This window comes from Halosolutus sp. YCN4 (assembly GCF_059736495.1).
In genome coordinates this window covers 169,136-281,136 of the sequence record NZ_JCASSM010000005.1, presented here as the reverse complement: position 1 = coordinate 281,136, position 112,001 = coordinate 169,136, and the positions used below count along the sequence as shown (strand labels likewise).

At 67.6% G+C, this 112,001-nt stretch carries 109 protein-coding genes, 1 tRNA gene and 1 pseudogene (1 of these 111 cut by a window edge); 51 read left to right on the top strand and 60 right to left on the bottom strand.

All coding sequences use genetic code 11. The annotated features are described in order from the left end of the window. The 4 genes from AC6I6X_RS19075 to hisH all read left to right on the top strand — a co-directional run. A protein-coding gene (locus tag AC6I6X_RS19075; RefSeq protein ID WP_497932141.1) for an ABC transporter substrate-binding protein crosses the window boundary here: on the top strand, window positions 1-94 show its 3' end. It extends 920 nt beyond the left edge of the window; only the last 94 of its 1,014 coding nucleotides appear in the window; its start codon lies off the left edge, out of view; its stop codon occupies window positions 92-94. Between the two features lie 41 nt (window positions 95-135). Further along, window positions 136-978 carry an ABC transporter permease gene (locus AC6I6X_RS19070; RefSeq protein WP_497932140.1) on the top strand — a complete coding sequence of 281 codons (843 nt, stop codon included), beginning with the start codon at window positions 136-138 and terminating at the stop codon, window positions 976-978. Further along, a complete protein-coding gene (locus tag AC6I6X_RS19065; protein WP_497932139.1) occupies window positions 969-1,733 on the top strand; it encodes an ABC transporter ATP-binding protein in 765 nt (254 codons plus the stop codon). The genes AC6I6X_RS19070 and AC6I6X_RS19065 overlap by 10 nt, the downstream gene beginning before the upstream one ends. Window positions 1,734-1,853: 120 nt before the next feature. Beyond that, window positions 1,854-2,516, top strand: coding sequence for an imidazole glycerol phosphate synthase subunit HisH (hisH, locus tag AC6I6X_RS19060; protein WP_497932138.1), 663 nt, complete (start codon window positions 1,854-1,856; stop codon window positions 2,514-2,516). Window positions 2,517-2,769: 253 nt separating this feature from the next. Here hisH and AC6I6X_RS19055 read toward each other — a convergent pair whose 3' ends face one another. The 3 genes from AC6I6X_RS19055 to AC6I6X_RS19045 all read right to left on the bottom strand — a co-directional run bounded on the left by AC6I6X_RS19055 (window position 2,770) and on the right by AC6I6X_RS19045 (window position 5,209). After that, the gene (locus tag AC6I6X_RS19055; protein WP_497932137.1) at window positions 2,770-3,126 is read right to left on the bottom strand and encodes a hypothetical protein; all 357 of its coding nucleotides are present in this window, start codon (window positions 3,124-3,126) and stop codon (window positions 2,770-2,772) included. Window positions 3,127-3,263: 137 nt separating this feature from the next. Continuing rightward, window positions 3,264-4,580, bottom strand: a complete 1,317-nt coding sequence (locus AC6I6X_RS19050) for a hypothetical protein (RefSeq protein WP_497932136.1) — start codon at window positions 4,578-4,580, stop codon at window positions 3,264-3,266. Beyond that, window positions 4,577-5,209, bottom strand: coding sequence for a hypothetical protein (locus AC6I6X_RS19045; RefSeq protein ID WP_497932135.1), 633 nt, complete (start codon window positions 5,207-5,209; stop codon window positions 4,577-4,579). Before AC6I6X_RS19045 ends, AC6I6X_RS19050 begins: the two co-directional genes overlap by 4 nt. Before the next feature lie 101 nt (window positions 5,210-5,310). Here AC6I6X_RS19045 and AC6I6X_RS19040 point away from each other — a divergent pair, with 101 nt between their 5' ends. The 3 genes from AC6I6X_RS19040 to AC6I6X_RS19030 all read left to right on the top strand — a co-directional run bounded on the left by AC6I6X_RS19040 (window position 5,311) and on the right by AC6I6X_RS19030 (window position 8,472). Further along, window positions 5,311-6,432 (top strand): tRNA (guanine(26)-N(2))-dimethyltransferase, encoded by a 1,122-nt coding sequence (locus AC6I6X_RS19040; protein WP_497932134.1) that lies wholly within the window; start codon window positions 5,311-5,313, stop codon window positions 6,430-6,432. 329 nt (window positions 6,433-6,761) lie between these two features. Further along, window positions 6,762-7,043 carry a YgaP family membrane protein gene (locus AC6I6X_RS19035; RefSeq protein ID WP_497932133.1) on the top strand — a complete coding sequence of 94 codons (282 nt, stop codon included), beginning with the start codon at window positions 6,762-6,764 and terminating at the stop codon, window positions 7,041-7,043. A 70-nt stretch (window positions 7,044-7,113) separates the two neighbouring features. Continuing rightward, a complete protein-coding gene (locus AC6I6X_RS19030) occupies window positions 7,114-8,472 on the top strand; it encodes a YhjD/YihY/BrkB family envelope integrity protein (protein ID WP_497932132.1) in 1,359 nt (452 codons plus the stop codon). Window positions 8,473-8,673: 201 nt separating this feature from the next. On the opposite strand, the gene glnA is transcribed toward AC6I6X_RS19030, so the two are convergent. Then, window positions 8,674-10,029 (bottom strand): type I glutamate--ammonia ligase, encoded by a 1,356-nt coding sequence (gene glnA, locus AC6I6X_RS19025; protein WP_497932131.1) that lies wholly within the window; start codon window positions 10,027-10,029, stop codon window positions 8,674-8,676. Window positions 10,030-10,155: 126 nt separating this feature from the next. Here glnA and lrp point away from each other — a divergent pair, with 126 nt between their 5' ends. Beyond that, the gene (gene lrp, locus AC6I6X_RS19020; RefSeq protein WP_497932130.1) at window positions 10,156-10,617 is read left to right on the top strand and encodes an HTH-type transcriptional regulator Lrp; all 462 of its coding nucleotides are present in this window, start codon (window positions 10,156-10,158) and stop codon (window positions 10,615-10,617) included. 209 nt (window positions 10,618-10,826) lie between these two features. On the opposite strand, the gene AC6I6X_RS19015 is transcribed toward lrp, so the two are convergent. Together AC6I6X_RS19015 and thsB are read right to left on the bottom strand one after the other, a co-directional pair. Next, entirely contained in the window at window positions 10,827-10,967 is a 141-nt protein-coding gene (locus AC6I6X_RS19015) for a hypothetical protein (RefSeq protein WP_497932129.1), read from the bottom strand. A 175-nt stretch (window positions 10,968-11,142) separates the two neighbouring features. Continuing rightward, the gene (gene thsB / locus AC6I6X_RS19010) at window positions 11,143-12,807 is read right to left on the bottom strand and encodes a thermosome subunit beta (protein ID WP_497932128.1); all 1,665 of its coding nucleotides are present in this window, start codon (window positions 12,805-12,807) and stop codon (window positions 11,143-11,145) included. 392 nt (window positions 12,808-13,199) lie between these two features. On the opposite strand from thsB, the gene AC6I6X_RS19005 reads away from it, so the two are divergent. The 5 genes from AC6I6X_RS19005 (at window position 13,200) to AC6I6X_RS18985 (ending at window position 20,249) form a co-directional block, all read left to right on the top strand. After that, complete coding sequence (locus AC6I6X_RS19005) at window positions 13,200-14,435, top strand: lysylphosphatidylglycerol synthase transmembrane domain-containing protein (RefSeq protein ID WP_497932127.1); 1,236 nt, start codon at window positions 13,200-13,202, stop codon at window positions 14,433-14,435. Between the two features lie 7 nt (window positions 14,436-14,442). Beyond that, window positions 14,443-15,615: an alpha-1 4-glucan-protein synthase gene (locus AC6I6X_RS19000; RefSeq protein WP_497932126.1), complete on the top strand. Its 1,173-nt coding sequence runs from the start codon at window positions 14,443-14,445 to the stop codon at window positions 15,613-15,615. A gap of 20 nt (window positions 15,616-15,635) precedes the next feature. After that, on the top strand, window positions 15,636-16,760 hold the full coding sequence (locus AC6I6X_RS18995) for an extracellular solute-binding protein (protein ID WP_497932125.1): 1,125 nt from the start codon (window positions 15,636-15,638) through the stop codon (window positions 16,758-16,760). 51 nt (window positions 16,761-16,811) lie between these two features. After that, the gene (locus AC6I6X_RS18990) at window positions 16,812-19,100 is read left to right on the top strand and encodes an ArnT family glycosyltransferase (RefSeq protein WP_497932227.1); all 2,289 of its coding nucleotides are present in this window, start codon (window positions 16,812-16,814) and stop codon (window positions 19,098-19,100) included. Between the two features lie 105 nt (window positions 19,101-19,205). Further along, the gene (locus AC6I6X_RS18985) at window positions 19,206-20,249 is read left to right on the top strand and encodes a pentapeptide repeat-containing protein (protein WP_497932124.1); all 1,044 of its coding nucleotides are present in this window, start codon (window positions 19,206-19,208) and stop codon (window positions 20,247-20,249) included. A 1-nt stretch (window position 20,250) separates the two neighbouring features. Here the strand turns inward: AC6I6X_RS18985 and AC6I6X_RS18980 are convergent, their stop codons facing one another. From AC6I6X_RS18980 to AC6I6X_RS18970, 3 genes are all read right to left on the bottom strand, one after another. Beyond that, a complete protein-coding gene (locus tag AC6I6X_RS18980) occupies window positions 20,251-21,018 on the bottom strand; it encodes a dolichyl-phosphate hexose transferase (RefSeq protein ID WP_497932123.1) in 768 nt (255 codons plus the stop codon). Between the two features lie 65 nt (window positions 21,019-21,083). Continuing rightward, window positions 21,084-22,733 carry a GMC family oxidoreductase gene (locus tag AC6I6X_RS18975; protein WP_497932122.1) on the bottom strand — a complete coding sequence of 550 codons (1,650 nt, stop codon included), beginning with the start codon at window positions 22,731-22,733 and terminating at the stop codon, window positions 21,084-21,086. Further along, window positions 22,730-23,260, bottom strand: coding sequence for a gluconate 2-dehydrogenase subunit 3 family protein (locus tag AC6I6X_RS18970; protein ID WP_497932121.1), 531 nt, complete (start codon window positions 23,258-23,260; stop codon window positions 22,730-22,732). Before AC6I6X_RS18970 ends, AC6I6X_RS18975 begins: the two co-directional genes overlap by 4 nt. A gap of 161 nt (window positions 23,261-23,421) precedes the next feature. On the opposite strand from AC6I6X_RS18970, the gene AC6I6X_RS18965 reads away from it, so the two are divergent. Next, window positions 23,422-25,047 (top strand): ABC transporter permease, encoded by a 1,626-nt coding sequence (locus tag AC6I6X_RS18965; protein ID WP_497932120.1) that lies wholly within the window; start codon window positions 23,422-23,424, stop codon window positions 25,045-25,047. A gap of 67 nt (window positions 25,048-25,114) precedes the next feature. On the opposite strand, the gene AC6I6X_RS18960 is transcribed toward AC6I6X_RS18965, so the two are convergent. The 6 genes from AC6I6X_RS18960 to AC6I6X_RS18935 form a co-directional block, all read right to left on the bottom strand. Further along, entirely contained in the window at window positions 25,115-25,813 is a 699-nt protein-coding gene (locus tag AC6I6X_RS18960) for an SOS response-associated peptidase (protein WP_497932119.1), read from the bottom strand. Window positions 25,814-26,261: 448 nt separating this feature from the next. Next, window positions 26,262-26,343: transfer RNA gene (locus AC6I6X_RS18955), tRNA-Ser, on the bottom strand. A 47-nt stretch (window positions 26,344-26,390) separates the two neighbouring features. Further along, window positions 26,391-26,639: a DUF7981 family protein gene (locus tag AC6I6X_RS18950; protein ID WP_497932118.1), complete on the bottom strand. Its 249-nt coding sequence runs from the start codon at window positions 26,637-26,639 to the stop codon at window positions 26,391-26,393. A gap of 6 nt (window positions 26,640-26,645) precedes the next feature. Next, window positions 26,646-27,026 (bottom strand): Rid family detoxifying hydrolase, encoded by a 381-nt coding sequence (locus tag AC6I6X_RS18945; protein WP_497932117.1) that lies wholly within the window; start codon window positions 27,024-27,026, stop codon window positions 26,646-26,648. Window positions 27,027-27,080: 54 nt separating this feature from the next. Next, entirely contained in the window at window positions 27,081-28,292 is a 1,212-nt protein-coding gene (gene ilvA / locus AC6I6X_RS18940) for a threonine ammonia-lyase (RefSeq protein ID WP_497932116.1), read from the bottom strand. Between the two features lie 248 nt (window positions 28,293-28,540). Next, window positions 28,541-28,972 (bottom strand): gamma-glutamylcyclotransferase family protein, encoded by a 432-nt coding sequence (locus tag AC6I6X_RS18935; RefSeq protein WP_497932115.1) that lies wholly within the window; start codon window positions 28,970-28,972, stop codon window positions 28,541-28,543. Between the two features lie 127 nt (window positions 28,973-29,099). Here AC6I6X_RS18935 and AC6I6X_RS18930 point away from each other — a divergent pair, with 127 nt between their 5' ends. Continuing rightward, window positions 29,100-30,167, top strand: a complete 1,068-nt coding sequence (locus AC6I6X_RS18930; protein ID WP_497932114.1) for a DUF7490 domain-containing protein — start codon at window positions 29,100-29,102, stop codon at window positions 30,165-30,167. Next, window positions 30,160-30,558, top strand: a complete 399-nt coding sequence (locus AC6I6X_RS18925) for a DUF8060 family membrane protein (RefSeq protein WP_497932113.1) — start codon at window positions 30,160-30,162, stop codon at window positions 30,556-30,558. Before AC6I6X_RS18930 ends, AC6I6X_RS18925 begins: the two co-directional genes overlap by 8 nt. A gap of 116 nt (window positions 30,559-30,674) precedes the next feature. Here AC6I6X_RS18925 and citZ read toward each other — a convergent pair whose 3' ends face one another. The 3 genes from citZ to AC6I6X_RS18910 all read right to left on the bottom strand — a co-directional run bounded on the left by citZ (window position 30,675) and on the right by AC6I6X_RS18910 (window position 33,142). After that, a complete protein-coding gene (gene citZ, locus AC6I6X_RS18920; protein WP_497932112.1) occupies window positions 30,675-31,823 on the bottom strand; it encodes a citrate synthase in 1,149 nt (382 codons plus the stop codon). 159 nt (window positions 31,824-31,982) lie between these two features. Then, window positions 31,983-32,627 carry a helix-turn-helix domain-containing protein gene (locus AC6I6X_RS18915; protein ID WP_497932111.1) on the bottom strand — a complete coding sequence of 215 codons (645 nt, stop codon included), beginning with the start codon at window positions 32,625-32,627 and terminating at the stop codon, window positions 31,983-31,985. A 152-nt stretch (window positions 32,628-32,779) separates the two neighbouring features. Continuing rightward, on the bottom strand, window positions 32,780-33,142 hold the full coding sequence (locus AC6I6X_RS18910; protein ID WP_497932110.1) for a cell division protein SepF: 363 nt from the start codon (window positions 33,140-33,142) through the stop codon (window positions 32,780-32,782). A gap of 522 nt (window positions 33,143-33,664) precedes the next feature. On the opposite strand from AC6I6X_RS18910, the gene AC6I6X_RS18905 reads away from it, so the two are divergent. The 3 genes from AC6I6X_RS18905 (at window position 33,665) to AC6I6X_RS18895 (ending at window position 38,277) form a co-directional block, all read left to right on the top strand. Continuing rightward, window positions 33,665-35,458: a S8 family serine peptidase gene (locus AC6I6X_RS18905; RefSeq protein ID WP_497932109.1), complete on the top strand. Its 1,794-nt coding sequence runs from the start codon at window positions 33,665-33,667 to the stop codon at window positions 35,456-35,458. Between the two features lie 428 nt (window positions 35,459-35,886). After that, window positions 35,887-37,422, top strand: a complete 1,536-nt coding sequence (locus AC6I6X_RS18900; protein ID WP_497932108.1) for a S8 family peptidase — start codon at window positions 35,887-35,889, stop codon at window positions 37,420-37,422. A 114-nt stretch (window positions 37,423-37,536) separates the two neighbouring features. Then, on the top strand, window positions 37,537-38,277 hold the full coding sequence (locus tag AC6I6X_RS18895) for a DUF1028 domain-containing protein (protein ID WP_497932107.1): 741 nt from the start codon (window positions 37,537-37,539) through the stop codon (window positions 38,275-38,277). A gap of 39 nt (window positions 38,278-38,316) precedes the next feature. Here the strand turns inward: AC6I6X_RS18895 and AC6I6X_RS18890 are convergent, their stop codons facing one another. Further along, complete coding sequence (locus AC6I6X_RS18890; protein ID WP_497932106.1) at window positions 38,317-38,796, bottom strand: RNA-binding protein; 480 nt, start codon at window positions 38,794-38,796, stop codon at window positions 38,317-38,319. A gap of 123 nt (window positions 38,797-38,919) precedes the next feature. On the opposite strand from AC6I6X_RS18890, the gene AC6I6X_RS18885 reads away from it, so the two are divergent. Both AC6I6X_RS18885 and AC6I6X_RS18880 read left to right on the top strand, forming a co-directional pair. After that, window positions 38,920-39,213: a DUF7562 family protein gene (locus AC6I6X_RS18885; protein ID WP_497932105.1), complete on the top strand. Its 294-nt coding sequence runs from the start codon at window positions 38,920-38,922 to the stop codon at window positions 39,211-39,213. A 145-nt stretch (window positions 39,214-39,358) separates the two neighbouring features. Next, entirely contained in the window at window positions 39,359-40,657 is a 1,299-nt protein-coding gene (locus AC6I6X_RS18880) for an RNB domain-containing ribonuclease (protein ID WP_497932104.1), read from the top strand. 61 nt (window positions 40,658-40,718) lie between these two features. Here AC6I6X_RS18880 and AC6I6X_RS18875 read toward each other — a convergent pair whose 3' ends face one another. The 7 genes from AC6I6X_RS18875 to rtcA form a co-directional block, all read right to left on the bottom strand. Beyond that, window positions 40,719-41,258, bottom strand: a complete 540-nt coding sequence (locus AC6I6X_RS18875) for a GNAT family N-acetyltransferase (protein WP_497932103.1) — start codon at window positions 41,256-41,258, stop codon at window positions 40,719-40,721. A gap of 449 nt (window positions 41,259-41,707) precedes the next feature. Next, window positions 41,708-42,880 (bottom strand): hypothetical protein, encoded by a 1,173-nt coding sequence (locus AC6I6X_RS18870; protein ID WP_497932102.1) that lies wholly within the window; start codon window positions 42,878-42,880, stop codon window positions 41,708-41,710. A 186-nt stretch (window positions 42,881-43,066) separates the two neighbouring features. Beyond that, window positions 43,067-45,535, bottom strand: coding sequence for a carboxypeptidase regulatory-like domain-containing protein (locus AC6I6X_RS18865; protein WP_497932101.1), 2,469 nt, complete (start codon window positions 45,533-45,535; stop codon window positions 43,067-43,069). Window positions 45,536-45,751: 216 nt separating this feature from the next. After that, window positions 45,752-47,023, bottom strand: coding sequence for a PGF-CTERM sorting domain-containing protein (locus AC6I6X_RS18860; protein ID WP_497932100.1), 1,272 nt, complete (start codon window positions 47,021-47,023; stop codon window positions 45,752-45,754). 117 nt (window positions 47,024-47,140) lie between these two features. Beyond that, window positions 47,141-49,228, bottom strand: coding sequence for a carboxypeptidase-like regulatory domain-containing protein (locus AC6I6X_RS18855; protein ID WP_497932099.1), 2,088 nt, complete (start codon window positions 49,226-49,228; stop codon window positions 47,141-47,143). Between the two features lie 220 nt (window positions 49,229-49,448). Further along, window positions 49,449-50,402: a bifunctional 2-dehydro-3-deoxygluconokinase/2-dehydro-3-deoxygalactonokinase gene (gene kdgK1 / locus AC6I6X_RS18850; protein WP_497932098.1), complete on the bottom strand. Its 954-nt coding sequence runs from the start codon at window positions 50,400-50,402 to the stop codon at window positions 49,449-49,451. Between the two features lie 147 nt (window positions 50,403-50,549). Then, window positions 50,550-51,644 (bottom strand): RNA 3'-terminal phosphate cyclase, encoded by a 1,095-nt coding sequence (gene rtcA / locus AC6I6X_RS18845; protein WP_497932097.1) that lies wholly within the window; start codon window positions 51,642-51,644, stop codon window positions 50,550-50,552. A gap of 145 nt (window positions 51,645-51,789) precedes the next feature. On the opposite strand from rtcA, the gene AC6I6X_RS18840 reads away from it, so the two are divergent. Both AC6I6X_RS18840 and AC6I6X_RS18835 read left to right on the top strand, forming a co-directional pair. Beyond that, on the top strand, window positions 51,790-53,079 hold the full coding sequence (locus AC6I6X_RS18840) for an MFS transporter (protein WP_497932096.1): 1,290 nt from the start codon (window positions 51,790-51,792) through the stop codon (window positions 53,077-53,079). A 150-nt stretch (window positions 53,080-53,229) separates the two neighbouring features. Continuing rightward, window positions 53,230-53,433: a hypothetical protein gene (locus AC6I6X_RS18835; protein ID WP_497932095.1), complete on the top strand. Its 204-nt coding sequence runs from the start codon at window positions 53,230-53,232 to the stop codon at window positions 53,431-53,433. A gap of 58 nt (window positions 53,434-53,491) precedes the next feature. Here the strand turns inward: AC6I6X_RS18835 and mutL are convergent, their stop codons facing one another. From mutL to mutS, 4 genes are all read right to left on the bottom strand, one after another. Then, on the bottom strand, window positions 53,492-55,744 hold the full coding sequence (gene mutL, locus AC6I6X_RS18830) for a DNA mismatch repair endonuclease MutL (protein ID WP_497932094.1): 2,253 nt from the start codon (window positions 55,742-55,744) through the stop codon (window positions 53,492-53,494). Between the two features lie 178 nt (window positions 55,745-55,922). After that, on the bottom strand, window positions 55,923-56,720 hold the full coding sequence (locus AC6I6X_RS18825; RefSeq protein WP_497932093.1) for an SDR family NAD(P)-dependent oxidoreductase: 798 nt from the start codon (window positions 56,718-56,720) through the stop codon (window positions 55,923-55,925). A gap of 145 nt (window positions 56,721-56,865) precedes the next feature. After that, the gene (locus tag AC6I6X_RS18820; protein WP_497932092.1) at window positions 56,866-57,531 is read right to left on the bottom strand and encodes an SOUL family heme-binding protein; all 666 of its coding nucleotides are present in this window, start codon (window positions 57,529-57,531) and stop codon (window positions 56,866-56,868) included. A gap of 108 nt (window positions 57,532-57,639) precedes the next feature. Further along, window positions 57,640-60,390, bottom strand: coding sequence for a DNA mismatch repair protein MutS (gene mutS / locus AC6I6X_RS18815; RefSeq protein ID WP_497932091.1), 2,751 nt, complete (start codon window positions 60,388-60,390; stop codon window positions 57,640-57,642). A gap of 163 nt (window positions 60,391-60,553) precedes the next feature. Between mutS and AC6I6X_RS18810 the strand changes: the two genes are divergently transcribed. Continuing rightward, a complete protein-coding gene (locus AC6I6X_RS18810) occupies window positions 60,554-61,306 on the top strand; it encodes a universal stress protein (RefSeq protein WP_497932090.1) in 753 nt (250 codons plus the stop codon). A gap of 18 nt (window positions 61,307-61,324) precedes the next feature. Here the strand turns inward: AC6I6X_RS18810 and AC6I6X_RS18805 are convergent, their stop codons facing one another. From AC6I6X_RS18805 to thiD, 6 genes and pseudogenes are all read right to left on the bottom strand, one after another. After that, window positions 61,325-62,083 (bottom strand): universal stress protein, encoded by a 759-nt coding sequence (locus tag AC6I6X_RS18805; protein WP_497932089.1) that lies wholly within the window; start codon window positions 62,081-62,083, stop codon window positions 61,325-61,327. Beyond that, window positions 62,080-63,504, bottom strand: coding sequence for an APC family permease (locus tag AC6I6X_RS18800; protein WP_497932088.1), 1,425 nt, complete (start codon window positions 63,502-63,504; stop codon window positions 62,080-62,082). Before AC6I6X_RS18800 ends, AC6I6X_RS18805 begins: the two co-directional genes overlap by 4 nt. Window positions 63,505-63,656: 152 nt before the next feature. Continuing rightward, complete coding sequence (locus AC6I6X_RS18795; protein WP_497932087.1) at window positions 63,657-64,817, bottom strand: LolA family protein; 1,161 nt, start codon at window positions 64,815-64,817, stop codon at window positions 63,657-63,659. A 94-nt stretch (window positions 64,818-64,911) separates the two neighbouring features. Further along, entirely contained in the window at window positions 64,912-65,241 is a 330-nt protein-coding gene (locus tag AC6I6X_RS18790) for a tRNA-binding protein (RefSeq protein WP_497932086.1), read from the bottom strand. A gap of 49 nt (window positions 65,242-65,290) precedes the next feature. Then, entirely contained in the window at window positions 65,291-66,262 is a 972-nt protein-coding gene (locus AC6I6X_RS18785; protein WP_497932085.1) for an LLM class flavin-dependent oxidoreductase, read from the bottom strand. Between the two features lie 17 nt (window positions 66,263-66,279). Beyond that, window positions 66,280-67,071 (bottom strand): annotated as a pseudogene (gene thiD, locus AC6I6X_RS18780) (bifunctional hydroxymethylpyrimidine kinase/phosphomethylpyrimidine kinase); the annotation flags it as partial. A 132-nt stretch (window positions 67,072-67,203) separates the two neighbouring features. Between thiD and AC6I6X_RS18775 the strand changes: the two are divergent. Next, window positions 67,204-68,094, top strand: coding sequence for an MBL fold metallo-hydrolase (locus AC6I6X_RS18775; protein WP_497932084.1), 891 nt, complete (start codon window positions 67,204-67,206; stop codon window positions 68,092-68,094). Window positions 68,095-68,120: 26 nt separating this feature from the next. Here AC6I6X_RS18775 and AC6I6X_RS18770 read toward each other — a convergent pair whose 3' ends face one another. Both AC6I6X_RS18770 and AC6I6X_RS18765 read right to left on the bottom strand, forming a co-directional pair. After that, window positions 68,121-69,140 (bottom strand): AIR synthase family protein, encoded by a 1,020-nt coding sequence (locus tag AC6I6X_RS18770; RefSeq protein WP_497932083.1) that lies wholly within the window; start codon window positions 69,138-69,140, stop codon window positions 68,121-68,123. 103 nt (window positions 69,141-69,243) lie between these two features. Further along, window positions 69,244-69,756 carry a GNAT family N-acetyltransferase gene (locus AC6I6X_RS18765; protein WP_497932082.1) on the bottom strand — a complete coding sequence of 171 codons (513 nt, stop codon included), beginning with the start codon at window positions 69,754-69,756 and terminating at the stop codon, window positions 69,244-69,246. Window positions 69,757-69,903: 147 nt separating this feature from the next. On the opposite strand from AC6I6X_RS18765, the gene AC6I6X_RS18760 reads away from it, so the two are divergent. The 3 genes from AC6I6X_RS18760 to AC6I6X_RS18750 all read left to right on the top strand — a co-directional run bounded on the left by AC6I6X_RS18760 (window position 69,904) and on the right by AC6I6X_RS18750 (window position 72,696). Continuing rightward, entirely contained in the window at window positions 69,904-70,773 is an 870-nt protein-coding gene (locus AC6I6X_RS18760) for a dihydrodipicolinate synthase family protein (RefSeq protein ID WP_497932081.1), read from the top strand. Window positions 70,774-70,958: 185 nt separating this feature from the next. Further along, window positions 70,959-72,056: a putative sulfate/molybdate transporter gene (locus AC6I6X_RS18755; protein WP_497932080.1), complete on the top strand. Its 1,098-nt coding sequence runs from the start codon at window positions 70,959-70,961 to the stop codon at window positions 72,054-72,056. Window positions 72,057-72,222: 166 nt separating this feature from the next. Then, the gene (locus AC6I6X_RS18750) at window positions 72,223-72,696 is read left to right on the top strand and encodes a DUF7384 family protein (RefSeq protein WP_497932079.1); all 474 of its coding nucleotides are present in this window, start codon (window positions 72,223-72,225) and stop codon (window positions 72,694-72,696) included. Between the two features lie 9 nt (window positions 72,697-72,705). Here AC6I6X_RS18750 and arsM read toward each other — a convergent pair whose 3' ends face one another. From arsM to rdgB, 3 genes are all read right to left on the bottom strand, one after another. After that, the gene (gene arsM, locus AC6I6X_RS18745) at window positions 72,706-73,521 is read right to left on the bottom strand and encodes an arsenite methyltransferase (protein WP_497932078.1); all 816 of its coding nucleotides are present in this window, start codon (window positions 73,519-73,521) and stop codon (window positions 72,706-72,708) included. A 45-nt stretch (window positions 73,522-73,566) separates the two neighbouring features. Beyond that, window positions 73,567-73,956 (bottom strand): ArsR/SmtB family transcription factor, encoded by a 390-nt coding sequence (locus AC6I6X_RS18740; RefSeq protein WP_497932077.1) that lies wholly within the window; start codon window positions 73,954-73,956, stop codon window positions 73,567-73,569. 180 nt (window positions 73,957-74,136) lie between these two features. After that, window positions 74,137-74,733: an RdgB/HAM1 family non-canonical purine NTP pyrophosphatase gene (gene rdgB / locus AC6I6X_RS18735; RefSeq protein WP_497932076.1), complete on the bottom strand. Its 597-nt coding sequence runs from the start codon at window positions 74,731-74,733 to the stop codon at window positions 74,137-74,139. 112 nt (window positions 74,734-74,845) lie between these two features. Here rdgB and AC6I6X_RS18730 point away from each other — a divergent pair, with 112 nt between their 5' ends. From AC6I6X_RS18730 to surE, 3 genes are all read left to right on the top strand, one after another. Then, window positions 74,846-75,100: a DUF7861 family protein gene (locus tag AC6I6X_RS18730; RefSeq protein WP_497932075.1), complete on the top strand. Its 255-nt coding sequence runs from the start codon at window positions 74,846-74,848 to the stop codon at window positions 75,098-75,100. Between the two features lie 387 nt (window positions 75,101-75,487). Continuing rightward, entirely contained in the window at window positions 75,488-76,567 is a 1,080-nt protein-coding gene (locus tag AC6I6X_RS18725) for a Gfo/Idh/MocA family protein (protein ID WP_497932074.1), read from the top strand. A 73-nt stretch (window positions 76,568-76,640) separates the two neighbouring features. Next, complete coding sequence (gene surE, locus AC6I6X_RS18720) at window positions 76,641-77,474, top strand: 5'/3'-nucleotidase SurE (RefSeq protein WP_497932073.1); 834 nt, start codon at window positions 76,641-76,643, stop codon at window positions 77,472-77,474. A 71-nt stretch (window positions 77,475-77,545) separates the two neighbouring features. Here the strand turns inward: surE and AC6I6X_RS18715 are convergent, their stop codons facing one another. Beyond that, window positions 77,546-77,833 (bottom strand): DUF5808 domain-containing protein, encoded by a 288-nt coding sequence (locus AC6I6X_RS18715; RefSeq protein ID WP_497932072.1) that lies wholly within the window; start codon window positions 77,831-77,833, stop codon window positions 77,546-77,548. 79 nt (window positions 77,834-77,912) lie between these two features. Beyond that, window positions 77,913-78,584 carry a pyroglutamyl-peptidase I gene (gene pcp / locus AC6I6X_RS18710; RefSeq protein WP_497932071.1) on the bottom strand — a complete coding sequence of 224 codons (672 nt, stop codon included), beginning with the start codon at window positions 78,582-78,584 and terminating at the stop codon, window positions 77,913-77,915. A 151-nt stretch (window positions 78,585-78,735) separates the two neighbouring features. Here pcp and AC6I6X_RS18705 point away from each other — a divergent pair, with 151 nt between their 5' ends. After that, entirely contained in the window at window positions 78,736-78,912 is a 177-nt protein-coding gene (locus AC6I6X_RS18705) for a hypothetical protein (protein ID WP_497932070.1), read from the top strand. A gap of 87 nt (window positions 78,913-78,999) precedes the next feature. Here the strand turns inward: AC6I6X_RS18705 and AC6I6X_RS18700 are convergent, their stop codons facing one another. The 3 genes from AC6I6X_RS18700 to AC6I6X_RS18690 are packed head-to-tail and all read right to left on the bottom strand — an operon-like array spanning window position 79,000 to window position 81,126. Continuing rightward, window positions 79,000-80,649: a bifunctional N(6)-L-threonylcarbamoyladenine synthase/serine/threonine protein kinase gene (locus tag AC6I6X_RS18700; RefSeq protein ID WP_497932069.1), complete on the bottom strand. Its 1,650-nt coding sequence runs from the start codon at window positions 80,647-80,649 to the stop codon at window positions 79,000-79,002. 21 nt (window positions 80,650-80,670) lie between these two features. Continuing rightward, a complete protein-coding gene (locus AC6I6X_RS18695; protein WP_250140424.1) occupies window positions 80,671-80,805 on the bottom strand; it encodes a 30S ribosomal protein S27ae in 135 nt (44 codons plus the stop codon). Beyond that, window positions 80,806-81,126 (bottom strand): 30S ribosomal protein S24e, encoded by a 321-nt coding sequence (locus tag AC6I6X_RS18690; RefSeq protein WP_497932068.1) that lies wholly within the window; start codon window positions 81,124-81,126, stop codon window positions 80,806-80,808. A gap of 211 nt (window positions 81,127-81,337) precedes the next feature. On the opposite strand from AC6I6X_RS18690, the gene AC6I6X_RS18685 reads away from it, so the two are divergent. Next, window positions 81,338-81,586 (top strand): hypothetical protein, encoded by a 249-nt coding sequence (locus AC6I6X_RS18685; protein WP_497932067.1) that lies wholly within the window; start codon window positions 81,338-81,340, stop codon window positions 81,584-81,586. 164 nt (window positions 81,587-81,750) lie between these two features. Here the strand turns inward: AC6I6X_RS18685 and AC6I6X_RS18680 are convergent, their stop codons facing one another. Together AC6I6X_RS18680 and AC6I6X_RS18675 are read right to left on the bottom strand one after the other, a co-directional pair. After that, window positions 81,751-82,800 (bottom strand): WD40/YVTN/BNR-like repeat-containing protein, encoded by a 1,050-nt coding sequence (locus AC6I6X_RS18680; RefSeq protein WP_497932066.1) that lies wholly within the window; start codon window positions 82,798-82,800, stop codon window positions 81,751-81,753. A 179-nt stretch (window positions 82,801-82,979) separates the two neighbouring features. Then, window positions 82,980-84,512, bottom strand: a complete 1,533-nt coding sequence (locus AC6I6X_RS18675) for an aldehyde dehydrogenase family protein (protein ID WP_497932065.1) — start codon at window positions 84,510-84,512, stop codon at window positions 82,980-82,982. 98 nt (window positions 84,513-84,610) lie between these two features. Between AC6I6X_RS18675 and AC6I6X_RS18670 the strand changes: the two genes are divergently transcribed. Further along, window positions 84,611-85,342: a helix-turn-helix domain-containing protein gene (locus AC6I6X_RS18670; protein ID WP_497932064.1), complete on the top strand. Its 732-nt coding sequence runs from the start codon at window positions 84,611-84,613 to the stop codon at window positions 85,340-85,342. 89 nt (window positions 85,343-85,431) lie between these two features. Here AC6I6X_RS18670 and AC6I6X_RS18665 read toward each other — a convergent pair whose 3' ends face one another. Beyond that, window positions 85,432-86,265 carry a proline dehydrogenase family protein gene (locus AC6I6X_RS18665; protein ID WP_497932063.1) on the bottom strand — a complete coding sequence of 278 codons (834 nt, stop codon included), beginning with the start codon at window positions 86,263-86,265 and terminating at the stop codon, window positions 85,432-85,434. Window positions 86,266-86,506: 241 nt separating this feature from the next. Between AC6I6X_RS18665 and AC6I6X_RS18660 the strand changes: the two genes are divergently transcribed. The 5 genes from AC6I6X_RS18660 to AC6I6X_RS18640 all read left to right on the top strand — a co-directional run bounded on the left by AC6I6X_RS18660 (window position 86,507) and on the right by AC6I6X_RS18640 (window position 91,428). After that, the gene (locus AC6I6X_RS18660) at window positions 86,507-87,757 is read left to right on the top strand and encodes an ABC transporter substrate-binding protein (RefSeq protein WP_497932062.1); all 1,251 of its coding nucleotides are present in this window, start codon (window positions 86,507-86,509) and stop codon (window positions 87,755-87,757) included. A 13-nt stretch (window positions 87,758-87,770) separates the two neighbouring features. Continuing rightward, on the top strand, window positions 87,771-88,697 hold the full coding sequence (locus tag AC6I6X_RS18655; protein ID WP_497932061.1) for a branched-chain amino acid ABC transporter permease: 927 nt from the start codon (window positions 87,771-87,773) through the stop codon (window positions 88,695-88,697). Window position 88,698: 1 nt separating this feature from the next. Beyond that, window positions 88,699-89,880, top strand: coding sequence for a branched-chain amino acid ABC transporter permease (locus AC6I6X_RS18650; protein WP_497932060.1), 1,182 nt, complete (start codon window positions 88,699-88,701; stop codon window positions 89,878-89,880). Window positions 89,881-89,944: 64 nt separating this feature from the next. Beyond that, on the top strand, window positions 89,945-90,721 hold the full coding sequence (locus tag AC6I6X_RS18645; protein ID WP_497932226.1) for an ABC transporter ATP-binding protein: 777 nt from the start codon (window positions 89,945-89,947) through the stop codon (window positions 90,719-90,721). Beyond that, window positions 90,718-91,428, top strand: a complete 711-nt coding sequence (locus tag AC6I6X_RS18640) for an ABC transporter ATP-binding protein (RefSeq protein WP_497932059.1) — start codon at window positions 90,718-90,720, stop codon at window positions 91,426-91,428. Before AC6I6X_RS18645 ends, AC6I6X_RS18640 begins: the two co-directional genes overlap by 4 nt. Before the next feature lie 228 nt (window positions 91,429-91,656). Here the strand turns inward: AC6I6X_RS18640 and AC6I6X_RS18635 are convergent, their stop codons facing one another. Both AC6I6X_RS18635 and uvrA read right to left on the bottom strand, forming a co-directional pair. Continuing rightward, entirely contained in the window at window positions 91,657-91,782 is a 126-nt protein-coding gene (locus AC6I6X_RS18635) for a hypothetical protein (protein ID WP_265339168.1), read from the bottom strand. Between the two features lie 216 nt (window positions 91,783-91,998). Further along, complete coding sequence (gene uvrA / locus AC6I6X_RS18630; protein ID WP_497932058.1) at window positions 91,999-94,962, bottom strand: excinuclease ABC subunit UvrA; 2,964 nt, start codon at window positions 94,960-94,962, stop codon at window positions 91,999-92,001. A gap of 251 nt (window positions 94,963-95,213) precedes the next feature. Here uvrA and AC6I6X_RS18625 point away from each other — a divergent pair, with 251 nt between their 5' ends. Next, the gene (locus AC6I6X_RS18625; protein ID WP_497932057.1) at window positions 95,214-95,717 is read left to right on the top strand and encodes a hypothetical protein; all 504 of its coding nucleotides are present in this window, start codon (window positions 95,214-95,216) and stop codon (window positions 95,715-95,717) included. A gap of 61 nt (window positions 95,718-95,778) precedes the next feature. Continuing rightward, window positions 95,779-95,943 (top strand): hypothetical protein, encoded by a 165-nt coding sequence (locus AC6I6X_RS18620; RefSeq protein WP_250140407.1) that lies wholly within the window; start codon window positions 95,779-95,781, stop codon window positions 95,941-95,943. Between the two features lie 86 nt (window positions 95,944-96,029). On the opposite strand, the gene AC6I6X_RS18615 is transcribed toward AC6I6X_RS18620, so the two are convergent. The 4 genes from AC6I6X_RS18615 to AC6I6X_RS18600 all read right to left on the bottom strand — a co-directional run bounded on the left by AC6I6X_RS18615 (window position 96,030) and on the right by AC6I6X_RS18600 (window position 100,282). After that, on the bottom strand, window positions 96,030-96,875 hold the full coding sequence (locus AC6I6X_RS18615; protein WP_497932056.1) for a universal stress protein: 846 nt from the start codon (window positions 96,873-96,875) through the stop codon (window positions 96,030-96,032). Window positions 96,876-96,974: 99 nt separating this feature from the next. Further along, window positions 96,975-98,090 (bottom strand): aminotransferase class V-fold PLP-dependent enzyme, encoded by a 1,116-nt coding sequence (locus AC6I6X_RS18610; RefSeq protein WP_497932055.1) that lies wholly within the window; start codon window positions 98,088-98,090, stop codon window positions 96,975-96,977. A gap of 83 nt (window positions 98,091-98,173) precedes the next feature. After that, window positions 98,174-99,760, bottom strand: a complete 1,587-nt coding sequence (locus tag AC6I6X_RS18605; RefSeq protein ID WP_497932054.1) for an acyl-CoA carboxylase subunit beta — start codon at window positions 99,758-99,760, stop codon at window positions 98,174-98,176. A gap of 282 nt (window positions 99,761-100,042) precedes the next feature. Then, on the bottom strand, window positions 100,043-100,282 hold the full coding sequence (locus tag AC6I6X_RS18600; RefSeq protein WP_497932053.1) for a DUF8593 domain-containing protein: 240 nt from the start codon (window positions 100,280-100,282) through the stop codon (window positions 100,043-100,045). A gap of 136 nt (window positions 100,283-100,418) precedes the next feature. Here AC6I6X_RS18600 and AC6I6X_RS18595 point away from each other — a divergent pair, with 136 nt between their 5' ends. The 4 genes from AC6I6X_RS18595 (at window position 100,419) to AC6I6X_RS18580 (ending at window position 102,957) form a co-directional block, all read left to right on the top strand. After that, window positions 100,419-100,568, top strand: coding sequence for a DUF7557 family protein (locus tag AC6I6X_RS18595; protein ID WP_497932052.1), 150 nt, complete (start codon window positions 100,419-100,421; stop codon window positions 100,566-100,568). A gap of 119 nt (window positions 100,569-100,687) precedes the next feature. Beyond that, complete coding sequence (locus AC6I6X_RS18590; protein WP_497932051.1) at window positions 100,688-101,104, top strand: universal stress protein; 417 nt, start codon at window positions 100,688-100,690, stop codon at window positions 101,102-101,104. A gap of 97 nt (window positions 101,105-101,201) precedes the next feature. Beyond that, entirely contained in the window at window positions 101,202-102,446 is a 1,245-nt protein-coding gene (locus AC6I6X_RS18585; RefSeq protein ID WP_497932050.1) for a digeranylgeranylglycerophospholipid reductase, read from the top strand. A 70-nt stretch (window positions 102,447-102,516) separates the two neighbouring features. Continuing rightward, window positions 102,517-102,957, top strand: a complete 441-nt coding sequence (locus AC6I6X_RS18580) for a universal stress protein (RefSeq protein ID WP_497932049.1) — start codon at window positions 102,517-102,519, stop codon at window positions 102,955-102,957. Between the two features lie 46 nt (window positions 102,958-103,003). Here the strand turns inward: AC6I6X_RS18580 and AC6I6X_RS18575 are convergent, their stop codons facing one another. The 3 genes from AC6I6X_RS18575 to AC6I6X_RS18565 form a co-directional block, all read right to left on the bottom strand. Beyond that, a complete protein-coding gene (locus tag AC6I6X_RS18575) occupies window positions 103,004-103,423 on the bottom strand; it encodes a hypothetical protein (protein WP_497932048.1) in 420 nt (139 codons plus the stop codon). Window positions 103,424-103,581: 158 nt separating this feature from the next. Further along, the gene (locus AC6I6X_RS18570; protein ID WP_497932046.1) at window positions 103,582-104,184 is read right to left on the bottom strand and encodes a cysteine hydrolase family protein; all 603 of its coding nucleotides are present in this window, start codon (window positions 104,182-104,184) and stop codon (window positions 103,582-103,584) included. Continuing rightward, window positions 104,181-104,978, bottom strand: coding sequence for a YqcI/YcgG family protein (locus tag AC6I6X_RS18565; protein ID WP_497932045.1), 798 nt, complete (start codon window positions 104,976-104,978; stop codon window positions 104,181-104,183). Before AC6I6X_RS18565 ends, AC6I6X_RS18570 begins: the two co-directional genes overlap by 4 nt. Window positions 104,979-105,132: 154 nt before the next feature. Between AC6I6X_RS18565 and AC6I6X_RS18560 the strand changes: the two genes are divergently transcribed. After that, window positions 105,133-106,371 (top strand): FAD-dependent oxidoreductase, encoded by a 1,239-nt coding sequence (locus AC6I6X_RS18560; protein WP_497932044.1) that lies wholly within the window; start codon window positions 105,133-105,135, stop codon window positions 106,369-106,371. Window positions 106,372-106,401: 30 nt separating this feature from the next. Here the strand turns inward: AC6I6X_RS18560 and AC6I6X_RS18555 are convergent, their stop codons facing one another. After that, window positions 106,402-107,142, bottom strand: coding sequence for an SDR family NAD(P)-dependent oxidoreductase (locus AC6I6X_RS18555; RefSeq protein WP_497932043.1), 741 nt, complete (start codon window positions 107,140-107,142; stop codon window positions 106,402-106,404). A gap of 129 nt (window positions 107,143-107,271) precedes the next feature. Between AC6I6X_RS18555 and AC6I6X_RS18550 the strand changes: the two genes are divergently transcribed. Together AC6I6X_RS18550 and AC6I6X_RS18545 are read left to right on the top strand one after the other, a co-directional pair. Then, window positions 107,272-107,727 carry a universal stress protein gene (locus tag AC6I6X_RS18550; RefSeq protein WP_497932042.1) on the top strand — a complete coding sequence of 152 codons (456 nt, stop codon included), beginning with the start codon at window positions 107,272-107,274 and terminating at the stop codon, window positions 107,725-107,727. Window positions 107,728-107,822: 95 nt separating this feature from the next. Then, the gene (locus tag AC6I6X_RS18545; protein WP_497932041.1) at window positions 107,823-108,287 is read left to right on the top strand and encodes a universal stress protein; all 465 of its coding nucleotides are present in this window, start codon (window positions 107,823-107,825) and stop codon (window positions 108,285-108,287) included. A gap of 94 nt (window positions 108,288-108,381) precedes the next feature. On the opposite strand, the gene AC6I6X_RS18540 is transcribed toward AC6I6X_RS18545, so the two are convergent. After that, window positions 108,382-108,807 carry a hypothetical protein gene (locus AC6I6X_RS18540; protein WP_497932040.1) on the bottom strand — a complete coding sequence of 142 codons (426 nt, stop codon included), beginning with the start codon at window positions 108,805-108,807 and terminating at the stop codon, window positions 108,382-108,384. Window positions 108,808-108,951: 144 nt separating this feature from the next. Between AC6I6X_RS18540 and AC6I6X_RS18535 the strand changes: the two genes are divergently transcribed. The 3 genes from AC6I6X_RS18535 to AC6I6X_RS18525 all read left to right on the top strand — a co-directional run bounded on the left by AC6I6X_RS18535 (window position 108,952) and on the right by AC6I6X_RS18525 (window position 111,997). Next, complete coding sequence (locus tag AC6I6X_RS18535; RefSeq protein ID WP_497932039.1) at window positions 108,952-109,929, top strand: ROK family protein; 978 nt, start codon at window positions 108,952-108,954, stop codon at window positions 109,927-109,929. A gap of 216 nt (window positions 109,930-110,145) precedes the next feature. Further along, window positions 110,146-111,531 carry an LVIVD repeat-containing protein gene (locus AC6I6X_RS18530; RefSeq protein WP_497932038.1) on the top strand — a complete coding sequence of 462 codons (1,386 nt, stop codon included), beginning with the start codon at window positions 110,146-110,148 and terminating at the stop codon, window positions 111,529-111,531. Between the two features lie 100 nt (window positions 111,532-111,631). Next, complete coding sequence (locus AC6I6X_RS18525) at window positions 111,632-111,997, top strand: NifU family protein (protein ID WP_497932037.1); 366 nt, start codon at window positions 111,632-111,634, stop codon at window positions 111,995-111,997. Window positions 111,998-112,001: the final 4 nt, after the last annotated feature.

Sequence of the window (112,001 nt, the reverse complement as noted above, 5' to 3'; positions counted from 1 at the left end):
AATCTTCGCGTCGTTCGCACACGAGAACGGCCAGATCGACGAGGAACTGTCGATCGAGAGTATCTTCGACTACGGCCCCTACGACGATCGCTAACCATGACGACGGAGAGCTATGAGAACGGAGAGTGACGACCGATGGCAACCGACGTAACACAGGGAACCGACGTTTCGAACGAGGCCGAGGTTTCGCAGGACGCCGATCGGTCGAACGCGGAGCGCGGCCTCCCGTTCGTGGCGATCGACCGCCGACGACTCCTGTTCGGTGCGGGGGGAGTGGCCGCGTTCGTCGCGCTCTGGTGGCTCGGGTCGCTCGTTCAGCCGTCGTACGTCCTGCCGTCGCCGATCGCCGTCGCCGAGACGTTCGCCGCCGAGGCCGCGAGCGGTGACCTGACCGCCGCGCTGGGACAGAGCGTCCGCCACTGGCTCCCGGGTGCCGTCGTCGGGACGGGCCTCGGAATCGGCGTCGGCATCGCACTGGCGTGGAGTTCGGTCCTCGACGACGTCTCGTCGCCGGTCGTTCGCGTGCTCCGGCCGGTGCCGCCGCTCGCGCTGGTCGGCTTCGCGATCGCGTGGTTCGGCATCAACCACGCCGGCGCGGCGTTCATCATCGCCGTCGGTGCGTTCTGGATCAACTTCTACGCCGCCTACGGCGCCGTCGAGGGGGTGTCGGACGACCTGCTCGACGTCGCGCGGAGCCTCGGCGTCCAGGGCGACCTCGCGCTCGTCCGATCGGTGGTCGTGCCGGCCGCGTCGCCGGAGATCCTGACCGGCGTTCGGACCGGGATCGGCCGATCGTGGATGCTCGTCGTCGCCGCCGAACTCTTCGGCGTTCCCGGGATCGGCCGGGAAATCCTGCGCGCGTCGAACAACCTGCAGGTCGACGTAGTGATCACGTACATCCTCGTGTTGAGTCTCGTCTTCCTCGTCGTCGATACCGCGTTCCGCGCGGCCCAACGGAGGGTTCTTTCGTGGCGGTAGACGACATCGACGCGTCCCGCGTCCGGATCGACGATGTCGGGAAGCGGTACGAGAGCGAACAGGGACCGGTTCAGGCGCTGTCGGACGTCTCGTTCGAGGTCGAACCCGGGGAGTTCGTCTGTCTCGTCGGCCCCTCCGGTTCCGGCAAGACGACGCTGTTTCGCGTCGTCGCCGGCCTCGAGTCGCCGACGTCGGGAACCGTCTTCCTCGACGGGACGCCGGTCAGGGATCCGAACCCCGACATGGGGATCGTGTTCCAGGAGTACCACCTGTTCCCGTGGCGGACCGTCAGGGGGAACGTCGCCTTCGGACTCGAGCAGACGGACGTCTCGTCGGACGTACGGGACCGGCGCGTCCAGCATCTCGTCGACCTCGTCGGCCTGGACGGGTTCGAGGACAGTTACCCGAAGGCGCTCTCCGGCGGGATGAAACAACGCGTCGCGCTCGCGCGGGCGCTGGCCGTCGATCCCGCGCTCCTCCTGATGGACGAACCGTTCGGTGCCGTCGACGCACAGACGAAGGCGATGCTCCAGACCGAACTCCTCGATATCTGGACCCAGACAGGTAAAACCGTCCTGTTCGTCACCCACGACGTCGAAGAAGCCGTGAAACTCGCGGATCGGATCGTCGTGATGGCGGACGATCCGGGTCGCGTCCGCGAAATCGTCGAAGTCGATCTGCCCCGGCCCCGATCGCGCGCCGACGAGGCGTTCGGCGAGTACTACGAGCGCGTGCTCGATCTCATTCGCGCCTGAACGCTCTCGCACCGTAGCGCTCTCGCGCCCGAACGCTCCGCGCTCGTTCCGTTCGTCGCTCCGTCCGCAGCCGATTGCTCGAAAGGCAATACACTTCAACGCGCCACGCCGAGTACGGGTATGAGCTCCGTCTCGTCCGCACAGGAACAGTCGCTCGCCTCCGTGGTCGTCGTCGACTACGGCCTGGGCAACCTGCGCAGCGTCACCCGCGGACTGGAGCGTGCGGGGGCCGACGTCGAGATCACCGACGATCCCGAAGCCTTCCACGCGGCCGACGGCGTCGTTCTCCCCGGCGTCGGCGCGTTCCGCGAGGGCGTCGAGAACGCCGACCCGCTCCGCGAGGATCTCCTCGAGGTCGCCGAGGCCGGCACGCCGCTTTTCGGCATCTGTCTCGGGATGCAGATGCTCCTCACCACGAGCGAGGAAGGCGAGACCGACGGCGAGTCCGCAGTCCAGGGCCTCGACCTGATCCCCGGCACCAACGTCCGCTTCGCGGAGGGCCAGAAGGTCCCGCACATGGGCTGGAACGAACTCTCCGTCGAACGCGATCACCCCCTGGTCGAGGGCGTGGATGGCGAGTACGCCTACTTCGTCCACTCCTACTACGCGGTACCGGACGACGAAATCGCAACCGTCGCGACCACCGATTACGAGATCGAGTTCCCTTCGATCGTCGCCAGCGAGGACGGCACCGTCTTCGGGACGCAGTTCCACCCTGAAAAGAGCGGCGAGACGGGACTGCGGATTCTGCGGAACTTCGTCGAAATCTGCGCCGCCGAGTAGGTGCCGCGCGAGCGCTCGTTTTCTGTCGTCCGTCCCGTGTTCTGTGGCGATGTGACGGACCCGGATGCTCTCCGATCGACCACCGTTTCGAGTCGACACACGCCACCACACTTTTAGAGCGCCACCACGGGGTGTGTGACCTCCGATACGGCGGCACCCTGGGGTGGAAATCAACCGAACAATTTCCTATCGTACCGTTCTCGACCCGTGGCGATTCAAGGACCGATGGGGTCACGCCAGTATCCGCTCGTCTTCAGAGTAGTTCGCGCACGTCCGAGTACCACATGTCGTGGTAGTCGACGTAACCGACCCGTCGGGCGATCGCGACGGCGATCGCGTGCCAGCAGAGATCGGTCGGGTCTTCCGGATCGAGGTTGTACTCGCTGTCCTTGCAGGTACAGCCGCCGTCCTCGACGATGTACTCGTCCTCGTAACCGACGACGATCGTGAAATCGCGGTAGGCCTTCACCCGGTTTTCGCTCACGGCCTCGATGGCACGGGCTCCTCGATCGCCGTGCAGGTTCGTGATCCGCTCGACGATCGCCGGCGTCAACTCGCCCGCTTCCTCGAGGGCGGCTTGCCAGCGATCGACGGGTGTGGCCTCCGGCACGATCGGAACTGTGCGCCGAACTGTAAAATCGGTTCGGTTGTCGGGCCCGTCGCGACGGATACGGATTGCTGTACGTCAGGTCCGACGCAACCGCGCCCCGTCTGTGACTTCGCCGGACATCGGCACCGCAATCCGTATCAGCGAAGCGCGTCGACGAACCACTCGGTCGCCTCGGGAAGCGCCCGCGCCCACGCCGCCGCGTAGGCGTACTCTCCCATCGCGCCCACGGCGGTTCGATCCGGCTCGCGCTCTGCATACCTCTCGAGTCGCCGGTCGGCGTTCCGGACGCCCGACACCGCCAGCCCGAGGCTCGACCCGACGAGGTAGGGGTACGGCGTCTCCGCTCGAGTCGTTTCGATCGCGTCGACCGCGTCCCGTTTCGCCGCCTCGAGGTCGTCGACGTCGCCGGGGCGCTCGAGTTCGCCGTCGTCGACCGCCGATTGCAGCCGTCCGGTCACACGCCGGGCCGTCTCGACCGTGTGGAGCGACCGGAGCGCCTGTGCGAGTTGCCCGGACTCGAACGCGTCCTCGGCGCGGTCGTAGTTCGACCGAACCCGCCGGACGGCGTTCCACCCCGCTTCCTCTCGAGGCGTCCCCTCGACCGGTGCTTCGAACAGGTCCTGGGCCGGTTTCTCGCTCTCGAGTGGCACGTCCTCGAGGCGATTCTCGAGTTCCTCGAGAAGCATCGCCGCGATCGACTCGAACTCGTCGTCGAGCGGCCGGTCGCCTGCCTCTGCCTGTCGATCCATCAGGTACCGGGCCTGTTCGAGCGCGGCCGACGCCGTCTCGTACCGTTCGGCGAGTTGGCCGACGGCGTCGACCGTCGACGCGCCCGGCAGGCGGCGGCGGGCCTGTTCGATGGATCGTTCCGTGAGGTCGAGGCGGTCCTCGATGGCGTCGTAGACGACGACCGCGTGGTGGGGCTCGTCCGCGCTGCCGACCCGACGGAGTTCTCCCTCGGCAGTCGACAGCGCCTCCTCGAGCGCGTCGACGTCGTCGTGGACGTCCGATCGCTCCCGGTCCGCGGTCGCGGCGGCGTACGCACCCTCCGCTTCGCCCGCTCGGCGGCGTGCGGCCCGCAATCCCGTCAGCCGTTCGTAGTTCGTCGGGTCGGCCTCGAGTCCCCCGAGTCGTTCGCGGGCCTCGTCTCGCTCCTCGTCGACGTACGTCCGAACCGCTTCGTTAGGAATTTCCGCGGCGAGATCGTCAGGGATGGGCTCGAGTAGCGACTCGACGCGATCGACCCCTTCCTCGACGCGGCCGTCCTCGATCGACAGGGGAAGGTCTTCGACGTGGGAGGGACGATCCAGGTCGGCGACCGCCAGCAACTCGCTCTCGCCGGCGTCGACCGACGGCCGATCCGTCGACTCGCGCAACGAACACCCAGCGAGGGCGACCGTTCCGAGCGCGGCCCCGCCCTCGAGGAACCGGCGGCGAGTGGTGCGGCGGGTCATTCGCGCTCGCCCTCCGTGTACGCGGGATGGTTCGGCGGCAACCGACAGTTGCTACTGCTTCCCCTCGACAGCCCGGACGGACCCGTCTCGTAGGTGATCGGGACCTCGAGGACGGTGACCTGGACCTGTTCGTCGTCGAGCGAACACGCGACGTCGGGGTCGCGCGTCGTGCGGCAAAACTCGACGTCGACGCCGCTGGTCTCGTCGCCGGGCGTCCGGTGTGCGACGTACTGGACGGAGTGCCGATAGCAGGCAGAGACGCGCTCCTGGAGCACGAGACCGATCGCTTCCTGGTAGTCGATTTCGCGGAGAACCGCCAGTGGACTGCCTCCCGCGTCTCCGTCGACCGAGTCGTAGCGCACCTCGAGTCGGTCGACGGCGTCGCGCTCGAGGACGTAGGGCAGCCCTCGACGACGACCGTCGTCGTCGGATTCCCGTTCGACGACGACCTCGCGATCGTCCGTCTCGAACCGGAACGTGTGGACGTCGACGCCGTCGATAAGGTCGATCTCCTCTCTCGGTTCGGAGGTGGACTCGGAATCTTCGGTTCCGTTACAGCCGCTGAGGAGCGCGAGTACGCCGACGCCGACATGGAGGGCACCGCGGCGCGTACACGAGGGCAGGGACATACCGACTACTCTACAAACGTCGTGTAAGTATCTTTTCGTGATCGGTCGCCGTTCGGCCGAGACCACCGCGCTTTTCGCCATTCCCCGACGAACCGTCCCGTATGCGCGTCACCGAGGGCGGAGTCGAACTCGAGGTCCCCGGCGAGCAGACGGAGGGAGTCGAGGAGTCGGTCTTCTACAACCCCCGACAGGAACTCAACCGCGATCTGACGATCGCGACGCTGCGGGCCTACCGCGACCGCGAGGAGCGGGCCGAGACCTATCTCGACGCGATGACCGCGAGCGGGGTCCGCGGCGTTCGTGCCGCGGCCGACGGCTGGGACGTCACCTGCTGTGACGTCGACGAGGAGGCCGTCGAACTGGCCCGCGAGAACGTAGCGCGAAACGGCCTTCGGGAGGCGGCGTCCGTCGAGCGCCGGAACGTCAACGGCCTCATGCACGACGAGGTGTTCGACGTGATCGACCTCGACCCCTACGGAACGCCGATGCCGTTCGCCGACGCGGCGTTCGCGAACTGTCGCGACCTCGTCTGTGTCACCGCGACCGACACCGCGCCGCTGTGTGGCGCCCACTTCAACAGCGGCGTCCGCTCGTACGCCGCCGTTCCCCGCAACACCGACTACCACCCCGAGATGGGCGTCCGGGTCCTCCTCTCCGCGCTCGCCCGGAGCGCCGCCCGGTTCGACGTCGGCGTCGAGCCGATTCTGACCCACGCGACCAGCCACTACGTCCGGACCTACCTCGAACTCGACCACCGGGCCACGTCGGCCGACGCCGCGATCGACGAGCTAGGGTACATCTACCACTGCGAGGACTGTCTCTACCGCGAGCACGACCCCGGGCTGATCGCCGACCCGATCGAGACCTGTCCCCACTGCGGGGGCGAACGCCTGCTCGCGGCGGGGCCGATCTGGCTCGGTGTCGTGCACGATCCGGAGCTCGTCGAGCGCGTTCGCGGGGAACTCCCAGACGCGTTCGGCACCGCGGAGAAGGCCCGAGAGCTCTGCGAGACGCTCGCCGCCGAACTCGACACGCCGACCCACTACGACCAGCACAAACTCTGCCGGAACTGGGGGCTGCCAGCCAACGCGATGGACGACTTCCTCGCCGATCTGCGCGAGGCGGGCCACGCGGCCTCGCGGGCCCACTACGGCGGCACGACGTTCAAGACGGACGCGAGCGTCGGCGAGATCCGTGCGGCGACTGCGGACAATCTCGAGTGATCGGGCGCCGCTGCGTTGATTCGGGTGATGCCGTTGTGTCGACCGGCTGTCGGAGAATCCGTGACTCGCGATCGACTCCCTGATTCGCGGCCGTAAGTACCGGTTGCCTGCGAGTGATCCGGTACCCGGAGAGGGCAGCACACGGTATCCAGGGAGCGGAACGCTCGATAGACGGGAGGGAAACACTCGGTAGCCGGGAAGAAGAACGTTCGGTAGATCAAAACGCCGGGATGCGGCAAGCACGATCGCCGGAAACGGCCGATTATTTGGGAACTATATGCATACGTTATGCCGTTGCGTAGCGTACGGACGAGACGGTGAAATACGCCATGGAAAAGAACGTCGGCGGATACGACCGCAGAATTCGGTTCATCGTTGGTCCGGTACTGCTGATCGTCGGTATCGCCGCAGTTGCTGGGCTGTTCTCGATCGTTGCCGGGACCGTCGGCACGGTCCTCGCCGTGCTCGCGCTCGTCGTCGGTGCGGTGCTGACGACCACTGCATTCACGCAGACGTGTCCCATGAACTCGATGCTCGGCATCAACACCCACAGGGGTACGGACCGCTCCGAGTCGGAGACCGAGGACCTGCAGGCCGGTCGCCCCAGCTGAACCCCGATTTTTCGCGACGACGTCGTGCTACACGATCGCATATTTCCCTCCATCCCGCATAGAGGGACGTGTGATCGACTACAGACAGGGACTCGCGTTCACGCGTCGGGTCTTCGGCGTCGCGAAACGCGAGCAACTGACGCTACTCGCGGCCGGGGTCGCCTTCTACGGATTCATCTCGCTCGTCCCGCTCACGCTCCTGGCGGTCGCGCTCGCGGCCTCGGTCGGGGGCGAGGCGCTCGCGGCCCGACTCGCGGTCGCCGCCAGCGACGTGCTCACGCCGGCGGCACAGGAACTGCTCGCGGAGGCGATCGTCGACGAAACCGGTCGCACGGGGGCGACCGTCGTGGGGATCCTCGGCCTGCTCTGGGGTTCGAGTCGCGTCATGTGGGGACTCGATCGTGCCTTCTCGCTGGTGTACGGCACCGCGGGCACGAAATCGTTGCTGGACACGATCTGGGACGCGACGATCGTCTTCGCCGTGATCACTATCGGCCTCGCGCTCGTCGGCGCGCTCGAACTCGTCGTCCGACTGCTCCCGCTCGCCGCGATCTCCGTGCTCGGGCAACTGTTCGTTCTGCTGGGGCTGGTCGCGACGTTCCTGCCGCTGTACGTTGTGTTTCCGGACGTCGATATGGGGCTTCGCGAGGCCCTTCCCGGAACCGTCGTCGCCGCGATCGGCTGGTACGCCCTGAGCCGGACGTTCTCGCTGTACGCGCGTCTCGCCGGCGAGTACGCCGTCTACGGCGCACTCGGGGCGGTCTTTCTCGTCCTCGTCTGGCTGTACGCGGGGGCGATCGTCGTCGTGTTCGGGGCCGTCCTCAACGCGGTCCTCGCCACCCGTGAAGTGGATCGGCAGCTACAAAGTCCCCGCGCTCGACAGTTTCCTACAGAAGCGATGACCGACGACGCCACGGGTGCCGACGAGGGCGAGGGCGGCGACGACGAGAGCGCCGGGGCGGACGGCGAACCCGATCACGACGAACGCGCGGACCGCGAACCCGGCGACGAGCCCTCGGGCCGGCGATCGCGGATGACCGCACGGACGCGCGACCGGTCGGCCGACCCCGAAGCGCTCCGGGAGGAGATCGAACGGCTTCGCGATCGAGTCGACGAGTTTGAGACGAACGTCGAGGATCGGACCGTCAGGAAGGAGTCCCTCGAGAGCGAACTCAAGCGCTACGTGCGCCGCCGGGTTCGTCGCGGACACGCCCACGGCTGGGGGCCGTACATCGTGCTGTTGTACGGGACCGCGATGGCCATCGCCGCGTTCTACTTCCTCTCGGGGCCCTGGGCGATCCTCGCGATGTTCGTCGTCTGGACGTCCACCCTCGGCGTCTACGTGCTGATGGTGCTGTTCGGCTTCGGCCTCTCCGTGCTCGGGGCGCCCGGGCGACTGCGCGATCGGATCGGCGACTGGCGGTCCTGATCGGCGACTGGCGGTCCTGATCGGCGATCGACGGTCCCGGCTGGCGATCGACTTCTCTCGCGATCGGATCCACGGCTCCCGTGAGACGTCGGTCCCGGAAACGAAAACTATCACAAAACCGTGAGTCACGACCACCGTAAAAACGCGAGCCACAGCCGAAATAGAGTTCGATAAGACGTCGAGAGTTCGGCGAGACGCTGGTTAGAACGTCTCGAGGTACCGATCGAGTTCCCACTGGGAGACGTCGACGAGGTACTCCTCGAACTCCTTGCGCTTGGCTTCGACGAACTTGGGCGCGACGTGGTCGCCGAGCGCCTCGTAGATTGCCTCGTCCTCCTCGAGCGCGTCGACGGCCGCGCCGAGGTTCGACGGCAGCGTCTCGATGCCGTACTCCTCGCGCTTCTGCTCGTCGAACTCGTAGATGTTCTCGCGAACCGGATTGGGTGCCTCGAGTCCATGCTCGATGCCGTCGAGGCCGGCGTGGATCATGACGGCGATGGCGAGGTAGGGGTTACAGGACGGGTCGGGCGATCGGAGTTCGATCCGCGACGCGGCCGGGACGCGTGCCGCGGGCTTGCGGATCAGCGCCGAGCGGTTGCGATCGGACCAGGCGACGTAGACCGGCGCTTCGTATCCGGGGACGAGGCGCTTGTAGCTGTTGACCGTCGGGTTCGCGACCGCCGTGATCGCGGGCGCGTGTTCGAGCACGCCCGCGAGGAACGAGTGGGCGGTCTCGCTCAGGTTGAACTCGTCGTCCTCGTCGTGGAAGGCGTTCTCGCCGTCCTCGGTGAACAGCGAGATGTGTGTGTGCATGCCAGAGCCGTTGATCCGCGGGATCGGCTTGGGCATGAACGTCGCGTGGTAGTCGTGCTGGGCGGCGATCGCGCGGACGACCGTGCGGAAGGTACCGACGTTGTCGGCAGTCGTCAGCGCGTCGTCGTAGGTGAAGTTGATCTCGTGTTGGCCCTGGGCGACCTCGTGGTGGCTGGCCTCGACTTCGAAGCCCATGTCCTCCAGCCCGTAGATGATGTCGCGGCGGACGTCCGAGGCGAGGTCCTTCGGCGCGAGGTCGAAGTAGCCGCCGGCGTCGTTGGTCTCGGTCGTCGCGCGGCCCTCCTCGTCCTCCTCGAACAGGAAGAACTCCGGTTCGGGCGCGGCGTTGACGGTGTAGCCCATCTCGTGGGCGCGATCGAGCGCCTGCTTGAGCACGTAGCGGGGGTCGCCCTCGAAGGGGTCGCCCGTCGAGGTGTTGTAGACGTCACAGATCATCCGGGCCGAGGCCCCGTCCTCTTTCTGCCGCCACGGGAGAATCGCGAAGGTGTCCGGATCGGGGACGAGACGCATGTCCGATTCCTGAATGCGGACGAATCCCTCGATCGAAGAGCCGTCGAAGTAGATTCCCTCGGAGAAAGCCTTCTCGGCCTGGCGTGCCGGAACCGAGACGTTCTTGACCGTGCCCAGAATGTCGGTAAACTGCAGTCGGAGGAAACTGATATCGTTGTCCTCGATTTCGTCCAATACGGCCTGCTCGGCCTCCGTAATGTTTCCGCTTGTCATCTTTCTCGTCGGCGTATCCAAGTATCTCTGCTACTAAAACCCTACTGCTCCGAGCAATTCTTCGGTCTTTCGGGAGGAATTGGATATTCGTAAACTTCTAAAGGCTAGAGTGAGTGGGTAAGCGTGATGACGTACGAAAATCTCGACGCAAAGCTAGTGAATGCCCTCCTCGGAGACGGCCGGGCGAGCCTCCGCAGCCTCGCAGAGGAACTCGACGTGTCCGTGACGACGGTCTCGAACCACCTCTCGGATCTCGAGGAACAGGGCGTGATCGAAGGGTACACGCCGCGCGTGGACTACGACGCCGTCGGCTACGACGTGACCGCGGTCATCCAGCTTCAGGTCGAAGGGAACGCCCTGCCGGACATCACGGATACGCTCCGCGAACACCGCCAGATGACCAGCGTCTACGAGGTCACCGGCGACTACGACGTGATCGCGATCGGGAAGTTCAAGGACACCGACGGGATGAACGACCAGATCAAACAACTCCTCACGGATCCCGACATCAAAGCATCGAACACCAGCGTCGTCCTCAACGCGGTCAGCGAGAACGAACAGTTCGAACTCGACGTCAAGGACGCCTGAACGTCGCTACCACCAGCACGAACACCAGTCCTCGATTTTCGGTCAGTCGACCCCGTCGACGAGCGTCTCGGCCGTCGTCTGCCGATCGCCTGCCGGTATTCGCCACGACCGGCTGCCAGCGTTCGTCACGGTGTGCGAACCCGATTGCCGGTCCGTGCCCGCCACGGCCGTGGGCCACGGCGTCGGCGACCAGAACCGTCGTCTGCACCTCAACGAACGTATAGCAGCACCGCTCCGAGAGCGAGGAGCAAGAGCCCCCACCAGAGCGAATCGCCGGGGAGTACTTTCAGAACGAGCGTAACTACGCCGGAGGAAAACAGCGACCAGCCGATCGTCGTCTGGTAGGTCATACCGATCGTACCGGAGCGAGGGCAATAATTCGCCGGCCTGCCAGTCGCGAACACCGACCCGTCTCCTCCCGAGCAGTCGCTACTGGGTCGCGAAAAAATCGAGAATCGGGATCGATCGACGGTCGGTGCGAGCGGAACGGCGGGTCGGCAGTGAGTAGCGGTCAGGGGGCCGATTTCACATCATGCCGCCCATGCCGCCGCCCATACCGCCGCCCATGCCGCCGGGCGCGCCGCCTTCTTCGTCGTCGCCCTTGTCCGTCGACAGGTCGCCGGCGGAGATGATGTCGTCGATCTTGAGGACGAGGTTCGCGGCCTCGGCGGCGGAGGTGACCGCCTGCTCCTTGGCGTGGGCCGGTTCGACGACGCCGGCCTCGTAGGTGTCCTCGACGTCGCCCGAGAACACGTTCAGGCCGGCCGTCACGTCGTTCTCGTCGTGGGCCGCACGCAGGTCGACGAGCGTGTCGATCGAGTCGAGGCCGGCGTTCTCGGCGAGCACGCGCGGGACGAGTTCGAGCGAGTCGGCGAAGGCCTCGACGGCCAGCTGCTCGCGACCGGAGACGGAGTCGGCGTAGTCGCGCAGGCGCGAGGCGAGTTCGACCTCGATCGCGCCGCCGCCGGCCAGCACGCGGCCGTCGGAGACGGTCTGGGCGACGACGTCGAGGGCGTCGTTGACGCCGCGCTCGAGTTCGTCGACGACGTGGTCGGTCGAGCCCCGCAGCAGGAGCGTGACGCCGTGGGCGTCCTCGCCCTCGACGTAGAACAGTTCGTCCTCGTCGTCGCGCGTGATGTCACCGTGGCCGAGGTCGTCCTCGGTCGCGCTCTCTAAGTCGGAGACGATGTTCGCGCCGACGACCTCCTTGAGGAACTCGAGGTCGGACTTCTTGGCGCGGCGGACGGCGAGGATGCCCTCCTTGGCGAGGTAGTGCTGGGCGAGGTCGTCGATGCCCTTCTGGCAGAGGACGACGTCCGCGCCGAGGTCGGCGATCGCGTCGACCTTCTCGCGGAGCTGCTGTTCCTCGCGGTCGAGGAACTTCTGGAGCTGGTCCGGATCGGTGACGGAGACCTCAGTGTCGACGTCGGTCTCTTCGACCTCGATCGCGGAGTTCAGCAGGAGGATGTCAGCGTCTTCCGCCGAGCGGGGCATGTTGTCGTGGACGGGGTCCTTGTCCACGATGCCGCCCTCGAGGAGGTCGGACTCGCCGGCGCTACGGCCGGTCTGGGTCTCGATGTTGAGGTACTCGAGGTCGACGACGTTCTCGCCTTCGTCGTTCTCGACGGTGACCTGGCGGATGGCCTCGACGATGAGTTCCGCGAGGTACTCCTTGTTGACCTCGGTGCCCTTGCCGGTCATCGACGTTTCGGCGACCGAGCGCAGGAGGTCTTCGTCCTCGGTGTCGACGTCCTCGGCGATGTCGTCGATCTCCTCGCGGGCCTGCTCGCTCGCGAGGTGGAAGCCCTTGATGATCGCCGTCGGGTGGATATCCTGCTCTAAGAGATCCTCGGCGTTCTTGAGCAGTTCGCCGGCGATCGCGACGGCCGTCGTGGTGCCGTCACCGGCCTCGTCCTCCTGGGTCTCGGCGACCTCGATGATCATCTCGGCCGTCGGGTTGTCGATGTCCATCTCCTGGAGGATGGTGACGCCGTCGTTCGTGATGGTGACGGAGCCCATCGAGTCGACGAGCATCTTGTCCATCCCTTTCGGGCCGAGCGTAGAGCGAACGGCTTCAGCGACCGCACGCGCGGCGCTGATGTTGTAGTCCTGCGCGTCCTTGTCCTTGACGCGCTGGGAGTCCTCGCTCATTACGATCATCGGCTGTCCCTGCTGCATTCGCTGGCTCATAGTCGAGCGAGTGATTGTTTGTGGTTCCAAATAAGTTTTTCGTTACGCCGTTCGGGCCGTCCGATCGCGGCTCCGAATCCAGTCGTCGAAAACCGCCCCATTGCGGGATGATCGCCCTCGACCGATCCGGGACGTGACGCTCGTGGATCGTATCGTGTCGATCGTCCACACGGTGCTTTTATATGCCTCTAAGCTGGCTCGCGGATCGGCGAGGCCGGGTCGCTCCCCGCGCGCGACGTGACCATTCGTGGTCGTGAGCGCCCCCGTCACCGCTCCCGCCGATCGCCGATACTGTTCGTGTCCCCAGGCGAAAACCTCTCCGAGAGTGACCGACGACCCGCTTTCGGCGCGTTTTAGGTGGGCTTAAATATCTGGGCTCGTAGCGTTCGAGCATGTGCGGCGACCGGCGGTCCCCGATCGACGGCCAGCGATCGTCCCCGCGGAGTTGCGAGACCGGGTCGGCGTCGGACGGCGATGACGAACCCGAAACGCGGTCGAACGTGGCCGGAGACAGATCGTCGACCGACGGCTTCGCCGCGGCGCTGACGCGACGCCGGGTGACCTTCGCGGGCACCGTTCTCGTCCTCCTCGGGCTGGCGGTCGCGGCCCGGGAAATCGACGTCGGAACGATCGCCGCGGAGGTCACGACGGCCGACCCGCTCGTGCTGGCCGCTGCGGTCGCGGTCTACGTCGTCTCGTGGCCGATCCGGGGCCGTCGCTACGGGTCGATCCTCCGGTCGATCGGCCATCCGGTCGGGACGACGTTTCTCACGCTCGCCGTCTTCGTCAGCCAGACGGCCAACCTCGCGATCCCCGCGCGGGCCGGCGACGCGGTTCGCGCGTCCGTCGTCAATACCTACCGGGACGTCCCCTACGCGTCGGGATTCGCCTCGCTGACCGTCGAGCGCGTCTTCGATCTGGCGACGATCGCCGTCCTGGCCGGCGTCGCGATGGCCGGACTGGCGATCGGCGACGGGACCGGCCCGCTCGAAATCGTCGCGGCGACCGGCAGCGCGCGGACCGCGTTCGTCGCCGCGGGGATCGTGACCACCCTGACCCTCGGCGTGGGAGCCGTCGTCGTGACCTCGGCCCGATCGACCCACGGGCTCGGCGGATGGCTCCGATCGCGGATCGACGGCTCGCCGCGACTCCGGGGAGTGCTCGAGGCCGCCCTCCGGTTCGCGGCGGACGTGCAGACGGTCGCCCGCGAGCCGCGAGCGATGGTGGCGATCGGCGGGGCGAGCCTGGCCGTGTGGTCGCTGGACGTGCTCACCGCTGTACTCGTCCTCGCGGCGCTCGATAGCGGTCTGCCGACGGGAACCCTGCTCGCGGTCGGGACCCTCGCGGTCAGCGTCGGGAACCTCGCGAAGGTCCTGCCGCTCTCCCAGGGCGGGGTCGGCCTCTACGAGGCGGCCTTTACGGCGATCGTCGTCGGCCTCACGCCGGTCGGAGCGAGCACGGCGCTGGCGGCCGCGCTCGTCGACCACGCGCTGAAGAACGTCGTGACGCTGGTCGGCGGCACCGGCGCGGTCGCGTCGCTCGGCGTCTCCCTGTCGAACGCCGCCGAAGAGTCCCACTCGGCCCGATCGGCGGAGACCGGCAACTTTTTAGGCTCACCTAAAAAATAGGCGAGCAATGAGTCAGGATATCTGCGTTATCGTCCCGACGATACGGGAGTACGAGTGCATGCGCTCGTACTTCGAGAACGCCCGCGAGCACGGGTTCGATCTCTCGCGACTCCACGTCGTCCTCGTCACGGAGGACTTCTGCGAGACCGGGAAGATGGAAGCACTGCTCGAGGAAGCGGGTGTCTCCGGCGAGGTCTTCGACGGGACGCGCCGCGAGGAGTGGTACGCCGACCACGGCATCGCGGAGTACGGCCACGTCGTCCCGGCGGCGAGTCACGCCGAGACGAGTTTCGGGCTGCTCTACATGTGGGCCCACGACGAGTTCGAGTTCGGCTTCTTCATCGACGACGATACGCTCCCCCACGACGACGAGGACTTCTTCGGGACCCACATGGACAACCTCGCGTTCGGTGGCGAGATCGAGGCGGTCTCCTCCGACGAGAACTGGGTCAACGTCCTCTACCAGAACGCGGACGGTCACGGCCTCTACCCGCGCGGCTACCCCTACTCGGCGATGGACGAAACGATCGAGACCGGCACGACCGCGATCGAGTCCGGCGAGGTCGTCGCCTCGCAGGGGCTGTGGACCAACGTCCCGGACCTCGACGCCGTCCGCATTCTCATGGACGGCGACCTCCAGGGCCAGGCCCAGACCCGGACGAGTCGCGAGGACTTCGGCGCCGACTTCGTCGCCGCTCGCGGGAACTACCTCACCGTCTGCTCGATGAACCTCGCGTTCCGCCGGGAGGTGATCCCCGCGTTCTACCAGTTGCCGATGGACGACAACGAGTGGGACGTCGGGCGGTTCGACGACATCTGGAGCGGCGTCTTCCTCAAGCGCGCCTGCGACGTGCTGGGCAAGCGTATCTACAACGGCGCGCCGCTCTGCGAGCACAACAAGGCCCCGCGAAGCACGTTCGACGACCTCAACAACGAGGTGCCGGGCCTCGAACTCAACGAACACCTCTGGAGAGTAATCGACGACGTCGGAGCGGACGCCGACTCCTACGCCGCGGTCTTCGAGGCGATGGGGGCCGAACTCGCACACGGCGACTGGTCCGACTACACCAACGGCGCGTTCTTCAACCACGTCGGCGAGTACATGCTCGACTGGCTCGACTGCCTCCACGGGCTCGATCGATCGTCCTCCCGCACGGCAGAATCGACGGTTATAAGTTGATTTAGGTCAGCCTAAAAGATATGACTCGACACGACGGTTCGGCGGGCCGCCGGGCGTTCCTCGCCGGCTCGGCCGCACTCGGCACGGCAGGACTGGCCGGCTGTCTCGGCCTGATCGGCAGCGAGGACGACGACGACGGCGAGAACGTCTTCGGACAGATCGGCTCCGGGCGCGAGGGCCGGCCGGAACCCGGCGGCACCCCGATCGAAGAGCTCCCGGATCTGGAGGGCGAACTCACCGTCTACTCCGGCCGCAGCGAGTTCCTCGTCGGCGCGCTCATCACCGACCTGGAGGAGTACTACGACGACTTCTCGATCGACCCCCGCTACGGCGACTCGTCGGACCTCGTCAACCAGATCAGCCAGGAGGGGTCGGGGACGCCCGCGGACGTCTTCTACACGGTCGATGCGGCCGCGCTCGGTCAACTCGCCGACGACGGCCAGGCGAGATCGCTCTCGGACGACCTCCTCGAGATGGTCCGTTCGGAGTTCCGGACCGACCAGTGGATCGGAACCTCTGGCCGCGCGCGGACGATCCCGTACAACACGGACGCGCTCTCGGAGAGCGACATGCCCGACAGCATCGACGCCTACGCGACGGACTTCGACGGCGATCTCGGCTGGGCGCCCTCCTACGGCTCCTGCCAGTCGTTCGTCACCGCGATGCGCCTCCTCGAGGGCGAAGACGCCACCCGCGAGTGGCTCCAGGGCGTCGTCGACTCGGGAATCACCGAGTACGGCGGCGAGTTCGAGGTCTGTGACGCGGTCAACAACGGCGAGATCGACGCCGGCTTCACGAACCACTACTACATCCAGCGGGTCCGCGACGGGTCGGACGACCCGTCGATCGCCGCCGCCTTCACCGAGGGCGACGCGGGATCGGTCTTCGACGTCGCCGGTGCCGCCGTCACCGACGCGACGGACGACCCCGACCTCGCGGAGAATTTCGTCCGCCACCTGCTCTCCTCGCAGGCCCAGGAGTACTTCGCCACCTCGACGTTCGAGTACCCGCTGATCTCCGGCGTCGAGCCGGTCGGCGACCTGCCGACGATCGACGAACTGGACGTCCCGGACCTCGACCTGGCCCAGCTGTCGGACCGCCAGCCGGCGATCGACCTCATGCGTGAGGTCGGGATCAGCACCTGAGCACCTGGCGAGTCACACCGTCTGTCCCACTTCCACGTTCGTCACGCCGTGATACCCGATCCCCGCCGTCGACCCTCCTCGTCGTCCGTCCGTTCCCGTCTCGCCAGGATTCGCGACGTCACCGATCGCGAAGCGCTCGTTGCCCTCTGTATCGCCGCTCTCGCCGGGACGGCCGTATTCGCGATCGCGACGCAGCTGTTCCCGTATCACTCCAGCAACGACGACGAGGCCGTCTACCTCCTGCAGGCGGCCATGCTCCTCGAGGGGCAACTCGAACTCCACGCGGGTGACCTCGCCGGCGCGTTCCGACCGTGGTTCTTCGTCGCGGACGGCGGTCGACTCTACCCGAAGTACGCGCCCGTTCCGGCCGCGATGTACGCCGTCTCGATGGCGCTCTTCGACGAGCCGCGGGTGACGCTCGCGATCGTCGCGGCGGCGAACGCGGCGCTCGTCGCTGTCCTCGGGTCGATGGGCTTCGATCGACGGGTCGGCGTCGTCGCCGCGGCCCTCTTCGCCGCCTCGCCGATGGCCCTCCTCACGTCGTCCGTGTTCCTGCCCTACGCGCCGACGACGCTCCTGAACCTGCTCTTTGCCGTCGCGTACCTCCGCGGCGTTCGCGACGGTCGTCTCCGGCACGCGGGCGTTGCGGGCGCGGCGATCGGACTCGCGTTCTTCGCCCGCCCGTACACGGCCGTCCTCTTCGCCGCGCCGTTCATCTGTCACGCCTGCTGGACGATCCTGCGATCGGTGCGCGACGCGGATCGATCGCCGCGCCGATCGCTCCCGAATCCGGTCCGACGGAACGCGCTGACGGCGGCGATCGGACTGGCGTTCGTCGGCGTCACGCTCGCGTACAACGCCCGGCTCACCGGGTCGCCCCTGACGTTCCCCTACGAGGCGTTCGCACCGCGCGACGGCCCCGGCTTCGGGACCCGGCGGATCCTCGACCACTCGATCGCGTACACGCCGGCGGTGGCGCTCGAGGCCAACGGCTACGCCCTCTGGTACCTCGCGACGCGCTGGTTCACCGCGGGGCCGATCGGCTCGCTCGCCGCGCTCGCGGGACTCGGTCTCGCACTCCGGCGGTGGCGACCGGTCCCGTTCGATCGGCTCTCGACGAGTGCTTCGACCGATCGATCGTCGAACACGGAATCGGCGGGCGGCGGGCGGACGGACGACCGATCGACGGACGGCGAAGCGGCGGCCGTCGGCCGAACCGCGGGTCTTCTTCTCGCCGGCCTGCTGGTGACCGTGCCGCTGGGCAATCTCGCGTTCTGGGGCAACTTCAACGTGCTCGCGGGGATGGCCGACCCGACGACCGGACTGGTCTCCCAGTTCGGCCCCTTCTATCACTTCGATCTGCTCGTCCCCCTGTCGGTCTTCGCCGCGTTCGGCCTCGTCGCGGGCTGGCGGCGGCTCCGCGACGGGGCGATTCGCTATCGACTCGCTGCGTCGCGCTCGCCCCGCGCAGTCCGGAGCGTCCTCCTCGCCGCCCTGGTGACGAGCGTCCTCGTCGTGGGCGTCGCCAACGCCGCCCTCCTCGCGGCACCGATCGAGCGCAACGCGGCTCACACCGATCGGTTCGCGTCGGCCTACGAGCCGTTCGAGGAGCGCGACCTCGAGAACGCGGTCGTCTTCCAGCCGACGCCGTACGGCCAGTGGCAGAACCACCCATTCCAGTCGCTCCGGAACGATCCCGGCTTCGACGGGGAGGTCGTCTACGCGCTCGACGGGCCGCCCGAGCGGGACTTCGCGGTGCTCGACGCCTACCCCGATCGCGACGTCTATCGGTATACCTATCGGGGCGAGTGGTCGCCGTCTCCCGGCGGGCCGATCACCGCGGCGCTCGAACCGCTGTCGGTCCGCGAGGCGGAGTCCGTCGCGGGCGAGACCGTCGTCGGCGTCCCCGAGGGGGTCGATCGGGCGATCGTCCGCCTCGAGAACGAGAGCGGTGCGATGGCCACTCACCGGATCGACGACCCTGGTAGCTCGATCGCGGTCGAGTGGGGCCTCGAGTCGGGGGGCGTCGGTGACGACACCGGCGACGAAAGCGGCGCCAGGGCGCGGCTGGCGGCCGCCGAGAACGCGACGGTCCCGCTCGGTGCGACTGACGAGGTCGTCCTCGAAATCACGCTGGTCCAGTTCGACGGCGGGACGTTCACGTACCGGCAAGCGGTGACCGTCCGGACGACCGGCGACTCGATCGAGGTCGTCTGGCCGTCCGAACGACGGGGCTGTCTGCTCGTCACGGATTGTGGCACCGAAGGGACCTACCTGCCCGATCGATCTGATACCCACCGCGAGTGGGAGTCCTTCGAGACGCGACTCGCGGAACGGTAATCGGGTACCGGTGCGAGAGGGTAGCGAAACGGGAGCCCGATCGCCCCGGTCCGTCGGGCACAGTTCAGGCACTACCGTTAGGAATCGGCTTCCGGTACGGATCGTATGTCCGAGGAACGTTGCGGCCACGTCGCGAATATCAGCGGCATCGGCGACAAAGGATCGGTCTGTTGCTGGCGACCCACCTGGCAGGAGACCGATCGCTGCGTCTGGCACACCGATAGCACGGTGCCGGCGTCCGCCTACGAGCGGAACTGCCCGGAAGACGGCGAACGACTCGATGGCGCGGATTTCCGTCGAGCACCGCTGAGCGGAACCGATCTGCTCGCAGGGTGCTCGCTCGTGGACGCCAACTTCACGGAGGCGACGCTCGACCGCGCGGACCTCTCGCGGACCGACCTTCGTCGGGCGACGTTCCGGGACGTCGACGCCCACGAGACCTCATTCCGGGAGGCGAACCTCCACGACGCGGTGTTCGTCTTCGCCGACCTCCGGGGTGCGGACTTTTCCGGGGCGCGGCTCTACCGATCGGGGTTGACCGACGTCAGGATCAACCTCGACACCGCGTTCGACGAGCGGCCGATCTACGAGGCGGAACTCTCCGAGGCGACGAGCGCGAGCGGCGTCACCGAACGCGTGGAATCAGCACGGTGGGTCTATCGGGAACTTCAGCGCCTCTACGATGAGAACGCGTTCTCCGAACGCGTCACCGAGTACTACATCCGGGAGATGGATTTGCGGCGCCGCCAGGCGTGGCGCCTCGGGGACTACCTCCACGGGCTCAAACTCGCGGGCTCGCGGTGGGTTATGCGCTACGGGACGAGCCCCTGGCGGGTCGTAACGGCGTCGCTCGTCCTGATCCTCTTCTGTGCGACCCTCTACCCGCTCACCGGCGGCATTCAGGAGGTGGGTGCCGACACCGCCGTGACCTACCGGGTCGAGGATCCGACCGATACGCCCGGCGGCGTCCTCCTGCGGGCGTTCTTCAAGAGCCTCTACTTCAGCGTCATTACCTTCGCCACGCTCGGGTACGGTGACATCCAGCCGGTCGGAAGCTGGGCGCGGGCGATCGCCGGGGTCGAAACGATGCTCGGCTCCTTGCTGATGGCGTTGCTGGTGTTCGTCCTTACCCGTAGCGTGCGGTTCTAGGTCACTGGAACCGCTCTTCGAGACAGACCGTGACGATCGACTTCGCGATGGCGGCACCGCCCTGGATCGGGTCGAGTTTCGTCTCCCCGGCGCGCTCGCGGTACTCGATCGGGTGTTCGCGGACGTCGTAGCCCCGCATCAGCGGGCGAATGAGGAGTTCAGCCGAGAGGCCGGTGTTCTCGGTCCACTCGATCGACTCGACGACGTCCCGGCGGTACGCGCGCATCCCCGTCGTCGTGTCGTGGACGCGGGTCCCCATGAGGACGCTCGCGATCGCGGCGAAGGCGTGGTTGCCGAAGCGGTTGAACGCCGGCATCGCGTCGGCCCCGTGGTAGAGTCGATCGCCGCTGACGACGTCGTAGCCGTCGTTGATCAACTCGAGGAACTCGGGAAGTTGTTCCATCGGGTAGGTGTCGTCACAGTCGGTCGTCACGACGATCGGCCGGTCGGGTTCGAGGATCGCCGCGCGAACGGCGACGCCGTACCCCTGCGGGCGCTGGGTGACGACCGTCGCGCCGTGTTCGCGGGCGATCTCCGGCGTGCGGTCCGAAGAGCCGTCGACGCAGACGACCTCCGCCTTTCCGTCGGTGACCCGGTCGATGTCCGAGAGCACCGTGCCGATCGCCTCCTCCTCGTTATACGTTCCCATCACGACGCTGACGTCATCGAAGGTGTAGGCGTCGTCGTCGGCCCGATCGCCGGCCGTCGCGTGGCTCTCCGTCGTTTCGCTCTCGTCCGCGTCGTCCTCGACGCGCTCGGTGTGGCTCATTGGCGGTACTCTCTCCCCGCCGCACTTATATTTTTAGGTTCACCTAAAACAGTTGGAGGCGCGACTCAGATCGCGTCGAGAACGTGATCTGCCGCCTTCAGCGCGAGGGCGGCGATCGTCAGCGTCGGGTTCATCGCGCCGCCGGTCGGGAAGACGCTGCTGGAGGCGATCCAGCAGTTCTCGACGTCGTGGGTCCGCAGGTCGGGGCCGACGACGCTCTCGACCGGATCCGCACCCATCCGGGTCGTCCCCATGTGGTGGTACGCCGGCCCGGTGTCGTCGGGACCGACCTGCCAGGTGATCTCCGCGCCGAGTTCCTCGAGGATCCGTTCCTGGATCTCGTTCGCCCGCTCGATCGTCCGCAGGGCCCGATCGCCGACGGTCCAGTGGACGTCGGGGACGGGGTTGCCCCGGTCGTCAGTTCGATCGGGATCGAGCGCGACGTAACTGTCCTCGCGGGGGAGTTGCTCGACGAGCGCGCCCATCCCGATGTGCGTGCCGTACTCCGATCGGAGGCGTTCGAGCAGGGCGTCGCCCCAGTCGTCGCCCGAGAGGGCCATCTCCACGGGCGAGGGGCCGTCGTAATTGAAGAACTCGAGTTTGAACGGCGCGTACTCCGCGTCGGCGTCGTCGTAGAACTGGTGGGATTCGCTGGTGAGGAAGCCGACGTGGTTCTGCCGGGTGGGTTCGTCGAGCGTGCCGCCCATCCCCGCGAACAGGTGATCCATGAAGAAGCGGCCGACGAGGCCGCTGGAGTTGGCCAGTCCGTCCGGGTAGTGACTCGAGTCCGACAGCAACAGGAGCCGCGGGGTCTCGACGCCGCCGCAGGCGATCACGAAGGCGTCGGCCTCCTGTCGATGCTCCTCGTCGTCGGGGGTGGCGTAGACGGCCGCCTCGATCGCGTCGGGGCCGTGTTCGAGACGCTGGACGGGTGCGCGATCGATCACCGTCGCCCCGCGCTCCTCCGCACGCTCGACGTGGACGGTCGCGTCGTACTTCGCACCGGAGGGACAGACCGGCTGGCAGGTCCCGTAGCCGACGCAGGCGCTCCGGCCGTCGTAGGCCTCCGAGTTGCGCGCGTTCGGCACCGAGTGCATCGCGATCTCCAGTTCGTCGCAGGCCTCGGCGAACAGCGAGTCGCTGTAGGAGGGCGGAAAGGCGGGCATCGGATGGGGATCCTCGCGGGGCGGCGCGAAGGGGTTGTCGTCGGCCCCGGCGACGCCCAGTTCCCGTTCCGCCGCGGCGTAGTACGGCCGAAGCTCCTCGTAGTCGATCGGCCAGTCCGCCCCGACGCCGCGGACGCTCCGGGAGTCGAAATCGTCCTCGTGGAGGCGCATTACCATCCCCTGCCAGTGGAGCGTCGACCCGCCGATACCCTTGACGCGGGCGTGGTTCAGCGGGTAGAACCACTCGCCGCTGGCCGAGTGGGCGTCGCGTTCGGGATCGCCGTCCCAGACGGCCGGCCGATCGTAGGCGGGGCGGATCGCCCGCTCCTGTCGCGCGAGCCGGTCGTCGGGGTCGAACCGGGGCCCGGCCTCCAGGATTACCACCTCGCGTCCGGCCGCGGCCAGTCGATCGGCGACCAGTCCGCCGGCCGGCCCGGCGCCGACGACGCAGACGTCGGCACCCTCGACCGGCGTCCGATCGACGTCGTCGGCGTCGCTCTCCGCGTCCGCCGACCCCGCGCTCTCGGCGGGTGGCCGATCGGCGCTCACGGCTCCGGCCCCCGCTGGTAGGTGTCGATCCCGCCGGCGTGGCCCTGCGGGTTCTCGATGCCGACCAGTTCGCCGCCCGTCGGCGAGGCGTACAGCGCCAGCAGGAGTTCGTTGACGACGTAGTAGCGCACTCGCTCGGCGGTCGTCCCGTCGGGATCCTCGTCGGCGGTGTCCGACCCGACCTCGCGCAACAGCGAGTCGCGATCGGCCGCGGAGAGGTCGGCGACGCCGTCGCCGTACCACTCCTCCGAGAGGCGTTCGAGGTCGGCGACCGCCTCGCGCACTCCCGCGCCGTGGTCGGGGTCGTCCAGTCGCCCCTCGAGGAACGCCTCGACGAACGTCGCCGTCCCGGTTACCGCGTCGGGATAGACGACGTCGGCGACGGCGACCAGCGTCTCGCGAACCTGCGAATCGTCGACCGGCGGCTCGGCCGACGACTCACGGTGGCGCCGGAGGCCGACCGTCGCCGCGCCGCCGGCGCCGATCGCGGCCAGCGCGGCGACCGCGTCTCGCCTGGTCAACTCCATGCGCGAGGATTAGGTAAACCTAAACCTTATACCCGTTGGAACGAGACCGTCGACGTAGCGGCCGGGACCGGACCACCGGCACGTCGATCGCGGTCCCAGCGTCGGGACCGAACCGATCGACACTTCCCGGTCACGGACCGAGAGTCGATCACTCGAGATCTATGAAATCGCTCCCCTCGCTTCGGCGACTCGACGCGGCCGACGAGGTGCCGCTCGGGTTGGCGCTGCTGTCCGGCGCGATCGCCGCGAGCATGGTCGCCCCCCTGACGTGGCTGGTGTTCGAGGCTCGAACCGTCGACCCCGCTCGCGCCCGGGAGATGCTCGTCCGGCCAGAGACGGTGGACATCGTCACCAACAGCCTCCTCCTGATGACGTCGGTGACGGTTCTGTCGGTCCTGATCGGCGTCCCCCTGGCGTGGCTAACCGTCCAGACCGACCTCCCCTTTCGACGCTTCTGGTCGATCGTCGTCGCGTTGCCGCTCGTGGTCCCGAGCTACATCGGGGCGTTCGCGTTCGTCTCCGCGTTCGGTCCGCGGGGCGAGTTCCAGTCGATCCTCCAGCCGCTCGGGATCGAACGGTTGCCGGAGATCTACGGGCTCCCCGGCACGACGCTGGTGATCACGCTCTACACCTATCCGTACGTCTACCTGACGACCCGCGCGGCCCTGCTGTCGTTCGACACGACGCTGCTCGACGCCGCTCGCACGCTCAACCACGGCGAGTGGGACGCGTTCCGCCGGGTGACGCTCCCGCAGATCCGCCCGGCGATCGTCGCGGGTGCCCTGCTGGCGGCGCTGTACGGCGTTTCGGACTTCGGGACCCCGGCGATCATGCAGTTCCCGGTGTTCACACGCCAGATCTTCGTCGAGTACAACAACGGCGGCCTGGACTACGCGTCGTTGCTCTCCCTGCAACTGCTCGCGATCGTTCTCGTCGTGCTGGCCCTCGAGTGGTGGGTCCGGCCCGACCGGACGATCCGGGGCGACGGCTCGGAGGGCTCACGCGACCCCGTCGTCTCGCTGGGCGTCTGGCGCTGGCCGGCGGCGGCGTTCCCCGCGGCGATCATCACCCTGGCGCTCGCCGTCCCGATCTGGATCCTCGGGCTCTGGATGGTCACCGGCGATCCGTACGCGCGACAGACGCTGGCGTTCGAATTCAGCTACGCGCTGAACTCGGTGCTGGTCGCCACGGCGGCCGCGATCGTCGCCGTCCTCGCGGCGTTGCCGGTCGCGTACTTCGCGGCGAGATACGAGTCGCCGGTGGCGACGCTCTTCGAGCGAGCGACGTACGTCGGCTTCGCCGTGCCGGGGATCGTCCTGGGACTCGCGCTCGTCTACTTCGCGACGGCTTACGACTCGCTCGACCTCGCCGTCGCCCCCACGCTCTACCAGACGCTCCCGCTTCTCGTGTTCGCCTACGTCGTCCGCTTCATGCCCCAGGCCGTCGGCTCGATCCGGACCACCACGCTCCAGGTCGATCCGCAACTGGTCGAAGCCGCGCGAACCCTCGGCGAGACGCCGCTTCGGACCTTCCGGAAGATCACGCTCCCGCTCGTCGCCCCCGGCGTGACCGCCGGCGCCGCGCTCGTGTTCCTGACGACGATGAAGGAACTCCCGGTGACCCTGATCCTCCGCCCGAGCGGGTTCGATACCCTCGTGACGATCATCTGGCGTGCCCAGGAGGCCGCCTACTTCCAGTACACCGCGATCCCGGCGTTCCTCCTGCTCATCGTCTCCGGACTCTCGATGGTCGTCCTCCTCTCGCAGGGCGGCCGCGAAGGGCTGTAGTACCCGGCGATCGGGACCGCCAATTCACGGTCCGCTCGTTCGATCTCGATCGACGCCGGCCGCACGATCACTCGATCTCGATCGGGTCGAGTACCGACGGCTCGTCCACCGACGGATCGTTGACCGCCGTCGACACGGGATACGCCCGCATCTCGTCGGCCGGAAACGGTTCGAGGAGGTTCCGCGGATCGCTCGCCGTCAGCCACTCTCGCTCGCGATCGGGCGGGAGGATGGCTGCCATCCGGTGGTGCAGGTCTCCGACCAGGTCGTTCGGTTCGGTGGTGACGATCGTGAACGTCTCCAGCGGCCCGTCGTCGCTCGTGTCGTCGACCCCACCGCCGAACGCGTCGAGTCCGGTCTGGGCCGTCTCCGGTTCCCAGCGCTCCCACAGCCCCGCCATCGCGAACGGCCGATCGTCCTCGAAAGCGACCCGGTAGGGCTGGGTCCCCGATTCCGTCTCGACCCACTCGTAGAAGCCGTCCGCCGGGACCAGACACCTGCGGCGCTCGTAGGCGTCCCGAAAACTCGGCTTCTCGTCGATCGTCTCCGCCCGCGCGTTGATCAGGCCGCCGCGATCGTCGTCGGCCCACGACGGGACGAGCCCCCACTCCATGCGCTGGCAGACGTCGGGTTCGTCGCCCGTGATCACCGGTACCTCCTGCCCGGGCGCCACGTTGTACCGCGGTCGAAACGATCCCCTAACCGCGACGTCGAACCGCTCTTCGAGTTCGTCCCGCTCGATGACCAGCGTGTACCGGCCGCACATAGCGGTCCAGACGCGCCGTCGATACTAATCACTGTTCGTCCGACTCCCGATCGCCTCCTCACTCCCCGCAGAACCCAGTATGGGGCGTTTACCCCCCGTTCTGCGGCCGGTAAGGCCCCCGTTACGATACCCGATCGGGGTGGAGTCCTCGTCGGGGTCACGAACCAGCATGACCGATCGCTACGAACTCGTGGTGTGTCAGGACGGGTTGCTCGAGATCCGGGACCCGGACGATCCCGATCGGTGGCTCAAGACCGATACCCCCGCCGAGATCGTACAGTAGGTACTCGATCGTCGGCAGCCGATCTCTATCGATCGCTGATCTGACTGGTGTCAGGACGTCCTCCGTTCCGCACGTGGCCGCCGGCGCTAGCGCAGTTCGCAGCGTCTTTCACTGCCGTTTCGAAATCGAAAAACACCGCTCTTGTCGGCGTGAAAAACCGAAAAACGCCAGGACTGGGATTTGAACCCAGAATCCCGAAAGGGAACACGCTTTCCAGGCGTGCGCCTTACCGTTCGGCCATCCTGGCTCACCTCATCCTAACCACGTCCGTCGTTTAACTGTTACGAGACGGCCTCACTCCTCGGCCCGATCGGCGGCCCGCCTCGCGATCGAATCCTCGAGCAGGTAGGCCCCGATCGCGGCCCCGAACCCGACCAGGGCGGCGATCGCGACGCCCTGGACGATCGTCACGAGCGGGTCGACGACCAGCGCGTACCCCTGGAGGAGCACGAGGAAGGTGAGCGCGCCGACGGCACCCCACAAGAGGGCGGATTTCCGCCGGGCCGCGGCCGTCGGTTCGGGTGGAGAGCGATCGGCACTCACGCGCGTTCACTCGACCGATGCGATGGCCTCGATTTCGACGCCGACGCCCTTCGGGAGGTTCGCTACCTCGACGGCGCTCCGGGCCGGCGGTTCGTCGTCGAAGTAGGAGGCGTAGGCCTCGTTCATCGCGTCGAAGTCGTCGATGTCGTCGAGGAAGACGGTCACCTTGAGGATGTCCGCCGACGTCGCGCCGGCCTCGTCGAGGATCGCGTCGAGGTTGTAGAGGGCCTGTTCGGTCTGGGCCGCGATCGGTTCGTCGTCGAGCAGTTCGCCGTCGGCGGTCATGGGGATCTGGCCGGCGGTGAACAGCAGCGAGTCGTCGGTCGTCGCCTGACTGTACGCGCCGACCGCGGCGGGTGCGTCGTCGGTGTCGATGATTCGTTTCACGTCCCGGTTCTCGGCGCGGCAGGGCTTAAAAGCAGGCGAAGCGTTCGAGGGTGATCAGACGAGGACGTCGACCTCGTAGCCAGCCTCGCGCATGTCCGCAAGGAACCGATCGACGTGATCGGGGCCGCGCATCTCGAGTTCGATCTCGACCTCGGTGTCGCTCATCTCGACGTCCCGGGAGGTCCGATCGTGGTGGATCGCGTAGATGTTCGCCCGGTGGGCGGTGAAGATCTCGAGCAGGTCCTCGAGCGCGCCCGGCTGGTCTTTCAGCACGGTGCGGATCTTGAGGTAGCGGCCCGTCTCGACCAGCCCGCGGACGATGACGTTCGTGAGCGTGTTGAGGTCGATGTTGCCGCCACAGAGGGCGGGGACGATCGTCTCGCCCGCTTCGTAGTCGAATTTCTCGAAGAGGAGGGCGGCCAGCGGAACTGCGCCCGCACCCTCGACGAGGGTCTTCGATCGCTCGAGCAGGTAGACCGTCGCGACCGCGATCTCCGGATCGGAGACGGTGACGACCTCGTCGACCCGCTCCTGTATGATCGGGAAGGTTTGTTCGCCGACGCTCCGGGTCGCGATCCCGTCGGCGATCGTGTCGACGCCGTCGAGCGCGACGCGTTCGCCCTTCTCGAGCGACGTGGCGACGCTCGAGGCGCCCTCGGCCTGGACGCCGATCACGCGGGTGTCGGGGTTTTTCGCTTTCACCGCGGTCGCGATCCCGCTGATGAGTCCGCCGCCGCCGATCGGTACGACGACGGTGTCGACCTCGGGACAATCGTCGACGATCTCGAGGCCGATCGTGCCCTGGCCGGCCATGACGTACTCGTCGTCGAACGCGTGGACGTACGTTCGATCCTCCTCGCGTTCGATCTCGTGGGCCCGCTGGGCGGCCTCGTTGTAGTCCGAACCGTCGAGGACGACCTCCGCGCCGTAGTTGCGCGTCGCCTTGACCTTCGAGATCGGCGCGTATTCGGGCATGACGATCTTCGAGTCGACGCCCGCGCGCGACGCCGCGAGCGCGACCCCCTGGGCGTGGTTGCCCGCGCTGGCGGTGACGACGCCGGCCGCTTTCTCCGCCTCGGAGAGGGTCGCGATCCGGTTCGTCGCGCCGCGAATCTTGAACGCGCCGGTCCGCTGGAAGTTCTCCAGTTTCAGGTGCACGTCGGCGTCGGTCATCGCGGAGTAGGTGTGAGAGTATTCGAGCGGCGTATGCCGCGAGGTTTCGCGGACGCGATCGCGTGCCTCGAGAATATCCGAGAGTTCGAGCATACGCCCGTCTACTCGGCGCGTGTTGTAAGGGTTACTGTCAGGGTACGGCGGGTCGGCGGGTGGGCCGTCGCCCCGACAGGGACGTGCTGCCGGTCGCAGCACGACAGGGAATACAGGGAATGCACGGCGTGTGACGTGCGAGTGTAGACGGGGGCCGGGACTACATAAATGTCATGGAGGCGGGCCGAAAGTAAAATCGTACGAGGGAAGCGGGGGAACTCGTTCGTCTGACGCTGGACAGACGATCGTCATTCGTCACTTTCTACCACGATTCCTGTCGCCGAGATATACTGTTCGACCCGGCGCGCGAACGCCCCATCGCCGGGCCACTCGCGGTCGACGCTCAGTCGCTCGGGATCGCCGACGTACGTCCAGACGGTATCCGGTTCGTCGCTTTCCGGATCGGCCCGCGGGACGGCCACGCGGACGTACAGGCCGCGATCGACGCCCTCGTACCGATCGAGTCGACCGAGTCCGGCCTCGTCGACGGCGAGCAGTCGTCCCTCGACGGTCCCGCCGGGGACCAGCGTGGGGTACCGACCATCGACGCGGTGGAGGCCGTCGAGGGTCGCCGCTCCCGTGAACTCCCACGTCGGTTCGTCCCCGATACCGTCACCGGACCCGAGAACGTGCTCGGCCTGCGCCGGATCCGTCAGCGTTCCGTACACGAAGACGTACATGGTGGATACCCGTACTCGAACGGTGCGACTCACGCGCTCGCGCGATCGTCGCCCGCGGCCGTGGTCTCGAACGTGTTTTCGTCCCGACCACACAAAACACTTATACAATTACTTCGGTGTAGCTGACATGAAACGGGAGTCCGCCCTGCTCGTCGCCGCGCTCGTGGTCGCCGTCGCGGCTCTGACGAGTCTCGCCCTCTCCGGTGCGGTCAGCGATCCCGGCGCCCCCGACACGGGCGCTGCGATCGACCGCGCCGGAACCGCATCGCTGCTCGAAGTGACGATCGCCGCCGACGACGTGTCCGGCGAGACGGCCACGCTGGCGGTCGACACGCACCTCCAACACGAGGGTCGCCCCGTCGAGAACGTCACGGTAGTCCACCGGACGATGGACGCCGACGACAGCCTCGTGGTCGACGTCACCGAACGCGAGGTCGGGACGCTCGAGAGCGAATCCGAGGAAGTCGTACCGGGGACCGTCGACGTCCCTCGCGAGGGGGCCCACCGGATCGAGACGATCGTCTACACCGACGGGACGCGAACCGAAACGGTGACCCACCGCGTCTCCGGCCTCGATTCGCTGACGCCCGCCTACGCCGACACCGGCCTCGAGTTCCACAGTTACGCCGGTGCGCTCGTCGACGTCCCCGCGATCGAGTACGAGGTCGAGTCGACGACCGACGGCCGGGCCACACTCGAGGTCAAGAGTTACCTCACGAACGCGGGCGACGAGACGGCGGACGATCTCGAACTCGAACTGAAGGCGCGTCAGGCCGACTCGAACATCGTCGCCGACTCGGCTACCGTCGACCTCTCGGGCGTCGAACCCGGCGACACGATCAACCCGACGGCCGAACTCGAGGTCCCCGACGAGTACGCCTACCACCTCGACGGCATCCTCTGGCTCGACGGCACCATCGTCGCGACCGATCGGGCCGGGGCCGACCTCCGTCCCAACGCGACGGACGGCGACGCCCTCGATACGGGCGAGTTCGACGACGACGCGGACGAGAACGGGTTCGAGGCCAGCGAGACGGACGCCGAATCGCACGACGAGGCGGCCGACGGCGCGGACGATGCGCACGACGAACGGGACGACGCGAGCCCCGACGGTACTCCCGGTTTCGGCGCTACCGTCGCCGCAGTGGCACTGCTTGCAACTATCGCACTCGCACGGAGGTCCTCGAATGAGTAACCCGACACCCGACTCGACGATCGAATCCGACGACGAATCGCCCGCCGAACACGCACACCCCGACTCCGGTGCCGATCGCCCACAATCCGGGACCGAAGACCACTCCGCCGCCGATCAGGGGCCGATCGAATCGGACGCCGGCGCGATCGGAGCCGACGCCGGCGTCGATCTCCAGTCGGCCGCGGTCCGGCGCTACCTCGCGTGGGGCGCACTCGGGGTCTGTTCGGTGGTCGCGCTGTTCGCGCTCGTCCAGTTCTACGGCAGCGTGGCCGACGCGATCGATCTCTGGATCGAACCCAGACACCAGCCGCTGATGCGCGCCGCGTTCAACCTCGTCGTCCTGCTCGCCTCGCTGACCGGCGTCTCGCTGGTCGTCCGGGAACTCAGCTGACGGCGCACACGACACGGCCGGCGCGATGCCACGTGACGGTCGATCGCCGATCGATGGCGTGATCACTCGCCCCGTGAGACGCGCAAAAACGAGACCGAGGCCGCGTCAGTCGCGACTTATCGGTCCTCGAGCGGGACGAACTCCTGGTTCGTGGGACCGGTGTACCGTGCACGCGGGCGGATCAGGCGGTTCTCCGCCTGGTACTCGAGGACGTGGCCGACCCAGCCGCCGACGCGGCTCATCGCGAAGATGGGCGTGTACATGTCGATCGGGATGCCAAGCTGGTAGTAGACCGATCCGGAGTAGAAGTCGACGTTCGGGGCGATCCCCTTCTCGACGAGGCCCTGCTCTTCGGTGAGGAACTGTTCGATGGTCGTGGTGTAGTTGTACCACTTCTCCTCGCCGTTTTTGGCGAGTTCCTCGCTTCGCTCTTGGAGGATCTTCGCGCGCGGGTCCTTGACGTTGTAGACGCGGTGACCGAAGCCGGGGATCCGCCGGCCTTCCTCGTTGGCCTGCTCGACCCACTCGCGGTGGTCGAGGTCGCTCTCGTCGATCTCGAAGAGGACCTCCATGACGTCCTGGTTCGCGCCGCCGTGGAGCGGCCCGGAGAGCGCGGCGACGCCGCCGGTGACGGCGCTGTAGATGTCGGCCATCGTCGAGCCGATGACCATCGAGGTGAACGTCGAGGCGTTCAGGCCGTGGTCGGCGTGCAGGATGAGCGCCTGATCGAACGTCTCCGCGGCGACGTCGTCCGGCACCTCGCCGGTCAGCATGTAGAGGAAGTTCGCCGCGAGTCCGAGGTCGGGGTGCGGATCGATCGGGTCTTCGTCCAGTCGATACCGCTCGAAGGCCGCGAGCGCGGTCGGGATCTTGGCGGTGATGCGTCGTCCCTTCCGCAGTGTCGCCCCCAGGTCGTCGGGTTCGGCGTCGTCCTCGGGTTCGTACGCCGAGAACATCGAGACCGCAGTCCGGAGGGCGGCCATCGGCCGCTCGTCGGCCTCGGCGAGACGTTCCATCGTCGCGAGGACGTCCTCGTGGACCTCGCGCTCCTCGTTGATCGCCTCGGTGAATTCCGCGAGCTCCGCCTCGTCCGGGAGGTGTCCGTGCCAGAGCAGGTACACGACCTCCTCGTAGCTCGCCCCACGAGCGAGTTCCTCGATCGTGTATCCGCGGTAAATCAGCCGACCTTCGTCGCCGTCGATCGAGCTGAGTTCCGACTCTGCGACCAGGACACCCTCCAGCCCTTTCTTGAGGTCGTCAGCCATAGTGGGAGTTTCGCATCCCGATGGAAAAGTATTGTCGTTTGTCCGCTGTCACGGCCGAATGCGTACGATGTCTTCGTTTACTTCCGTTCACGCGGGTGACTGATGGGTGGGTCTCGGTTCGGAGGTGAACGTACGTCAACCGGATTGCGTCCCTGATGATTATTTTTCCAAGATTGCGTCCAGCAGCTTCGTCTGGGCGGCGGCCAGATGTTCGGTGAACGTCGACCTCGCGACGCCGAGTTCCTCGGCGACGTCGGTCGCGTTCGCCCCTTTCGGATACGCGAAGTACCCCATTTCGTGGGCCGTCTCGACGATCTCGCGCTGGCGTTCCGTGAGCCGGTCCCGATCGACGACGACCGGGTCGGCCGTCGACTCCTCGTGATCCTGGCTGAGTTCCTCGACCACCACGCCGTCGAAGTACTCCCGGAGGTCGTCGACGATCGTCGCGATCGTCTCGAGTTCGAGCGTCCGGAAGGTAAGCAACAGCGCGCCGTCCTGGGCCCGGACCGACGAGACCGGCGTTCCCGAACGCTCGACGCGTTCACACGCACAGTCGGCCGCACTCTCCCGTTCGAAGCGGTAGACTTCTTCCCGGTCGTTCGACTGGACGGGCGTCAGGTCCGTGTCGCTCTCGTCCGCGACCGACGTCCCGGCGGTGACGCTGAACTCCTCGACGACCGTTCCATCGGTAGCCGTCCGTGATCGCGTCACCGAGTCGATCAGTTCGTCCGCACACTCCGACGCGCTGGCGACCGGACACCCCGCGGGATCGTCGATGACGACTGTTGCTCGAAACCCGGACATACCCGTCGTTTGGCGTCCCACTATGATAACCCGGGGTCGTAATTCCCGCGCGGTGAAAACACCTCTCACGGACCGTCGTGACGGCCGATCGGTAACGGGGGTACGGACGACGTCGAGCGACGTGAGTCGATCGGAGAGCGCGTGAGTCGCGCTTAGAAGTTCTGGCCCAGTTTCTCGCGGCTGATACGGACGCCGGTCGGCGTGATGATGATCTGGTCGTCACCCTTCCGGACGATGTCGCCGTCGACCTCGTGGGCGACCTGCCGGAGTTCGTCGACGATGTGTTCGACGGTCTTGTCCTCGGTGCGAAGGCGGGTGATGTCCGCGACGACCAGATCGCCGTCGTAGACGGCGTCTTTGATGTCGATGGCGTCGGCCTGGTTGTCTACCTCGGCGATGTGGACGTGCATCGTCGCCTCCGCCGACTCCGCGGGTACGTCGTCGAGGTCCAGTTCGACGTAATCCTCGGCGGTCCGCGACTGGTTGCCGCCGAGAATTTTGCTCATGAGTCCCATTGCCGATATCCACCGGGGCCGCGAGTATAGTTCTTACGTCAGACGGAGTGTCACGCGAACCGAAACGGCGTCGTCCGCGGATGACCCCGTCACGTCCGATCCGGTCCACTCGGCGGTCACCGCCACGAAAGCTAGCGCCATCGACGAGACGCAGTGCTGCTGCGCCGACGTGTGACGTCCGCTCGTCGCCCAGAAGTCCGAAATTCACCGGCGGCCATCCTCATTAGTACTCGGCGATTGTTCGGTGAACGTATACCGATTCTACAACTGATTAATGAACATAATAACATTAATATATTATAATGTAAACTGAGAAATCAGGTGCATGGCACGTCCACGCACGCCACGCCGTTGACACACGCGATTCGACGACAGTGTGTCCCGGCGCGGGCGTGACCGGCGTGTCGACTCGATGGCGGGGGAAGGTTGCTAGGTCCGTCGTCGAGGGGGCATCGATCGGCCGACGGCGGCCGACGTGCCAGGATCGGGACGCTTCAGGGACGCCGTGCACCCCCACAATCCATGTCAGACAAACACGTCACTCGCCGCCGCCTGCTCCGAAACACCGCTGCAGGCGTGACGGCAACGGGAATGGCAGGCACAGCAGTCGCACAGCAGTCACCCGAGCGAAAGATCGTCGGACTCACCGCCGACGCTCCCTTCGGACTCGCGCGGAAGGCGGCGAGCGAAGTCACGCACGAACTGGACTTCGATCGGGTCGGGAAGGTCGTATCCGGCAGGTTCCCGGCCGAGGCGATCGAGGCGCTCGAGAAGAACCCGAACGTGCGCTACGTCGAAGACGAGGGCACGATGGAGGCGCTGGCCCAGACGCTGCCGTGGGGTATCGACCGCGTCGACGCCGACGTCGTCCACGACGACGGCGAGACCGGCAGCGGTGCCGACATCGCCATCATCGACACCGGCATCGACGAGGACCACCCGGACCTGGAGGCCAACCTGGGGGCCGGCGAGGACTTCACCGGCACGGGGTCGTGGGACGACGACAACGGCCACGGCACCCACTGCGCCGGCATCGCCGACGCCGTCGACAACAGCGAGGGCGTCGTCGGCGTCTCCACCGAGGCGACGTTACACGCGGTGAAGGTACTCGACAGTCAGGGCAGCGGGTCGTTCTCCGACATCGCCGCCGGCATCGAATGGGTCGCCGACCAGGGCTACGACGTCGGGTCGCTGTCGCTCGGCGGTTCCTCGGGGAGTTCGGCGCTCCAGGACGCCGTCCAGTACGCCCAGAACAACGGCGTGTTGCTCGTGGCCGCGGCCGGCAACTCCGGGCCGTGTTCCGACTGCGTCGGCTATCCCGCGGCCTACGACGAGGTCATGGCGGTCTCCTCGACGAACGACAGCGACGACCTCTCGTCGTTCTCCAGCACCGGGCCGGAGATCGAGATCGCCGCACCCGGGAGCGACATCTACTCGACGTACAACGACGGCGGCTACGACACCCTCTCGGGCACCTCGATGGCGTGTCCGCACGTCTCCGGCGCGGCCGGCCAGTTGATGGCCAACGGCTACACGAACTCGGAAGCGCGCCAGCTACTGAAAGACACGGCCGAGGACATCGGCCTCGCGGACAACGAGCAGGGCAGCGGCCTGCTCGACGTCGAGGCGGCGGTGCTCGGCGGCGGCGACCCCGAACCCGAACTCACCGTCTACACCGATTCGGCCACCGGCGTCGGCGAGACGTCCGCGACGCTGAACGGCACGCTGGACGACCTCGGCGAGGCCAGCAGCGCGGACGTCTACTTCGAGTGGGGCGAGGCCGGCAGCGGCCTTCCGAACACGACGGCCACCCAGACGCTCACGTCGACGGGATCGTTCAGCGACGACATCTCCGAGCTGAGCTCCGGGACGGACTACGAGTTCCGCGCGGTCGCAAACGGGAGCGACGGCAGTTCCGACACCGGAACCACGCAGTCGTTCACGACCGACAGCGGCGACGGCGGCTGTTTCATCACGACGGCGACCGCCGGCGAGGGTCACACGCTCAACTCGCTGCGGCGGTTCCGCGACGAGTCCATGGCGGCGACCCCGGTCGGGCGCGGCCTGGTTGGGCTCTACTACCGGATCAGCCCGCCCATCGCCGAGACGCTGGAGCGCAACCCCGAGAGCCTGACGGCCCGGACCACCCGGAAGATCGTGGAGCTGTGTGCCTCGCTCTCGGACAGGCAGGACGCGACCGACTCGTCCGTCGAGAGCGCCTCGCTCGGCGTCGCGCTCACGATGCTGTACGTCGTCGGCATCCTGGTGGGCGCCGGCGGCCACGCCGGAATCCGCACGCGGGAGCTACTCGACTGATCGCACCAGCACGGTAGCGAACCGAATCGAACGACACGTCCGAAGTCGCGGGATCGTGATCTCGGTCTCGCCCTCGGCCCACACTGGAACGCGGCCGACTTCGTTATCGATTCGTCTTCGTGTGACGTTCGCCGTCCACGAGAAACACGGAAGGGCCGGCACCGATTTCGGCGCCGCGACTCCCCTCGACGACGTCTAACCGCGCCGCCCGTTCGTCCACGAGAACGACCTCTCCCTGGTGAACGTCGATCGTCTGTTCGACGGAGATTCGCCGACGTTCCGGGCACGCGGAGGCTCTCCGTATTTTGGATCTATTACGCGTTATTCCAAAGTTCCCGATGAGTATGATAAAATTCTATTATATATAAATTATTCCCCGCCAGATTTATATTTCAATGGCTAACACTGTTCGTGTGGTTTGAGTTACCATGGAAGATGAACAAATCTCACGGCGAACGGTTCTTCAGGGAGTAGGTGCCAGCGTCGGTACGGTCGCACTGGCGGGACAGGTATCCGCGGACGGCGCAAGTGAGGGGCACATCGTCGGCGTCGACGCCGACAGCGGCCTCGGCGACGTTCGCGCGGCGGCGGGATCGGTGCGTCGCGAGTTCGACTTCGGATCCATCGGGAAAGCGCTCTCGGGTCGGTTCCCCGAGGAGGCGCTCGAGGCACTCGAGAAGAACCCGAACGTGCGCTACGTCGAGGAGAACGGCACGATGGAGGCACTGGCGCAGTCGACGCCCTACGGCATCGAGACCGTCAGGGCCGACGTCGCACACGACGACGGCTACACCGGCGACGGCGTGGACGTCGCCGTCATCGACACCGGGATCGACGAGGACCACCCGGACCTGGAGGCCAACCTCGGCGCAGGCGAGGACTTCACGGGCACCGGCTCGTGGGACGACGACAACGGCCACGGCACCCACTGCGCGGGGACCGTTGCCGCCGTCGACAACGACGAGGGCGTCATCGGCGTCGCCCCGGACGCGACGCTGCACGCCGCGAAGGTGCTCGACAGTCAGGGCAGCGGGTCGTACGACGACATCGCCGCCGGCATCGAGTGGGCGGCCGACCAGGGCTACGACGTCGCCAGCATGAGCCTCGGCGGCGACGCCTCCTCGACCGTCGAGGACGCGGTGCAGTACGCCGACGAGCAGGGCGTCCTGCTGGTCGCGGCGGCCGGCAACGACGGCGAGTGTACCGACTGCGTGAGCCACCCGGCGGCCTACGAGGAGGTCATCGCCGTCAGCGCGACGAACGAGGACGACGAACTCGCGTCGTTCTCCTCGACCGGTCCCGAGGTCGAGATCGCCGCGCCCGGCGAGGGCGTCGAATCGACGTACAACGACGGCGGCTACGACACCCTCGACGGCACGTCGATGGCCTGCCCGCACGTCGCGGGCGGCGGGGCAGTGCTGATGGCCAACGGCGCCTCCGCCAGCGAGGCCCGCCAGCAGCTTGCCGACGGCGCGGACGACATCTGCCTGTGTGAGGAAGACCAGGGCGAGGGCCGGCTCAACGTCGCGGCCTCGCTCGGCCTCGAAGATCCCGCCGAGTGCGACGAGGACTCACGCGACTGCCAGAACGACGACGGCGGCGGTGGCTGTTACATCACGACGGCCACGGCCGGCGAGAGCGACACGCTGGACTCGCTGCGGAGGTTCCGCGACGAGTCGATGTCGGCGACGCCGATCGGCCGCGCGCTCGTCCGGCTGTACTACCGGATCAGCCCGCCGATCGCCGACACGCTCGCGGCCCACCCCGACGGCCTGACGACTCGCGCGACCCGCGGGATCGTCGAGTTCTGTGCGGGCCTGTCGGACCGCCAGGAAGCGACCGACTCGCGTGTCGCCAGCGCGTCGCTGGGCGTCACGCTGACCGCGCTGTACCTGCTCAGCATCACCGTGGGGGCGACCGGCCACGCCGGCATCAGCCTGCGCGAGCGCATCGAGGACGCGTAAGCAGTCCGGACCCGTCGCGTCGCTCCGCCGATATCGTGGGTGCGCGATCCCGGTTCGGAACCACACCGGTCGACGATAGCGACTTTTTTGCCGGTTCGATACGTGTAGCCGGCCGTGACCTTCAGTATCTGCGTTCGCGAGGAGTACGAAGACGAGAACGGCGACGACCAGCGACGGTTCGGCGTCGCCGTCACGACCCGCCTGCCGGGCGTCGGGACGCTCTGCCCGTTCGTCAGCGAGAACTGCGCCGTCGCGACCCAGAGCCTGGTCAACGTCGAACTCGGCCGGCGGGGGATCGCCTACGTCGACGACGGACTCGCCGTCGAAGACGCGCTTGAGGCCCTGCTCAACGCCGACGAGGGCGCGCCCCAGCGACAGCTTCACGGGGTCGACGCCGACGGCACGTTCGCGTTCTCCGGCGCGGAGTGTGGCGACTGGTTCGGTCATCGGGAGGGCGATCACTTCACGGTCGCCGGGAACCTCCTGACCGGCGAGTCCGTCCTCGACGCGACCGCGGCGGCCTACGAGGCGGTCGACGACACGAGCGGCAGTCCGCGAGACGGCGAGGGCCCCGACCCGCTCGCGAAGCGACTGATCGACGCGCTCGCGGCGGGTGACCTGGAGGGCGGTGACAAGCGCGAGGGCCTGTCCGTCCAGAGCGCCGCGGTCGCCGTCGAGACCACCGAGGAGTACGACGTGACGCCGCCGTACAACGACCTCCGGGTGGACGCGACGGAGACGCCGATCGCCGACCTGCGGGAGACGTACGACCTCGCGGTAATCGGCTACGAGGATACGCTCGAACGGTACGAGGGGGCGTACGAGGCGGATTCGCTGGACGAAACGGACGAGTGAGCCCTCGCGATCGCCGGTCGCCGGTCCCGAACGACGCCGCTACCCGGAGAACTCGTACAGTTCGTCGCCGACGTGATGCAGCGAGTCGACGACCTTCCCCTCGTCGCCGACCATGTCCGAGCCCTCGACGCGGGCGCGGCCGACGGCCAGCACCTTTCCGTGGGATTCCTCGGCGATCACGACCAGATCGTCCGGCGAGATGTCGTCGGTCGCCTCGACGATGCCGGGTCGCATCACGTCGGCTCCGTCGCTGACGAAGGAGATCGCGCCGGCGTCGACGGTCACGAGACGCCGATCGGGATCGTAGGCGTTCGCGCCGCGGACCGTCAGGAACGGTTCCTCGTCGAAGTACGCGACCTGTGGGTCGCCGTCGATGAGAATCACCTCCCAGTCGGTCTCTTCGAATTCGACGCGCTCGTAGGCGTCGCCGTCGGGTACGACGCCGAGTTGCTCGTCCAGAGTCTCCTCGAGATCGGAGACGGCGTCGCTGCGGAGGTGGTGTCGCGATTTGACCTGCATACCCGGGACCACGCCCGTTCTCGGTATAAAACGCCCGTTTCCGAAACCGATCGCGAACGACGAGACTCACCGCGGCCGAAACGTGTGGTAATTGCTAAGTAATAGCGTGGTGTCGGTCGATTCATGTGGCCCTCCCGGAACCGGACTGAGACGGTCACGTGTCTCGCCTGCGGCGCCGAGGTCGCCCGTTCGAACGCCCGCGAGTACGACAAGTACGGCGATCGCTGGGACCGGGAGAACAAGACGTTCGAGCACCTCTGCAAGTCCTGCCACGCCGACCTCTGTCATCACCCGCGCGACGAACTCGAGGCGCTACTGGTCGAACTCGACGCTGGCGAGGAGACCCAGGCGGCGTTTCTCGCGGGCTATCTGGCGACCGTCGAGGAGCGCTACGGCCGGCTCGAGGAGGAGTCCTGATACGGATTGCTGTACCGATGTACCGGCGCAACCGCCGCCCGGATCGCGGTTGCGCCGGAAATGACTTACAGTAAACCGTATGAGTCCGATCGCCGGTCATCCCGATCCCGACACGACTTTCACCCTTACGGCCATACCACTCCGTATGAGCGACGACGCACAGGCCGAAGCCGGGACGGCCGAAGGGCAGGGCCCCGTCGAAATCTCCGAGGACCTCGCGCGCCACCTCGAGAACAAGCGCGAGGAACTGTTCGAGAAGTTCGAGATCCGCGACGAGTTCCCCGCCGAGGTCATGCGAGAGGCCGAGGAACGCACCGAGGGCGTCCAGTCCGAGATCGCCGACGAGATCGACGAGCGCCGGGACCTCCGCGATCTGACAACCTGGACGACCGACCCGATCGACGCCCAGGACTTCGACGACGCGCTCTCGATCGAGGAGCGCGAGGACGAGTACGTCCTCTGGGTCCACATCGCCGACGTGACCCACTACGTCAACCCCGACACGGCGATGTGGGACGAGGCGGTCGAACGCGGGAACACGGTCTACCTGCCGGGCTATACGATCCACATGCTCCCGCCGGTGCTGGCCGAGACGGTCTGCTCGCTCGTCCCGAACGAGGATCGCCTGGCCCACACCGTCGAGATGCACCTCGACAAGGAGAACCTCGGCTACGAGTCGATCGACATCTACAAGTCGGTCATCGAGTCCGACGAACGGCTCACCTATACGCAGGCCGAGAACCGACTCGAGGATCCCGACGCGCCGCTCCACGAGGAGAACGTGCTGGTCCACGAACTCGCCGATCGGATGCACGAGCAGCGCAAGGAGGACGGCTCGCTCGTGCTCAACCCGAGTCGCGATCGCGCCCACACGATCATCGAGGAGTGTATGCTGAAGGCCAACAAGGCCGTCACGCACACGCTGATGTGGGACCGGGGCGTCGAGGCGATGTACCGGGTCCACCCCCAGCCCAGCCCCGACGAGTGGTCCAAGGCCCTCCGGGAGATCCAGGATCTCGACGGCGTCTCGATCCCCGGCGACACGTGGGACGACCCACGGAAAGCCGTCAACGCCACGCTCGAGGACGCCCCGGGCCGCCAGTTGGACAAGATCCAGTGGGCCGTGATGAAGGTGATGCCCCGGGCGCGCTACATGAACGACCCCTTCGGCGGCCACCACGCGCTGAACTTCGAGATCTACGGTCACTTCACCAGTCCGATCCGCAGGCTGAGCGACCTGATCAACCACTGGATCGTCTACAAGAACGACGTCCCCGAGAACCTCGTGGAACTGTGCGATCGGGCCAGCGACAAGGGGAAAGCCGCCGAGCAGTGCGAACGCGAGTACAAGAACTTCCTCCAGGAGGTCGGTCTCGACCCGATGGCGGTCAACAACCGCGGGATCGAGGTCGTCGAGGAGAGCGAGGCTGAGCGAACGCTGTGAGGGACGCCTCGCAAGCGACAACCGAGAAGACGCTGGAGGCCGTCTCTCGCCCCGCACGACCTCAGAGCGCCTTCTCGTAGATGTACTCCTCGAGGTCCGCACCGAGGTCGCTGTCGTAGGTGCCGACGCGATCGAACCCCCTGGATTCGTAGAACGAGACGCCCACCTCGTTGTCCGCGAGGACGGCCAGCCGGAGCCGATCGAAGACCTCCTCGAACTCGGCTTCGAGAGACTCGAGTAGCGCCGTTCCGATTCCCTCGTCCCACAGGTCGGGCCGAACGTAGATCCGGACGAGGTAGGCGACCCGGGCGTCCTCCGGCCACGGAACCACGTGCGCGAAGCCGTGACACCGCTCATCGGCTTCGATCGCCCCGGCGTCAGTCTCCGCGCCCGAATCGACGACGAGAAACGTCGCGTCGTCGCGCCCTGTCGTGTCGGCGATCGACGCCTCGATCTCGCCGATCGCGTACCACTCGTCGACGATCTCGTCGACTCGATCGGGGCCGAGCAGATCGTCGTAGGCGGCGTGCCAGCTCTCGCGGGCCGTCTCGTGGACGCCCCAGACGTCGTCGGCCGTCGCCTCCCGGATGTCTCGCGTCACGTCAGGTCCTATCATGCCAGCCGACAAAAATGACCATGGCTGATTTCGCCGGGTTGCGGCCGTGCGAGCCGATCGGCGACGATGATTTCGATCGTTTCTGACCTATCTGTAATTCGACACGAAGTGACGATTCTCGCGTGAGTCGAGAGTCTCGACGTCCGACCGGATCGTCAGTCGCCTGGCAGGACCACCGCGGCGACAGCGAAACGTCCGATCGATGACCCCCTTCGTTTTGACCGATTTGTCATTACGGTTAATCCGTTCACTACCGTACCGATCGGATGCGGACGACTACACCACAGTTCCGTCCGCCACCCATACGTTCCCCTACTTCTGCGACGATCGATGCGATCGTCAGTCGATCGGGTGTTCGGACGACCGCCAGTCGATCGGATCCGATCGCCCGGAAAAGAGCGCGACGGAACGCAGGCGGCAGAAATCGAGCGGCGTTACGCGTGGACGCGACCGGCCACGGCGAGCAAGAGGGCGGCGAGCGCGACGATCCCACCGAACCCGGGCAGGCCGTCGCTGTCTTCGCCGTCCGCGTCGCCGCCCTGGACGACCACCTCTCGTTCCGAGAAGTGGTCGACGGCGATCAGGACGTCGGCGGTAGCCGACGCGTCGCTCGACTGGGTTACCATGTACCGGGGGTCCTCGCCGATGCCGCCCTCGAGTTCGCTGAACGAAGCGGCTTCGGCGGCGGCCTCGCCGTCGATCGTCACCGTAAGGTCCTCGGCGGTGCTGGCATCCGCGAGCGCGGCCTCGGAGACGCTCGCGATAACGACGGTGCCCTCGCCGTGAGCGCGTTCGACGGTCATCTCGAGGCGCTCCGCGCTCTCGCTCGCGGTGTCGACGGTGAGGTCCTGGCCGTAGGTCGCGACGTCGACGACGCGCTCGCCGTCGGCCTCGTCGGCGTACACCTCGGCGGTCGCCGTCCCCTCGGTGATCATGCGCTCCTGTTGCTCGGCGGCGTCGTCGCGTTCGCCGTCGGCGTACGATCGGAACACGAGCGTCGAGTCGCGCTCGAGGTCGGCCACGACGTCGTTCTCGTCGGTGACCGTCACCTCGCCCTCGCCGACCACGACGAACGCGCCGGTGCGCTCGTCGGTTTCGACGACGACGCGGTTCTCGCTCTCCTGGGTCGCCTCGGCGTTGCTCTCCGCGGCGAGATCCACCTCGACGTACTGGGCTTCCTCACCGGCGTCGACGGTCAGGATGCCCCGATCGCTGTCGTGGGCGGTCAGCGACGCGGACCCGTCGGTGGCGATCTCGGCTCGGGTTTCGCTCCGGACCTCGAGGTCGAGGCCGACGCCCGTGAGGTTCACGACGGCATCGAGGCCGACGTCGGTGTCGACGCCAGCGTCGCTGTGATGGTCCGACTGGGACCGGACCGACACGTTCTCGAACACCTGTTCGCCGTCGACGCGATAATCGAGCACGGCGTTGCTCGACGTCTCGAACGCGACGTGCGTCCCGGCGTAGGCGTCGGACTGGCTCTCGATGGCCGGGGCTGTCGATGCGCTGGAGGACTGTGTTGCGCTCGCGCCCGCGCCCACGACGGCGACCGACAGGGTCGCAAGCGTGACCGCGGCTGCGAGTACAACGGACGTGATTCGGTTCATCGCACCCGCTGGATTTCCCCGGGGGTGTAAAGTCCGTTCTGACAGGACCGTCCAATCGTGGTAACGGTTCGCTAGCCATAGTAACCGGCCGAACGCGATTCAGAGACCAAATGCGTACCCGTGTGGACGGCGGCCGGGACCGCGGTCCTCGAGGGTACAAACCGCCTCACCGGTGCGGAGATCGTCTCACTCGAATCCCGCCAACGGGACCTGCGATCCCAGGAGCGTCCCGGCGCTGACCACCGACCCGGAGAGGATCGCGAGGAGAGAGACGATCGCGCCGAAACTCGACGTCGCCGAGCCGATGCCGCCGGCGTCCTCGTCGTCGACCGCGTCCGTTTCGCTTTCCTCGTTGGAATCGGCGTCCGATCCCTCCGCCCCCTCGCTTTCCAGGTCGGCGTCGGCGCTCAGCGGTTCGATCTCGTCGACGTCCTCGACGTTCTCGAGTTCCGCGTTGGTCCGGCCGAGTCGATCGTTCGCCGCCGCGACGACCGCGTTGGTCGCCTCGATTTTCGCGGCCGGGTCGTCGGCGGTCTCCAGTTCCGCCGCCGCGTCGTACAGGGTTCCGTGGTGCTCCTCGACCCAGTCCGCGGCGCTGTAGAGCGAGTCGGCCGCCTCCTGGGCGTCCTCGTTGACCGGCACGTAGGTCTCCTCGATGTGCTGGGCCTCCTCGCGGGCCTCGTCGGGTGTCTCGACCGGCTCGGCGATCTCCATGCCGGCCCGTTCCCGCGCCTGCGCGTTGATTTCCGCGACGACCTGGGCGAAGACGTCGGCCTGGAGCCGATCGGCCTCGTCGCGGAGGTAGTCGGCCGCGTTCGCCGCGTCGAATTCGCCGTCGCCGCTCGCCTCGTCCGCGGTCTCCCTTTCGTCGTCGTCCGCCTCGCTTCCGTCGTCGCCGGGGGCGAGGTCCGGATCCTCGTCGTACTCACCCGGGGCCTGTTCGCCGGATCCAGCCGTCGGCTCGAGTTCGACGTTCGTCGTCGTCGTCGTGCCGCCCGGATCGATCGAGACGGCTCGCGTCGCGGACTCGTGGTCGGGCGCGTCGACCGAGAGGGACCGATCGCCCGGCGACACCGTGAGTTCGTACGCGCCCGCGTCGTCGGTCGTCGTCTCGGTGCCGTCGATAGCGACCGTCGCGTCCGCGATCGGCACGCCGTCCCCGTCGGTCACGGTCCCGGTGACGGTGCCGGGTTCGGGGTCGAGTGCCACGTCGACCGTCTCGGCGGCGCCTGCCGTGACCGACACGCTCGCGGTCGATTCCAGGTGATTCGAGGCGTTCACCGACAGCGTGTAGTCGCCGGCCCGGAGTTCGAGTTCGTATGCGCCCGCACCGTCGGTCGTCGCCGTCGCCTCGCCTGCGTCGACCGTCGCGCCTGCGATCGGTTCGCCGTCCCCGTCGGTCACGGTTCCCTCGATCGTCCCCAGGGGCGTCGCGCTCACCGTGCCGTCGGCCCAGGCGGTCGTCACGTCCTCCGTGGGATCGAGCGTCCCGAGGGTGAGTTCCGGCTCGATCGTCGAGGCCTCCCCGTCGAACGCCAGGGCAGTCTCGTCGCCGGGGTCGCCGACGAGCCTGAACCCCAGCCCGAACGCGTGGAACGGGGCTGCGGTGTCGTCGAACGTCGCCGCGTCCTCGTTCGGTACGACGGTCACGTTGCCCGCCTCGGGGTCTTCGGACGCGATTTCGGGGTCGACCCACTCGCCGTCGGTGACGCCCTCCAGTTCGACGACGGCCGGGTCGTACTCGACGACGACCTCGTAGTCGCTGACGTTCTCGGTGGCCGCGATCGGCTCGACGTCGACCGCGGAGACGACCGTCTCTCCCGCGTCGGCCTCCGCGGGGAGCGCGACGGTCCGGTAGTCGTAGTTCTCGTCGGCCTCGAGGGTGAGATCGACCGTCGTCTCACGATCGTCGACCACCTCGACGGTCTCTTTGCCGTCGACGTAGCCGGCGGTCGACCCGCGCAGCGTGTATTCGTCTCCGATCAGTTCGAACTCGTAGCTCCCGCTCCGATCGGTCGTCACCTCCTCGCCGGCGATCGAGACCGTGACGCCCGCGATCGGGTCGCCGCTCTCGTCGGTGACGGTCCCCTCGACGGTCCCCGTCGGCGGTTCGGCCGTGATCTCGAGCAGGTCGGTCGACGCCCGCGAGAGGTCCCGCTGGAACTCCTCGACGAAATCCGCGGCATCTCGGAGCGCCTGTGCCGCTCGCTCCGCGTCCTCACCGGGATAGTTCGACTCGATCCGATCGGCCTCGTCGCGCGCGTCCTGCGGCGTCCGGATCGCGTCGGGGTCCGTCATCTCGAACCCCGCTTGCTCGTTGATCTCTTTCGGTACCTGCGTCAGGGTGTCGTCCTGGAGCCGATCGGCGTCGTCGCTCAGTCGGTTCGCTTCCGCTTTCCCTTCCTCGCGAGTCTCGGCCGCTAGCGGGTCGATCTTCCCAATCGGCTCGACGTTCTCCAGTCGATCGTTGATCCCCGCGACGCGATCGTTCGTCTCCGCGATCGGTTCCTCGTTGATCTCCGCAACGACCCTGACGACCTCCTCGTCCCGGTCGTCGCTTGCCGTTGCACCCGTGCCGGTCGCCCCCGCGACCCCCATCGACGCGGTCGACGCGATCAGCGCGACCGCGAACACGAGGGTGAGAAATTCTCGCATGCTACGTGATGCTATCCCGACAGTTCATCATATACGTTCTAACAAAACCGTCAAATAATACCACTACCCATCTCGTAACATCAACTACAGAAACTACATCAATATAACTACATTGAATTTGTGAGCGGTTTGTAGGGCCGAGCAGTCGCCGCGCCGCTCTGCAGGCGGCCGATCGGTCCGAAACGCGAAAACAGTCGTCGTGTTCGACGCGGACGCTTATCGATCGACCCGTGCGAGCAGGCCGGCGATCGACAGGGCGATCACGGCGACGCCGGCGCCGAAGCCGGGCAGTCCGTCGCTGGCACCGCCGTCGCTCGCGTCGCTATCGTCGGCCTCTGCGTCGGACGCTGTCTCGCCGTCGTCGCCGTCATCGCTCGTATCGCTATCGGCATCGTCGGAACCGGTTCCGTCTGCACCGTCGCCGTCACTGTCACCGTCATCGCTGATCGTCGCCGTTCGCTCCGAGAAGTGGGTGATCGCGACGTAGACGGTCGCCTCGCCCTCGGCCGCCGCGTCCTGGGCGACCACGTAGCGGGCCGTGTCGCCGCCCTCGATCGCGCTCTCGAGTTCGCTCTCGGATTCGGCTTCGACGGCCGCCTCGCCGTCGACGGTCACCGAGAGATTCTCGAGGCTCCCGACGGCTTCCTCGGAGACGGTGGTCAGCAGGATGGTCCCGTCGTGGACGGTTCGATCGACGGTCACCTCGACCTCGTTCCGGGCCTCGTTCGAGACCTCGGCGCTGGTCTCCTCGCCGTAGGTGACGGCGCTCTCGGCCGTCTCACCGTCGCGTTCCTCGACGTACACCTCGGCGGCGGCCGATCCCTCGGCGATCAGTGACTCCTCGTCCCTCGCGCTCTCGTCGCGGTCGCCGTCCTGGTAGGAGCGGAACGCAAGGGTCGCGTTCTCCTCGAGGGCCGCCGAGACGTCGCCCTCCTCGTTGACGGTCACCTCGCCGTCCCCGACGACCAGGAAGACGCCCTCGCGATCCTCGGTTTCGACGCGGACGCGATCGCCCTCCTCGCTCGCCTCGGCGTTCGAACTGAGTTCCGCCTGCACGTACTGGCTCTCGCCGCCGCTCTCGACGACGAGCGTCCCGCGTTCGTTGTCGTGGGCCGACAGCGTCGCTCCGCTTTCGGCCTGGACCTCGGCGCTGGCTGACGCCCGCGTCTCGAGCGTGAGACTCGCGCCCGCGAGGTCGGTCAACGCCTCGAGCGTGACGTCGGCACCGAGATCGGCGTCGGCGGCGGCCTCGCTCTGGGACTGGACGGCGACCGAGGAGAACGCCTCGTCGCCGCCCACCTCGTACCCGGTGACGGCGTCCCTGTCCACGTCGAAGGCGACGTGGGTCCCCGCGTACGCCTCGGCGGTCGTGTCCGTCGAACTCGATTCGGTGTCGGTCGTCGATGTCGTCGCACCGGCCGCAGCGGCCATCCCGACCACGCTCGTGGTCAGCAGGACCGCCAGACCGATCGCCAGCGCTCGTTTCATGTCATCGATGACTGTCTCCGGTGGCAAAAAGTGGGTTGTGGCAAATCCGTCAAAACGTCCGGTGCGCGCATCTCGATTCGATCGCCGAGGCCCCGAACTCCCTGCGGGCGGCCGCGATCAGGGCCGGGCTAGCAGCCCCGGTCCGAACGCGGACCAGAAACTGATCACGACGCCGGCGACGGTCGAGAGCACGGCGACGATCGCACCGACGCCGGCGAGACCCGACGCGAGCGGTCCGCCGGACTCGTCGTCGGAACGGTCACCGTCACCGCTGTCGTCGGTGACCGTCTCGTTCGACTCCTCGGTGCTCGGCGTTTCCTCCTTGCTCAGTTCGTCGATACCCTCGACGTCCTCGACGTTCTCCATGCGATCGTTGCCCTCGGCGAGGCGCTCGTTCGTGTCCGCGATCGCGCCCTGGTTGATCTCGGCGATCGCGTCCTCGAGTTCGTCCTCGTCGGCGGCCTCGAGCCTGTCGGCGGCGTCGTTCAGGTCCGCCTGGAACCGCTCGACGAAGTCGGCGGCGTCCCGGAGCGAGTCGGCCGCCTCCTGGGCGTCCTCGTTGACCGGTACGTAGGTCTCCTCGATGTGCTGGGCCTCCTCGCGGGCCTCCGCGGGCGTCTCCACCGGCTCGGCGATCTCCATGCCGGCCCGTTCCCGCGCCTGCGCGTTGATCTCCCGGACGACCGCGTCGAGGTAGGCGGCCTGGAGCCGATCGGCGTCGGATCGGAGCCACTCGGCCGCCGCCTCCTGGTCGAACTCCTCGCCCGAGTCGAACTCCTCGCTGCCGTTCTCGGCCTCCCGTTCGTCGCCGTCGTCTTCGTTCGGCCCCGACTCGGTGTCGTTCCCGTCACCGTCGTCCGAGCCATCGTCGCCGCCCGTGGATTCGTTCTCTTCGCCCTCGTCCGGTTTCTCGTCGTCCGGCGACTCGTCGCCTCCGTCGTCCGGGTCCGTCTCCTCGTCCGCCTCGACCGTCGCCAGCGCGTCGTCGTAGACGATTTCGGGGCTCCCGGTCAGGCCGAACCAGTCGCCGCCGTCGCCGTCGACCGTCGACGCCTCCTCGTCGAACGCGACCGTCGTCTGCGCGCCGGGGTCGGCCGCGAGTTCGAACTCGGCGACGAAGGCCGTGAGCGGCGTCTCCTGACCGCCGATCGAGAGGGTTCCGGTGTCGCCCGACACCGTCACGGTGCCACTGTCTGCCTCGCTGTCGTCGACGCTGACGTCCTGCCAGTCGGCCTCGGAGACGCCCTCGAGGGCGACCGCGTCGGGATCGAACTCGAGTACCAGTTCGAACTCGTCGACCTCGCCGGCGTCCTCGCTCAGCGGTTCGATCACGACGGCCGACTCGTCCGTGTCGCCGGCGTCGCCCTCGAGGGGCATCGCCGCGACCCGGTAGTCGACGCCGCTCTCGGCCTGGAGGGTCGCCTCGTCGCTCACCGTCTCGCCGGCTACGACTTCGACGGTCGTGCTCGTCCCCTCGTAGCCGGCGGCATCGATCGTCAGGTCGTGTTCGCCCTCGCGAATCGTCATCTCGAACGAGCCGTCGGCGTCGGTCGCGACCTGTTCGTCGTCGACGGTCACCGTCGCGCTCCCGATCGGGTCACCGTCCTCGTCGACCACGGTTCCCTCGACGGTCCCCGTTCGAGGCTCCGCGTCGGCGGCCTCCAGGAGCGCGTCCGCGTCGGCGTTCATCCACGCCTGGAAGTCCTCGACGAAGTCGGCGGTGTTCCGGAGCATCTCCGCGGCTTCCCGTGCGGCGTCGGAGACCCCGCCGTACTCCTCTTCGATCCGATCGGCCTCCGCTCTCGCCTCGGCGGGCGTGGACGTCGAGGGATCCACGAAGTCGCCGTCGTAGCCGTGCTCTTCGCGCGCCTGCTCGTTGATCTCCGCGACGACCTTGGTGAACGTCTCGTCCTGCAATCGATTCGCCTCGTCCCGCAGCCAGGCCGCTTCCTGCTCGCCCTCTTCGGGCGTCTCCGCGTCGACCTCGTCGATCGGCTGGATCGGCTCGGTGTACGTGAAGTGTTCCTCGTAGCCCGCGATCTCCTCGTTTATCGGCGCAATCGTCTCGGCGTTGATCTCCTCGACCGTCCGTTCGACCGATCCCTCTTCCGACGAGCTTCCGGCCGCCCCGGCGACGATCCCGGGCCCCGCCGTCGCCGTCACCAGCAGTACCGCGACGAAGACGGCACCAGTGTTCGAGTGCATGTCGGCCTCGGCTTCCAGACGGTGCCTAAAGCCGCTTCCCACGATCCCGGGCAGTTGCGATCGTGCAACGACTGCTACCGTGACGGTAGCCGAGTTGGCCGTGCGAAACTGTCGCTCGTCACCGTTGTCGCGTGCAAAACAGTTCCCGGAATCGGTGCCTCGTCTCGCGATTCGAGCGACCGGCGTCCCGCACGGCGGCCGGTGGCCGATCGATCCGCGCCTACCGGGAGATGTCGGTTTCGTTCTCCTTGACGACGGCCTCGACCTCCGCTTCCGTGATGAGGGCGACGTCGCCGGGGATGGTCCGCTTGAGCGCGGCCGCGGCGGCGGCGTACTCGAGGGCGGTCGGGACGTCGTCGCCGTCGAGTCGGCGGGCGATGAAGGCCCCCGTGAAGGCGTCGCCGGTGCCGATCGCGTCGACGGTGTCGGTCTCGTAGGCCGGCTGGTCGTGGACGACGCTGTCGTGCCAGCCCACCGCGCCCTCCGATCCGCGGGTCACGACGACGGTCGTGAAGTCGTACTGCGAGCCGAGTTTGTGTGCGAGCTGGCGCGGGTCTCCCTCGAAGCCGAGCACGGTCCGGGCGTCGCGGGCGGCGATCACGAGCACGTCGATGCCCGGGAAGAACCGGGTCAGCGTCTCCCGTGCCTCGTCGGGCGACCAGAGCTTGCGCCGATAGTTGAAGTCGAAGGCGGTCGTCGTCCCGCCTTGCCTGGCCGCCTTGAGCATGTTCGCCGTCGTCTCCCGCAGCGTCGACGAGAGCGCCGGCGTGATCCCGCTCGTGAAGAATACTTTCGCGTCCTGGACCACGTCGATGTCGAACTCGCGGGCCTCGGCCGTCGTGACGGCGGCGTTCTCCCGATCGTAGACGACGTTCGTTCCCCGCGGTTTGCCGGCGTGTTCGAGGTAGTAGGTCCCCTGTCGACCCCGGTGACTCCAGACGACGTCCGTCTCGATGCCGTGCCCGCGGAGTTCGCTCACGACCCGGCGTCCGAGCGGCGTCTCCGGAACCTTCGAGAGCCAGGTTGACGGCGTCCCCAGGCGCTGGGCGGCGATCGCGACGTTGCTCTCCGCCCCCGCGGCGCGAACCTCGAACTCGTCGGCGGCCTCGATTCGTTCGTGGTCCGGCGGCGAGAGGCGGAGCATCGTCTCGCCGAATGTGACGAGCTCGCTCACGGCTCGGCCCTCCACACCGGTCGATCGGTGGTGCGTAACTCGGTCATACCGGATACACGAACGGGTGTGGTATAAGTTGTTGCGTTGTCGATTCGTTGGCACGACTCGATCGACGGCGGGGCCCACGCTCGCGGCCCGCACCCCCTGCTATCCCTCTATCGACGATTCGATCGAGACGATCGTCGTCTCCCCGTCGTCCTCGAGGTTTGGCTCGAGCCCGAACGATCGGAGCAGGTCGCAACTCGTTTCGACGTGATCGGTTACCGCCGGCACGCGCACGCGACCGCCGGCGACGGCGAGCAACACCAGTAGCTGGTCGGCCATGTGCCGATCGACCGGTGCGGTACCGCCGAGCCACCGATTCGCCGCGTCGGCGGCGTCCTCACCGACTCGTTCGGCCGGTTTTCCTCGTTCGCCGAGCGCGGAGAACCCGGCCAGCCCGGCCCCGTGATCGACCCGGATCACGATCGCCGACCCTGGACACCGACTCTCCGCCGTCGTCTCGCACCGCTCGCCGATCGCGTCGGGGTCGCCGTCCGACTCCGATCGATCGGCCTCCCCGTCGCGGCCCAGTCGTTCGAGCGCGCCCTCGGCCTGCCGATGGGCCACGTCCCGGTCCGCGAGCGACGCGGCCTCGGTCGAGTAGAGCCGCACGTCCTCGATCGGGCCCCGCTCGGTGAGGTCGATCGGGTCGAGCGTCGAGGGGGCGAGTCGGAGGGTCGCGCGGCCGCCGCCTTCGGGATAGAACCCGCGGCGATCGACCTCGCAGGCGGCGACGATCCCGTACCGCCCCACCAGCGGGAGTTTGACGTGTCGGACGTAGTCGATCGGCGGCGACCACTTCACGTCCGTTCCGCCGGTGGCGGTGACCGACAGCGGCGCGTCGAGTATCGTCGCCAGCGGCAGGAGAGCCTCGAACAGTAGCGTCACGCTTCCTGCGGTCCCGATGTCCGCGGCGTAGGTTCCGCCGGGGAGTCGCCCGCGATCGAGATCGTCACTCGCGGATCCCTCCAGCGCCGGATCGAACTCGATCGTCTCCGACCCGAGTTCCGCGCCCGCGACCTCGGCGTCGCAGATCGCGACCATCGTCTCGAGGACCGCGAGGTGCTGGTGGCGGAGGCCGGGGGTCGGTCGATCGCCCCGGACGTTCTCGATTCGGATCGGTTCGTTCCGGAGGACCGACAGGGCGAGCGCCGAGCGGACGAACTGGCCGCCGGCGATCGAGCCGTCGAGTTCGCGCATGCGGTGCGATACGGGGTCGATCCCCCTCTCGTTGTCGGTAGCCGGCGGACCGAGCGCGCCGCACCGATGGCGTCGGCGCGTCGGAATCCGGCTCACCTTTCCGCTTGTGCAACGTTTTCAACCCTCCGGGAGCGATCCGCCACGAATGCGACTCTGGCGCGATCCGCTCCGACGACGGTGGCTCCTGTGGGCGATTCTGGCTGTCATCTTTCTGGTCGTTAACGTCAACCGGCTCTCCTCCGCGGTGCTCGCCGAGGATCTCATGATCGCGTTCGAGACGACGGGCGCGCAACTGGGCACGCTCCACGCGATGTTCTTCTGGGTGTACGCCGTCATGCAGATTCCGACCGGCATTCTGGCCGATCGCGTCGGCCCACGGCGGACGGCGACGGCGGGCGGAATCGTGATGAATCTCGGGGCGATCTGGTTCGCGCTCGCGGACAGCTACCTCGCGGCGATGGCCGCCCGGGGCCTCGTCGGGCTGGGCGGGAGCGTGATCTTCGTCTGTCTCCTCCGGTTCAGCGCGAGCTGGTACCGGGCCGACGAGTTCGCGACGATGAGCGGCCTGGGCTTTGCCGCCTCCGGGTTCGGGGGCATGCTCGCGACGACCCCGCTGGCGCTCGCCGTCGACGCCGTCGGCTGGCGAGCCGCGATCGGCGGTCTCGGCGTCTGCGGCCTGCTCTTCTCGATCGTCGTCTACCTGTTCGTCCGCGACACGCCGACCGACGCGGGGTTCGACCCGATCGAGGGCGTTCCCGGACAGCCCTCGCTGACCAACGCCGAACTCCGGCGGAACCTGTCGGCCGTCCTCCGCGACCCCTACATCTGGGTCGTCAGCGTCCTGCTGTTCTGTTCGACCGGCGTGAACCTCACTCTATTCGGCCTCTGGGGGGTCCCGTACGTCGTCCAGACCTACGACGTCTCGGTCGCGTACGCCTCGGTGTTCACGCTGCTCGGCGGGATCGGGACCACCGTCGGCCCGCCGACGATCGGCTGGCTCTCCGATCGGCTCGGACGGCGCGTCGAACTCGTCCTCGCGGGGGCCGTCGCGTTCGTCTGCGCGCTGGGCGTGATCGCCGCGACCGGCGATCCGCCGCTGTGGGTCGTCGGCTCGTCGTTCTTCCTCGCGGGGGTGTTGCTCGGCACCTTCGTCCTCACCTACACGATCGTCAAGGAGCGCCACCCGAGCAGCGCCAGCGGCGTCTCGACCGGGACGATCAACGGCGCGGGCTTCTTCGGCGCCGCGATGCTCCCCACCGTGATGGGGTGGGCGCTCGACGCCTACTGGACGGGCGACCTCGTCGGCGGCGTCCGCGTCTACACCGAGACGGGCTACCGGGTCGCGTTCGGGATCGCGACCGTCGCCGGCGCGGTCGCGCTCGCCTGTGCGATCTGGCTCTACCGTCACGAACGGGCGAGCAATAGTAGCAACTGAAACGATTTACACACTGATCGCACAGCCGTCCTGCGATCAGGTGTGCATTGACTTTCAGTTGCTACTATAGCCCGTCGAATCCGGCACCGCGATCGCCGGGATTCGATTGCAGGCTTCGTCGTTATTCGCTTCGACGACCGAGGACCGCCCATGAGTGAATTGACCGATCGACTGGCGATTCTCGTCGTCGCGGCCACCGGCTTGCTCGTGCTGATCGCCGGTTGGGCGGGCGGACTCGTCGAAGCTGTACTGGGAGGGCTGTCCGAGAACCTCGCTCTCGGCGGGCTCTTCGCGATCCTCGCGCTCGTTCTCGGCGGAATCTGGTGGGAGTTCAACCACACCGAAACGGAGTAGCGGAAGCTAACGGTGGGTCGCGGTATCGGAGCGGCTGCCGTGACCAGGGAGCCGCGGGTCAGCCGCCGTGGCCGGGATAGTCCCGCTCGAAGCGCTCCTCGATCTCCGTCTCGTCGATCTCGACGATCACCGGTCGACCGTGCGGACAGGCGTAGGGGTTCTCGCAGTCGTCGAGCGCCTCGAGCAAGTCGACCACCGACCCCTCCGTCAGCGACGTGTTCCCCGTCACCGACGGGTAACACGCGAGGTCGCCGAGGAACTCGTCGGCCAGCGCGTCGATCGTCTCGGCGCCCGACTCGCGATCGCCCTGAACGAACGACGCGAGGACGTCCCGGAGGCCGTCCGGATCGAGTGTCTCGGCGAACACCGCGGGGACCGTCGTCACCGCGACCGTCCGATCGTCGACCCGATCGGCGTAGAAGCCGAGTCGCTCGAGCGCTTCGGTGTAGCTCTCGAACGCCTCCGCCTCGATGGCGGTCAGTTCGAGTTCGACGGGGGAGGCGAGCGCTTGCGCGGCGGGATCGTCCGCGAAAGCGTCCCGGAGCCGTTCGTAGTTGACCCGCTCGTCGGCGGCGTGCTGGTCGATCAGCGCGAGTCCGTCGGGCAGTTCGCAGACGAGGTAGGTGTCGTGGACCTGGCCGAGCACCCGGAGCGGCGGCAAGGTATCGAACGCCGGTTCCGCGCCCGTCGCCGTCTCGCCCGCGAGCGTTCGCTGTTCGGTCGGCCCGTCGAACTTCCGCCCGTGTGCGCGATCGACGGCGTGCGTGCGGTCCGATTCTAGTGCGTGCGACGGCTCCGACCTGGAGTCGGCCTCGTCGTCGACTCCCGTCGAGGAATCGGGGCCAGGGGCCGGGTCCGCCGACTCCACCGGGGATGCGGACGCTGTCTCGTTCGGGCCGGAGGAAGCAGTCGGCTCGCGCGTCGATCGGGACCGTCCCTTGTCCGTCGTCTCCGGTTCCGTCTCGGCCATCGGGTCCGTCTCGTTCGTCCTATCCGCTCCGTGTATCCTGTCCGCCTCGTCCGATACCGGATTCTCGGCCGCGTCCGCCGGCGGGGACGCCCCCGTCTCGCCCGCGGACGATCGCGTCGGTCCGCGATCGATCGCCGGATCGGCGGCTTCGCGATCGGTCGGCGTCTCGGCCGTCCCGCCCGCTCGAGCGGACGATTCGGGGTCGGTCGATCGACTCGCCGTGTCCTCCAGCGTCCCGGGTTCGAGGCGAGCCTCGCCGGGGGCCGATCGGCCGCGCGGGGCCCCCGATCGCAGGAGGCCGTGGTCCAGCAGTGCGCGTTCGACCGCGGCGTCGGCCTGCCGGCGGACGGCGTCGTCGTCGTCGAACCGGACCTCGCGCTTGCGCGGGTGGACGTTCACGTCGACGGCGTCGCCGGGGACCTCGAGGAAGCAGACGACGAACGGGTAGCGATCGCTCCCCAGTTGCGTGCCGTACGCGCCCATGATCCCCTCGCGGATCGCGTCCGAGGTCACGGCGCGGCCGTTGACGTAGGTCGCGACGTACTCCCGACTCGATCGGTTCGTCTCGGGATGCGAGACGAGCCCGGAGACCGACTCGAGCGGCCCCGGCGGGAGGTCGTCGCCGTCGGCCTCGACGGGGATCATGGACGACGCGACCTCGCGGCCGTAGACGGACAGGAGCGCGGCCTGCAGGTCGCCCTGGCCGGTCGTGGCGAACACCTCGCGGCCGTCGTGGGTCAGCGAGACCGCGACGTCGGGGTTGGCCAGCGCGTAGCGCGTGACGACCCGGTTGACGTGGGCGAACTCCGTCGCCGTCGTCTTGAGGAACTTCCGGCGTGCGGGGGTGTTGTAAAAGAGGTCCTCGACGTCGACGATCGTCCCTTCGGGACAGCCGGTCGGCTCGACCAAGACGACGTCGCCGCCCTCGAAGACGAGTTCCGTTCCCGCGTCGTCCCCGTCCCGCGGTCGCGATCGGATCGTCAGGCGGGAGACCGACCCGATCGTGTGCAGGGCCTCGCCGCGAAAGCCAAGCGTCCCGACGCCGGACTCGAGGTCCTCGAGGCCGTCGATCTTGCTGGTCGTGTGCTGGCGGACGGCCGCGCGGACGTCCGCCTCGGTCATCCCGCGGCCGTCGTCGGCGACCCGGATCAGTTCCGTGCCGCCCTCCTCGACGGTGACGTCGACGCTATCGGCACCCGCGTCGAGGCTGTTCTCGACGAGTTCCTTCACCGCGCTGGCTGGTCGCTCGACGACCTCGCCGGCGGCGATCCGGGCGACGGTGTCCTCGTCTAGCTGGTGAATCTCGGTTTCGTCCGCTGGTACGCTGGTATCCTCGCTCATGAGTGGTACTGGGGCGTGATCGGGGATCGGGCGCGCCGATCGCGCGGATCGGTTCGTTACTCCATAGCCAAAGCGGCTGGTTAGGTCTTACGCGTGTTTGCCGACGCGGTTGCGACATAGAACGAAAAACCGGCTCGACCAGTGGCCGGAGGGAAAACCAGGGCTGTCCGAGCAGAACCTATTCGAGGCCGAGATCGACGTTGAACGAGTTTCCCGGCCGCGGAACGCCTTTCGCGGTCACCGTCTCGCCGTTCATGAACGAGGCGGCGGGACTGAGGAGGAACTGGACGATATCGGCGATCTCCTCGCTGTGGCCGATCCGCCGATCGGTCTCGTCCCGATCGGGCATCTGCTCGCTCCGGATGCCCAGCGTCTCAGCGACGCCGGGGGTCTGGATCAGGCCGGGGGCGACGCAGTTGACGCGGATGCCGTCGTCGGCCCACTCGACGGCCAGCGTCTCGGTCAGGCGGATGATCGCCGCTTTGGACGCGCCGTAGTGGCTCTCGTTCGGGGCCGGGTGCTGGCCGTTGACGCTCGAGAGGTTGACGATCGCGCCGCCGTCGCCCTCGCGCATCACCTCGCCCGCGAGTTGCGTGCAGTGGACCGTGCTGTTCAGATTGAGGTCGACGATCGAGTTCCAGCCGTTCTCCGAGATGTCCTCGAACGGCGCGACGAACTCCCCGCCGGCGTTGTTCACGAGCGCGTCGACGTCGCCGAACTCCTCGACGGTGCGATCGACGAGGGTCTGGACCTGGTCGCGCTCGCGGACGTTGCACTCGACGGCGAGCGCCTCGCCCGCGTTCTCGGCGTCGTTGATCTCCTCTGCGACCGGGCCGACCCGGTCGATCGATCGCGAACAGATCGCGACGTTCGCGCCGCTCGCCGCGAGCGTCTCGGCAATCGTGCGTCCGATACCCTGGCTCGCACCCGTGACGATCGCGGTCTGGCCTTCCACGCCGAAGTCCGGTTCGTGCATGGTGGGGACTGGCGTGCTATGACGCCATAGAATTTCCGGTGGAAGCTAAAAACTGTCGTACTCCGTACGCCGTTCGAGAACAAAGCGATTCAGGTGAACGATTCACACTAATCCGTGGGGGTGTCGCGTCGATCGGACGGTTCGTTCACTCCGCGAGCGTCACGGCCATTTCGTTCCGGCGCATGAACGGCGGCGTCCACGGATCGTTGTACTGGAGCAGGACGGGGTCATCCCGAGGTTCGAGCCCTCGATCGTCGAGTTCCGCGAGTAGCGCGGCGCGCGCTCGTTCGACCCGATCGGCCGTCGCGTACCAGGAGAACCGGTAGGCGGCGACCGTCCGCGAGGGTTCGAGGACGAGGTGCACGTCGGGGTCGATCGGCCTGGGTGCGGATTCGAGCGTGTACTCCGGCGGGAGGAAGAACCCCATCGTCACCGCCTCGTCCGTTCGCTCGGTCCGGACGGGTGCGATCATCGCGACCGACTCGCCGTCGCGACGGTTCGACTGGCCCGGCGCGGGCGGCGAGCGGGTGCGGCCGCTCGTAGTCACGGGTACCGTCATGGATATCTCGTCGTTCGCACCGTTGTCGCCGCAGATGTACCGGAAGAGTCGTCGAAACGCCGTCCGCTCGTCCGGTGCCGTCGTCTCGATCAGGACCGTCGCCGGATACCGTCGGCGTTCGAACGCCCCGTCGCGATCGAGCGTCTCGGACGGGACGCGTTCGGTCGTCGTGATCACGTACAGCCCCCAGCCGATCCAGGCCGCGAGGAGTCCGCCGACGACCGATGCGAGCGCAGTCACTCGTTTGCGCATACGTCGTCTACGATCCCGAGCGGCAAAAGCACGACAGGCGTCCGCGTTCGCGAACCCGATCGTACTCCGGGCAGATCGCGGTGCCGGTGTCGGCGACCGGCAGTCCCCTTATTCCTCCAGGTTGTCCTGCCACTCCTGGACTTTCGCGATCAGTTCGATCGGCGGCGTCGTATTCACGTCGATCGATTCGATCTCCTCGAGCACCCGCTCGGTCTCGGGGTCGATCGCGTCCCCGGATTCGTCGGCGGGACGCTCGCTTCCGGAAGACCGTCGGGCTTCCGAGGATCGCCTCGTTTCACTCGGCTCACCGCCGTCGGCGTTGGCCGGGCCCCGGAACTGGCCGCTCGAGACGTCGAACACCGTCTGGACGGGTTCGTTCGAGCCGCCGCCTTTGGCCTCGATCGCCTTCTCCTCGCGCAGTCGATCGAGCACGTCCTGGGCCCGATCGACGACGGGGTCGGGGACGCCCGCGAGGTCGGCGACGTGGATCCCGTAGGAGCGATCGGTGGGGCCGTCGCGGACGGTCCGCAGGAAGGTGACGTCGCCGTCGCGTTCGTCCGCCGCGACGTGGACGTTCGCGACGCGGGGGAGGTTCTCTGCCAGCCCGGTCAGTTCGTGGTAGTGGGTTGCAAAGAGCGTCTTCGCCTGCACCTCGTTGTGCAGGTACTCCGTCGCGGCCCAGGCGATCGAGATGCCGTCGTAGGTCGCGGTCCCGCGGCCGACTTCGTCGAGGATCACCAGCGAGTCCTCGGTCGCCGTGTGGAGGATGTTCGAGAGTTCGCTCATCTCGACCATGAACGTCGATCGGCCCTGCGCGAGTTCGTCAAGCGCGCCGACGCGGGTGAAGATGCCGTCGACGAGACCGATCTCGGCGTCTTTCGCGGGGACGAAACTGCCGATCTGGGCCAGCAGGACGATCGCAGCGACCTGTCGCATGTAGGTCGACTTCCCGGACATGTTGGGCCCCGTCACGACCAGGAAGCCCCGGTCCTGGTCTGCGCGCCCGCTGGCGCGTTCTCGGCCGCCGGCCGTAGCCGCCGGCCCCAGGCGCACGTCGTTCGGGACGAACTCCGTCGTCTGCTCAACGACCGGGTGGCGCCCCTGCTCGATGTCGAGTCGATCGCCCCGGTGCAGGTCGGGTTCGACCCAGTGGTTCTCGGCCGCGTGTGTCGCGAGGCTCGCGAGCACGTCGATCGTCGCGAGCGTCCGCCCGACGTCCTGCAGGAGTTCGGCGCGATCGGCGACCGTCTCACGGAGGTCCTCGAAGAGGTCGTACTCGAGGTCGCCGCGGCGCTCCTCCAGGCGGAGGATCTCCCGCTCTTTGTCCTCGAGTTCGTCGGTCGTGAACCGCTTCGAGTTCTTCAGCGTCTTGATCTCCTCGTAGTGGTCCGGGACGCCGTCGGCGGCGGACTTGCCCACCTGGATGTAGTAGCCGTCGGTCTTGTTCCGATCGACGGTCACGTGCGAGAGGCCGTACTGGCACTTCTCGCGCTCGGCGAGGGTGTCGAGCCACTCCCTGAGTTCCTCGTGGCGCTCGATCACCCCGTCGAGTTCCTCGTCGTAGCCCCGTCTGAAGAGTTCGCCCTGGGTCACCGTCGACGGCGGGTCCTCGGCGATCGCGTCCGTGAGCGTCGCCCGTACCTCGTCGGCGGCCTCGCGATCGGGCCGATCGACGATCCCCGAGAGCGGCGAGTCGGCCAGTTCCGGCGTCGACGCGACGATCTCGGCGATCGCGGGGAGCACGGCCAGCGTCTCGCCGACCGACTGCAGGTCCCGCGCGTCGGCGCTCCCGTGGGTGGCCTTCGAGGCCAGGCGTTCGAGGTCGGCGGCCTCGCCGAGGGTCTCCTGCAGTTCGTCTCGGGCCAGCGCCGCCGACGAGAGCGCGGCGACCGACTCCTGGCGCCGTTCGAGGGTCTCGAGCGAGCGGCGGGGCCGACAGAGCCACTCCTTCAGGAGTCGCCGGCCCGCGCTCGTCTCGGTGTGGTCGATCGTCGCGAACAGCGAGCCCTCGCTGTCGCCCTGCATGGTCTCGGTCAGTTCGAGGTTGCGCTGGGTCGTCGCGTCCAGCGTCACGTGATCGTCGCCGTGGTGGGCCTGGATGCGCGTCATCGAGGCCAGCACCCCCGCGCCGGTCTCCTCGACGTACGACAGGATCGCGCCGGCGGCCGCGATCGTCGCCTCGCCGACCGGGAGTCGATCGACGGTCTCGCGGCCGAACTGCTCGCGGGTCGCGTGGGCGGCCCGCTTGGGTGCGAAGGCCTCCGTCTCGTGGAGCGTCAGCGTCGCGTCCCCCCGTTCGCGGATCTCGGTGAGGAGGTCGTCGGCCGATCGGACCGCGGGACCCGGCAGCACTTCGACGGGGTCGAACCGGTACAGTTCCGTCAGCGCCTCGTCGGCGTCGGCAGCGTCGGCGACGAGAAAGCGGCCGGTGGTGATGTCCGCGAACGCAAGTCCGTAGCCGGCGTCGTCGGCGTCCACGGCGCTCCCGTCGACGACGGCCGCGAGGTACTGAGCGTCGGTGTCGGTCGTCTCGAGTAGCGTCCCGGGCGTGACGACGCGGACGATCTCGCGTGCGTGACCCGAGTCGGTTTCGTACTGGTCGGCGACGGCCACTCGGTAGCCGCGCTCGACGAGCGCCTTGAGGTAGGGCGTGAGGTCGTCGACCGGAACGCCGGCCATCGGGTACGACGACCCGTGGGACGATTTCTGCGAGACTTTCAGGTCCAGTTCGTCGGCGACGATTTCGGCGTCCTCCGCGAAGAACTCGTAGAAGTCACCACACTGCATCGTCAGCACGTCGGCGTCGGTCTCCTCCTTGAGCGAGAGAAACTCCCCGACGATGCCCGTCGCCTCGGTCATGTGCGGTGACTGGCGGGCCACGACAAAAACCCTGCGGGATCCGCGGTGAAAGTGATCGCGCCGGGACGGTGTTCGTCTATGTGGCATCGGCTGTGACACTCTTCGAGGCGGTCGTACGGGGTTCTATTACCCTCGCCGTCGTACCTCCTTCGACCCGCCTACAATGGCTCGCCCCCGTGACCACCGTGTGCTCGTCCCGATCGACGTCCTGGGCGGCGAAAGCGTATCCCAGACGGTCATCGACGCGTTCGCGTCGGTTCCGGTCGTCCTGCTCGGCTACCGAGAGATTCCCGACCAGACCGGGACGGACCAGGCACGCGAGCAGTACGAGGACCGTGCCCGCGCCGAACTCGAGGAACTCGAACGCGTGTTCGAGGAGGCCGGCTGTCTCGACGTCACGTCCAGACTCGTCTTCACGCACGATCGGCTCAAGACGTTCGAACGCGTCGCCGTCGAGGCCGAGTGCGACGCGGTCTTGCTGCTCAATCCCGCACCGGTTCTCGAATCGGTGCTCGTCGCCGTCCGCGGCGACGTTAACCTCGAGTACATCGCCCGGTTCCTCGGGGCACTGGTGGACGGCACCGACCTCACGGTGACGTACTTCCACGTCGTCTCCGACGAAGCCGATCGGGACCGTGGCACCGATCTCCTCGACGATGCGGTCGACGCGCTTGCCGATACCGGCGTCGATCGCGGCCGAATCGACACCTCGCTCGTCGTCGACGGCTCGCCGACCGGGGAGATCCTCGACGCCGCGAGCGAGCACGACATGCTCGTCGTCGGCGAGAGCCGCCCCTCTGTCCGTCGGTTCATCTTCCGCGATCGGGCGGAGACGCTCGCCCGCGATACGGTCGATCCGGTGCTCGTGATTCGGGGGGAGTACCTCGAACAGGACGACGAAGCTGACGGCGGGTGATCGGCACCCCGAGGTCCATCACGTCTCGTCGTCGCGTGCCGACCGATCGGGTGCGTCGTCGGTCGACCGATCGGCGGCCCCCTCAGCGTCGTCCTCCTGCCGTCGAACGACGAGTACCGGCCCGACGGAGCCGGCGGCGACGCGGTCGGCTTCCTCGCCGAAGACGAGCGATCGGAGCGACGGGGCCCGTTCGCCCATCACGACGGCGTCGTGGTCGGCCGCGGCGTCGATGAGCGCCTCGAACGGCGGTTCGTCGGTCGCGAGTTCGGTCCGGACGTCGATCCCGCCTTCGGCGAGTGACGCGGCGGCGACCTCGAGCAGTTCCCGGCCGCTCTCCTCGTCGTCGGTCGCGAGGAAGAGCGTCGCCCCGATCTCTCGGTCACCGATCAGGTCGGCGACGAACGAGACGATCCGCTCGACGGCGACGTCCCCCGTCAGCGCCACGAGGAGGCGATCGACGGGGCCGGTCGCGCCCGTGATCGCGTAGCCGTCCGCTCCCGTCTCCGCGGCGACCCGATCGATCGTCTGTTCCTGATCGTGGGTGAACACCAGCCGGTAGTCGGCGGTCCCCTCTGCCGCCCCGACCTCCGTCGCGAGGTCCTCGAGCGCGTCGATGGCGCGCGCTTCGTACTGTACCCGGGCCTGGTCCGGTGGCGTCTGCTCGGGCACCACGTGATAGCCCAGCACGGTCACGTTCATCGGCTCGAGCAGCGACGCTAGCCCGGCCGAGATCGATTCACCCTCCAGTATCGCCAGTGGAACGAGTATTCGTGTCATAGTGCCCCCTTCAGGTCGATGTCCCGAGCGTAGTAGGCGTACCACCCGGCGGTCGCGACGACGATTCCGGCGCCGACGTACCGCGACGCCGGCTGCATGAACGCGATCAGCGCGAAGCTGGCGAGCGCGCCGAGGGCCGGCACGAGGGGGTAGCCGGGCACCCGAAAGTCGGGATCGTACCACTCCGGCTCGTCCCGGCGCAGCGCGATCAACGCGACGCAGATCAGCCCGTACATGAGCAGGTGCAGGAACGAGGCGACCTCCGCGAGCAACTCGACGCGACCGGTCGCGGTCAGCACGAGGATCGGGCCCCCGGCCATCCCGAGCGCGACGTGCGGGGTGCCGTAGCGGAGGTTGATCCGACTCGCGTCCCGCGGCAACAGGGCGTCCCGCGAGACGGCGTAGATGGCGCGCGACGTGCTGAGGACCGACGCGTTGGCGCTCGACATCGTCGCGAGCAACCCGCCGAAGACGATCGCGAACGCTCCGATCGAACCGAGGTAGTGGCGGCCGACCTCGACCATCGCCGTCTCGCCGAACTCGGCGAGCGTCTCGCTCCCGAACGCGCTCGTCGCGACGAATATCGTGACCACGTAGAGGACGCCGACAACGAGTACGGAACCGACCATCGCCAGCGGCAGGTTCCGGCCGGGCTCTTTCATCTCCCCCGCGACGGTCGCCACCTGCGCGAAGCCGAGGTACGAGGTGAACACGAGCGCGGCCGTCGTGACCACGGGCAGCGCACCGAAGGGGGCGAACTGCTCCGGCGCCGCCGGCTCACCGACCAGCCCGATCGCGTCGAGTCCGCCGTACCCGAGGAACGCGATCAGGATCGACAGCAACAGCGCGACGATCCCGTTCTGGAGTTTCGCCGCGTTCTCCGTCCCCGTGACGTTCAGGACGGTAAACCCCGCGCCGAACAGGACCGCGATCGGGATGACCAGTCGATCGCCGACCGTGATCCCGAGTTCGGCGAGCGTGTCGACGGCGTAGTAGCCGAAGCCGACGAGGTAGAAGGCCGTCGCGAACACCAGTCCGAACCACAGCGAGAGGCCGACGACGGTCCCGGCGAGCGTCCCCAGGCCCCGGGAGATGTAGTAGTAGCCGCCCCCGCTTCTCGGCATCGCCGTCGCGAGTTCGGAGGTCGGCAACGCGACCAGCAGGGCGACGACCGCGCCGATCGCGAACGAACCGGCCGCGGCCGGACCCGCGTTGCCCGCCGCCAGCCCGGGAAAGACGAAGATCCCCGCGCCGATCATCGTTCCGATTCCGATCGCGAGGCCGCCCGTGAGGCCGAGCGTCCGCTCCAGTTCGGACTCGTCGGTGATCGTCGCTTCGTCCGTCTCGACGGTCGATTCGACGAGAGGCGATTCGCCGTCGACGTTCGTCCCGTCGTTTCGAACTGCCGACTCGCCGCTCATAGGTGGACTCTCTCGTACCGCCAGTTAGGTCTACCGCGTCTTTCCACGCGCATCGATCGGCCGTCGATCCGGGTACCGGTCGATCGGCATCCGCGTCGGCCGGAGCGTCGATCGATCCCGGACCGCGATCGCCACCGGGGCCGGTCTCGCGGTCAGGAACAGTCGATCGTTTCCGCGATCTCGATGACGGGTTCGGCGACGTCCGGACTCGAGACCTCGTAACTCAGACCGCCGCAGTTCCAGAAGACGCTCTCGATCCGGCCGTCACGATAGAACCCCTCGTGCCCGTTGACCTCGACGGGGTCGAGGACGTCCTCGTTGAACCGCGGTTCGTCGCGGACGCTCACGTAGAGTTCCCGTTCGGTCCACTCGGGATCGAGGTACCACAGGGTCGTGGTCGTGCGCGCCTCCGTCTCGACTACCGTGACCCGATCGAGTTCGTACGGCTCCGGGATGTCGGGGTCGGGGAGGTCGTACGGGGCGACGGCTTCGGCGGCCGACGGCGAGTCGTAGATCCCCTCCGGGACGAGTCCATCCACGGTCACGTCGGCGTCGGCCGGCGGCTCGTACGCGAACGTGTCGTCGTCGAGGTCGCCGTCGATCGTCACCTCCTCGAAGGCGGCGGTCAGGCTGTGGAGTTCGGTCTCCCCGGTCGTGACCACGTTCCGTTCCTTGATCGGGTACCGCGCCTCGTCGGCGATGTAGATCGTCCGGATCACCTCGGCGTCCTCGAGTTCCTCCGGTGGAACGTCTTTCACCGGGATGACGTACTCCGTATCCCCGACGAGGATGTCGATCGAGACGTCGACGTCTGCGTCCGCGGGCGGTGCGACTTCGATCACGCGGGTCTCCCGTCCGGCGACGGTTTCGGTCCCCTCGTACGTGAGACAGCACTCCTCGAGGAAGTTCTCGAGGACGAGCCGAACACTATCGGTGAACACCCGGTGCGGGTGGTGTTGCTTCTCGGCCTCGTTCGCCTCCGGATCGTACTGCCACGTGAGCGGTCGGGTCGTCACCGAGACGTCTCCCGGCGATACCGTGGCGTTCGTCGCGTCGAGAACTTCGATCCGCTGTTTCGCCGGCGGCCGCTCGTAGATGCGTTCGGTTCGCTCCATCCCGCCGCCGTCTGACTCGGGAGTGACGGCGGTGATGGTTCGACGCCCCGCGATCGAGTCGATGTCCTTGCGCGTCTCGATCGCGTCGCGAATCAGGGCCTCGGGGTCGGGCTCAGAATCGACGCTGCGCTCGACCGTGGTCGAACAGCCGGCGAGCGAAACGGCCGCACCGATCGCGAGTAGCCGACGGCGGTTCATGACGGGTGATATTCACGATGTCTTATAAGTTAGTTGTTTTTACAACCGGCAGCGGTGCAGGCTAAACGGGATACGACCGGGTCGATCGGGGCGTTCAGAACAGGAGGCCACCGAGCGGTACGTCCGCCTCGGGTTCGACGAGGACCGGATACGCGTCTTCGTCGGGGACGCCGACGGTCAGCGCCTCGGATTCGAAGCCGGCGATCCGGACCGAGCCGAGGTTCGTCGCGCACAGCACCTGCCGGCCCTCGAGGTCCGCGGGGTCGTAGTGGTGATCTAGCTGGGCGGCGGACTGGATCTCGCCGTGTTCGTCGCCCAGGTCGATCCAGAGCTTCGTCATCTTCGGCTTGTTCGCCTCCGGGAACGACTCGGCCTCGAGCACTTCGCCCACGCGGATCTCGACGTCGAACGGATTCTCGACCATGTTCCTCGGTATCGATTGCGGCGGGAAAGATCGTTCGGGTGGCGGCGAGTTAGTCGAGCAGACCGTCGGCCAGCAGCGACAGGCTCTCGTCACCCTCGGCCGCCGCGTCGGGGATCGCGAGCATGAACGTCTCGATCCCGACGTCGACGTACTCGCCGAGCCGATCGCGCACTTCCGTCGGCGTCCCCGTCGGCGCCGACTCGACGTAGCCCGAGAGGAAGAATTCGCGGGGGTCGCTCGGTTCGTCGGGCAGGTACTCGGCCCTGAACCGCTCCCGTTTCTCCGCGGCCGCGTCGGTCGTCTCGCCGACGAAGACGAACAGTTCCGCGGACTTGTCGATCGCTTCGAACCGCTTCGCGTCGCAGTAGCCGCTCAACACGTCGAGTTTCTCCGCGAATCCCTCGGGGTCGAGGGTGCCGTAGTTCCAGCCGTCGGCCAGTTCGGCGGTGTACCGGAGGGTGAACTCCTCCCCGCCGCCGCCCACCCAGATCGGCGGGTGCGGATCCTGCACCGGTCCGGGCTCGCAAAACGCGTCCACGAGGTCGACGTCGAGGTACTCGCCGTCGTGGCTGTACGTCTCGTTCGTCCACAGTCCCCGCAGGATTTCGATCGTCTCGGCGAGGCGCCGGATGCGCTTCGCCGGGGGGTCCCGGAACTCGTACCCGAAGCGCTCGTACTCGTCGGCGTACCACCCCGCGCCGAGGCCGAGGTCGAGTCGCCCGTCGCTGACGCGATCGACCGTCGTCGCCATCTTGGCCAGCAGCGCCGGCTGTCGGTACGACTGGCTGGTGACCAGCGTGCCGACGCGGACCCGATCGGTCGCCTCGGCGATCGCGGCGAGGGTCGTCCAGCACTCGTGTGCGCCGCGACGTGGGTCGCCGATCCACGACTGGAAGTGGTCCTCGAGCCACACCGCGTCGTAGCCGAGCGCCTCCGCCTCGATCGCGACGTCGCGGACCGTTCCGATATCGGTGCCGTACTGGGGGAGAATAACGCCGACGTCGGCGTCGATCCCGCTCATTCGTCTGCCGCCTCCGTCACGGAGTGGTTGACCGCGCCGGGGCCCCGGCCGACGTCGTAGTGGTGCTCGATTGCCCACGCGAGGAAGTCGGTCGCCCCCTCGACGGCGGCCTCGAGGTCCTCCCCGCGGGCCAGTCGGGACGCGATCGCGGCCGCGAGCGTACACCCGGAGCCGTGGGTCGCGTCGGTGTCGACGCGCTCGTGTTCGAACGTCGTCGCGCCGTCGGCCGTCACGAGCACGTCTCGGACGGTGTCGCCGGGGACGTGCCCGCCCTTGACGAGCGCGGCGTCGGCACCCGTCTCGCGGAGCCTCTCTCCCGCCTCGCGCGCGCTCGATCGGTCCTCGACCGCGACGTCGGTCAGGACCGCGGCCTCGTCGGCGTTTGGGGTGACGACCGCCGCCTCGGCGAACAGGTCCTCGTAGGCCCGTTCGGCGTCCGGTTCGAGGAGTCGATCGCCCGACGTCGCGACCATCACGGGGTCCACCACCAGCGGGAAGTCGAAGTCGGCCGCGTAGTCGGCCACCGTTTCGACGATTTCGGTCGTCGCGAGCATCCCGGTCTTGGCCGCGCCGACGGCGAAGTCGTCGGTGACCGCATCGATCTGCGCTGCGACCTCCTCGACCGGCAGCACGAACGAGGACTCGACGCCGCGCGTGTGCTGGGCGGTGACGGCGGTGATCGCCGACGTACCGAAGACCTCGTGGGTCGCCATCGTCGCGAGGTCGGCCTGGATCCCGGCCCCGCCGCCGGAGTCGCTGCCGGCGATCGTCAGCGCCACGGGACGCGATTCGGGTACTGGCGTCTTCATGGGTAGACGTATTCATGCGTTATACAAAGCGGTGGTGGTCCGGTCGCGGACCGACGCTGTGCGCTCGGACGGGATCGCGACTGCGTCGATCGCCGCAGTAGGTTCAAGTCGTCGTAGTGCGATCGTCTCCCCGTGACCGATCGCGACCCCGACGTCGAACCCGTTCCAGGGACCGACGACATCTACCGCGTCGACGGCCGGATGTTCCACCAGGCCGGCCAGCTCGCCGTCTACGTGCTCGACACGCCGAAGCCGGCGGTGATCGACACCGGGACGGCGGACACCACGCCGGCCGAAGTGCTCGCCGCGCTGGACGAACTCGGCATCGATCGCGAGGACGTCGCGCACCTCGTCCCGACGCACGTCCACCTCGATCACGCGGGCGGAACGGGCGAACTGGCGGCCGCGTGTCCGAACGCGACGGTCCACTGCCACGAGCGCGGGGTCGACTTTCTCACCGACCCGGATCTGCTCGAGAAGCTGAAACGCGGCGTCGAGAAGGCCATCGGCATGCCTGAACCCTACGGCGACCCAGATCTCGTCCCCGTCGATCGGGCGCGGGCGATCGCCGACGGCGACGCGATCGACCTCGGCGATCGATCGCTCTCGGTCCACGACGCACCGGGCCACGCCCCCCACCAGGCCGCGTTCTTCGACGGGACGACGGGCGTACTGTTCACCGCCGACGCGGCGGGCATGCTGTTCGACGGGGAGCTCTACCCGACGACGCAACCGCCCAGTTTCGACCTCGAGGACGCCGTGGCGACCGTCGAGCGACTACAGAGCCTCGACCCCGCGGTCAACTGCTACCCGCATTTCGGGGTCGCCACCGACGCGATGGCTCGCCTCGAGACCTACGAGCGCATGCTCCCGGAGTGGGTCGCGGCCGTCGAGGGGGCCGCAGCCGTCGTCGACGATCCGGACGATCCGATCGCGATCGCCAACGAACTCCGATCGGAGTGGGCCAGTGTGGGACTCGAGGGCGACGTCGCTGGCGTGCTGAAGTACCTGAAAGAGTCGTAGCGAAGGCGCACCCGTTGCGGAGACCGTTAGTCGTCCGCGAGTTCGGCGTAGGCCGCCCACGACGGATCGACGCTCGGGTGTTCGAGCGGGTCGCCGTCGACGAGCACCTCGCCGTCGGCGTCCGCGTCTCGATCGGCGCGCCCGATCTCGGCGGCGACCGTCCCTCGTTCCTCAAGCGCGGCGAGGACGTCGTCCACGCCGCCGGGATCGACCGCGATCAGGAGCGATCCGCAACTGGTCGCCGCCCAGGGGTCCATCTCGAGGTGGTCGCACACCTCGCGGACGCCGGGGCGCATCGGCACCGCCTCGCGATCGATCGCGAACCGGGCCCCGGCACCGTCGGCCATCTCGTTGAGCGCGCCGGCGAGGCCGCCCTCGGTGACGTCGTGCATGGCCGTCACGGGACCGGCCGCCGCCGCGGTGAGGGCGTCGCGGACGGCGTACACCTCGTCCAGCCGGTCCTGGGCGGCCGCGAGGACGTCCGCGGGAAGGTCGATCTGGTCGGGAAAGAGCGTACTCAGGAGGCCCACGGCCTCGACGGCTGGGCCGGTCGTCAGCACGAGTCGATCGCCATCGCGGGCCCCGTCGGGGCGGACGATCGCGTCGTGGTCGCCCACGCCCATCGCGGTCGCTGCGCCGACCCACGGGTACGACGGGTCCGAGTAGCGGGCGGTGTGGCCCGTGACGATCGCCACGCCGAGGTCGGTACACTCGGCGTCGATCGTCTCCCAGACCGTCGCGAACTCCGCGTCGGTCATCGTCTCGGGGAGGGTAAAACAGATCGAGAGGTGCGAGGGGGCCACGCCGCTGACGGCCACGTCCGCGAGGATGAGGTCCAGCGCGAACCGCGCCGCCCGCTCGAATCCCAACTGGGGCAGGATCGATACCGGATCGGTCGCGGTCACCAGCGCCCGCCCGCCGACGTCGAGGACGCCGAAGTCGACGCCGTGGCTGGGACCGAGGGAGACGTCGTTGCGATCCGCGCCGAGGTTCGGCGCGACGTGGCGATCGAAGAAGGCCCGATCGATCTTGCCGAGGTCGCTCACGGGTGAGGGTTCCGAGCGGACGGGCTTAGCCGTGCTGATGTTCACCGACGGCGATGGGTCGCCGAGCGGCCTTGGGACCCCGTCACCCCGGCGAGCGCCTCGCTCACAGTTCGCGCGTGTAGATCACGGTCGGGTACGCTTCGCCCGCGATTTCGAAGTCGGCCGATCCAGTCCGTTCGAATCCGCGAGCGCGGTAGAACCGGTGGCCGACGTCGTTCCCGTCCAGCATCTCGAGTTTTACGCGTTCGATGGTCTCGGGAAGCCGATCGAGGCCGCGCTCGAGGAGTGCCGTCCCGAGTCCCTCGCCCCAGTAGGCGGGTTCGACGTAAATCTCCTTGAGTCCGGCCTCGTTCTCGCCGACGAACGGTTTGGTCTCCGTCCATCGAAAATAGCTGTATCCGCGGACCTCTCCGTCGGTTTCTGCCACGAAGATGCCGTCCCGATCGGCGCGCAGCGCCGCGGCCAGTTCCCGAACCCGTTCTTTTGTCGGGTCGGGATCCCGGTGTGCGAGCACCTCGTCGGGGAGCAAGTCCTCGTAGGCCTCTCGCCACGCCAGCACGTTGACTCGGCTGATCGCGCGTGCATCCTGTTCCCCGTCGAAGGGGCGGAGTTCCATACCCGCACGTCATGGCAATCGACCAATAGCTTTCCGGTGGTGTGACACGCGTTCGAACGATGATCGATCGCGAACGACGCCGACCGGGTCAAACGCGTCGGCCTGGAATCGGACGGCCCTTTACGATCGCCCGTCGTACCGTCGGCCATGCACGGAACTGGAGTGCCGATCGCCACGCCGTTCGACGAGTCGGGATCGATCGACGACGCCGCGCTGACCGACCTGGTCGGCTGGCTCGAGGACGCCGGGATCGACTTCCTCGTCCCCTGTGGCTCGACGGGCGAAGCGCCGCTGCTGACGCCCGACGAGCGCGTGCGGATCGTCGAAACCGTCGCCGCGGCGACCGAACTCCCGGTGGTCGCGGGGACGGGTCACGAGGGGTTCGAACCGACGCTCGAGACGACCGAGCGCGCCGCGGATGCGGGGGCCGACGCGGCGCTCGTCGTCACGCCGTCGTACTACGGCTCGGACGACGAGGATCTGGGCGCCTACTACCGCGATCTGGCCGACGCCTCGCCGATCCCGATCTACCTCTACAGCGTCCCCAAGTTCACCGATCACGCCCTCTCGCCGGACGCGGCGGCGGCGCTCGCGTCCCACGACAACGTCGCTGGCATCAAGGACTCCAGCGGGAGCCTCGAATCGCTACAGCGACTCGTCCGCCTGACCCGGGGCGAGGAGTTCTCGGTCCTGGTCGGGAGCGGCAGCGCCTACGCGGCCGGCCTCGCGGCCGGTGCCGACGGCGGCGTGCTCGCCGTGGCGAACGTCGCACCCGAAGTCGCGAGTTCGATTTACCGCGCCCATCGCGACGATCGGTCCGCGGCGGCGCGAGCGCACAACGCCGACCTGGTCGAACTCAACCGGGCCGTCACGTCCCGCTACGGCGTGCCCGGCGTGAAGGCCGCGCTCGCGATCCGCGATCGGCCCGTCGGTTCCCCGCGGCGGCCGCTTCGCCCGCTCGACGATGACGCCGTTGCCGACCTCGAATCGCTCCTCGCGGAGACGATCGACCGGTAGCCGGTCGCCAGCCCCTGAATCCTTCTCGCGGAGGCGATCGCCCGATTGCCAGCCGCGGTCCCGAATCGATCGCTCGATCCGCTCTCGATCGCCCTTGTAACCGATTCTGGTTGTTTCCATAGAAAACGAAATCGATATCCGTTTCTGAAAACGGTAAAGGGTGCTCCGCCCATAGCGGTGGACAGATGGCCTACTCGTCCCGTCTGGCGTCCGGTACCGAGTTCGAATTCTCGACGTCGGAACTGACGGGTGCGCTAGGTGATTCGGTTACGGTTCTCCCCCTGCTGGTGGCGCTCGCCGCGACGACGTCCGTCTCGCTCCCGCACGTCCTCGTCGGTTTCGGCGTCTTCCAGATCGTCTGGGGGCTCTACTACGGACTGCCGCTCTCCGTCGAGCCCATGAAGGCGCTGGTCGGGCTGGCGATCGTCGGCTCGCTCTCCTATCCCGAACTGGCCGCCGCGGGCCTGCTGGCGGGCGGCGTCCTGCTCGCGAGCGGCCGCCTCGGCCTCGTCGATCGGCTCCAGCGGATCGTCGGCGAACCCGTGGTCCGCGGCGTTCAGTTCGCCGTCGCCTTGCTGTTGCTCGAGGCGGCGATCGGGCTCTCGCTGGGGAACGTGCCGGTCGCGGCGGCGGGACTGGCGATCGTCGCGGTGCTCGCGGTCGCGGGCTACCGGCAGTCGAGCGTGCTGGTCGTCCTCGGATTCGGGGGCGTCGCCGCGGTCGCGACGGCCGGCGTTCCGACGCCGACCCTTCCGCAGGCGACGCTCTTCCCCGCGGGGACGCCGACGTTCAGCGGGGCCGCGGTCGAGGGCACCGTCGCCCAACTCGGGATGACGATCGGCAACGCCGCGATCGCGACGGCGCTGCTCTGTGGCGACCTCTACGGCCGGGACGTCTCGGCCGACGACCTCTCGACGAGCATGGGCGTCACCTGCCTCGCCGCGGTCCCGATCGGGGGTATCCCGATGTGCCACGGGAGCGGCGGCCTCGCGGGCAAGTACGCCTTCGGCGCGCGAACCGGCGGCGCGAACGTCCTGCTCGGCGCGGGCTACCTCGCGCTCGCGCTCATCGCGGGCGGAGCGCTCCTCGCGGCGTTCCCGCTCGCGCTGCTCGGGGTCCTGCTCGTCGTCGTCGCGCTCGAACTCGGTCGCGCGGCCCTCGATCCCGTCAGCGGCGTGCGATCGCTGGCGATCGTGGCCGGCGTCGGCCTCGTCGGCGTCGCCGTCAACGTCGGCGTCGCGTTCGTGCTCGGCGCCGCGGCGTTCCGGCTGCTCGATCGATAGGCGGCTCAATTACGAGAACGAAGCGAGACGTGCGTTCTTTTCACCCTGCAGGTCCAATCGCCACCGATGACCGCGAGCTGGAGCGACCTGTTCGATCGGAGCCGCGAGTACGACGTGGACCTCGATGCCGTCCGCGAGACGTACGCCGACCAGGAGGCCGAAAGCGATGACTGAGGGACCGAACCCAGCCCGCGTCGTCGCCGGTGCGGACGTGCTGGCGGCCGACCTGCTCGTCGGGGGTGCGGCCCGCGAGGCGCTCGATCACGTTCGCCGCCACTCCTGGATCGACCTCGTCGCGAGCGATCCGCTCCTCGATCGGACCGAACGCCTCGTCGCGTCGCTGGCCGATCCGGACCTCGCGGCCGATCACCGGGACCGACTCGCGGCCGATCGGGTCGCGGTCGAGCATCCACCGGAGGACCACCCCGCGCTGGCGTCGGCCTACCAGGGCCGGGCCGCACACCTGCTCTCCTACGACGAGCGCCTCGGGTCGGCGAAGGCCGGCCTGACCCTCCAGCCCCGCGTCTCCGTCAGCGTTCGGCCGCCGGACGCGTTCGCCCGACTGTTCGATCCCGAGAGCCTCTACGAGGCCGTCGAGGGCGGCGCGTATCCGGGACCCGATCGGGACCCGCGGGCCTGACCGGCACCGTTACTCGCCCGGTTTTCGCGCTTCGATCCGCGCGGAGACGATCGGCAGGTCGTCGGTCCACTCGCCCTCGACGGTGAGCGAGACGTCGACGAAGCCCGCGTTGTCGAGCCAGCGTTTCATCTCGTCGGCGGTCGCCGCGCCGCCCACGCAAGCGGTGACGGCCTCGGTGTCCTCCCTGATCTCGACCGGGAGCGGTTCGGACGCGACGAGATCCGAGATCGCGAGCGTGCCGCCGGGTCGAAGCACCCGGAACGCCTCCGCGAGCACCCGCGGCTTCTCGGGCGAGAGGTTGACGACGCAGTTCGAGATGATCGCGTCGACCGCCTCGTCCGCGACCGGGAGGTGTTCGATCTCGCCGAGGCGGAACTCGACGTTCTCGAGGTCGCTCTCGCGGGCGTTCGCCCGGGCCGTCTCGATCATCTCCGGTGTCATGTCGACGCCGATCGCCCGTCCCTCGGGACCGACCTCCCGGGCCGCGAGGAAGCAGTCGAACCCGCCGCCGGAGCCGAGATCGAGCACCGTCTCGCCGGCCTCGAGGTTCGAGATCGCGACGGGGTTTCCACAGCCCAGTCCGAGGTTCGCGTCGTCGGGTGCGTCCGCGAGGTCGGCCGCGTCGTAGCCGATCGAGCGGGCCCGATCGGCGGCCGTCCCGTCGGCCTCGGTGCCGATTTCGTCCGTGCCACAGCAGTCGTCACCCGTGGCGCAGCAGTCGCCGTCGGTGTTCGCGATCGATCCGTACTCCTCGCGGACGGTCGATCGGCGGGTCGTCGGGTCGGTCTCGGTCGGGTCGTGGTCTGTCAGTGTGTCGTCTGTCATCGTGGTGGTGTCCGTGTGCCGTTCGTCGCCGGTACAGGGTCGCCGTCAGCCGTCGTCCGGGACGTCGACGGCCGCGCCGACGTCGAGCAGTTCGAAGACCGCGGTGTCGGCGATCCGGTAGTACGTCCATCGCCCCTTCTTTCGGCTCTTGACCAGGCCGGCGTCGCGGAGCGTCCGGAGGTGCGTCGCCACCGTCGACTGCGGCGCGTCGAGGACGACCTGCAACTCGCAGACGCAGCGCTCGCCGTCGCGGAGTGCTTCGAGGATTTGGACCCGGTGATCGTTCGCCAGCGCGCCGAACACTGCCGTTTGCGTTTCGACTCGCTCCGCGTCCGATCGCAACCCTTCGAGATCCGCGACGGGATCCTCGACCTCGTCGCGCAGTTGCTCGACCGTGCAACAGGCGTCCGCGAGGTAGTCATCGTCCGACGCCATATCGATCATTCCCGATCTGGGGTTTCGTCGCTGCGCAGCTGTTCGCCATCTTATGGCCTCACGAACCATATCGTGTTACTTCGATATAAGTCCAGGGTTGAGTATCACGTACTCGCTACGGGCCACCCAGCGGCTAGTATCGGTAGGATTCTGCAGTAGGTATATCGATGAAACCCGATATCACTCGTGACGATCGGCGTACCACTCTACGAACTCGGCCAGCGCCCGACCCCGGTGTGAGATCGCGTTCTTCTCCTCGGTGCTCATCTCGGCCATCGTCTGCCCGTTGTACTCGAAAATCGGATCGTAGCCGAACCCGCCCTCGCCGCGTGGCGGGACGAGCGTGCCGGCGACTGATCCCGTGAAGGTCTCGACGCCGACGGCTGGCGAGTCGCTCGCCGCGTCGCCCGAGGCTCGTGGCACCTCGCTCCCGGCGTACGCCAGCACCGTTCGGAATCGCGCGCGACGGTTCTCTTCCCCTTCCGCCAGTCGCCAGAGCCGATCGACCCCGACCGTCTCCTCGACGTAGGCCGAGTACGGCCCCGGAAAGCCCCCGAGCGCGTCGACGAACAGGCCCGCGTCGTCGACGAGGACCGGTTCCTCGCCGCCGAGAGCCTCGAACGCCTCGCGCGCGCCGTGGGCCGCGATGTCCGCGAGCGAGTCGCTCTGGATCTCGGTGTAGTCGAACTCGACCTGTTCGACGTCGTCGATCCCGTCGAGGTACTCGCGCGCTTCCCTGACCTTGCCCTCGTTCCCCGTGACGAATCGGATGGTCATGTAGGAGTGGCCGGCCGGCGGTGGCAAAATCCCGTCGGTTGTCCCCGTACGCTTCCGACACCGATCGTGAGGCGACGAGCGCAAGTTCGTGCCCCGCCAACCCTGGGTCAGGATGCCCGCTCACGATCGGATCCACGCGAGACGACCCACCCACGACGTCGAGCGGTGGTCGATCGGCACGATCGAACGGGTCGACGAGCGGGACGGCCACTGCGTGGTCGCCGTCCGGACCGAGACCGGTGAGACGATCGACCTCGTCGTCACGCTCGCGGTCCGGGATCTGGTCCTGCGCCGGCTGGACATCGACCCGGACGAGTCCCCGATCGGCGAGCGGGTCTGGTACCGCAAACACGGCGGCCGGGCGTAGGGCCGGCGATCGGACGCACGGACAGCGGTCGAACGGAGACGACGATCGGACGACTCGACTGCTGTCGGCCCGATCCCGACTCGCGTTCACAACTCGAGCAGCCGAGGCCGCGAACGACGCGGAGGGCCTCGCGCTGGCGGGCGGTCAGCGCCCCGGCGACGGCGTCGCCACCGTCGTACTCGCCGACTCCGTGGACGATCGGTTCGATTCCGTCGGAGATCTGCGCCAACGCCCGTTTGAGATCGGCGGCCTCGCCGACGACGGGAACGGGGACCGACGGGTCGATCGGTAGTCCCCGACCGATCGGCGAGGTCTCGATCGTCGACGGTGCGCGGGAGTCGCCGTCACGCATACTTCTTTCACCGATGGGAGATATTTACTCGATATATGAGTAATGCAGACGATCGCGTTCGGTTGGGCGTCGTCGGACTCGGGTTCATGGGACAGACACACGCCGCCAACGCCGAGGCGTTCGGCCACGACGTCGTCGCGGGTGTCGACCTCGTCGCCGAGACGCGCACGGAGTTCGCGGAGACGTACGACGCGCGGACCTACGAGGAGTTCGCGGAGATGTACGACGGCGAAAACCTGGACGCGGTCGCAGTCTCGACCCCGAACACCTACCACGAGGAGGCGGTCGTGGCGGCGCTCGATCGCGGCTACGACGTCCTCTGCGAGAAACCCCTCGCGGACGACCTCGCGAGCGCCGAGCGGATCGCCGACGCGGCCGCCGAGGCCGAGGGCTTCTGCGCGGTGAACTTCCACAACCGCGTGGCGACGGCCCCGGCGGTGTTCACCGACTACCGGGCCGACGACTACTTCGGCGAGATCACCCACGTCGACGCGAACTACGTCCGCCGTCGGGGCATCCCCGGCGTCGGGTCGTGGTTCACCAGCGAGGACCTGGCCGGCGGCGGTGCCGTCGTCGACATCGGCGTCCACGCGATCGACTTCGCGCTCTATCTCATGGGCTATCCCGACGTGAAAGAGGTCTTCGCCGTCACTCGGACCGAATTCGGTCGGCGCGAGGACTACGTCGATCCCGGGGACTGGTACGACGAGACCGAGGACGCGGTGTTCGACGTCGAGGACTCGGCGACGGCGATGATCCGCTGTGCGGACGATCGGACGATCTCGCTCGAGGTCACCTGGGCCGCAAACCAGGCCGAGACGACCGACTTCGTCGTCCGCGGCACCGAGGCCGGCGCCGAACTGGAACTCGGCGGCGAGGCGCTCACCCTGTATCGAAGCGGCACGCAGGGGACGGACCACAACCTCGACGCGACGCTGACCGAGGGATCGATCGACCACACCGGCTGGGAGGGTAGCGACGGGCAGTTCCTCGAGGCCGTCGCCGCAGGGTCTCCCCACGGACTCGGCACCGTCGAGCAGGCGCTGACCGTCCAGCGCGTGATGGACGCCATCTATCGCTCCGCCGAGCGAGGGACGTCCGTCTCGATCGACTGATCGGCGTCCGTCGAGCAGAGTGGGTGGCCCCAACCGGCTAGCTTTTACTCGCCGCCGGTCCAGCATCCGATAGATGAGCGACGGCCCCCACATCCTGCTGACCAACGACGACGGCATCGACGCGCCCGGCCTCCGCGCGCTGGCCGACGAACTCTCGTCGATCGGCTCGATCCGGGTGCTCGCACCCGCGGACAACCGGAGTGCGGTCGGCCGCTCGCTCACGTACGGTCGAACGGCGGGCGAGGACGACGAGCCAACGATCGGGTTCGCGGACGCGCAGTTCTCGAGTCCGGTCCCCCACGCCGACCACGACCTCGGCTACGCGATCGACGGGACGCCCTGTGACTGCGTCGTCGTGGGGCTTGGCGCGCTCGACCCCGAACCCGACGTGGTGGTCGCCGGCTGTAACCCCGGCGCGAACCTCGGGGCGTACGTCCTCTCGCGGTCGGGCACGGTCAGCGCCGCGATGGAGGCCGCCTTTCTCGATACCCCGTCGATCGCCGTCTCGATGAACACGCTCGACCACGACGGGGACCTCACGCCCGACTCGTTCGCGGAACCGGCGACGCTGACGGCCGACCTCGTCGAATACGCGCTCGCGAACGACGTCTTCGAGCGCGTCGACTACTTCAACGTCAACACGCCGGGCCCCCACCAGGAGACGCGGGCCGTCGAACTCACGCGCCCGTCCACGGTCTACGAGATGGACGGCAGCGTCGAGGACGGCCAGTTCCGGCTCCACAACCGACTCTGGGAGCAGATGGCCGACGGATCGATCCCCGACGACCCCGGCACCGACCGCCGGGCGATCCTCGCCGATCGAACCAGCATCTCGCCGCTGTCCGTGCCGTACCGATCGGTCGATCACGAGGCGCTCGATCGGTTCGTGGCGGACTACAGCGTCTGATCGGGCACCGATCGACCCGTCGCTGGACGTCTCTCGGGGTCACCATTGTCAGAAAACGCGATCGCCGAGACTCAGTCGCCGCTCTCGTCGTCGACGATGACCTCGACCGGTTCGTCGTCGGTGTCGTCGGGGCTCTCGCCCGCGCCCTGTTCCTGTTGCCAGAGGAGCGCGCCGGCGACGAGGACGACGATCCACGACCGCCAGTTGGCGAGGTTCAGCGTGTAGCCGACGCCGAAGGGTTTCTCGACGAGCATCCCTTCGCCGGGCCGCCAGTACGACGAGAGCATGCGCCCGATGCTCGGTCGTTCGAAGTTGTACGGTACCCCGAGAATCTCACCGGAGGTGGGCTTGTCTGCCATAGGCGAACGTACGGCCTCCCCCGATAAGAGTATTGTGTGCCCGTCTCGATCCCGGAAATTGTTCAGTCCCGATCCCTGATCACTCTTCGGGGTTCGCACCGGGCACTGCGTCGGCACTGGCGTCCGGGTCCTCCAGTTTACGGAGTGCCGTCTCGAGGCCCGTGACGATCCCGGTTTGCATCGTCTCGATCGCCATACTCGGCTCGCCCTCGTCCCGTGCGGCTGCTTGCGCGTGCGAGAACGGGACGTGGACGAACCCCGCCCGGAAGTCGCGGGCCGTCGTCTCGGCGAGGTGTCGCGCCGCGTACAGCAGGTTGTTACAGAGGTGGGTCCCCGCGTCCGTCGAGAGCCGCGTCGGGACGCCCGCGTCTCGCATCGCGTCTTTCATCTCCCGCACCGGGAGCGTCGCGAAGTACGCGTCCGGACCGTCGTCGACGACGGGGTCGTCGACGACCGTTCGATCGGCGTTGTCCGGAACCCCGGCCGTGTCCCGGAGGTTGATCCCGACCCGTTCGATCGTCAGCGCGTTACGGCCGCCGGCCAGTCCGAGGCCACAGACGATCGCGGGATCGTGTTCCTCCACGGCGGTCTCGAGTTGCGGTGCCGCCCGATCGAACGCGACGGGGAGTTCCCGGCCGACGATCGACCCGGTGCCGACCTCGGTGCCGTCGAGCCGCGTCGCGAGCCGGAGTGCGGGATTCCGCTCGAACTCGCCGAACGGTTCGTACCCCGTAAGCAGAACGTCACTCATCGATCGGATCTGGACCAGTCCGGACAAGAGCCTCCCGATTTCCGATCGCCGGCCGTCGATCTCCCGCCGCCGGCTCACCGGGCAAAACGGTCGTTCCCCCGTCGAGCGGTTCCGAGATAGCTATTTAGGCGAGGATTTCGTACGTGTATCGATGGGTTCCGAGCTTACGTGTCCGGACTGTGAGACGACGATCGAATCGAAAGCGCAACTCGTCGAGGGCCACGAGGTGACCGAAGTCGAGTTCGACGGGAACGACATCAGCCTCTACGGGAACCGCAATCTGTTCCTCTGCAAGAACTGTAAACGACCGCTGGGCATCCCGAAATAATTTCCGGGGTCTGCTCTCATCACGGGACTGCGGCGGGAACTGGCTGCTCGGGATCGATCGACCGGGGAGTCCTGTCCGCTCGAGTGACTACGAATCAGCGTCGTCGATGTACCGCCCGCGTCCTTCGATCTCCCGGAGCCGATCGAGAACCCGCTCCTCCCCGGCCTCGCGATACCCCTCGCGGACGGCCTCCCGAAGGGGGTCGGGATCGGCCGCGGTGCCGACGAGGCTCTGGTCGAAGACGTGGAGATCCATCGCGTAGTCCTCGACGTGATCGGTGTGGTAGCCGAGGCCGAAGTCGATGAGGGACGTCCGCGCGGGGCTCGTGCGCACGTTTCGCGTCGTCGGATCGCCGTGAACGAACCCGGCCCGGTGCAACAGCGCGAGGTGCCGGCCGACGTCACGGACTCGATCGGCGGCGTCATCGTCGCCTGCCCGGACGATCGCCCGGAGGTCCCGATCGCCGACGTACTCGAGTTCCAGTCGCGACTCGTGGGGATCGACGTCCGAGAGCACCGGCGTCGGCACGCCTTCACGCCGGGCGAGACTCGTCAGCCGGGCCTCGATTCGGGTTCGTTCCCGGCGGAGCCGATCGTCCAGTTCCGGATGGCGGTAGGTCTTGGCCTCGCGGCGTTTCGTCACCCGGCCGGCCCCGGGATCCAGGTCGACGATCGCTTCGGCGCCCTGCAGCGGGCCGTCGCCGTGACCGGGGGCGAGGTCCGGTTCGTCGGTCCGCCAGGTAACCGGCACCTGGTCGGGCCGGAAGTCCGGATCGACGCGGGAGTCCTCGATCGCGAGGGTGTCGCCCGCGTCGTACATCTTCGCCCCCAGGACGGCGATCATCCCTGCGTTGTCCCGCAGGAATCGCGGCTCGGGCGCGTGGAACTCGGCTCCGCGCTGCGTGCACATCTCACCGAGCATCTCGCGGAGACGCGCGTTCTGTCCGACGCCCCCGCCGAGGACGAGTTCGTCGCTGCCGGTCAGCGAGAGCGCCCGTTCAGAGACCTCGGTGAGCATTCCGAAGATCGTCTCCTGGAGCGAGTAACAGACGTCCTCGACCGGTACCCCGTCGTCGTAGGCCTGCTTGGCGGCGCTCATGATCCCCGAGAAGGAGAAGTCCATCCCCTTGACGACGTAGGGCAGGTCGACGTACTCGCCGTCCTCGGCCGCCCCCTCGACTTTCGGTCCGCCCGGATGGGTCCAGCCGACGTGGCGGGTGAACTTGTCGATCGCGTTGCCGACGCCGGTGTCCATCGTCTCTCCGAGGACGCGATAGCGGCCGTTGCGGTAGGCCAGCAGGTGCGCGTTCGCGCCGCTCGCGTTCAGACAGACCGGCGAGTCGAAGCCGGACGTGTGGCGGCCGATTTCGAGGTGGGCGACCATGTGGTTCACCCCGACCAGCGGTACCTCGAGGGTCTGGCTCAGCGATCGGGCGGCCGTCCCGACCACGCGCAGACAGGGGCCGAGTCCGGGACCGCGGGAGAAGGCGACGACGTCGATCGGGGACTCGGCGTCGGGCCGATCGCTCGTCTCGCGAGCGTGATCCAGTGCCGTCTCGACGATGCGCGGGATCGCGTCGTGCATGTGTTCGGCGGCCTCGCGCGGGTGAATGCCGCCGCTCTCGGGCTGGTAGGCGTCGCTCTCGATGAACACCTCGTCAGTCCCGGAATCGTAGACGGCCCCGCTGGCCGCCCAGGCGGTGCCCTCGATCCCGAGCACTCGAATGCCAGTGCTCACGACTCGGTGGGAGTGACGGCGTTATTCCCACTCGGTGTACCCACACTTGCCGCAGTGGGTCCGATCGCCGTGGTCGGCGAGGAACGCGTCGCCACAGCGAGGGCACTGCTCGCGGTCCGTGCTGCCGTCCTCGTCGTAGAGTTCGTAGCGCGCCATCTATGCTTCCTCCGCTTCGGCGTCCGCCTCGGTTTCCTCTTCGACGCCGATCTTGTTGCGCTCGAGCATGTGGTCCTGCTCGACTTCGCGGGCGTAGTCGGCCGTGTCGTAGACCTTCGCCCGGCCGACCGTCTTGCGCATCCCGAACTTGGTGTCGAGTTTGCGGATGACGACCTCGTCGGCGTCCTTGTTCAGCTTCGCGGCGAGGCTGTCCCGGACCTGCAGCCGTTCGGGCGTCGCGTCCTCGTGTGACAGTTCGAAGGTCACGTCCGTTCGATGCAACATGGGGTTCTCCTCCTCGGAGATGATGTCGACGTCCATGATATCACTCAGTTACCCTACTATCCCCGTGTAGCGCCTAAAAGGATTTCGAAGCCGGGGGGCTATCGCCGCTCCGGCCGACGGACGTCCTGCCCCGATCTTCGAGCGAGCAGGCTCTCACAGCCGGAACCGATCGAAAACCGGTCATCTGGACGGACATACAGGCGCACGGCGTCATTCCTTTACGTCCGTTCGGATCGTCCGTGCTAGCATGGACACAGAAACGATCGTCTTCGGCGGCCTGCTCGGCGTCCAGGTCGTCGGCTCGCTGGTACTCGTCCTCGGGTTCTTCCTGCAGGGCGTGGGTCCGCTCGTGGCCGTCGGTGGCCTGCTAATCCTCGCGAGCGTCGTCGGCCTGGCGTTCACCGCGACGCTCGTCGACGAGGACGACCACACGGTCCACGTCCCCGATCGGCGCGGCGGTCTCATTCCGGGGCTCGGCCGCGACTCGGACCGGTAACGACTCCGACTGAACGGCCGGGATGGGAGTCTTCCCTTCGATTTTTTGGAATTAACGGGCCGATCGATCGCCGTTCGGGACCGTGCGGATCAGCCTCGTTATGGTCCCCACTCACGCCGCCGCGATCGTCGCGGTCCTCGATCGGCAGGCCGACCTGGCGTGAGTCACGCCGACAGCACGACCAGTCCCCGCGGCGTCAGCGTCTCGAGGTCGTCGGTCCAGTCGATCGGGACGCGCTCCCATCGATCGCCGAAGTCCCGAGTCACGAACAGCCCGCGGTTAGTCACCCCGTAGACGACCCCGTTCTCGCCGGTCGTTTCGAAGACGGCTCTGACGACCCCTTCGCCCGTCGGCAGTCCGCGGTCGTCGAGGCGCTCCCAGTCGGCGTCGGCACCGTCGCGCCGGTAGACGTGCGAGTCGGCCCGATCGGGCGTGTGGGCCGTCCGCGCGCCGGCCGCGCTCGAGACCAGGACTCGATCGGGGTCGGCGGGATCGGGAACGACGCTCCAGCAGTAGCGGTGGTCCAGTCCCGCCTGCGGCTGGTGCCAGCGTTCGCCGCCGTCGTCGCTCTCGGCGTAGCCGTCGCCCGCGGCGGCGTAGACGCGCCCCTCCCGATCGGGGTGGGCGGCGAGACTGTGGTTGTCCCGACGGGAGCCGGGGGGCCGCTCGGTCCACGTCTCGCCGCCGTCGGTGCTGTAGACGAACGCGCCGGCCTCGACGCCGAGCCAGAGCCGATCGGGGTCGAACGGGTCCACCTCGAGCCATCGGACGTGGTGGGTGTAGGGGCGGGGCGGGAAGTACCACTCCGAGGCGGACGGCAGGTCGGTCAGGCCGTCGAGGTGGGTCCAGGAGTCCCCGCCGTCGATCGATCGGTAGACCCGACTCGGTTCGGTGCCCGCGTAGACGACGTCGGGATCGTGGGGACTGATCGCCAGCGACATCACGGCGACGTCCTCGCTCGTATCGTCTCCATCGGATGCGGACTCCCGCTCGTCGAACCCGGCGTCGACTCGATCGAACGAGTCCCCGCCGTCGGTACTCCGGCGGAGTCCGCTCCCGAAGGTCCCGACGAAGACCCGGTTCGGCCGCTCCGGGGTGGCCGCGACACACTCGAGGTCGTAGCCCCGGAGCGCCGTCGCCGTCTCCCACTCGCCGGCCGCGGTTCCCTCGCAGACCAGGAGTCGATCCCGCATCGCGACGTAGCCGATCGTCATAGCTAGCGCTACGAGGTCTGCGGTGAGAAACGTTGTCCCGATCGATCGGGACACGGGAACGCCGTACGATCGTGTGGGGTACGGGCCTCGAAGTGGCCCGTTGCAGTGGGCGGACACCCTACCGTCGGGATTCGATCGCCCACTCTCCCGAATAGTGGCTCCGGCTCCCGGAGCGCAGATCAGTCGTCGTCCGAGGTCGTGATATCGGCCGAGAGGCCCTGTGCCATCTCGATCTCCTTCGAGTTGTTCATCGTCCAGGCGGTGCGCTCGGTGACCGCTTCGATCGCTTCGCGGGCGCTCGGGTAGCCGTTGCCGGACTTCTTGACGCCGCCGAAGGGCAACTGGACCTCGGCGCCGATACAGGGCAGGTTCGCGTACGCCAGGCCGAGGTCGGCGTGGTCGCGGAAGTAGTTGATCTGGCGGTAGTCCTCCGAGATGATCGCGCCGGCCAGCCCGTAGGGGGTGTCGTTGTGGATCTCGACGGCGTCCTCGATGTCACCCGAGTACTTCAGGAGGGCGACGTGCGGGCCGAAACACTCCTCTTTGAGACAGCGCAGGTCCGTGTCGTAGTCGATCTCGTAGACGAACGGGCCGACCCAGTGGCCCTCGCTGTGGCCGTCGGGAATCTCCGCATCGTCGAGTTCCGCTCGATCGACGAGCACCTCGGCGCCCTCGTCCCGCGCCAGCTGGTTGTGGCGATGGATCTTCTCGACGTGGTCGGCCTCGATCGCGGGCCCCATGAACGTGTCCTCCTCGAGGGGATTGCCGACCGCGACCTTCTCGGCGACGTCGACGTACCGTTCCTTGAACTCGTCGTAGACGTCCTCGTGGACGATCAGCCGTTCGGAGGAGACGCAGCGCTGGCCGGTCGTCTTGAAACTCGACATCACCGCGGAGTGGACCGCGATGTCGAGGTCCGCTTCTTCGGTGATGACGATGCCGTTCTTGCCGCCCATCTCGCAGGCCGCGAGTTTGCCGGGTTCGCCGCCGACCTTGCTCGCGATCTCGTGGCCCACTTCGGCGGATCCGGTGAAGAGGACCGTATCCACGCGCCCGTCGTCGGTGATGGCCGCGCCGGCGTCGCCGAAGCCCTGGACCATGTTGAACACGCCGTCGGGGATGCCGGCGTCCTCGAACATCTCGGCGATGATCTGGCCGCACCACGGCGTCTGTTCGGCGGGTTTCCAGACGACCGTGTTCCCCTCGACCAGCGCGATCGCCATGTGCCAGAACGGAATCGCGACCGGGAAGTTCCACGGCGTAATACAGCCGATGACGCCGCGAGGTTTCCGGCGCATGTAGGCGTCTTTGCTCCCGATCTCGCTGGGGACCACGTCGCCGTGGGGGTGGCGCGCGTTGCCCGCCGCCCACTCGACCATGTGGTAGGCCTCGATGACGTCCGCGCGGCCCTCGCTGATCTCCTTGCCACACTCCTTCGTGACGATTTCGGCGAGTTCCTCGGTGCGTTCGCGCAGTTCGTGATAGATGTCCCAGAGGTACTCCGCTCGATCGATGTTGGAGAGTTCACGCCACTCCTCGAAGGCGTCTTCCGCGGCCGCGAGCGCCGCGTCGACGTCCGATTCGGTGCCCTGCTGGAACCGCGCGAGTTCCTCCCCCGTCGCCGGGTTCTCGCTCGCGAACGTCTCGGTTCCGTCGCCCTCGACCCACTCGCCGTCGATGTGGTGTCCGTACACCTGCTGTTGCTGACTCATGGACGGCGGTTCGACCGACGGGATAGAATAACGCGACCCGCCCATGGGAGGGTGGTGATTCGTGAAACGAGACCTTCTTGATTCGTCACTGACTGACAGTGAACGTGAGCCGACCACTTCAGGGAACGCGGCTGACACTCGAGCTGTGGCACCCGAACTGCTGGGCGATCGAATCGACCGACCGCGTCGGCGGGGGTATTCTCGCACACGCGATTTACAACGCACCGACGGCGGAGGAACAGCCGGTCAACGGCCTGTTCACCGCGTTCGGCGAGACGACCGCCGAGGTCGAGGCCTTGCTCGACGAGATTCGCGAGTCGCCGCTGGCGGGCGAGGTACTCGAACTCCAGGAACGGTTCGGACGGCGGCAATCGTCCTCGCTTCCGGGGAACGTCGTCACCGAGTTCTTCCTCGAGTACGATCCCCAGGACATGATCTGTCCGACGCTCCTCGAGCACGGGTTCATCCACAGTGCGCCCGTTCGAATCGAGGCGGGACAGGAGTACTGGGAGGTCTGTTTCGCCGGCGATCGAGACGAGATCGAGACCGCTATCGACGGCGTCTGCGAGTCCGGCGGCGCGGAGGTTTCGATCGAGACCATCACGAGCAGGCCGGCGGGGGACTCCGAGCGCAAACGACGGATGGACGCGCTCACCAGTACACAACGAGAAGTCTTCGAACTCGCGCGCGATCGGGGCTACTACCAGTGGCCCCGCGGCGTCTCGACCCGCGAACTCGCCGCAGAACTCGACATCTCGAAGACGACCTTGCTCGATCACCTGCGCAAGGCCGAATCGAAACTCCTCGATCCCGACGATCCGTTCGAGTGACCGGACGACCGGTTGTAGTAGCAACTGAACGTCACTGCGCACCTGATCGCAGGACGGCTGTGCGATCAGTGTGTAAATCGTTTCAGTTGCTAGCTAACGATCGCTCGAAGGGCGAACAGCGCGTTCTCCTTGCGTTCGCGGACGCGCCGATAGAAGTACGACAGCCACTTGTCCCCGTAGGGAACGTACTGGTAGACGTCGTACTCCGCGGCGAGGTCGTGCTGGGCGTCCTCGCGGACCCCCATGAGCATCTGGAACTCGAAGGACGTGTCGTGTTCCGCGGCGAGGCTTTCGACGTACTCGATCACGTCCGGGTCGTGACTGCCGACCGCGATCCCGTCGTCGAACGTCTCGAAGGCGAACGCGAGCAGGTCACGATACGCTTCGTTCACCTGCGCTTTCTTCTTGTAGGAGACGTCGGCCGGTTCGTCGTACGCGCCCTTGACGAACCGCACCTTGCCGGGGACGTCGGCGAGTCGCTCGACGTCGTCGCGGGTCCGTTTCAGGTTCGCCTGGATACAGACGCCGACGTTCCCGTCGGTTTCCCGTGCGTGGTGTTCGAACGCGTCGAGCGTGACGTCGGTCGTCGTGTAGTCTTCCATGTCGATCCAGACGAAGACGTCGTGTTCGACGCCCGCGTCGACGATTCGGTCGAGATTGGTCCGGAAGACGTCGTCCCCGATATCGAGGCCGATCTGCGACGGTTTCACCGAGACGCAGCAATCGAGTCCGGCGCGGTCGATCGCCTCGACGAGTTCGACGTAGGCGTCGGCGTCCGCGGCCGCTTCCGCCGGATCGTCGTAGTGCTCGCCGAGTAAGTTCAGGATGCCCGCGATACCGTCCTCGTCGAGATCGTCGACGTGTGCCAGCGCCCCCGACTGGGATTCGGCGGCGACGAAATTGTTCGCAACTGGGAGAAGCATTGTCGGACGATCGAACTGGGACGGGGTAAACGGCCACCCGACCATAGACGCCCGATCGGGGTGGGGGAGCGTGCCCGCCGTACTCGTTCGCCCGCGACGAACCACTGCGAGCGGCCTTCGTGATGCCGGTCGCCGGTCGACGCGGGGTCGGGTCTCGTCCGGCAATCCGGTGGCCATCGACCGCGTTGACCATGGTCGGTGGTGCTATTAATGAGGGGTACTCACAACTCAGAGCGTAGCTATGTCGGATGATGGCACATCACTACAGAATCGGAGAGACGTTCTGACGTACGGCAGTGCCCTGGGGGTGGCGGCACTGGCCGGCTGCGTCGGGACGACGGACGAAGAGGGGGACGAAAACGGGGACGGGGATTCGGACGCGTACACGATCGGGATGGTCGACTCGCTGACCGGTTCTCTGGCGGACTTCGGCGAACGGAACCAGCGCGCCGTCGACCTCGCGCTCGAGCACGTCAACGATGTCGGCGTGAAGGGACAGGAACTCGATATTACCGTCGAAGACTCCGAGAGCGAAGCCCAACCGGGCGTCTCCGCGGCACAGAAACTGGTCAACCAGGACAACGTCCCGTTCCTCATCGGGGCGGTCGGCTCGGGGGTGTCGATGTCCATCTACGAGAGCGTCGTCCAGGGAACGGACGTCGTCCAGTTGAGCCAGAACTCGACCGGACTCGGCCTGACCGACCAGCCGGGACTCCTCCGGATGTCCCCGAGCGGACGGACGCAGTCGGTCGCACTGGCGGACATCATCAGCGAGGACGGGTACGACGAGGTCGCCGTGACCTACATCAACGACGAGTTCGGTGAGAGCCTGTACGAGGCCTTCGAAGAGGCCTACGACGGCGACGTCGTCTACGAAAGCTCCCACGACGGCGAGGGCGCGTCCTACACCAGCCTGGTCTCGGAGATGGACAGCTCCGGGGCGGAGGCGTGGCTCTGTATCACCTACCAGCAGGAGTTCGCGACGATGGTCACGGACATGTACGAGAACGGGTACGAGGCCCAGCTGTACGGGGCCGACTCCAACCGGGGGGACACCGTGATCGAGAACACGCCCGAAGGCAGCATGGACGGGATGAAACTCGTCGAACCGGCGGCTCCCGAAAACCAGGACAACTACCAGGAGTTCGCGACCGCCTTCGAGGAGGAACACGACGAGGCCCCGACGGCCTGGTCCGCGTTCGCCTACGACTGCGTGATCACCGCCGCCCTCTCTATCCAGGCCGCAGACGAGTTCACCGGCGAGGCGCTCGGGGAGGTCGTCCGCGACGTCACTCGACCCGACGGCGAGGAAGTGTTCTCCTACGAGGACGGCCACGCGATTCTCGACGACGGTGGCTCGGCGTCGGACATCGACTACCAGGGCGTCAGCGGCCCGATCGACTTCGACGAGAACGGGGATCCGCGGGGCAGCCTCGTCGTGATGGAGGTCCAGGACCACGACTACGAAGCGATCGAGTTCCGGGAATCGTAACCGGTCTCTCACAATGTCCCTTATCGAATACGCTGCCAACGGACTGGTATACAGCAGTATCATCGTCCTCGGGAGCATCGGTCTCTCGCTGATCTACAGCATCGCCGGCTTCGCGAACTTCGCTCACGGCGATACGATGACCGTCGGCGCGTACGCGACACTCGTCGCGTTCGGCGTCGTCGGGAGCGTCGGGTTCAGCGTCCTCGGACTGCCGATCGGCTTCTTCATCGCGTTGCTGGTCGGACTCGCGGTCGCGGCGGCGGTCGCGATCGTCACCGAAAAGCTCGTCTACGAACCGCTCGACATCGGCTCGATCGGCCTGCTGATCACGTCGATCGGGGTCGCGTTCGTGTACCGCGCGCTGATCCAACTCGGATTCGGCGCGGACTCGATCCGGTACGACGTCGGGTTCGTCCAGCCGATCGAGGCGCTGTTACCGTACGGGATTCGGATGACCCAGCACGACGTCGCGATCGTCATCTCGGCGGCCGTCCTCGTGGCCGGCCTTCACACCCTGTTGCAACACACGGATCTCGGACGGAAGATGCGCGCGACGGCCGACAACCCGGACCTCGCGCGGGCCAGCGGCATCCGGACCGGCCGCGTCAAACGCTGGTCGTGGATCATCGGCGCCGGACTGGCGGGTGCCGGCGGCGCCTTTCTCGGCCTGTTCAACGTCCTCGAGCCCCGGATGGGGTTCAGCGTCCTGCTGGTCATCTTCGCCGCGGTGATCCTCGGCGGGATCGGCTCCGTCTACGGCGCGATGCTCGGCGGGTTCGTCATCGGCATGGTCGTCGAGATGATGCCGCTACTGACCGACGTCGGAATCCCGATCGGGATCAAGTACGCGAACGCGGTCGCGTTCGTCATCATGGTCGCCGTGTTGCTCGTCCGGCCGACCGGGATCGCCGGACAGGCTATCGGCGGGGAGGGGGTCTAGCGTGGGCGCGCTCGCCGACCCCCGCGGCTACTGGGAGGACCTGACGGCCACGGAGCAGTGGGTCACGGCCGCGATCGGACTGATCGTGCTCGGACTCGTTCTCCTCCTGCTCATCGGGATCCTCAGCCCGTCGTACTTCCTCTTCCTGTTCGGTCTGGCGGGGATGTACGCGCTCCTCTCGTTCGGGCTGAACGCCCAGTGGGGCTTTACCGGCCTCATCAACTTCAGCGTCGCCGCCTTCTTCGGGCTCGGTGCCTACGGCGCGGCCCTGATGACCGGGAGCAACTCGCCGATCGCCGGGGGCTACGACCCCATCTTCGGCGTGGTCGTCGCGCTCGTCCTCGCGGCTGTCGTCGCGGTGGCCATCGGGATCCCGACGCTTCGACTGCGGACGGACTACCTCGCGATCGCGACGCTCGGACTGGCGGAAGTCGTCCGGCTGATCGTCAACCACGAAAGCCAGTGGACCAACGGGAGCGCCGGAATCCGCGGCATCCCGACGTTCTTCGAGTCGTGGCCGGTGCTCGGTACCTTCCCCGACGTGATGCCGGGGCTCGAGATCGAACTCGTCCCCGGGTCGCCGATCGTCCTCGGCTACTCGTTCTGGCAACAGTCGCTCAACGTCGCGTTGTTGCTCGTGTTCCTCGGCGGCGCGTTCGCCGTGCTCCGACGGGCGCAGCGATCACCGTGGGGACGACTGCTCCGGACGATCCGATCGGACGAGGACCTCGCTAAGGCGCTGGGAAAGAACACCTACTCGTACAAGATGCAGGCGTTCGTCCTCGGCAGCCTGATCATGGCGCTCGCGGGCGTCTTCTACGCCCACCTGAACCTCTTCGTCGACCCCGGCCGACTCGACCCGATCACGACGTTCTACGTCTGGGTCGCGGTGATCCTCGGGGGCAGCGGTTCGAACCGTGGCGCCCTGCTCGGCGGCTTCGTCGTCGTCGCCATCCGGGAGGGGTCCCGGGCCCTCAACGACGTCTCGTGGCTCCCGATCGAGGGGGCCCCGATCAGGCTGCTCGCGATCGGACTCCTGATCATTCTGGTCATGCGGTTCCGGCCGCAGGGAATCCTGCCGCCACAGCGGGAACTGATCTGGCCGAGCGCGGTCGACAATGCCGCACCGTCCAGGCCCGATCGTGGCGTCCGCGAGGCGAAGGGAGGTGGTTCCGATGACTGAACTGCTCGAAGAGACGCAATCGACCGACGATGCGGACGCGAGTACGGCCCGGACGAACGCCGACATGTCGAAAGACGACGTCGTGCTCCGGGTCGAGGACCTCCAGAAGTCCTTCGGCGCGCTCGTCGCGACCGATCACGCGACGTTCGAGGTCGAACGCGGCACGATCACCGGGCTCATCGGCCCCAACGGGGCCGGCAAGTCGACGCTGTTCAATCTCGTCTCCGGCTTCTACGAGCCGGACGGCGGCACCGTTACGGTCAACGGAACCGACGTGACGGGGGCCGAGCCCTACGAGGTGGCAGACCACGGCCTCATCCGGACGTTCCAGACCCCGCGCAAACTCGAGGGGATGACCGTCCGGGAGGCGATGCTCGTCGGCCCGCAGGACCAGCCCGGCGAGTCGTTCCTCACGCTGTTTACCTCGCCCGACACCGTCGCCGAGGCCGAGCAGCGCAACCTCGAAGACGTCGAACGGATCCTGGCGGAGTTCGAGATCGACCACCTCGCGACCCAGCCGGCGACCGACCTCTCGGGCGGTCAGATGAAGCTGGTCGAACTGGCCCGCGCGATGCTGGCCGAGCCGGAAATTCTCCTGCTCGACGAACCCGTCGCGGGGGTCAACCCTACGCTGCGGAACAAACTCGCCGAGCAGATTCGCCGGCTCAACGAGGAGGGGACGACCTTCCTGTTGATCGAACACGACATGGAGTTCGTCATGAGCCTCGCCGATCCGATCGTCGTCCTCGACCGGGGAAGCGTGCTCACGGAAGGACCGCCGGCGGCGATCCAGTCCGACGACCAGGTTATCGACGCTTACCTCGGGGGTGGTGGCGCGTGAGCGCTCCCGTCCTCGAACTCGACGGCGTCGACAGCGGGTACGGCGAGGTGCAGGTGTTGGACGACTGTACGTTGCACCTCGATCCGGGCGAAATCGTCTGCCTGATCGGACCCAACGGGGCCGGCAAGTCGACCGTCCTCAAGACGGCGTTCGGCATGCTGTCGCCGTGGACCGGGAGCGTGCGCTATCACGATCGGGAGATCGGTGGAATGGCCCCCGAGGACATCGTCCGCGAGGGGATCGGCTTCGTTCCCCAGACCGAGAACGTCTTCGGCTCGCTCACGATCGAGGAGAACCTTCGTATGGGCGGCGTCGCCCGCGACGACGACCTCGAACCGGTCCTCGAGACGCTGTACGATCGGTTCCCGCTGTTAGACGAGAAGCGATCGGCGAAAGCGCGGAACCTCTCGGGCGGCCAGCGGCAGGTGCTCGCGCTCGCCCGCGCGCTCGTCATGGAACCCGACGTGCTCCTGATCGACGAACCTTCCGCCGGCCTCGCGCCGAACACCGCCGACGACGTCTTCGCGGACGTCCTGGAGGTCAACGCGATGGACACGGCGATCCTGATGGTCGAGCAGAACGCCAAGAAGGGACTGGGTATCTCCGATCGGGGTTACGTCCTCGATCAGGGGACGGTCCGGTTCGAGGACGAGGCCGACGCCCTGCTGGACAACGAGGAAGTGTCGAAACTGTACCTCGGCGGCTGACGGCGGTCACAGAGGTCCTGCTTCGGCGGTCAGCGGCTCCGGTCGTTCGGGTGGTCAGCGGTCTCGATCGGCCGTTTCGCGGACGTGTCTGATCGACTGTTTTCGAACGAATGTGTCGAACGAATCGCACTGGGGAGCGCTCCCACAGTCGCGACTCGAACTGTGAAAACGAACCTCGACGAAATCGCCGAGGATGCTATGGGACGTCGCGATCGCTCCGATCGCGAGTCAGTCCGCCCCCGCACACTCACCCCAGCCACAGGCGGGACAGGTGAGGCGGTCGCCGGAGGCGGTCATGGTCGTTCCACACTTCAGACAGCCGGTCGCGTCGAGTGATGCGTTCCGATCGGTCATTGGGATGGCCACCCCGGTTCGATCCGGGCGGCGCTACTGGGTGGCAGTCGTCCGACGGGGATAAGCACGGTCCCCACCATGGACGGTCCTGGAGTCGATCGTTCACGCCGGCAACTGAGGTGGAGACGGGAGGGCTCATACGGACTGCTGTAGTCAATTACCGCCGATCGCCGACCCGTTCCGGAGATCGGCGGTACATAGTTACAGCAATCCGTATCAGTCGTCGTCCATCGGGGCCGTCACGGATTCGACGCGCTCGCCGCGTGGGCCCTCGAGATCGACTTTTGGGAGCAGATCACGGAGGTAGCGACCGGTGTGAGACTCGTCGAGTCGCGCGACCTCCTCCGGCGTGCCGGTGGCGACGATCTCGCCGCCGTTCTCGCCGCCCTCGGGACCGAGGTCGATGACGTGGTCGGCGTTCTTCACGAGATCGAGTTCGTGCTCGATGACGGCGACGGTGTTGCCGTTTTCCGTGAGGCGGTGGAGGACGTCGATCAGCTTGCGCTCGTCCTCGCTGTGGAGCCCGGTCGTCGGCTCGTCGAGCAGGTACAGCGTCTCGCCGGAGTCTTTCTTCCCCAGTTCCTCGGCGAGTTTGATCCGCTGGGCCTCGCCGCCCGAGAGCGTCGTCGAGGGCTGGCCGAGGCGCATGTAGTCGAGGCCGACGTCTTTCAGCAGTTTGAGCCGGCGACGGATCTGGCTCGAGGACTCGAAGAACTCGTAGGCCTCCTCGACGCTCATGCCGAGCACGTCCGCGATCGTCTTCCCCTTGTACGTGACGTCGAGCGTGGCGTCGTTGTACCGGGCGCCGTCACACTCCTCGCAGGGGACGTACACGTCCGAGAGGAAGTTCATCTCGATCTTGACGGTACCCTGGCCGCCACACTCCTCGCAGCGGCCGCCCTTGACGTTGAACGAGAACCGCCCCTTCTCGTAGCCGCGCTGTTTGGCGAGTTTCGTCTGGGCGAACAGTTCCCGGATGTAGTCGAAGACGTTGGTGTACGTGGCCGGATTGGAGCGGGGCGTGCGGCCGATCGGCGACTGGTCGATCAGCCGGACGGTCTCGATTTCGTCCAGCCCCTCGAGGCCGTCGTGGTCGCCGGGGATCACCGAGGTGTTGTCGTTCATCCGGCGGGCGAGGCCCTTGTACAGCACCTCGTGCATGAGCGTCGACTTGCCGGACCCCGAGACGCCCGTGACCGCCGTAAAGCACCCCAGCGGAATGTCCACGTCGAGGTCCTTCAGGTTGTGCTGTCGGGCCCCGAGAATCGTCAGCGCACCGTCGGGATCGCGGCGCTCGTCGGGGACGGGGATCTGCCGGCGACCGGAGAGGTAGTCGCCGGTGATCGACTCCTCGGACGCCTTGAGTTCGTCGACGGGGCCGTTGACGACCACTTCGCCGCCGCGCTTGCCGGGACCGGGACCCATGTCGATGACGTTGTCCGCCCGGCGCATCGTCTCCTCGTCGTGTTCGACGACGAGCAGGGTGTTCCCGAGGTCCCGAAGCTCCTCCAGGGTATCGAGCAGCCGATCGTTGTCCCGCTGGTGGAGCCCGATCGAGGGCTCGTCCAGCACGTAGAGCACGCCGACGAGGCCGGATCCGATCTGGGTGGCGAGGCGGATGCGCTGGCTTTCGCCGCCGGAGAGCGTCGATGCCTCCCGATCGAGGGTGAGGTACTCCAGTCCCACCTCGCACATGAATCCGAGACGGGCGCGAATCTCTTTGAGAATCTCCTCGGCGATCACCTTCTCGCGCTCGGTGAGGTCGGCCTCCATCGACTCGAAGTGCTCGAGCGCGTCGCCGATGCTCATCGCGTTGATCTCTGTAATGGAGGTGCCGTCGACCAGCACCGCGCGGGAGGCGGGCTTGAGGCGGGTGCCGTCGCAGGCCGGACACTCCGTGACCGACATGTAGTCCTCGATGTGTTCGCGGGTCGAGTCCGAGTCGGTCTCGACGTACCGGCGGTCCAGATTCGGGATGACGCCCTCGAAGCGCTTGCGCTTCCGGCGGGTTCCGTTCTTCGTATGCCGCTTGAACAGCACCTGCTCGCTGGTGCCGTAGAGGAACGCCTGCTGGACGTCCTCGTCCAGATCCTCGAACGGCGTCGACAGCGAGACGTCGAAGTGCTCGGCGACGGCGTCCAGCCGGGTCTGGTAGTACGATCGGTTGTAGCTCCATGGTTCGAAGACGTGCTTGAGCGGCTTCGACTCGTCCTGCAGGACGAGGTCCTCGTCGACCTCCTTGGTCTCGCCCAGCCCTTCACACTCCGGACAGGCGCCGTGGGGGGAGTTGAACGAGAACGATCGGGTCTCGATCTCCGGGACGTCGATACCGCAGTGGGTACAGGCGAGATCCTTCGAGAACTCGACGACGAACCGATCGTCCGAATCGGTTTCGTCGCCGAGCGCGCCCGTCCGGCGGGCTTCTTCGCCGAGGTCCGCGGCGGCCTCCTCGGGCGGGTCCGGGAGGATGACCTTCAGGACGCCCTCGGCCTCGTCGAGCGCCGTCTCGACGCTGTCGATGATCCGCGGCCGGTCCTCTGCGGAAACCTTCACGCGGTCGACGATGACGTCGATCGTGTGATCGAAGTTCTCGTCCAGGTCGGGGTCGTCGACCGTGAGGTCGTGTTCCTCGCCGTCGACCTCGACGCGGGCGTACCCCTCGGAGACGAGTTCCTCGAACAGATCCTCGAAGGCTCCCTTCTGGTCGCGGACGACCGGTGCGGCGAGTTTGGCCTTCGTTCCTTCCGGGAGTTCGAGGATGCGTTCGACCATGTTCTGTGCCGACTGCTCGCCGACCTCGCGACCACACTCGGGACAGTGCGGGGTGCCGACGCGGGCGTAGAGAAGACGGAGATAGTCGTGGAGTTCCGTCACCGTCCCGACGGTCGATCGCGGGTTGTTCGCCGCGTTCTTCTGGTCGATCGAGATCGCGGGCGAGAGCCCTTCGACGGTCTCGACCTGCGGCTTGTCCATCTGGCCGAGGAAGTTCCGAGCGTAGGCGGAGAGGCTCTCGATGTACCGGCGCTGGCCCTCGGCGTAGACGGTCTCGAAGGCGAGCGAGGACTTCCCCGACCCCGAGAGGCCGGTGACGACGGTGAACTCCTCCCGGGGGATCTGCACGTCGAGGTCCTTGAGGTTGTGCTCCTCCGCCCCGCGTACCTCGATGAACTCCTTGCTCATGGTCTGCTCGCGGAACCGATCTGTCTGGGTGGTCGATTCGGTGCTCGATCCATCGTGATTGCGTCAGTGGCCGAACGGACTTAACGGGTCTGAAAGGACAATACCATGTCGTGCGCTAACGTGCCTCTCGGCCGTGCGGGGACGATCGATCCGAAGTGCTCGTCGATCGCTGTCGACGGCACTGCCGCTCGTCGCGGCTGGCACCGTTGCCGGTCCCAACTGTCTTCGGGGTCCAGCCCCAACTCGTCGGTATGACCACCGATCGGGGGGACTCGCTGACCGTCGCGGAGTTCGTCGAGTACTGCCGGACGCAGGCTGGCCTCCTCTCGGGCCACGTCGAACGAATGGGCGAGGAGGCCCGGGAGTTGCTCGACGAGATCGACGCGGAGATGGCCGAGATCCGATCGCGACTCGAGGGCGGAGCCGCCGACGTCGGGGGCACTGCGGGGCCGTCGACGGCGACCCGGCCGAACGAGCAGGGGGTCGACCTCGAATCGATCGAGGAACTGGAGCGCGACCTCTCCGAGAAGCAGATCCTCGTCGACGCCAAACAGGCCCGGATGCAAGCGTTTCAGGACCTCGCAGCCGGCTACACCGACCTCGGCGAACGCCTCCAGGACGAGGTCGAGGACGGGCAAGAGGCGTTGACCCGCGTCATCGAGTTCGAAGCGGACCACGACGCGCCGGCCTACTTCGACGAGCGCCAGACGCTGTGTGAAGCCGCGATCGAGGCGGAGTCGTCGGACTCGGAGTGACGATCGGTGCCCCTGACAGCGCGGGGGACCGCTTATTTTCCTGCGCCGAGAGCTAGCCGGTATGTCGCTGACGACCCACAGGTGCACCTGTGGTGCAACCCTCCAGTTCCGCCAGGACATCCGGAAAGAGGAGACCGGCGTCTACCCGACCTGGAAGTGCAAGGACTGTGGCACGCCGGTCCCCGGCAAGACTGCCGAGAAGTTGCGACACCAGCATCCGTCGTGACGCTCTCGGTCGGTCGTGGTTCTCTCCCGATCGGTCGGACGGGGAATTCGCCCGCGGAGACGAGGCCAGGACGGCGAGAAACGGTCTCAGTCGCTACTAGCGTCCTCGTCCGCTGCCCGGACCGTCAGCACCGGCACCGTCGCCGTCCGCAGGACCCGTTCGGTCACGCTCCCGAGGAGGAGTCGATCGATCCCGCTGCGGCCGTGCGTCCCCATCACGAGCAGGGCCGCATCCCGCTCGGCCGCGTAGTTCCGGATCGTCCGGTCGGTCGATCCGTACCGGATCGCGGTCTCCGGATCGATGCCCGCCGACTCGGCCGTCGCGACGCCGTCGTCGATGATCCGCTGTGCGGCGTTCTCGAGTCGATCGAGCCTGAGATCGGTCCGCTCGTCGATTCCGGCCGGGGTCACGTCGACGACCGAGAGGAGGTGGACGGTCGCGTCGTGGTGGCGAGCGATCGACAGCGCCCGCTCGATGGCGGCGTCGGCGTGGGCGCTGCCGTCGATCGGGACCACGATCGTTTCGAACGGATACTGCCGCTCGACCTCGGCGGCACCCCGGACGACGAGGACGGGGACCTCGGCGTCGCGGACGACCGCTTCCGTCACGCTCCCGAGCAGGAGGCGGCCGACCCCGCTCCGCCCCCGCGTTCCCATGACGATCGCGTCGACGTCGCGGGTCGCGGCGTACTCGAGGATCGCGTCCTGTGGTTCGCCGGTGTGGATCTCGTCGATGACGGGCGCTCCAGCGTCGCCGGCCCACTCGCGACTGCTCTCGAGCGGTGTTTCCACCTCCGCCGGATCGGCGTCCGGATCGATCACGTGTAACACGTGGACGGTCACGTCCTCCGCGGCTGCGATCTCGCCGGCGTACTCGAGCGCGGCGTTTGCCGGGCCGCTCCCGTCGGTCGGAACGAGAATTCGGTCGAACATACGTTCCGTTCGTCGCACATCGACTTACAGGTATGCGACAGTTCCCGATCGGTGGGAGGACTCGCTCGCGGATCCGATCGGACGAGGTCGAGCGCGCGGTCAGGCTGCTCGCAACGCCTCGAGCACGGCGTCGACGTCCGCCTCCGTGTTGACCGCGTGGAGTGAGACGCGAACGGCCGCCGGATCGGGTAACGATCGGACGGCGATTCCCTCGTCCGCGAGCCGATCGACGGTCGCCTCGGGGTCGTCGACGGCGACCGTCACGAGGCCGCTCTCTGGCGATCGCGGGCTCAGTAACTGGTCCTCGGGGAGTCCGTCCGCGAGGCGGTCTGTGAGCGCGTCGATCCGGTCTGCGATGGTCTCGACGCCGATCTCCTCGTGGATGGCGATCGCTTCCGCCAGCCCCGCGTGAGCGACGGGCGTCGCCGTCCCCACCTCGAATCGTCGGCCACCCGGCAGGTATCGGTAGTCGGTCGCGCTCGGGTCGTCGACGCTCCGGTAGCCGATCGCGGCGGGCACGAGGTCGGCCGCGACGCCTTCGTCGACGTAGAGGAAGCCGGAGCCGAAGGGCGCGAGCAGCCACTTGTGGCCCGACGCGGCGACGAAGTCCGCGCCCCACGCGTCGACGTCGACGGGGACCTGGCCGGGCTCCTGGACGGCGTCGACCAGCACCGTCGCGCCGGCGTCGTGTGCGATGTCGACGATCTCGGCGATCGGCAGGCGGGTGCCGTGGGTCCAGGTGAGCGAACTCACGCAGACGAGCGTCGCGTCGGCGACCGCGTCGATCCCGTCGTCGATAGCGACGGTTCCGCGATCGGTCTCGAGCACGCGTACCTCGACCCCGTGTTCGCGTTCGAGCCGTCGCCACGGCAGGACGCCGGCGGGGTGTTCGAGGTCCGTCCGGACGACGACGTCGTCCTCGTCCCAGTCGAAGGCCCCGGCGACGCGGTTGATGCCGTCGGTCGTGCTCTCGGTCAGCGCGATTTCGTCCGGGGCGGCACCGAGCAAGCCCGCGACGGCGCCCCGCGCGTCGTCGTAGGCGTCGAACGCGGCGGGATACATGCCCGTCTCCATCGGCGACTCGTACTCGTGGCGTTCGAGCGCCGCTTGCGCCGCTTCGACGACGCGGCGCGGGCTGGGACCGCCGGCGCCCCAGTTGCAGTAGGTGCCGTCCTCGAGAGCAGGGATCGTCTCGCGAAGTTCCGTCGGATCCATCGCTCATCCCTTCGAGCCGCCCCGACATCGGTCTGGCGATCGTTCCTGGCCGTCGAGACCGAACCAGGCGAATCCGCGGCAGCCTACATCGGATTGATCGGGTGCTTCTTTGGCGGCCACGACGCCTCGCGTTTGGGCCCGTCCCGATCGAGCGCGCGTCGCAGTCGATCGCGGGTGTCCCGGGGATCGATTACGGCGTCGATACCGATCGCTTCGACGGCGCGGACGGGGCCGGTACGATCGACGAACTCGTCGATGAGTTCCTGGCGCTTCGCCTCTGGATCGTCGGCCGCCTCGTAGGCCTCGCGGTAGGCGATGTCGACGGCCCCCTCGATCCCCATGGCGGCGATCTCGGCCGTCGGCCAGACGACGGTGAGTTCGTTGTCGGTCGATCGGCCGCCGCCCATCGCGACGTAGCCGTAGCCGTACCCCCGTCGGAGGACGACGTTCAGCGTCGGTACCGTCGCGCGGTTGAGTTCGAACGGAAGTTTCGCGGAGTGGCGGGCGATCCCCTCGCGCTCGGAGTTCGGCCCCGGCATGACCCCCGGCACGTCGGTCAGCAGGACGATCGGGAGGCCGAAGGCGTCACAGATGCTGGCGAAGTGGGAGGCCTTGTCCGACGCGTCGGCGTCGATCGTCCCCGCCCTGATCCGGGGATTGTTCGCGATCACGCCGATCGATCGGCCGTCGAGGCGCGCGAAACCGGTGACGATATTCTGCGCGAACCGTGGTTTGAGTTCGAAGAACGACTCTCGATCGACGATCCCCTCGACGATCGCGTCGACGTCGTACCCCTTCTTTGGGTCGGCGGGCATCGCATCGACGAGTCGCTCGCTGGCGTCGTCGGTGGGAGGCCTCGGATCGTCGTCGATCGGGGCGTCTGTCTGTGCGTTCCGGGGCAGATAGGAGAGGTACTCCCCGATCGCGTCGAGACAGGCCTCGTCGTCGTCGACGGCGAGCGAGGCCATCCCCGTCTCGGCGGTCTGGAACCGCGCGCCGCCGAGTTCCTGCTTGCTGAGGTCGGTGCCCAGCGCGGCCTCGACGAGCGAGGGTCCGGCGACGCCCATCGTACTCGTCCCCTCGACCATCACCACGAAGTCCGACATCGCGGCCCAGTTCGTCGCGGCGGCGAACCCCGGCCCCATCATCGCCGACACGGTCGGGACCCAGCCCGAGAGCTTCGTCTGGAGCGTCGTCAGGCCTGCGTCGCCCTGTGCGAACGGCCGGGCGTCTAACCCCTCCTGGATTCGGTGGCCGCCCCCGTCGTGGAGCAGGACGACGGGGTACCCCTGTTCGAGGGCGAGGTCCAGCACGCGCTTGAGTTTGGTTCCGCCGGTGTGGCCGATCGAGCCCCCCTTGACGGTGAAGTCGGTCGCGGCGACCGCCGCCGGGCGACCGTCGATCTCGCCGATCCCGGTGACGATGCCGTCGGCCGGGGCGTCCTCGCGGCCCCAGTCGGCGGTCTCCGGCGTCGTCGGCGCTGGCGCGGCGAGTTTTCCGATTTCGTCGAAGGAGTCACACAGGTAGTCGATCCGCTCGCGGGCCGTGCGTTTCCCGCGCTCGTGCTGGGCGGCGACGGCGGCCTCGCGTCCCTCGTCGTCGACCGCGCGCTTCTCGCGCTCGACGCGATCGATCAGGTCCTCGACGGACGCGTCGTGTCGATCGGTCATCGCCGCTCACCCGCTCCGTGACCGATCGTCACCTCGGTGCCCTGGCTCGGCTCCGCCCCGATCGTCCGTGTCCGCGACCACTGTTTCATGCCACCACGTAACAAACATTGGATAATAAAACCACGGCTCGACTGAACGTTGGAAGCCACAGTAGGGTTCTGGCAAACAGTGGCAATTCCGGGCGTCTGTGTCCGGCCGTTTCGCTGTCGTGGTCGGTGACGTGTGCTCCCGGACCGACGGCCCGTCGTTCGGAACCGATCGCCGCGTCCGATTCGGCGGTCGTCAGATGGTGCCGCGCAGAACGACCTCTTCACCCACCGTGTCGAGCATGTCCTCCGTGACGACGTAATCCTCGTCGTCTTCGCCTTCCACGCCGAGTTTCGCGAGCAGGTGCTCCGCGACGCTGGGGTTCGGATCGACCGCGGCCCGGTTCCGGTCGACGCTCGCGACGATGCCGAGTTCTTTGCCCATCGCGTCGACGACCGTCTTGCCGACCGCATCGTCGGTGAGTGTGGCTGTCATGTGTTCGTGCTACGACGACGGTCGGGGTAACTGGGCGGCTTTCCCGTGCTTGCTCGGGTGACTGCACACGCGCCCCGGGGGTATTTGACCCGTGACGGCGACAGTACCGTCGACGGCGGCCGACAGTCACAGCACCATGACCCACACCATCGAAATCAGCGACGACCTCAGGGAGCGCATCGACAGCCACATCGAGGAGGACGAATCGTACGAGGAGTTCATCGAGGAACTGGTGTCGATCTACGAGACCGAAGGGGCGTTCCTCCAGGAGGGCTACTCCGAGTGACGTCCGGGGCGGGCCGGTCCTCGAGCGGGGACCCGTCGTCTCGAGCCCAGCCGCGCAGTTCGTGACGCCGGGCCACATCGGGCGGTACACTGGAGTATCGTCCCCTCGTAAAATCGGCTATGCACCTGCTGGTCGCCCTCGACGACTCGGCCCCGGCGTGGGCGGCACTCGAGTTCGCGTGCGAGGAACACGCCGACGACGAGATCACGGTGGTTCACGTCGTCGACCTCGCCGAGAGCGGGTACGGCGAGTTCGCCCACGTCGGGGCCGAGGGGATGGTCGAGCAACGGGAGGACGAGGCTGCGGCGCTGTTAGAGACGGCCCGCGATCGCGCGGCGGGCTACGACTGCACGATCGACACGGCCGTCATCCACGGTCGACCCGCGGACGTCGTCGTCGACTACGCGTCCGAGCACGAGGTCGATCGGATCGTCGTCGGCAGTCACGGCCGCACGGGCGTCTCCCGGATCCTGCTGGGAAGCGTCGCCGAGCAAATCGTTCGCCGAGCACCCGTTCCCGTGACGATCGCTCGCTGACGGTGCGCCAGAACCGCTACGACGATTCATATATCAGAGAAATGGTACGCGATCGCGACTGAATAAACTAATTAAGGACCGAGACAGTCCCGTTCCTATGAACAACCGCTACGATGTGGTCATCGCCGGTGCGGGCCCCGCCGGTGCCCAGTGCGCCCGGGACCTCGCCGCACGCGGGTACGACGTCGTCGTCCTGGAGACCGAATCGGAGGACGAGTTCCCGCGCCAGAGCAACAAGTCGACCGCGGGGACGTTCCCGTCGATGATGGCCGCGTTCGGGATTCCCGACGACGTGGTGATGCAGTACACCGACTCGGTCGTCCTCGAGTCGCCGACCGACCACTTCGTCCGTGAACAGCCCGGTGCCGTCCTCGAGTTCGCGGATTTCAAGCGCTACCTCGTCGCCGACGGCCGCGACGACGGGGCCGAGTACCGCTTCGACGCGCGGGTCACCGCCCCGATCATGGAGAACGGCGAGATCGTCGGCGTCACCTACAACGGCGACCAGGAGGTCTACGGCGAGATCGTCATCGACGCGACGGGGCCGGCCGCGCCGCTCGCGAAGCAACTCGGCGTCGTCGACCTCAAGCACGAGAACCACGCGATCGGCATCGAGTACGAGTTCGAGGGGATCGACATCGATCGGCCCGGCTTCGCGGACCTTCACGACGCGATGATGCTCCGACTGGACCACGAACTCGCGCCCGGCGGCTACTCGTGGATCTTCCACACCGGCGAGGACACGGCCAAGGTGGGCCTCTGTTACATCCGGAACGAACAGTACCACCAGTACGGCCGGGAAAGCTACAGCATCGACGACTACCTGGACCACTGGATCGACACCGACCCGCGACTCCAGGACGCCACGCGTCTCGAGGGGAAGATGCACCGCGGCTCCGCGCACATCCAGATGCCCGGCCAGCTCTACACCGATCGGTTCATGGCGATCGGCGACACCGTCCCGACGGTCGATCCGCTCTGGGGCGAGGGGATCCACAAGTGCATGAAGTCCGGGCGCGCCGCGGCCGCGACGGTCGACAGTTGTCTCAAACACGGCGACCTCGAACCGACGGCCGAGAACCTCGAGGTCTACGAGACCCTCTGGCACCGGGACGTCGCGCCGAACGTCCGGACCCGCCTGCTGATGACGAAACTCCTCTATCTCGCGCCCGACGAGCGCTACGATCGCCTGATGGCCGACCTGAACCGCCTCGACGACGACACCCTGGCCAAGGCAAACAAGGGCGACACCGCCGCGATCGCGAAACTCCTCCACGCCGGCGATCTGCCGTTGCTCGCCCGGTTCACGAAACAGGAACTCACGCTCGGCGACCTGCTGTGAGGACGCCGTCTCGGTCGATCCGCTCCGGCGGGCAGTAGCGTTTTCGGTGCTGGCGATCGAACTGCCGGCAATGTTCGATACGATCCTCGTTCCGACCGACGGGAGCGTCCACGCCGCGGCCGCCGTCGCGGACGGCTTCGAACTCGCTGCCGTCCACGACGCGACGGTCCACGTGCTCAGCGTCGCCGACGTCGGTCCGCTCGGCGGGCTTCGCCTGCCGGGCGACGCGACGAGTGCCGAGGAGGCGATCCGCCAGCAAGCCCAGGAGACGGTCGACGACGCGCTCGATCGCGCACCGGCCGATATCGACGTGACCGGGGCGGTTCGCGAGGGGCCGCCGGAATCCGAAATCCTCGACTACGTACGGGAGATCGACGCCGATCTCGTGGTGATGGGCTCCCGCGGCCGCGGCGGAGTACACCGGATGGCGGTCGGGAGCGTGACGGATCACGTCGTTCGGTTCGGCGACGTTCCGGTCTACGTCACGACTGCCGGCGAGGAGTCGCTCTAGCGGTCGCGATCGAGCGACGACTGTTCTGCGATCGACGGGGCCCCGGTCAGTCGCCCGCGTCGGCGGCGATCCGGTTTATCGCCGCGGTGCGCTGTCCGATCGTCCAGCCGAGCAACGCGAGGCCGGCGTACGCTCCGATTCCCGGGAGGACGTACGCCGCGGCGATCAGTTCCGGCGTGAATCCGAACGAGTCCAGCGCGAGGGCGAACAGCACGGAGAGCAAAAAGAGCGCGAGGCCGATGTCGCCGATCCGCATGTTCGGCATCGTCACGGGGCCGGCCCGCAGTCGTCCGGCCGCGTAGAACACGACCGCGAACGTCGTCCAGCCGGCCAGCAGGGTCAGCCCGGTCGTGAACGGGTCCTCGGGATAGTACCGCGGCAGGATCGAGAGGTGAAGTACCAGCGTAACGAGCGCCGCACTGGCGAGGAGGACGACGAGGGCCAGCGAGTGTCGGTCTGACGCCATCGTCGATCGTGACGGACGCGACGACCGTTAACCTGCTGGAACGGTTCTCGGCGTCGATCGAACACGGGCGACCCGATCGTCCGCGCCGTTCGTTTCGCCTGCGTTCCCGTCCGCTCGTTCTGTTCGCGTTCGATCGTCGCGTCCGCACCCGCCCTCGCTCACGTTTCGAGGAGGTCGGCCGTCCGCACCACCGTCGCGAACTCGCCGTCGAGGTGAGCGAGGGCGGTCCGGTGGACCGTCTCCGCGTCGAACGTCTCGCCGTCGAACGTCCGATCGAAGGTCGCCGTCGCGTCCGCGACGAGGGAGACGTCGAAGCCGCGATTCTCGGCCATCCGGGTCGTCGTCGACACGCAGTGGTCCGTCGTCAGGCCAGCGACGACGAGCGTCCCGTAGCCGCGGTCGCGGAGCCACGACTCCAGGTCGGTGTCGACGAACGCCCCGTTGACCGACTTCTCGAACGTCGGTTCGTCCGCGAGCGGTTCGGTCTCGGGTTTGAAGGCGTATCCCGGCCGATCGGGCCGCAGCGGCGAGTCCGGTTCGGTCGAGGCGTGGCGGACGTGGACGACGGGCCGATCGGTCTCGCGCCACCGGGCAAGGAGTGCAGCGGCGCGGTCCTCGGCGTCGGGGTTGTTCCGGGTCCCCCACGCGTCGGCGTCGAACCCCTGCTGGAAGTCGATCAGGAGGAGGACGGCGTCGTCCGGAACCGCCGGCGCGCCGTCCCTCGATCGCGCCGACGAGTGGTCGCCATCGTCGCCCGTCATGGCAGTCGTGCCGCCGGTTTCGGGTGATCCCGCGTGACCGTGATCGGACACTCCGCGGGGGCCTGCGCGTCGTCCTCCGAGAGCATGTACTGGGGCCACTCGCGGTCGCCCTCGACGCCCCAGTCGCCGAGGTCGGCGTGGGGACAGACGCCGTCGTACCCCTCGAGGCGGTCCTGGATGACGTTCCGGGCCCGCTGGCCCGCCTCGGTGTCGGCCGTCACGTCCATGCGCTCGAACAGTTCCCGGGGCTGGAACGTGATCTCGAGGCCGATCGGACAGTAGCGGCTCTTTCGCTCCTCGTAGAACGGCGCGCGACAGGTCGGGAACATCGGTTCGCCGCCGAGACAGAACTCCCAGTAGGAATCGTCGGGGTCCGTCGGGATGTCCTCGGGCCAGGGCTCCGGATCGTGGAGGTGCAGGGTCTGGAGAACGTGCCACAGCGCGTCGTGGTACTCCCGCTCGGAGAGGGGCTCTTCGGGCGGCCTGAAGAAGGTGACCAGCGACGCGCGCTCGGAGTGGTCCTCGTACACCTCGAGGTACTCGAGGATCCGATCGCGAAGCGTCAACAGCGCGTCGGCGTCCGACATCGACGGGACCGCGGTGTAGAGCGGATCCCCGTTCTGGACGGACTCGACGCCGAAGAAACACGGGAACGGGGTGTCGTTTCGCTCGCCGAGCAGTCCGTCACGGAACGACTCCCAGTGGGCGGCGACCCACTCCGGCGTCTCGCCCGATCGAACCCGCCGATCGAGCGTCTCCTGGTCCATCAGCGACTGGATTCCCGGCTCGTTCATCGAGCGGGGGTTAGGACTCGACCCCAAGGACGTTTTCGGTTCTGGACCGGTGCTACGCGCCCTCAGGAGCCGATTCGGATTCGACGATCGAACCACCAGCCGTTCGAGTTGCCGTCGGGATCAAACGTTTCCCGCCTGCCTCCCTATCCCGGCTATGACGCTCCGAACTGACGTCCTCGTCGTCGGCGGCGGGGCCACGGGCGCCGGGATCGCACGCGACCTCGCGCTGCGCGGCGTCGACGTGGCCCTCGTCGATCGCGGCGGCCTCGCGGGCGGCACCTCGAGTCGCTCGCACGGCCTGCTCCACAGCGGCGCGCGGTACGCGCCGGACGATCGCGCCGGCGCCGAGGAGTGCATCCGGGAACGACGGATCCTGGGGTCGATCGCCGGCGCGTGCGTACGCGACACGGGCGGCCTATTCGTCGAACTCGAGGACGACGACCCCGACTACCTGCGGGCCAAACACGACGCCTGCGTCGACATCGGCATCCCGGCGACGCTCCTGACCGCCGCGGAGGCCCGCGATCGGGCGCCCGATCTCTCCCCCGACGTGCGCCGGGCGATGGCGGTCCCCGACGCCGTGGTCTATCCCTCGCGACTCGTCGCCGCGAACGCCGAGGACGCTCGTGACCACGGTGCACGGATCCTCACGCACGCGCCCGTCGAGGGGATGCGCGTCGCGGGCGAGCGGATCGCCGGCGTTCGCGTCGGCGGCCGGGTCGACGACACGATCGATGCGAAATTCGTCGTCAACGCCGCCGGCGCGTGGGCGGGTCGAATCGCCGCCATGGCCGACGTCGACGTCGAGATGCACCCCAACCGGGGCGTGATGATCGCCGTCGACTACGCCGACCTCGACCCGGTGCTCAACCGGAGTCGCGATCCCGGCGACGGCGACATCGTCGTCCCCCACGCGGACGAGGTCGTTCTCGGGACGACGAGCGTCGACGTCGACGACCCCGACGACTTCGAGACCGCCGACTGGGAACTCGATCGGGTCCGCGAGGAGTGCGCGGCGATGCTCCCGCCCGTCGCCGAGGCCGCGACGATCCGAACGTGGTGGGGCGTCCGCCCGCTCTACGCGCCCGACGAGGCGGCCCGCGACGGCCGCGGCATCTCGCGGGGGTTCTTCCTGCTCGATCACGAGGTCGACGGGGTCGCGAACCTCGCGTCGGTCGTCGGCGGAAAACTCACCACGTACCGGGCGATGGCCGAGGCGACGGCCGATCTGGTCGCGGACCGACTCGGCGTCGACGCCCCCTCCGTCACGGCCGATCGCCGCCTGCCGGGGGCGGACGATCCGGCGCGTCTCGACGCGCTCGTCGCGGCGTTCGACGCGGGCGGGCCGTCGGACGCCGGCGTGAGAACGGCGGCCGATCGGGAGGAGCCGTAAGCCGCCCCGCGGTTCGAGTACGCCGCTCCGCTACACGTCTTCGGGCAACCAGCCGCCGTCAACCTCCACGTTCTCCCCGCTGATGTAGTCGCTGTCCGGATCGAGGAAGAAGTACAGCGGCTGGACCAGGTCCGCGAAGGAGGCGGGCCGACCGCGGGGCAGGTCGTCGGGGAACTCGTCGGAGTTCTCGACGACGTACGGCGAGATGGCGTTGACGGTGATCCCGTCGTCCTGCGTGTCCGCCGCGAGCATTCGGGTGAACATCAGGACGCCCGCTTTCGCCACGAAGTACGGGAAGTTCGTCGGGTCGACCAGCCCTTTCTCGCTCGAAGCGTAACCGACGTTCACGATTCGACCGTAGCCGGCCTCGCGCATGCCGGGGAGCGCCCGCTTCGAACAGAGGTAAGTCCCGTCGAGGTTCGTCTCGAGTACCCGGGTCCAGGTCTCGTACTCGAGATTCGCCCAGTGGGCGGGTGCGAAGTCGCCCACGTTGTTCACGAGGACGTCGACGGAGCCGAGTTCCGACTCGACGGCCGCGAAGAGGTCGTCGACGCTCTCGGGATCGGTGACGTCGCCCTGAACCGTCATCGCCTCGTCCGCGCCCCGTTCGCGCGCCCGTTCGGCCACGTCGCGGGCGGCGTCGGCGCTCGTGTGGTAGTGGACGGCCGTCCGCGCGCCGCAGTCGGCCGTCGACAGCAGCAGTTCGCGTCCGACGCCTTTCGCACTGCCCGTAACGAGTGCCGTCCGTCCGTCGAGATCGGGTCCGTCCATACCTCGTCGACGATGACTGTGTGGAAAAATCACCCGGAATCCGTCACGATTTCACGTATTCGTCCACTGACCCACCGTTTAGATTTCAAAAGTCCGGAACTTAAGTACGTCGCGCATCATTGTCGGGGTATGACGCTGGAAACTGTCCTGCTCGCCGTGGGACCGGGCGACGCCGATCGGATCGACGAACTGGCCGAAGCCGTCATCGAGGTCGCGAAACCGGCCGACGCGACCGTCGCGCTCGCCCACGTCTTCACGAGCAGCGAGTACGACGAGGTCGTGACGCGACTCGAGTTCGACGCCGACCACGACGAGATCGATCCCGACGAGGTCGCGATGCGACACTCGACGATCCGTGATCTGCAGTCGCTCCTGGACGAACACGACGTCGACTACGACGTTCGCGGTGCCGTCGGCGAACACGGCCCGACGATCGTCGACCTCGCGACCGACGTCGACGCCGATCGCGTCGTGGTCGGCGGCCGTCGCCGCTCGCCGACCGGGAAAGCGGTCTTCGGATCGACGGCCCAGGAGGTCCTGCTGTCGGCCCCGTGTCCGGTGACGTTCGTCCGGAGTGGGGAGTAAGCTCGCCTGTCGGTTCGACCCCGCGATCACTGAAAACGAGCGTAATACTGCGAGGACGGGAATACTTAAGCGGGTGGCAACGGCAACGTAGGGTTATGGCGATCGACACTGTTCTGCTCGCAGTCGGGCCCATGGATACCGTTCGTGCCGAGGAACTCGCGGAAACCGTTCTCGAGGTCGCGGAACCGCTCGGTGCGTCCGTCGTGATCGGGCACGCCTTCACGGAAGACGAGTACGAGCAGTTCCGGGAGGACCTCGGCTTCGAGGAACGCGTCGAGAACGTCGATCCCGACGCGGTCGCCGCCCGCCGGCCGCCGGTCGGCGAACTCGAGGACCTGTTCGCGGAAGCGGGCGTCGAGACCGAGGTTCGCGGCGCGCTCGGCGAGATCAGCGGGGCAGTCGTCGACATGGCGATCGACGTCGACGCCGATCGGATGGTCGTCGGCGGCCGTCGCCGATCGCCGGCGGAGAAGGCGGTGCTCGGCTCGGTCTCCCAGGAGATCATCCTGCAGGCGCCCTGTCCGGTGACGTACTTCCGGGACCTGGACGTCATGGAGTAGTCCGCGGACACGTCCGGACCGTTCTCCTCGTGCCCCGATACGGGAGTCGGTGTCCGTCAGTAGCCGATCGATCGGGCGACGGCTGTGCGATCGATCACCCTCGATCGCCCCGGTCCTTCCAGTCGCGTTCCTGCCGTCGTTCGCGGACGTGGCGCTCGCCGTCGGCGAGGTCACGGCGGACGCGGCGCTCGAGCCTCGTCGTTTCGGCCAGCAGGGTCTCCTGGAAGTCCTCGAGGACGTCGTAGGACCACCGATCCTCGTCGACGACGCCGTGGGGGAGGAGGTCGGTCCGGATCGCGTCGGCGAGTTCGTCGTGGTCGCTGTCCCTGAGCAGATCCTCCGCCTCGGCGAGGTGGTCCATCCCGTGTCCCGTCGCGTGATGGAACTCGATGAGACTACCCTGGGCGCGCTGGACCCACTCGAGGGCCAGTTCGACCTCGTGGAGCGCCTCCAGTTCCGTCTCGGTGATCGCCGGGCCCGGTTCGGCCCCGGACTCCGTGGATGAATCGTCGATGGCCATACGCTGAACTATGTCACACAGTGCCATACGACTGTCGCACGTCCCCACGATTCCCACCGCGTCACGACCGTCGGCCGACAGTGTACTCGCTGGCGAGTCAGGATCTGTTTAGTTAAGTACGGCGACGGCCGTCTCTCTGATAGCATGGTCTACTATGCGGGCGTCGACCTCGGCGCGACGAACGTGCGGGCGCTCGTCGCCGAGGCCGACGGGACGCCGATCGGTGTAAGTCGTCGGGCGACGCCGCGCGGTCCCACCGGCATCGACGTGACGGAGGGCGTCCTCCGGACGGTTCGCGAGGCGTGTGGGGATGCCGGCATCGCACCCGAATCGATCGCGGCCGCGGGCATCGGCTCGATCGGCCCGTTCGACCTCGCGGAGGGCGCGGTGATCGATCCCGCCAACCTGCCCGACTCGATCGATCGCATCCCCCTGACCGGCCCGATCGAACAGTTGATCGACAGCGACGAGGTCTACCTCCACAACGACACCACGGCCGGCGTCATCGGCGAGCGGTTCCACTCCGCGCGCAACCCCGACGACATGGTCTACGTCACGATCTCCTCGGGGATCGGGGCCGGCGTCTGCTGTGACGGCAACATCGTGAGCGGCTGGGACGGCAACGCCGGCGAGGTCGGCCACTACGTCGTCGACCCGCACGGCCGTCTCACCTGCGGCTGCGGCCACGACGGCCACTGGGAAGCCTACTGTTCGGGCAACGCGATCCCCGACTACGCGCGACTGCTCGCCGAGGACGATCCAACCATCTCGACCGAGCTGCCGCTCGACGGGCCCGACTTCACCGCGAGGGACGTCTTCGAGTTCGCGGGCGAGGACGAACTGGCCGACTACACGATCGAGCAACTCGCCCACTGGAACGCGATCGGCATCGCGAACGTCGTCCACGCGTTCGCGCCGATCGTCGTCTCCTTCGGCGGCGCGGTCGCGCTCAACAACGAGGACCTGGTCGTCGACCCGATCCGCGAACGGGTCTCGGAGATGGTGATGTCCAACGTCCCCGAGATCACCGTCACCGACCACGGCGACGACGTCGTCCTCGAGGGCGCGCTCGCGAGCGCCCTGACGGAGGGGACGGGCGATCGAGGTCGACTCGACCACTGATACGGATTGCTGTAACTATGTATCGCCGATCACCAGAACGGGGTCGGCGATCGGCGGTAATCGACTACAGCAGTCCGTACGAGTCGGTGTCGACGCGGGCGCGCGTACTGGTCGTACGGATCGCGCGTTCCGGTCGGTGACACACCGGAGCCCACATCGAGGACCCCTGTGTGTACATTGCAACGTTTATCACGATCGGGCATGTGTCGTGTATCTGTGTATCGACGAGCCCTCCTCCGGTCCGGCGCGATCGCCGGGGCGTCGCTGTCGGGTCTGCAGGCGGCTGCCGGCCCGTCGACTGCCGCAGTGGTCCAGGACGCCGACGCGTTCGAACCCCGTGGCCGCGTGTCCGTCGAGGGCGCGGCCGAAACGATCGTCGGCGACGACGGCGACGTCGCGTATCTCGCGGCCACGAACGGGTTCGTGACCGTGGACGTGAGCGATCCCGCCGACCCGACGATCCTCGCGGAGGAACGCCGGATCGAGGTCGACGGCCGCCGACTGACGGAGGTTCTCGACGTCGCGGTCGACGGCGATCGGCTGATCGTTCCCGGTCCGGCGAACCAGAACGGCGAGTTCTTCAACGGCGTTCTCGTGTACGACGTCGGCGATCCCGCCGATCCCGTCCGCGTCGCCGAGTACGAGACGGGCTATCACATCCACAACTGCTATCTCGACGGCGACGTCCTCTACGTCGTCGCCAACGGATCCGAAGAGGACGCCGACACGCCGGACGGAAACCGACTCGATGTCTACGACGTGAGCGACGACGAGGTGGAAGCGATCGGCGACTGGTCCTTGCTGGACCACGACCCGGAGTGGAGCGACGTCTTCTGGCTCGCCCGCTACCTCCACGACGCGTACGTCTCCGACGACGTCGCCTACCTCCCGTTCTGGAACGCCGGCACCTACCTCGTAGACGTCAGCGACCCGGCCGATCCCGAGTACATCTCTCACGTCCGGAGCACGGAACTCGAGGACCAACGGGCGATCGAGGACGGCCGAGAGGCCCAGCAGGCCCTGCCGGGCAACGACCACTACGCGGCGGTCGACGATTCGGGAGCGCTCATGGCGGTCGGCCGGGAGGCCTGGGCCACCGACGACAACGACACGGGCGGGCCGGGCGGGATCGACCTCTACGACGTGTCCGATCCGGAAGCGCCAGCGCGCGTGGCGTCGATCGATCCCCCGGAGACCGATGACGCGACGTACCGCGGCGGGGAGTGGACGACGTCTCACAACTTCGAACTTCGCGATGGCTACCTCTACTCGTCGTGGTACCTGGGCGGCGTGAAGATCCACGACGTCTCCGATCCGGCCGATCCCGTCGAGGTGGTCTCGTGGGAGGATCGCGAGACCGCGGGCTTCTGGACGGCACGCGTCGCCGCTCCCGGGGAGACGCTCGTCGCGAGCAGCACCGAGTTGATTCCAGGTGCCGGAACCGAGGGTGCACTCTACACGTTCCCGATCGACTCCGGCGAGGAGGAGGCCGACGACGCGACCGGCACGATTCCCGGATTCGCCGGGGTGGCCGGTCTCGCGGGTCTCGCCGGCGGGGTGGCCGGACTGGAGTGGGCTCGCCGCCGTCACGGCGGCGAATGACGAACCGGTGGCTTCCGCCTGGTCCCGATTCCTCGTGATCGTTCCTGATGGTCTGTTACCATGGATCAGACCTATTAGCGTCGGGTCCCTAGCCCCGCTGATGACTGACTCCGACGACGGGACGCCGCTCAAAGAGCGGGTCGAGAAGTGGCTCGCCCGCGAGATGCCGATCATCCAGATGCACGGCGGAACCAGCGCCGTCCGCAAGGCCGATCCCGAGACCGGCGAGGTCGTCGTCGAACTCGGCGGCGGTTGCAAGGGCTGTTCGGTCAGCGACGTCACGACGGGCAACATCGAGGCCGAACTCATCCAGTGGCCGGAGATCGACGACGTGACCATCCGGGTCCCGGACGCCCGCGAGAGCCTGGGCGGCCCCGATCAGGCCGAGTCCATCATGGGGATCGATCGGACCGAGGGCGGCCGCGGCGACTGGGGATCGTCGAACCCGGGCAAGGACCACCTCTAACAAC

Coding starts and splice junctions, on each gene's coding strand:
- pcp (WP_497932071.1), bottom strand. CDS start 78,584: ATGAGTGACGTTCTGCTTACGGGGTACGAACCGTTCGGCGAGTTCGAG.
- AC6I6X_RS18525 (WP_497932037.1), top strand. CDS start 111,632: ATGACTGACTCCGACGACGGGACGCCGCTCAAAGAGCGGGTCGAGAAG.
- uvrA (WP_497932058.1), bottom strand. CDS start 94,962: ATGAGCAAGGAGTTCATCGAGGTACGCGGGGCGGAGGAGCACAACCTC.
- AC6I6X_RS18595 (WP_497932052.1), top strand. CDS start 100,419: ATGACCCACACCATCGAAATCAGCGACGACCTCAGGGAGCGCATCGAC.
- mutS (WP_497932091.1), bottom strand. CDS start 60,390: ATGACCGAGGCGACGGGCATCGTCGGGGAGTTTCTCTCGCTCAAGGAG.
- AC6I6X_RS18645 (WP_497932226.1), top strand. CDS start 89,945: ATGTCGAAAGACGACGTCGTGCTCCGGGTCGAGGACCTCCAGAAGTCC.
- AC6I6X_RS18575 (WP_497932048.1), bottom strand. CDS start 103,423: ATGGCGTCAGACCGACACTCGCTGGCCCTCGTCGTCCTCCTCGCCAGT.
- AC6I6X_RS19050 (WP_497932136.1), bottom strand. CDS start 4,580: ATGACCCGCCGCACCACTCGCCGCCGGTTCCTCGAGGGCGGGGCCGCG.
- AC6I6X_RS18795 (WP_497932087.1), bottom strand. CDS start 64,817: ATGAACCGCCGTCGGCTACTCGCGATCGGTGCGGCCGTTTCGCTCGCC.
- AC6I6X_RS18825 (WP_497932093.1), bottom strand. CDS start 56,720: ATGCACGAACCGGACTTCGGCGTGGAAGGCCAGACCGCGATCGTCACG.
- hisH (WP_497932138.1), top strand. CDS start 1,854: ATGAGCTCCGTCTCGTCCGCACAGGAACAGTCGCTCGCCTCCGTGGTC.
- AC6I6X_RS18925 (WP_497932113.1), top strand. CDS start 30,160: ATGAGTAACCCGACACCCGACTCGACGATCGAATCCGACGACGAATCG.
- AC6I6X_RS18785 (WP_497932085.1), bottom strand. CDS start 66,262: ATGAGCGGGATCGACGCCGACGTCGGCGTTATTCTCCCCCAGTACGGC.
- AC6I6X_RS18725 (WP_497932074.1), top strand. CDS start 75,488: ATGAGTAATGCAGACGATCGCGTTCGGTTGGGCGTCGTCGGACTCGGG.
- AC6I6X_RS18960 (WP_497932119.1), bottom strand. CDS start 25,813: ATGTGCGGCCGGTACACGCTGGTCATCGAGCGGGACGAACTCGAAGAG.
- AC6I6X_RS18910 (WP_497932110.1), bottom strand. CDS start 33,142: ATGGGACTCATGAGCAAAATTCTCGGCGGCAACCAGTCGCGGACCGCC.
- AC6I6X_RS18625 (WP_497932057.1), top strand. CDS start 95,214: ATGACCACCGATCGGGGGGACTCGCTGACCGTCGCGGAGTTCGTCGAG.
- AC6I6X_RS18660 (WP_497932062.1), top strand. CDS start 86,507: ATGTCGGATGATGGCACATCACTACAGAATCGGAGAGACGTTCTGACG.
- AC6I6X_RS19070 (WP_497932140.1), top strand. CDS start 136: ATGGCAACCGACGTAACACAGGGAACCGACGTTTCGAACGAGGCCGAG.
- AC6I6X_RS18610 (WP_497932055.1), bottom strand. CDS start 98,090: ATGGATCCGACGGAACTTCGCGAGACGATCCCTGCTCTCGAGGACGGC.
- AC6I6X_RS18585 (WP_497932050.1), top strand. CDS start 101,202: ATGAACAACCGCTACGATGTGGTCATCGCCGGTGCGGGCCCCGCCGGT.
- AC6I6X_RS18765 (WP_497932082.1), bottom strand. CDS start 69,756: ATGGAACTCCGCCCCTTCGACGGGGAACAGGATGCACGCGCGATCAGC.
- AC6I6X_RS19000 (WP_497932126.1), top strand. CDS start 14,443: ATGAGTCAGGATATCTGCGTTATCGTCCCGACGATACGGGAGTACGAG.
- AC6I6X_RS18995 (WP_497932125.1), top strand. CDS start 15,636: ATGACTCGACACGACGGTTCGGCGGGCCGCCGGGCGTTCCTCGCCGGC.
- AC6I6X_RS19035 (WP_497932133.1), top strand. CDS start 6,762: ATGGAAAAGAACGTCGGCGGATACGACCGCAGAATTCGGTTCATCGTT.
- AC6I6X_RS18985 (WP_497932124.1), top strand. CDS start 19,206: ATGTCCGAGGAACGTTGCGGCCACGTCGCGAATATCAGCGGCATCGGC.
- AC6I6X_RS18715 (WP_497932072.1), bottom strand. CDS start 77,833: ATGGCAGACAAGCCCACCTCCGGTGAGATTCTCGGGGTACCGTACAAC.
- AC6I6X_RS18885 (WP_497932105.1), top strand. CDS start 38,920: ATGTGGCCCTCCCGGAACCGGACTGAGACGGTCACGTGTCTCGCCTGC.
- AC6I6X_RS18965 (WP_497932120.1), top strand. CDS start 23,422: ATGAAATCGCTCCCCTCGCTTCGGCGACTCGACGCGGCCGACGAGGTG.
- AC6I6X_RS18855 (WP_497932099.1), bottom strand. CDS start 49,228: ATGCACTCGAACACTGGTGCCGTCTTCGTCGCGGTACTGCTGGTGACG.
- AC6I6X_RS18970 (WP_497932121.1), bottom strand. CDS start 23,260: ATGGAGTTGACCAGGCGAGACGCGGTCGCCGCGCTGGCCGCGATCGGC.
- citZ (WP_497932112.1), bottom strand. CDS start 31,823: ATGGCTGACGACCTCAAGAAAGGGCTGGAGGGTGTCCTGGTCGCAGAG.
- AC6I6X_RS19015 (WP_497932129.1), bottom strand. CDS start 10,967: ATGACCTACCAGACGACGATCGGCTGGTCGCTGTTTTCCTCCGGCGTA.
- AC6I6X_RS18810 (WP_497932090.1), top strand. CDS start 60,554: ATGGCTCGCCCCCGTGACCACCGTGTGCTCGTCCCGATCGACGTCCTG.
- AC6I6X_RS18840 (WP_497932096.1), top strand. CDS start 51,790: ATGCGACTCTGGCGCGATCCGCTCCGACGACGGTGGCTCCTGTGGGCG.
- AC6I6X_RS18865 (WP_497932101.1), bottom strand. CDS start 45,535: ATGCGAGAATTTCTCACCCTCGTGTTCGCGGTCGCGCTGATCGCGTCG.
- AC6I6X_RS18545 (WP_497932041.1), top strand. CDS start 107,823: ATGGCGATCGACACTGTTCTGCTCGCAGTCGGGCCCATGGATACCGTT.
- AC6I6X_RS18620 (WP_250140407.1), top strand. CDS start 95,779: ATGTCGCTGACGACCCACAGGTGCACCTGTGGTGCAACCCTCCAGTTC.
- AC6I6X_RS18790 (WP_497932086.1), bottom strand. CDS start 65,241: ATGGTCGAGAATCCGTTCGACGTCGAGATCCGCGTGGGCGAAGTGCTC.
- AC6I6X_RS18680 (WP_497932066.1), bottom strand. CDS start 82,800: ATGACGATCGGCTACGTCGCGATGCGGGATCGACTCCTGGTCTGCGAG.
- ilvA (WP_497932116.1), bottom strand. CDS start 28,292: ATGCTCGAACTCTCGGATATTCTCGAGGCACGCGATCGCGTCCGCGAA.
- AC6I6X_RS18675 (WP_497932065.1), bottom strand. CDS start 84,512: ATGAGTCAGCAACAGCAGGTGTACGGACACCACATCGACGGCGAGTGG.
- AC6I6X_RS19005 (WP_497932127.1), top strand. CDS start 13,200: ATGTGCGGCGACCGGCGGTCCCCGATCGACGGCCAGCGATCGTCCCCG.
- rdgB (WP_497932076.1), bottom strand. CDS start 74,733: ATGACCATCCGATTCGTCACGGGGAACGAGGGCAAGGTCAGGGAAGCG.
- AC6I6X_RS18580 (WP_497932049.1), top strand. CDS start 102,517: ATGTTCGATACGATCCTCGTTCCGACCGACGGGAGCGTCCACGCCGCG.
- surE (WP_497932073.1), top strand. CDS start 76,641: ATGAGCGACGGCCCCCACATCCTGCTGACCAACGACGACGGCATCGAC.
- AC6I6X_RS18740 (WP_497932077.1), bottom strand. CDS start 73,956: ATGGCGTCGGACGATGACTACCTCGCGGACGCCTGTTGCACGGTCGAG.
- AC6I6X_RS18930 (WP_497932114.1), top strand. CDS start 29,100: ATGAAACGGGAGTCCGCCCTGCTCGTCGCCGCGCTCGTGGTCGCCGTC.
- AC6I6X_RS18880 (WP_497932104.1), top strand. CDS start 39,359: ATGAGCGACGACGCACAGGCCGAAGCCGGGACGGCCGAAGGGCAGGGC.
- AC6I6X_RS18805 (WP_497932089.1), bottom strand. CDS start 62,083: ATGACACGAATACTCGTTCCACTGGCGATACTGGAGGGTGAATCGATC.
- AC6I6X_RS18870 (WP_497932102.1), bottom strand. CDS start 42,880: ATGAACCGAATCACGTCCGTTGTACTCGCAGCCGCGGTCACGCTTGCG.
- AC6I6X_RS18655 (WP_497932061.1), top strand. CDS start 87,771: ATGTCCCTTATCGAATACGCTGCCAACGGACTGGTATACAGCAGTATC.
- AC6I6X_RS18535 (WP_497932039.1), top strand. CDS start 108,952: ATGGTCTACTATGCGGGCGTCGACCTCGGCGCGACGAACGTGCGGGCG.
- AC6I6X_RS19045 (WP_497932135.1), bottom strand. CDS start 5,209: ATGTCCCTGCCCTCGTGTACGCGCCGCGGTGCCCTCCATGTCGGCGTC.
- AC6I6X_RS18685 (WP_497932067.1), top strand. CDS start 81,338: ATGGACACAGAAACGATCGTCTTCGGCGGCCTGCTCGGCGTCCAGGTC.
- glnA (WP_497932131.1), bottom strand. CDS start 10,029: ATGACAAGCGGAAACATTACGGAGGCCGAGCAGGCCGTATTGGACGAA.
- AC6I6X_RS18605 (WP_497932054.1), bottom strand. CDS start 99,760: ATGACCGATCGACACGACGCGTCCGTCGAGGACCTGATCGATCGCGTC.
- AC6I6X_RS18760 (WP_497932081.1), top strand. CDS start 69,904: ATGCACGGAACTGGAGTGCCGATCGCCACGCCGTTCGACGAGTCGGGA.
- AC6I6X_RS18615 (WP_497932056.1), bottom strand. CDS start 96,875: ATGTTCGACCGAATTCTCGTTCCGACCGACGGGAGCGGCCCGGCAAAC.
- AC6I6X_RS18565 (WP_497932045.1), bottom strand. CDS start 104,978: ATGAACGAGCCGGGAATCCAGTCGCTGATGGACCAGGAGACGCTCGAT.
- AC6I6X_RS18690 (WP_497932068.1), bottom strand. CDS start 81,126: ATGGACGTCGACATCATCTCCGAGGAGGAGAACCCCATGTTGCATCGA.
- AC6I6X_RS18980 (WP_497932123.1), bottom strand. CDS start 21,018: ATGAGCCACACCGAGCGCGTCGAGGACGACGCGGACGAGAGCGAAACG.
- AC6I6X_RS18800 (WP_497932088.1), bottom strand. CDS start 63,504: ATGAGCGGCGAGTCGGCAGTTCGAAACGACGGGACGAACGTCGACGGC.
- AC6I6X_RS18890 (WP_497932106.1), bottom strand. CDS start 38,796: ATGCAGGTCAAATCGCGACACCACCTCCGCAGCGACGCCGTCTCCGAT.
- thsB (WP_497932128.1), bottom strand. CDS start 12,807: ATGAGCCAGCGAATGCAGCAGGGACAGCCGATGATCGTAATGAGCGAG.
- AC6I6X_RS18590 (WP_497932051.1), top strand. CDS start 100,688: ATGCACCTGCTGGTCGCCCTCGACGACTCGGCCCCGGCGTGGGCGGCA.
- lrp (WP_497932130.1), top strand. CDS start 10,156: ATGACGTACGAAAATCTCGACGCAAAGCTAGTGAATGCCCTCCTCGGA.
- AC6I6X_RS18555 (WP_497932043.1), bottom strand. CDS start 107,142: ATGGACGGACCCGATCTCGACGGACGGACGGCACTCGTTACGGGCAGT.
- AC6I6X_RS18570 (WP_497932046.1), bottom strand. CDS start 104,184: ATGACGGGCGACGATGGCGACCACTCGTCGGCGCGATCGAGGGACGGC.
- AC6I6X_RS18540 (WP_497932040.1), bottom strand. CDS start 108,807: ATGGCCATCGACGATTCATCCACGGAGTCCGGGGCCGAACCGGGCCCG.
- rtcA (WP_497932097.1), bottom strand. CDS start 51,644: ATGCGCGAACTCGACGGCTCGATCGCCGGCGGCCAGTTCGTCCGCTCG.
- AC6I6X_RS18550 (WP_497932042.1), top strand. CDS start 107,272: ATGACGCTGGAAACTGTCCTGCTCGCCGTGGGACCGGGCGACGCCGAT.
- AC6I6X_RS18755 (WP_497932080.1), top strand. CDS start 70,959: ATGGCCTACTCGTCCCGTCTGGCGTCCGGTACCGAGTTCGAATTCTCG.
- AC6I6X_RS18600 (WP_497932053.1), bottom strand. CDS start 100,282: ATGACAGCCACACTCACCGACGATGCGGTCGGCAAGACGGTCGTCGAC.
- AC6I6X_RS18705 (WP_497932070.1), top strand. CDS start 78,736: ATGGGTTCCGAGCTTACGTGTCCGGACTGTGAGACGACGATCGAATCG.
- arsM (WP_497932078.1), bottom strand. CDS start 73,521: ATGACAGACGACACACTGACAGACCACGACCCGACCGAGACCGACCCG.
- AC6I6X_RS18820 (WP_497932092.1), bottom strand. CDS start 57,531: ATGCGCAAACGAGTGACTGCGCTCGCATCGGTCGTCGGCGGACTCCTC.
- AC6I6X_RS18695 (WP_250140424.1), bottom strand. CDS start 80,805: ATGGCGCGCTACGAACTCTACGACGAGGACGGCAGCACGGACCGCGAG.
- AC6I6X_RS18750 (WP_497932079.1), top strand. CDS start 72,223: ATGACTGAGGGACCGAACCCAGCCCGCGTCGTCGCCGGTGCGGACGTG.
- AC6I6X_RS18560 (WP_497932044.1), top strand. CDS start 105,133: ATGACGCTCCGAACTGACGTCCTCGTCGTCGGCGGCGGGGCCACGGGC.
- AC6I6X_RS18730 (WP_497932075.1), top strand. CDS start 74,846: ATGCCCGCTCACGATCGGATCCACGCGAGACGACCCACCCACGACGTC.
- AC6I6X_RS18905 (WP_497932109.1), top strand. CDS start 33,665: ATGTCAGACAAACACGTCACTCGCCGCCGCCTGCTCCGAAACACCGCT.
- AC6I6X_RS18935 (WP_497932115.1), bottom strand. CDS start 28,972: ATGTACGTCTTCGTGTACGGAACGCTGACGGATCCGGCGCAGGCCGAG.
- AC6I6X_RS18835 (WP_497932095.1), top strand. CDS start 53,230: ATGAGTGAATTGACCGATCGACTGGCGATTCTCGTCGTCGCGGCCACC.
- AC6I6X_RS18665 (WP_497932063.1), bottom strand. CDS start 86,265: ATGCTTCTCCCAGTTGCGAACAATTTCGTCGCCGCCGAATCCCAGTCG.
- AC6I6X_RS19040 (WP_497932134.1), top strand. CDS start 5,311: ATGCGCGTCACCGAGGGCGGAGTCGAACTCGAGGTCCCCGGCGAGCAG.
- mutL (WP_497932094.1), bottom strand. CDS start 55,744: ATGAGCGAGGATACCAGCGTACCAGCGGACGAAACCGAGATTCACCAG.
- AC6I6X_RS18635 (WP_265339168.1), bottom strand. CDS start 91,782: ATGACCGATCGGAACGCATCACTCGACGCGACCGGCTGTCTGAAGTGT.
- AC6I6X_RS18860 (WP_497932100.1), bottom strand. CDS start 47,023: ATGAAACGAGCGCTGGCGATCGGTCTGGCGGTCCTGCTGACCACGAGC.
- AC6I6X_RS18900 (WP_497932108.1), top strand. CDS start 35,887: ATGGAAGATGAACAAATCTCACGGCGAACGGTTCTTCAGGGAGTAGGT.
- AC6I6X_RS18915 (WP_497932111.1), bottom strand. CDS start 32,627: ATGTCCGGGTTTCGAGCAACAGTCGTCATCGACGATCCCGCGGGGTGT.